The sequence below is a fragment of the Pseudomonas sp. Lb2C2 genome (assembly GCF_052112205.1).
GTDB classification, from domain to species: domain Bacteria; phylum Pseudomonadota; class Gammaproteobacteria; order Pseudomonadales; family Pseudomonadaceae; genus Aquipseudomonas; species Aquipseudomonas kilonensis.
This window is the reverse complement of sequence record NZ_JAUTYW010000003.1, coordinates 1-112,974: the sequence shown is the minus strand read 5'-3', so window position 1 is coordinate 112,974 and position 112,974 is coordinate 1. Positions and strand designations below refer to the sequence as shown.

General features: G+C 59.2%; 108 protein-coding genes (1 of these 108 only partly in view). 47 read left to right on the top strand and 61 right to left on the bottom strand.

Translation table 11 applies throughout. The annotated features are described in order from the left end of the window. Positions 1-461 carry the 5' portion of an oxygen-dependent coproporphyrinogen oxidase gene (gene hemF, locus Q7F16_RS08855; protein ID WP_003196290.1) on the bottom strand. It extends 454 nt beyond the left edge of the window, so the window shows 461 of its 915 coding nt (coding positions 1-461); its start codon is at positions 459-461; the stop codon falls past the left edge of the window. A gap of 163 nt (positions 462-624) precedes the next feature. On the opposite strand from hemF, the gene Q7F16_RS08850 reads away from it, so the two are divergent. Then, the gene (locus Q7F16_RS08850) at positions 625-1,602 is read left to right on the top strand and encodes an NADPH:quinone reductase (RefSeq protein ID WP_046064665.1); all 978 of its coding nucleotides are present in this window, start codon (positions 625-627) and stop codon (positions 1,600-1,602) included. Between the two features lie 134 nt (positions 1,603-1,736). Here the strand turns inward: Q7F16_RS08850 and Q7F16_RS08845 are convergent, their stop codons facing one another. The 3 genes from Q7F16_RS08845 to Q7F16_RS08835 form a co-directional block, all read right to left on the bottom strand. After that, a complete protein-coding gene (locus Q7F16_RS08845; RefSeq protein WP_018603585.1) occupies positions 1,737-2,294 on the bottom strand; it encodes an L-threonylcarbamoyladenylate synthase in 558 nt (185 codons plus the stop codon). Positions 2,295-2,355: 61 nt separating this feature from the next. Beyond that, on the bottom strand, positions 2,356-3,450 hold the full coding sequence (gene dprA / locus Q7F16_RS08840; protein WP_409555666.1) for a DNA-processing protein DprA: 1,095 nt from the start codon (positions 3,448-3,450) through the stop codon (positions 2,356-2,358). Between the two features lie 81 nt (positions 3,451-3,531). Continuing rightward, a complete protein-coding gene (locus tag Q7F16_RS08835) occupies positions 3,532-4,557 on the bottom strand; it encodes a LysM peptidoglycan-binding domain-containing protein (RefSeq protein ID WP_095974455.1) in 1,026 nt (341 codons plus the stop codon). Between the two features lie 169 nt (positions 4,558-4,726). Here Q7F16_RS08835 and def point away from each other — a divergent pair, with 169 nt between their 5' ends. The 5 genes from def to Q7F16_RS08810 all read left to right on the top strand — a co-directional run bounded on the left by def (position 4,727) and on the right by Q7F16_RS08810 (position 9,456). Next, positions 4,727-5,233, top strand: a complete 507-nt coding sequence (def, locus tag Q7F16_RS08830; RefSeq protein ID WP_003196300.1) for a peptide deformylase — start codon at positions 4,727-4,729, stop codon at positions 5,231-5,233. Between the two features lie 71 nt (positions 5,234-5,304). Beyond that, positions 5,305-6,264: a methionyl-tRNA formyltransferase gene (fmt, locus tag Q7F16_RS08825; protein ID WP_409555665.1), complete on the top strand. Its 960-nt coding sequence runs from the start codon at positions 5,305-5,307 to the stop codon at positions 6,262-6,264. Then, a complete protein-coding gene (gene rsmB / locus Q7F16_RS08820) occupies positions 6,261-7,571 on the top strand; it encodes a 16S rRNA (cytosine(967)-C(5))-methyltransferase RsmB (RefSeq protein WP_409555664.1) in 1,311 nt (436 codons plus the stop codon). Before fmt ends, rsmB begins: the two co-directional genes overlap by 4 nt. 24 nt (positions 7,572-7,595) lie before the next feature. Beyond that, positions 7,596-8,969, top strand: coding sequence for a Trk system potassium transporter TrkA (trkA, locus tag Q7F16_RS08815; RefSeq protein WP_046064669.1), 1,374 nt, complete (start codon positions 7,596-7,598; stop codon positions 8,967-8,969). 175 nt (positions 8,970-9,144) lie between these two features. Beyond that, positions 9,145-9,456, top strand: coding sequence for a tetratricopeptide repeat protein (locus tag Q7F16_RS08810; protein WP_046064670.1), 312 nt, complete (start codon positions 9,145-9,147; stop codon positions 9,454-9,456). 202 nt (positions 9,457-9,658) lie between these two features. On the opposite strand, the gene Q7F16_RS08805 is transcribed toward Q7F16_RS08810, so the two are convergent. The 8 genes from Q7F16_RS08805 to Q7F16_RS08770 form a co-directional block, all read right to left on the bottom strand. Beyond that, on the bottom strand, positions 9,659-10,831 hold the full coding sequence (locus Q7F16_RS08805; RefSeq protein WP_409555663.1) for a hypothetical protein: 1,173 nt from the start codon (positions 10,829-10,831) through the stop codon (positions 9,659-9,661). A gap of 259 nt (positions 10,832-11,090) precedes the next feature. Beyond that, on the bottom strand, positions 11,091-11,999 hold the full coding sequence (locus Q7F16_RS08800) for a DMT family transporter (protein WP_409555662.1): 909 nt from the start codon (positions 11,997-11,999) through the stop codon (positions 11,091-11,093). 3 nt (positions 12,000-12,002) lie between these two features. Next, positions 12,003-12,977: an aKG-HExxH-type peptide beta-hydroxylase gene (locus Q7F16_RS08795; RefSeq protein ID WP_409555661.1), complete on the bottom strand. Its 975-nt coding sequence runs from the start codon at positions 12,975-12,977 to the stop codon at positions 12,003-12,005. A 481-nt stretch (positions 12,978-13,458) separates the two neighbouring features. Next, complete coding sequence (locus Q7F16_RS08790; protein WP_409555660.1) at positions 13,459-16,419, bottom strand: bpX6 domain-containing protein; 2,961 nt, start codon at positions 16,417-16,419, stop codon at positions 13,459-13,461. Next, positions 16,406-18,241 carry a hypothetical protein gene (locus tag Q7F16_RS08785; protein ID WP_409555659.1) on the bottom strand — a complete coding sequence of 612 codons (1,836 nt, stop codon included), beginning with the start codon at positions 18,239-18,241 and terminating at the stop codon, positions 16,406-16,408. The genes Q7F16_RS08790 and Q7F16_RS08785 overlap by 14 nt, the downstream gene beginning before the upstream one ends. Next, a complete protein-coding gene (locus tag Q7F16_RS08780; RefSeq protein ID WP_409555658.1) occupies positions 18,241-18,687 on the bottom strand; it encodes a bpX5 domain-containing protein in 447 nt (148 codons plus the stop codon). The genes Q7F16_RS08785 and Q7F16_RS08780 overlap by 1 nt, the downstream gene beginning before the upstream one ends. Beyond that, on the bottom strand, positions 18,684-19,805 hold the full coding sequence (locus tag Q7F16_RS08775; protein WP_409555657.1) for an AAA family ATPase: 1,122 nt from the start codon (positions 19,803-19,805) through the stop codon (positions 18,684-18,686). Before Q7F16_RS08775 ends, Q7F16_RS08780 begins: the two co-directional genes overlap by 4 nt. Before the next feature lie 638 nt (positions 19,806-20,443). After that, positions 20,444-21,289: a deaminase gene (locus Q7F16_RS08770; protein ID WP_235868350.1), complete on the bottom strand. Its 846-nt coding sequence runs from the start codon at positions 21,287-21,289 to the stop codon at positions 20,444-20,446. A 302-nt stretch (positions 21,290-21,591) separates the two neighbouring features. Here Q7F16_RS08770 and Q7F16_RS08765 point away from each other — a divergent pair, with 302 nt between their 5' ends. From Q7F16_RS08765 to Q7F16_RS08735, 7 genes are all read left to right on the top strand, one after another. Next, positions 21,592-22,071 (top strand): hypothetical protein, encoded by a 480-nt coding sequence (locus tag Q7F16_RS08765; RefSeq protein WP_409555656.1) that lies wholly within the window; start codon positions 21,592-21,594, stop codon positions 22,069-22,071. A 12-nt stretch (positions 22,072-22,083) separates the two neighbouring features. Beyond that, the gene (locus Q7F16_RS08760; protein ID WP_095962698.1) at positions 22,084-22,326 is read left to right on the top strand and encodes a hypothetical protein; all 243 of its coding nucleotides are present in this window, start codon (positions 22,084-22,086) and stop codon (positions 22,324-22,326) included. 461 nt (positions 22,327-22,787) lie between these two features. Further along, positions 22,788-24,776: a M10 family metallopeptidase C-terminal domain-containing protein gene (locus Q7F16_RS08755; protein WP_409555655.1), complete on the top strand. Its 1,989-nt coding sequence runs from the start codon at positions 22,788-22,790 to the stop codon at positions 24,774-24,776. A 375-nt stretch (positions 24,777-25,151) separates the two neighbouring features. After that, positions 25,152-26,315, top strand: a complete 1,164-nt coding sequence (locus Q7F16_RS08750; protein ID WP_409555654.1) for an ATP-binding protein — start codon at positions 25,152-25,154, stop codon at positions 26,313-26,315. Positions 26,316-26,413: 98 nt separating this feature from the next. After that, positions 26,414-26,542: a hypothetical protein gene (locus Q7F16_RS08745; protein WP_409555653.1), complete on the top strand. Its 129-nt coding sequence runs from the start codon at positions 26,414-26,416 to the stop codon at positions 26,540-26,542. 12 nt (positions 26,543-26,554) lie between these two features. Next, entirely contained in the window at positions 26,555-26,788 is a 234-nt protein-coding gene (locus tag Q7F16_RS08740) for a hypothetical protein (RefSeq protein ID WP_409555652.1), read from the top strand. 157 nt (positions 26,789-26,945) lie between these two features. Beyond that, positions 26,946-27,890, top strand: a complete 945-nt coding sequence (locus tag Q7F16_RS08735) for a toll/interleukin-1 receptor domain-containing protein (RefSeq protein ID WP_409555651.1) — start codon at positions 26,946-26,948, stop codon at positions 27,888-27,890. 348 nt (positions 27,891-28,238) lie between these two features. Here the strand turns inward: Q7F16_RS08735 and Q7F16_RS08730 are convergent, their stop codons facing one another. Next, complete coding sequence (locus Q7F16_RS08730) at positions 28,239-29,189, bottom strand: hypothetical protein (protein WP_409555650.1); 951 nt, start codon at positions 29,187-29,189, stop codon at positions 28,239-28,241. Between the two features lie 121 nt (positions 29,190-29,310). On the opposite strand from Q7F16_RS08730, the gene Q7F16_RS08725 reads away from it, so the two are divergent. Then, entirely contained in the window at positions 29,311-30,705 is a 1,395-nt protein-coding gene (locus Q7F16_RS08725; RefSeq protein WP_409555649.1) for a hypothetical protein, read from the top strand. A 280-nt stretch (positions 30,706-30,985) separates the two neighbouring features. On the opposite strand, the gene Q7F16_RS08720 is transcribed toward Q7F16_RS08725, so the two are convergent. Further along, entirely contained in the window at positions 30,986-31,345 is a 360-nt protein-coding gene (locus tag Q7F16_RS08720; RefSeq protein WP_409555648.1) for a DUF6124 family protein, read from the bottom strand. Positions 31,346-31,913: 568 nt separating this feature from the next. On the opposite strand from Q7F16_RS08720, the gene Q7F16_RS08715 reads away from it, so the two are divergent. After that, entirely contained in the window at positions 31,914-32,564 is a 651-nt protein-coding gene (locus Q7F16_RS08715; RefSeq protein ID WP_409555647.1) for a DUF2459 domain-containing protein, read from the top strand. Between the two features lie 466 nt (positions 32,565-33,030). Here the strand turns inward: Q7F16_RS08715 and Q7F16_RS08710 are convergent, their stop codons facing one another. The 4 genes from Q7F16_RS08710 to Q7F16_RS08695 all read right to left on the bottom strand — a co-directional run bounded on the left by Q7F16_RS08710 (position 33,031) and on the right by Q7F16_RS08695 (position 36,902). Then, the gene (locus Q7F16_RS08710) at positions 33,031-34,509 is read right to left on the bottom strand and encodes an SEC-C domain-containing protein (RefSeq protein WP_409555646.1); all 1,479 of its coding nucleotides are present in this window, start codon (positions 34,507-34,509) and stop codon (positions 33,031-33,033) included. Positions 34,510-35,063: 554 nt separating this feature from the next. Continuing rightward, positions 35,064-35,528 carry a hypothetical protein gene (locus tag Q7F16_RS08705; protein ID WP_409555645.1) on the bottom strand — a complete coding sequence of 155 codons (465 nt, stop codon included), beginning with the start codon at positions 35,526-35,528 and terminating at the stop codon, positions 35,064-35,066. A gap of 8 nt (positions 35,529-35,536) precedes the next feature. Beyond that, the gene (locus Q7F16_RS08700; protein WP_409555644.1) at positions 35,537-35,809 is read right to left on the bottom strand and encodes an ECs_2282 family putative zinc-binding protein; all 273 of its coding nucleotides are present in this window, start codon (positions 35,807-35,809) and stop codon (positions 35,537-35,539) included. 304 nt (positions 35,810-36,113) lie between these two features. Then, the gene (locus tag Q7F16_RS08695; RefSeq protein ID WP_409555643.1) at positions 36,114-36,902 is read right to left on the bottom strand and encodes a DUF6615 family protein; all 789 of its coding nucleotides are present in this window, start codon (positions 36,900-36,902) and stop codon (positions 36,114-36,116) included. Between the two features lie 374 nt (positions 36,903-37,276). Here Q7F16_RS08695 and Q7F16_RS08690 point away from each other — a divergent pair, with 374 nt between their 5' ends. Then, positions 37,277-37,549 carry a hypothetical protein gene (locus Q7F16_RS08690; protein ID WP_409555642.1) on the top strand — a complete coding sequence of 91 codons (273 nt, stop codon included), beginning with the start codon at positions 37,277-37,279 and terminating at the stop codon, positions 37,547-37,549. Positions 37,550-37,738: 189 nt separating this feature from the next. Next, positions 37,739-38,752 carry a hypothetical protein gene (locus tag Q7F16_RS08685; RefSeq protein ID WP_409555641.1) on the top strand — a complete coding sequence of 338 codons (1,014 nt, stop codon included), beginning with the start codon at positions 37,739-37,741 and terminating at the stop codon, positions 38,750-38,752. A 550-nt stretch (positions 38,753-39,302) separates the two neighbouring features. Here Q7F16_RS08685 and Q7F16_RS08680 read toward each other — a convergent pair. From Q7F16_RS08680 to Q7F16_RS08655, 6 genes are all read right to left on the bottom strand, one after another. Then, the gene (locus tag Q7F16_RS08680; RefSeq protein WP_409555640.1) at positions 39,303-39,665 is read right to left on the bottom strand and encodes a DUF6124 family protein; all 363 of its coding nucleotides are present in this window, start codon (positions 39,663-39,665) and stop codon (positions 39,303-39,305) included. Between the two features lie 1,214 nt (positions 39,666-40,879). Beyond that, positions 40,880-41,515 carry an SCO family protein gene (locus Q7F16_RS08675; RefSeq protein ID WP_046064683.1) on the bottom strand — a complete coding sequence of 212 codons (636 nt, stop codon included), beginning with the start codon at positions 41,513-41,515 and terminating at the stop codon, positions 40,880-40,882. Beyond that, complete coding sequence (gene cyoE / locus Q7F16_RS08670) at positions 41,512-42,411, bottom strand: heme o synthase (RefSeq protein WP_046064684.1); 900 nt, start codon at positions 42,409-42,411, stop codon at positions 41,512-41,514. Before cyoE ends, Q7F16_RS08675 begins: the two co-directional genes overlap by 4 nt. Then, positions 42,399-43,478 (bottom strand): COX15/CtaA family protein, encoded by a 1,080-nt coding sequence (locus tag Q7F16_RS08665; protein ID WP_409555639.1) that lies wholly within the window; start codon positions 43,476-43,478, stop codon positions 42,399-42,401. The genes cyoE and Q7F16_RS08665 overlap by 13 nt, the downstream gene beginning before the upstream one ends. Before the next feature lie 10 nt (positions 43,479-43,488). Further along, a complete protein-coding gene (locus Q7F16_RS08660) occupies positions 43,489-44,082 on the bottom strand; it encodes a hypothetical protein (protein ID WP_409555638.1) in 594 nt (197 codons plus the stop codon). Beyond that, on the bottom strand, positions 44,048-44,785 hold the full coding sequence (locus Q7F16_RS08655) for an SURF1 family protein (RefSeq protein ID WP_409555637.1): 738 nt from the start codon (positions 44,783-44,785) through the stop codon (positions 44,048-44,050). The genes Q7F16_RS08660 and Q7F16_RS08655 overlap by 35 nt, the downstream gene beginning before the upstream one ends. Positions 44,786-44,855: 70 nt before the next feature. Here Q7F16_RS08655 and Q7F16_RS08650 point away from each other — a divergent pair, with 70 nt between their 5' ends. After that, complete coding sequence (locus Q7F16_RS08650) at positions 44,856-45,059, top strand: twin transmembrane helix small protein (protein ID WP_014335867.1); 204 nt, start codon at positions 44,856-44,858, stop codon at positions 45,057-45,059. Between the two features lie 24 nt (positions 45,060-45,083). Here the strand turns inward: Q7F16_RS08650 and Q7F16_RS08645 are convergent, their stop codons facing one another. The 4 genes from Q7F16_RS08645 to coxB all read right to left on the bottom strand — a co-directional run bounded on the left by Q7F16_RS08645 (position 45,084) and on the right by coxB (position 49,461). Then, positions 45,084-45,971 carry a cytochrome c oxidase subunit 3 gene (locus Q7F16_RS08645; RefSeq protein ID WP_014335868.1) on the bottom strand — a complete coding sequence of 296 codons (888 nt, stop codon included), beginning with the start codon at positions 45,969-45,971 and terminating at the stop codon, positions 45,084-45,086. Positions 45,972-45,995: 24 nt separating this feature from the next. Further along, positions 45,996-46,547 (bottom strand): cytochrome c oxidase assembly protein, encoded by a 552-nt coding sequence (locus Q7F16_RS08640; RefSeq protein WP_046064688.1) that lies wholly within the window; start codon positions 46,545-46,547, stop codon positions 45,996-45,998. Positions 46,548-46,664: 117 nt separating this feature from the next. Next, positions 46,665-48,251: a cytochrome c oxidase subunit I gene (ctaD, locus tag Q7F16_RS08635; protein ID WP_014335870.1), complete on the bottom strand. Its 1,587-nt coding sequence runs from the start codon at positions 48,249-48,251 to the stop codon at positions 46,665-46,667. Between the two features lie 82 nt (positions 48,252-48,333). Then, positions 48,334-49,461 (bottom strand): cytochrome c oxidase subunit II, encoded by a 1,128-nt coding sequence (gene coxB / locus Q7F16_RS08630; RefSeq protein ID WP_409555636.1) that lies wholly within the window; start codon positions 49,459-49,461, stop codon positions 48,334-48,336. Between the two features lie 372 nt (positions 49,462-49,833). On the opposite strand from coxB, the gene Q7F16_RS08625 reads away from it, so the two are divergent. Then, positions 49,834-50,484, top strand: coding sequence for a hypothetical protein (locus Q7F16_RS08625; protein WP_046064689.1), 651 nt, complete (start codon positions 49,834-49,836; stop codon positions 50,482-50,484). Between the two features lie 173 nt (positions 50,485-50,657). Here Q7F16_RS08625 and Q7F16_RS08620 read toward each other — a convergent pair whose 3' ends face one another. The 3 genes from Q7F16_RS08620 to Q7F16_RS08610 form a co-directional block, all read right to left on the bottom strand. After that, positions 50,658-52,184 carry a SulP family inorganic anion transporter gene (locus Q7F16_RS08620; protein ID WP_409555635.1) on the bottom strand — a complete coding sequence of 509 codons (1,527 nt, stop codon included), beginning with the start codon at positions 52,182-52,184 and terminating at the stop codon, positions 50,658-50,660. A 91-nt stretch (positions 52,185-52,275) separates the two neighbouring features. Then, positions 52,276-53,007 (bottom strand): carbonic anhydrase, encoded by a 732-nt coding sequence (locus tag Q7F16_RS08615; RefSeq protein ID WP_409555634.1) that lies wholly within the window; start codon positions 53,005-53,007, stop codon positions 52,276-52,278. A gap of 201 nt (positions 53,008-53,208) precedes the next feature. After that, positions 53,209-54,276 (bottom strand): PA0069 family radical SAM protein, encoded by a 1,068-nt coding sequence (locus tag Q7F16_RS08610; RefSeq protein ID WP_409555633.1) that lies wholly within the window; start codon positions 54,274-54,276, stop codon positions 53,209-53,211. A 182-nt stretch (positions 54,277-54,458) separates the two neighbouring features. Between Q7F16_RS08610 and Q7F16_RS08605 the strand changes: the two genes are divergently transcribed. Continuing rightward, positions 54,459-55,139, top strand: coding sequence for a dual specificity protein phosphatase family protein (locus tag Q7F16_RS08605; RefSeq protein ID WP_095962719.1), 681 nt, complete (start codon positions 54,459-54,461; stop codon positions 55,137-55,139). A 3-nt stretch (positions 55,140-55,142) separates the two neighbouring features. Here Q7F16_RS08605 and Q7F16_RS08600 read toward each other — a convergent pair whose 3' ends face one another. From Q7F16_RS08600 to prlC, 3 genes are all read right to left on the bottom strand, one after another. Continuing rightward, complete coding sequence (locus Q7F16_RS08600; RefSeq protein ID WP_409555632.1) at positions 55,143-57,131, bottom strand: M3 family metallopeptidase; 1,989 nt, start codon at positions 57,129-57,131, stop codon at positions 55,143-55,145. A gap of 112 nt (positions 57,132-57,243) precedes the next feature. Beyond that, the gene (locus tag Q7F16_RS08595) at positions 57,244-57,525 is read right to left on the bottom strand and encodes a YheV family putative zinc ribbon protein (protein WP_046064694.1); all 282 of its coding nucleotides are present in this window, start codon (positions 57,523-57,525) and stop codon (positions 57,244-57,246) included. Next, positions 57,522-59,600 carry an oligopeptidase A gene (gene prlC, locus Q7F16_RS08590; protein WP_409555631.1) on the bottom strand — a complete coding sequence of 693 codons (2,079 nt, stop codon included), beginning with the start codon at positions 59,598-59,600 and terminating at the stop codon, positions 57,522-57,524. Before prlC ends, Q7F16_RS08595 begins: the two co-directional genes overlap by 4 nt. A gap of 72 nt (positions 59,601-59,672) precedes the next feature. On the opposite strand from prlC, the gene Q7F16_RS08585 reads away from it, so the two are divergent. Together Q7F16_RS08585 and Q7F16_RS08580 are read left to right on the top strand one after the other, a co-directional pair. Further along, the gene (locus tag Q7F16_RS08585) at positions 59,673-60,218 is read left to right on the top strand and encodes a gamma carbonic anhydrase family protein (protein ID WP_003196351.1); all 546 of its coding nucleotides are present in this window, start codon (positions 59,673-59,675) and stop codon (positions 60,216-60,218) included. 81 nt (positions 60,219-60,299) lie between these two features. Then, a complete protein-coding gene (locus Q7F16_RS08580) occupies positions 60,300-60,950 on the top strand; it encodes an HAD family hydrolase (protein WP_409555630.1) in 651 nt (216 codons plus the stop codon). A 185-nt stretch (positions 60,951-61,135) separates the two neighbouring features. On the opposite strand, the gene Q7F16_RS08575 is transcribed toward Q7F16_RS08580, so the two are convergent. From Q7F16_RS08575 to aspA, 4 genes are all read right to left on the bottom strand, one after another. Next, positions 61,136-62,128: an AraC family transcriptional regulator gene (locus tag Q7F16_RS08575; RefSeq protein ID WP_409555629.1), complete on the bottom strand. Its 993-nt coding sequence runs from the start codon at positions 62,126-62,128 to the stop codon at positions 61,136-61,138. Between the two features lie 215 nt (positions 62,129-62,343). Continuing rightward, on the bottom strand, positions 62,344-63,348 hold the full coding sequence (locus Q7F16_RS08570) for an asparaginase (RefSeq protein ID WP_409555628.1): 1,005 nt from the start codon (positions 63,346-63,348) through the stop codon (positions 62,344-62,346). Between the two features lie 134 nt (positions 63,349-63,482). After that, on the bottom strand, positions 63,483-64,934 hold the full coding sequence (locus Q7F16_RS08565; RefSeq protein ID WP_046064698.1) for an alanine/glycine:cation symporter family protein: 1,452 nt from the start codon (positions 64,932-64,934) through the stop codon (positions 63,483-63,485). 488 nt (positions 64,935-65,422) lie between these two features. Beyond that, positions 65,423-66,847: an aspartate ammonia-lyase gene (aspA, locus tag Q7F16_RS08560; RefSeq protein WP_003196363.1), complete on the bottom strand. Its 1,425-nt coding sequence runs from the start codon at positions 66,845-66,847 to the stop codon at positions 65,423-65,425. Positions 66,848-67,027: 180 nt separating this feature from the next. On the opposite strand from aspA, the gene Q7F16_RS08555 reads away from it, so the two are divergent. From Q7F16_RS08555 to Q7F16_RS08535, 5 genes are all read left to right on the top strand, one after another. Next, a complete protein-coding gene (locus Q7F16_RS08555; protein ID WP_046064699.1) occupies positions 67,028-67,945 on the top strand; it encodes a LysR substrate-binding domain-containing protein in 918 nt (305 codons plus the stop codon). A 373-nt stretch (positions 67,946-68,318) separates the two neighbouring features. Next, complete coding sequence (gene purE, locus Q7F16_RS08550) at positions 68,319-68,810, top strand: 5-(carboxyamino)imidazole ribonucleotide mutase (RefSeq protein WP_018604706.1); 492 nt, start codon at positions 68,319-68,321, stop codon at positions 68,808-68,810. 12 nt (positions 68,811-68,822) lie between these two features. After that, positions 68,823-69,908 carry a 5-(carboxyamino)imidazole ribonucleotide synthase gene (locus tag Q7F16_RS08545; RefSeq protein WP_409555627.1) on the top strand — a complete coding sequence of 362 codons (1,086 nt, stop codon included), beginning with the start codon at positions 68,823-68,825 and terminating at the stop codon, positions 69,906-69,908. Positions 69,909-70,010: 102 nt separating this feature from the next. Continuing rightward, positions 70,011-70,256, top strand: a complete 246-nt coding sequence (locus Q7F16_RS08540) for a GlsB/YeaQ/YmgE family stress response membrane protein (protein WP_003196372.1) — start codon at positions 70,011-70,013, stop codon at positions 70,254-70,256. Between the two features lie 89 nt (positions 70,257-70,345). Then, complete coding sequence (locus Q7F16_RS08535; protein ID WP_044059253.1) at positions 70,346-70,882, top strand: DUF3299 domain-containing protein; 537 nt, start codon at positions 70,346-70,348, stop codon at positions 70,880-70,882. 136 nt (positions 70,883-71,018) lie between these two features. Here the strand turns inward: Q7F16_RS08535 and Q7F16_RS08530 are convergent, their stop codons facing one another. Both Q7F16_RS08530 and Q7F16_RS08525 read right to left on the bottom strand, forming a co-directional pair. Then, positions 71,019-71,918 carry a D-hexose-6-phosphate mutarotase gene (locus Q7F16_RS08530; protein ID WP_046064701.1) on the bottom strand — a complete coding sequence of 300 codons (900 nt, stop codon included), beginning with the start codon at positions 71,916-71,918 and terminating at the stop codon, positions 71,019-71,021. A gap of 57 nt (positions 71,919-71,975) precedes the next feature. Continuing rightward, on the bottom strand, positions 71,976-72,380 hold the full coding sequence (locus Q7F16_RS08525; protein ID WP_003177184.1) for an acyl-CoA thioesterase: 405 nt from the start codon (positions 72,378-72,380) through the stop codon (positions 71,976-71,978). Between the two features lie 377 nt (positions 72,381-72,757). Between Q7F16_RS08525 and Q7F16_RS08520 the strand changes: the two genes are divergently transcribed. The 8 genes from Q7F16_RS08520 to Q7F16_RS08485 all read left to right on the top strand — a co-directional run bounded on the left by Q7F16_RS08520 (position 72,758) and on the right by Q7F16_RS08485 (position 83,510). Beyond that, complete coding sequence (locus tag Q7F16_RS08520; RefSeq protein ID WP_014335887.1) at positions 72,758-74,056, top strand: MFS transporter; 1,299 nt, start codon at positions 72,758-72,760, stop codon at positions 74,054-74,056. Positions 74,057-74,295: 239 nt separating this feature from the next. After that, positions 74,296-75,297 (top strand): phosphate ABC transporter substrate-binding protein PstS, encoded by a 1,002-nt coding sequence (locus Q7F16_RS08515; protein WP_057449233.1) that lies wholly within the window; start codon positions 74,296-74,298, stop codon positions 75,295-75,297. A 405-nt stretch (positions 75,298-75,702) separates the two neighbouring features. Beyond that, positions 75,703-77,736, top strand: coding sequence for an ABC transporter permease subunit (locus tag Q7F16_RS08510; protein ID WP_172898870.1), 2,034 nt, complete (start codon positions 75,703-75,705; stop codon positions 77,734-77,736). Between the two features lie 15 nt (positions 77,737-77,751). Then, entirely contained in the window at positions 77,752-79,422 is a 1,671-nt protein-coding gene (gene pstA, locus Q7F16_RS08505; protein ID WP_095974480.1) for a phosphate ABC transporter permease PstA, read from the top strand. Positions 79,423-79,579: 157 nt separating this feature from the next. Then, a complete protein-coding gene (pstB, locus tag Q7F16_RS08500) occupies positions 79,580-80,413 on the top strand; it encodes a phosphate ABC transporter ATP-binding protein PstB (RefSeq protein ID WP_014335891.1) in 834 nt (277 codons plus the stop codon). A gap of 97 nt (positions 80,414-80,510) precedes the next feature. Then, positions 80,511-81,272 carry a phosphate signaling complex protein PhoU gene (gene phoU / locus Q7F16_RS08495; RefSeq protein ID WP_409555626.1) on the top strand — a complete coding sequence of 254 codons (762 nt, stop codon included), beginning with the start codon at positions 80,511-80,513 and terminating at the stop codon, positions 81,270-81,272. 167 nt (positions 81,273-81,439) lie between these two features. Next, complete coding sequence (locus Q7F16_RS08490; protein ID WP_095962710.1) at positions 81,440-82,390, top strand: response regulator; 951 nt, start codon at positions 81,440-81,442, stop codon at positions 82,388-82,390. Positions 82,391-82,613: 223 nt separating this feature from the next. Beyond that, positions 82,614-83,510: a peptidoglycan DD-metalloendopeptidase family protein gene (locus Q7F16_RS08485; protein WP_409555625.1), complete on the top strand. Its 897-nt coding sequence runs from the start codon at positions 82,614-82,616 to the stop codon at positions 83,508-83,510. Positions 83,511-83,675: 165 nt separating this feature from the next. Here the strand turns inward: Q7F16_RS08485 and Q7F16_RS08480 are convergent, their stop codons facing one another. The 3 genes from Q7F16_RS08480 to phoB form a co-directional block, all read right to left on the bottom strand. Further along, the gene (locus Q7F16_RS08480) at positions 83,676-85,016 is read right to left on the bottom strand and encodes a hemolysin family protein (protein WP_409555624.1); all 1,341 of its coding nucleotides are present in this window, start codon (positions 85,014-85,016) and stop codon (positions 83,676-83,678) included. Between the two features lie 113 nt (positions 85,017-85,129). Next, positions 85,130-86,416: a phosphate regulon sensor histidine kinase PhoR gene (gene phoR / locus Q7F16_RS08475; RefSeq protein ID WP_189664562.1), complete on the bottom strand. Its 1,287-nt coding sequence runs from the start codon at positions 86,414-86,416 to the stop codon at positions 85,130-85,132. A gap of 81 nt (positions 86,417-86,497) precedes the next feature. Continuing rightward, entirely contained in the window at positions 86,498-87,187 is a 690-nt protein-coding gene (phoB, locus tag Q7F16_RS08470) for a phosphate regulon transcriptional regulator PhoB (RefSeq protein ID WP_003177195.1), read from the bottom strand. A gap of 152 nt (positions 87,188-87,339) precedes the next feature. Here phoB and Q7F16_RS08465 point away from each other — a divergent pair, with 152 nt between their 5' ends. Beyond that, entirely contained in the window at positions 87,340-87,723 is a 384-nt protein-coding gene (locus tag Q7F16_RS08465; protein WP_095974481.1) for a COG4315 family predicted lipoprotein, read from the top strand. A 159-nt stretch (positions 87,724-87,882) separates the two neighbouring features. Here the strand turns inward: Q7F16_RS08465 and ubiA are convergent, their stop codons facing one another. Beyond that, the gene (gene ubiA / locus Q7F16_RS08460) at positions 87,883-88,773 is read right to left on the bottom strand and encodes a 4-hydroxybenzoate octaprenyltransferase (protein WP_014335898.1); all 891 of its coding nucleotides are present in this window, start codon (positions 88,771-88,773) and stop codon (positions 87,883-87,885) included. Beyond that, positions 88,773-89,336, bottom strand: coding sequence for a chorismate--pyruvate lyase family protein (locus tag Q7F16_RS08455; RefSeq protein ID WP_046064726.1), 564 nt, complete (start codon positions 89,334-89,336; stop codon positions 88,773-88,775). The genes ubiA and Q7F16_RS08455 overlap by 1 nt, the downstream gene beginning before the upstream one ends. A gap of 196 nt (positions 89,337-89,532) precedes the next feature. Here Q7F16_RS08455 and Q7F16_RS08450 point away from each other — a divergent pair, with 196 nt between their 5' ends. The 3 genes from Q7F16_RS08450 (at position 89,533) to Q7F16_RS08440 (ending at position 91,354) form a co-directional block, all read left to right on the top strand. Beyond that, positions 89,533-89,700: a rubredoxin gene (locus tag Q7F16_RS08450; RefSeq protein WP_003177199.1), complete on the top strand. Its 168-nt coding sequence runs from the start codon at positions 89,533-89,535 to the stop codon at positions 89,698-89,700. Between the two features lie 38 nt (positions 89,701-89,738). Next, positions 89,739-90,887 carry an NAD(P)/FAD-dependent oxidoreductase gene (locus Q7F16_RS08445; protein ID WP_409555623.1) on the top strand — a complete coding sequence of 383 codons (1,149 nt, stop codon included), beginning with the start codon at positions 89,739-89,741 and terminating at the stop codon, positions 90,885-90,887. A 191-nt stretch (positions 90,888-91,078) separates the two neighbouring features. Then, on the top strand, positions 91,079-91,354 hold the full coding sequence (locus Q7F16_RS08440) for an HU family DNA-binding protein (protein WP_003177201.1): 276 nt from the start codon (positions 91,079-91,081) through the stop codon (positions 91,352-91,354). Positions 91,355-91,535: 181 nt separating this feature from the next. Here the strand turns inward: Q7F16_RS08440 and Q7F16_RS08435 are convergent, their stop codons facing one another. Beyond that, positions 91,536-92,627 carry an aminopeptidase gene (locus Q7F16_RS08435; RefSeq protein ID WP_409555622.1) on the bottom strand — a complete coding sequence of 364 codons (1,092 nt, stop codon included), beginning with the start codon at positions 92,625-92,627 and terminating at the stop codon, positions 91,536-91,538. A 58-nt stretch (positions 92,628-92,685) separates the two neighbouring features. Here Q7F16_RS08435 and Q7F16_RS08430 point away from each other — a divergent pair, with 58 nt between their 5' ends. Beyond that, complete coding sequence (locus Q7F16_RS08430; RefSeq protein WP_046064711.1) at positions 92,686-93,099, top strand: PA0061/PA0062 family lipoprotein; 414 nt, start codon at positions 92,686-92,688, stop codon at positions 93,097-93,099. A gap of 39 nt (positions 93,100-93,138) precedes the next feature. Further along, positions 93,139-93,564: a PA0061/PA0062 family lipoprotein gene (locus tag Q7F16_RS08425; protein ID WP_014335904.1), complete on the top strand. Its 426-nt coding sequence runs from the start codon at positions 93,139-93,141 to the stop codon at positions 93,562-93,564. Between the two features lie 6 nt (positions 93,565-93,570). On the opposite strand, the gene Q7F16_RS08420 is transcribed toward Q7F16_RS08425, so the two are convergent. Together Q7F16_RS08420 and Q7F16_RS08415 are read right to left on the bottom strand one after the other, a co-directional pair. Next, the gene (locus Q7F16_RS08420; RefSeq protein WP_046064712.1) at positions 93,571-93,804 is read right to left on the bottom strand and encodes a DUF1161 domain-containing protein; all 234 of its coding nucleotides are present in this window, start codon (positions 93,802-93,804) and stop codon (positions 93,571-93,573) included. A 149-nt stretch (positions 93,805-93,953) separates the two neighbouring features. Next, on the bottom strand, positions 93,954-94,385 hold the full coding sequence (locus Q7F16_RS08415; RefSeq protein ID WP_003196419.1) for an OsmC family protein: 432 nt from the start codon (positions 94,383-94,385) through the stop codon (positions 93,954-93,956). Between the two features lie 237 nt (positions 94,386-94,622). Between Q7F16_RS08415 and Q7F16_RS08410 the strand changes: the two genes are divergently transcribed. After that, positions 94,623-95,624 carry an LLM class flavin-dependent oxidoreductase gene (locus tag Q7F16_RS08410; RefSeq protein WP_409555621.1) on the top strand — a complete coding sequence of 334 codons (1,002 nt, stop codon included), beginning with the start codon at positions 94,623-94,625 and terminating at the stop codon, positions 95,622-95,624. A gap of 54 nt (positions 95,625-95,678) precedes the next feature. On the opposite strand, the gene Q7F16_RS08405 is transcribed toward Q7F16_RS08410, so the two are convergent. Continuing rightward, positions 95,679-95,900, bottom strand: a complete 222-nt coding sequence (locus tag Q7F16_RS08405) for a DUF1161 domain-containing protein (protein WP_014335908.1) — start codon at positions 95,898-95,900, stop codon at positions 95,679-95,681. A 115-nt stretch (positions 95,901-96,015) separates the two neighbouring features. Then, a complete protein-coding gene (locus Q7F16_RS08400) occupies positions 96,016-96,231 on the bottom strand; it encodes a dodecin (protein ID WP_014335909.1) in 216 nt (71 codons plus the stop codon). A gap of 155 nt (positions 96,232-96,386) precedes the next feature. On the opposite strand from Q7F16_RS08400, the gene Q7F16_RS08395 reads away from it, so the two are divergent. Continuing rightward, positions 96,387-96,713, top strand: a complete 327-nt coding sequence (locus tag Q7F16_RS08395; RefSeq protein ID WP_003196426.1) for a DUF883 family protein — start codon at positions 96,387-96,389, stop codon at positions 96,711-96,713. On the opposite strand, the gene Q7F16_RS08390 is transcribed toward Q7F16_RS08395, so the two are convergent. Continuing rightward, a complete protein-coding gene (locus Q7F16_RS08390) occupies positions 96,686-97,603 on the bottom strand; it encodes a LysR family transcriptional regulator (RefSeq protein ID WP_409555620.1) in 918 nt (305 codons plus the stop codon). The genes Q7F16_RS08395 and Q7F16_RS08390 overlap by 28 nt on opposite strands. A 112-nt stretch (positions 97,604-97,715) precedes the next feature. On the opposite strand from Q7F16_RS08390, the gene trpB reads away from it, so the two are divergent. Further along, a complete protein-coding gene (gene trpB, locus Q7F16_RS08385; RefSeq protein WP_014335911.1) occupies positions 97,716-98,948 on the top strand; it encodes a tryptophan synthase subunit beta in 1,233 nt (410 codons plus the stop codon). Then, positions 98,948-99,760: a tryptophan synthase subunit alpha gene (trpA, locus tag Q7F16_RS08380; RefSeq protein ID WP_046064714.1), complete on the top strand. Its 813-nt coding sequence runs from the start codon at positions 98,948-98,950 to the stop codon at positions 99,758-99,760. The genes trpB and trpA overlap by 1 nt, the downstream gene beginning before the upstream one ends. Before the next feature lie 259 nt (positions 99,761-100,019). On the opposite strand, the gene Q7F16_RS08375 is transcribed toward trpA, so the two are convergent. The 10 genes from Q7F16_RS08375 to Q7F16_RS08330 form a co-directional block, all read right to left on the bottom strand. Further along, positions 100,020-101,981 (bottom strand): DUF7844 domain-containing protein, encoded by a 1,962-nt coding sequence (locus Q7F16_RS08375; RefSeq protein WP_046064715.1) that lies wholly within the window; start codon positions 101,979-101,981, stop codon positions 100,020-100,022. Further along, positions 101,978-102,298, bottom strand: a complete 321-nt coding sequence (locus Q7F16_RS08370) for a DUF2388 domain-containing protein (protein ID WP_003187020.1) — start codon at positions 102,296-102,298, stop codon at positions 101,978-101,980. The genes Q7F16_RS08375 and Q7F16_RS08370 overlap by 4 nt, the downstream gene beginning before the upstream one ends. A gap of 27 nt (positions 102,299-102,325) precedes the next feature. Continuing rightward, complete coding sequence (locus tag Q7F16_RS08365) at positions 102,326-102,634, bottom strand: DUF2388 domain-containing protein (RefSeq protein WP_409555619.1); 309 nt, start codon at positions 102,632-102,634, stop codon at positions 102,326-102,328. Positions 102,635-102,740: 106 nt separating this feature from the next. After that, positions 102,741-103,058: a DUF2388 domain-containing protein gene (locus Q7F16_RS08360; RefSeq protein ID WP_046064716.1), complete on the bottom strand. Its 318-nt coding sequence runs from the start codon at positions 103,056-103,058 to the stop codon at positions 102,741-102,743. A 343-nt stretch (positions 103,059-103,401) separates the two neighbouring features. Beyond that, positions 103,402-103,617: a DUF1127 domain-containing protein gene (locus Q7F16_RS08355; RefSeq protein WP_003187014.1), complete on the bottom strand. Its 216-nt coding sequence runs from the start codon at positions 103,615-103,617 to the stop codon at positions 103,402-103,404. A gap of 319 nt (positions 103,618-103,936) precedes the next feature. Further along, a complete protein-coding gene (locus Q7F16_RS08350) occupies positions 103,937-105,430 on the bottom strand; it encodes an acetyl-CoA hydrolase/transferase family protein (protein ID WP_014335915.1) in 1,494 nt (497 codons plus the stop codon). Between the two features lie 199 nt (positions 105,431-105,629). After that, positions 105,630-107,066, bottom strand: a complete 1,437-nt coding sequence (locus tag Q7F16_RS08345) for an NAD(P)(+) transhydrogenase (Re/Si-specific) subunit beta (protein ID WP_014335916.1) — start codon at positions 107,064-107,066, stop codon at positions 105,630-105,632. Further along, positions 107,066-107,389 carry an NAD(P) transhydrogenase subunit alpha gene (locus Q7F16_RS08340; protein ID WP_003187010.1) on the bottom strand — a complete coding sequence of 108 codons (324 nt, stop codon included), beginning with the start codon at positions 107,387-107,389 and terminating at the stop codon, positions 107,066-107,068. Before Q7F16_RS08340 ends, Q7F16_RS08345 begins: the two co-directional genes overlap by 1 nt. A 15-nt stretch (positions 107,390-107,404) precedes the next feature. Further along, a complete protein-coding gene (locus tag Q7F16_RS08335) occupies positions 107,405-108,526 on the bottom strand; it encodes a Re/Si-specific NAD(P)(+) transhydrogenase subunit alpha (protein ID WP_079301422.1) in 1,122 nt (373 codons plus the stop codon). 434 nt (positions 108,527-108,960) lie between these two features. Next, on the bottom strand, positions 108,961-109,857 hold the full coding sequence (locus tag Q7F16_RS08330; RefSeq protein ID WP_046064718.1) for a LysR family transcriptional regulator: 897 nt from the start codon (positions 109,855-109,857) through the stop codon (positions 108,961-108,963). A gap of 156 nt (positions 109,858-110,013) precedes the next feature. On the opposite strand from Q7F16_RS08330, the gene Q7F16_RS08325 reads away from it, so the two are divergent. Further along, positions 110,014-111,195: an acyl-CoA dehydrogenase gene (locus Q7F16_RS08325; protein ID WP_014335919.1), complete on the top strand. Its 1,182-nt coding sequence runs from the start codon at positions 110,014-110,016 to the stop codon at positions 111,193-111,195. Positions 111,196-111,208: 13 nt separating this feature from the next. Beyond that, complete coding sequence (locus Q7F16_RS08320) at positions 111,209-112,429, top strand: CaiB/BaiF CoA transferase family protein (RefSeq protein WP_046064719.1); 1,221 nt, start codon at positions 111,209-111,211, stop codon at positions 112,427-112,429. Positions 112,430-112,974 lie beyond the last annotated feature (545 nt).

Genomic DNA, 112,974 nt, shown 5'->3' with positions numbered 1-112,974 from the left:
GCGCAGGCCTGCTCGGCGACACGGTGCCAATGGACGCAGTCTTCCTCGACGCCGTAGTAAGGCGTCAGGTCGAAGCCGCCGCCAAACCACCAGACCGGCTCTTCGCCTTCCTTTTCGGCGATGAAAAAGCGCACGTTGGCGTGGGAAGTCGGCACGTGGGGGTTGTGCGGGTGAATCACCAGCGACACGCCCAAGGCTTCGAAGCCGCGCCCGGCCAGTTCTGGCCGATGGGCACTGGCTGAGGGTGGGAGACCGCTGCCGAAGACGTGGGAAAAGTTGACGCCGCCCTTTTCGATCACTGTGCCGTTCTCGATCACCCGCGTGCGACCGCCACCACCGGCCGGCCGGGTCCAGGCATCTTCGACGAAGCGAGTGCCGCCGTCTTCGGTTTCCAGGGCGGTGCAGATACGGTCTTGCAGGTCGAGCAGGTAGGCTTTCACGGCCTCGGTGCGAGTGGACATGACATCACCTTGATCAGGGCTACGCTACGCGGCGTATGGCGGGCCGGTGGCAAATGGGCGCACAGGATACCACCGCACTTGCCCACACCACAGTTGACGACGGTCAAGCTTAGGAGTCCGATAGCAGGCTTGGTAAAAGTCCTGCGACAAGGAGAAAGTGAAGATGGCCAAACGTATCCAGTTCAGTTCCCACGGCGGTCCCGAAGTGCTCGAGTACGTCGATTACTCGCCTGCCGAGCCCGGCCCGCAGCAGGTGCGCGTCAGCAACAAGGCGATCGGCCTGAACTTCATCGACACCTACTACCGCAGCGGCCTTTATCCGCCACCGGCGTTGCCATCAGGCCTGGGTGCCGAAGGCGCAGGCGTGGTCGAGGCGATCGGCTCGGACGTCACGCGGTTCAAGGTCGGCGACCGGGTGGCGTATGGCAGTGGCCCGCTGGGGGCCTACAGCGATGTGCATGTGTTGCCCGAGGCCAACCTGGTGCATCTGCCCGAATCCATCAGTTTCGAACAGGCGGCCGGCGTGATGCTCAAGGGCCTGACCGTGCAGTATCTGCTGCGTCAGACCTATGAACTCAAGGGCGGCGAAACCATCCTGTTCCACGCCGCTGCTGGTGGCGTGGGTTCCCTGGCCTGCCAGTGGGCCAAGGCCTTGGGCGTGAAGCTGATCGGCACCGTCAGCTCGCCGGAAAAGGCCGCCATCGCCAAGTCCCACGGCGCGTGGGAAACCATCGACTACAGCAAGGAAAACGTCGCACAGCGGGTGCTGGAACTGACTGACGGCAAGAAGGTGCCCGTGGTGTACGACGGGGTTGGCAAGGACACTTGGTTGACGTCGCTGGACAGCGTCGCTCCCCGTGGCCTGGTGGTGAGCTTCGGCAACGCCTCGGGTGCGGTGGAAGGGGTGAACCTGGGAATTCTTGCGGCCAAGGGCTCGCTCTACGTCACCCGCCCGACCCTGGCGACTTACGCCAACAACGCCGAAAACCTGCAGCGCATGGCCGATGAACTGTTCGGGATGATCGCCAGCGGCAAGCTCAAGGTGGACATCAACCAGCGTTATCCACTGGCGGAAGCGGCCAAGGCTCATACCGAGTTATCGGCGCGGCGCACGACGGGGTCGACCGTTCTCCTGCCGTGACTAAAAGGTCGCTGAAGAACCTGTGGGAGCGAGCTTGCTCGCGATAGCGGTGTATCAGTCAGCATCAAAGCCAACTGACCCGACGCCATCGCGAGCAAGCTCGCTCCCACAGTGGGTTATGCACTGGCAAAAAGTCAGTCCGGGCGCACAACCTTGCCAGTAGCCAGGTCGCGAATCACGCTGGGGTTCCTGCGCCCGCCCAGGTTGCCGCCCAGCACCAGGTCGATCTGCCCGCGGAAATACTGCTCGACGCGAATCCGCGTGCGCGCCGCCGGGCGTCCTTGGGGGTTGGCCGAGGTGGACACCAGCGGCCCGACCAGCGAGCACAAGTCGCGCACGGTGGGATGGTCGCTGACCCGCAGCGCGACGGTGTCGTGTACCCCGGTGATCCATTCCGGCAGCAGGTTCTGGTGCGGCACCAGCCAGGTGTTGGGCCCCGGCCAGGTGCTGGCCATGCGGTCCATCCAGGTTTCGGGGAAGTCTTCGAACAGGAAGTCGAACTGGTGGATGTTGTCAGCCACCAGGATCAGGCCTTTGTCGGGCAGCCGCGACTTGATCGCCAGCAGGCGTTCCACCGCCTCCTCATTCCACGGGTCACAACCCAGGCCCCAGACCGCTTCGGTTGGATAGGCAATCACCGCCCCGGCGCGAATTTCTCGCGCGGCTTGTTGCACACGCCAACTGTTGACCATGAAAGATTCTCCCGCAACGCAAATAAGGCTGTGGGCAGTTTACCGATCTTCCCCATAAAACCTAGCGCGCAAACCAGCGTCCGTTGTCGCAGGTGGCGCGTCCTTCCATCTCCAGTTCGGTCAACGCCGCCAGCACTTTGGGCAAGCCCCAGCCACTGGCGTCGGCCAACGCCTCGCTGCTCAGCGGCGCGGCATGCAGCAGGCGCAGCAGCGGATGGGTCACGGGCACGGGCTCCGAGGCCGGCGACAACCGCTGCCAGCCGCGCAGCGCTTCGAGGATGTGCTCGACGGTTTCCACCAACGCCGCACCGTCGCGGATCAACTGATGGCAGCCCCGGGCCCCGGGGTGATGGATCGATCCAGGAATGGCATACACCTCGCGGCCCTGTTCCGCCGCCAGTCGCGCGGTGATCAGCGAACCGCTGGCGACACTGGCCTCCACCACCAGCACGCCCAGGGACAAACCGCTGATGATCCGGTTGCGCCGCGGAAAGTTGCTGGCATGGGGCGGTGCGTCCAACGGGAACTCCGACAGCACCGCGCTGCCCTGGGCAATCATCACGTCCGCCAGCCGACGATTGCGCTGTGGATAAAAATTTTCCAGACCGGTGCCCAACACGCCGACGGTGCGCCCGCCAACATCCAACGCCGCCTGATGGGCCGCCGCATCGATGCCCAGGGCCAGGCCGCTGGTGATGACAAAACCGGCCCCGGCCAGGCTGCGGGAAAACGCCGCCGCAGTGTCCATGCCCGGCCGCGATGCCCGCCGACTGCCGACCATCGCCAGCTGGGGTTTTTCCAGGATCGAGGTGTCGCCAGCGACGAACAGCAGCGGCGGCGCGTCGCTGATCTGCGCCAGCAGCGCGGGGTAGTCGGGTTGGTCCCACATCAGTAAATGCTGGCCCGCACGCTCCAGCCAGGCCAATGCATGGGCGGCGCCGTCACGCACATCCGGGTTGCGCCGCGCCTCGGCACAGGCCAGCGGCAAGCCCAGCGCGCGCCAGGCGCTGGCCGGTGCACTGATGGCCTTGGAGGCCGAGCCGAAGGCCTCCATCAGGGTCATGAAACGTTTGGGTCCCAGCTCCGGCAAGCGGTGAAGGCGTAGCCGGGCCTCCAGTTCCGCAGGGGACACCGGCGTAGATTCAGGTAATGACATGCGATCAATCCTTGATCGTTATGAGCCCCGTTCAAACGGGAACAAGCTGTGGATAACTCTGTTGGTAACTTGTGAAACCCGTTATGGATTACGGACCTTGTCGAGCACCGCCAACGAGCGCGATGCGTATAGCACCAGGCCATAGCTGAGCTTGTCGTAGGTGCGGAAAACCATCAGCAGGCCGGCGCGCTCATCGGGGATCTTCACCCGCTCGCCCGTGATGCGGTCGCGTACGGTTTCACCGGTCTTCATCACCGCCAGCACATTGCCTTCGGCCAGCCCATCGCGGCGGCCCTTGTTCAGGGTGACCACGTCCAGCGCGCCGATCTGGGTCACGCCCCGGGGCACGTCCAGGATCAACCCGTGGATGTCTGATTTTGGCGCGCTTGGCATGAAGGTCGAGTTGATCGAGCGTTCTTCGCCACTGAACAGGCGATCACCCAGGCGCACTTCCTGGGTGGTGCGTTGCAGGGCCAGGGTGGTGACATCGCCTTCGGTGGCGACCACCTCGCCGCCGCCGATGTCGTCGGCGTTGATGCCCAAAAACTCCTTGGTCTCCGGGTCGGTGTAGACCTTGCCCTGGCGGAAGATGCCGTACGCCGACTGGCTCGCATCGAACGAGCCACGGGCAAAGACCCGATCCCCCATGCCGCTGAGCACCCGTTCGGCATTGCCGGCGACGACGTAGGGGGCCTTGTTGAAATCTTCGGGCGTGTCGACGATGCGGTTACTCAGCAGGAAGCTGTTGATGGCTTGCAGCGGAATGCTCGGGATGGCGTCGGCCACTGGCGAACTGCGAATGCGCGGCGACAGCTTGATGGTGCCGCGCGAGGTGCCGCGGTTGAGGGTCAGGCGCGGCTGGCCGTTGACGTAGACCAGCGACAGGGTGTCGCCCGGATAGATCAGGTTGGGGTTTTCGATCTGCGGGTTGGCCTGCCACAGCTCCGGCCATTTCCACGGCTCGCGCAGGTATTTGCCGGAAATGTCCCACAGTGTGTCTCCCGTCACCACCGTGTATTGCTGGGGAAAACCTTCCCGAAGTTGCACTTGCCCGTGCGCGATACCGGCCGAGGCCAGGAGCAGCAGGGCGAGTAGTGATTTCCTCATGCGGTGAATCCCTTTATTATGTGCGTTCGCGTAAAACGCCAGAGCCCCCGTGGCTCGCTGCTTAAGGAGCTATTCTCCACAAGCGCATCGTTTTACAACGGTAGCCTGCATCCCAAGACACGCCAGGCCAGCCACCCGACTTTACTTCACACGTGCATTTATCAAGCTTATGGCCATTTTGAACATTCTCGAATTTCCGGACCCGCGCCTGCGCACTATCGCCAAACCAGTGGCCGTAGTGGACGACGAAGTGCGTCAGTTGGTCGATGACATGTTTGAAACAATGTATGAAGCGCCAGGCATCGGCCTCGCCGCGACCCAGGTCAATGTGCACAAGCGTATCGTCGTCATGGACCTCTCCGAAGACCGCAGCGAACCGCGGGTGTTCATCAACCCCGAGTTCGAAACCCTGACCGACGAGATGGACCAGTACCAGGAAGGCTGCCTCTCGGTACCGGGCTTCTACGAAAACGTCGACCGCCCACAGAAGGTCAAGATCAAGGCCCTGGACCGTGACGGCCAGCCTTATGAGTTGATCGCCGAAGGCTTGCTGGCGGTGTGCATCCAGCACGAGTGTGACCACCTCAACGGCAAGTTGTTCGTGGATTACCTGTCTACCCTCAAGCGTGACCGCATCAAGAAAAAACTGGAAAAACTTCATCGCCAGAATGCTTGATGCCCCCCTTCAAAGGCTTGCCGCGGCAAGCCTTTTTCTTTTTGCGACTGCTTTGTAATTGAGAGCTACCCATGACTGAGCCCCTGCGCATCGTCTTTGCCGGCACTCCCGAATTTGCCGCCGAACACCTCAAGGCCCTGCTGGCCAGCCCCTACGAAATCGTCGCGGTCTACACCCAGCCTGACCGGCCGGCCGGTCGCGGGCAAAAACTGATGCCCAGCCCGGTCAAGCAGTTGGCCCTGGAGCACGGCATCGAAGTGTTGCAGCCGCCGACCCTGCGCGATGCGCAAGCCCAGGCTGAACTGGCGGCGCTGAAGCCGGACTTGATGGTGGTGGTCGCCTACGGCCTGATCCTGCCGCAAGTGGTGCTGGATATCCCGCGCCTGGGTTGCATCAACAGCCACGCCTCGCTGCTGCCGCGCTGGCGCGGTGCCGCGCCGATCCAGCGCGCCGTGGAAGCGGGCGATGCCGAGAGCGGCGTGACCGTGATGCGCATGGAAGCCGGCCTGGACACCGGGCCGATGCTGCTCAAGGTCAGCACCCCCATCAGCGCCGACGACACCGGTGGCAGCCTGCACGACCGCCTCGCGCTCATCGGCCCACCAGCCGTGGTCCAGGCGATCGCCGGCCTGGCCGCTGGCACCTTGCAAGGCGAAGTACAGGATGACAGCCTCGCCACCTACGCGCACAAACTGAACAAGGACGAAGCCCGCATTGACTGGAGCCGCCCAGCCGTCGAGCTGGAGCGCCTGGTGCGGGCCTTCAATCCTTGGCCGATCTGCCACAGCACCTTGAACGGCGAAGCCCTGAAAGTACTGGCGGCCAGTTACGCCGAAGGGAAGGGCGCACCGGGTGAAATCCTCAGCGCCAGCAAGGATGGCCTGGTCGTGGCCTGCGGTGAACAGGCGTTGTGCCTGACGCGCCTGCAACTGCCCGGTGGCAAGGCGCTGAACTTCAGCGATCTGTTCAACAGTCGCCGTGAGAAATTTGCCGTTGGCACTGTGCTCGGCCAAGCGACGGACGCCTCATGAACCCGCGTCTGGCCGCCGCCAAGGCACTTGCCGCCGTCCTCAGCGGAAAAGCCTCCCTCAACAGCTCCCTGCCGACTCAACTGGACAAGGTGGAAGACCGTGATCGCGGTTTCACCCAAGACCTGGCGTTCGGCACCGCCCGTTGGCAGCCGCGGCTGTCGGCCCTCGCGGCGAAGTTGTTGCAGAAGCCGTTCAAGGCCGCCGATGCCGACGTCGAGGCGCTGCTGCTGGTGGGGCTCTATCAACTGCTCTACACCCGCGTCCCGGCCCACGCCGCCATCGGCGAAACCGTGGGCTGCGCCGACAAGCTGAAGAAGCCCTGGGCCAAGGCCCTGATCAATGCCGTGTTGCGCCGCGCCCAGCGGGAAAGCGAAACCTTGTTGGCCGAACTGGAGCACGACCCGGTGGTCCGCACGGCGCACCCGCGCTGGTTGCAGAAATCCCTGAAGGCGTTCTGGCCCGAACAATGGGAAGCCATCTGCGCGGCCAACAATGCCCACCCGCCGATGATCCTGCGGGTCAACCGCCGCCACCATACCCGCGACGCCTACCTGGCGTTGCTGGGCGAGGCGGGCATCCCGGCCATCCCGTGCCAGTACAGCCGCGACGGCATCGTCCTGGAAACCCCCGGCGATGTGCGTGCCTTGCCGGGCTTTGCCGAGGGCTGGATCAGCGTCCAGGACGAAGCCGCCCAACTGGCCGCCGACCTGCTGGACCTGGCTCCCGGCCAACGGGTGCTGGACGCCTGCTGCGCGCCGGGAGGCAAGACCTGTCACATCCTTGAGGTCGAGCCGAAGCTGGCTGGCGTGGTGGCGGTGGACCTGGAAGCCAAGCGCCTGGTGCGCGTGAAGGAAAACCTCGAACGCCTGGGCCTGGAGGCCGAGCTGATCGCCGCCGATGGCCGCGACACTGCAACCTGGTGGGACGGCAAGCCGTTCCAGCGCATTCTCCTTGACGCGCCATGCTCGGCCACCGGCGTGATCCGCCGCCATCCGGACATCAAGCTCACCCGCCAGCCGGACGACATTGCGGCGCTGGCCGTGTTGCAGGGCGAACTGCTCGATGCCCTGTGGCCGACCCTGGAAGTGGGCGGCATGCTGCTCTACGCCACCTGCTCGACCTTGCCGACCGAGAACACCGACGTGATCGACGCCTTCCTCGCCCGCACCCCAGGCGCCCGGGAGCTGGACATTGCCAGCCAGGCCGGCCTCAAGCAGCCCCATGGCCGGCAGTTGCTGGCCCAAGAGGGCGGACATGATGGGTTCTATTACGCCAAGCTGATCAAGATCGCCGCCGCACGCGGTTAAGACCGATTCGATAGGAGTGACTGGATGAAAATCATCATCCTCGGCGCAGGACAAGTCGGCGGTTCGCTGGCGGAACACCTGGCCAGCGAGGCCAACGACATCACCGTGGTCGACACCGACGGCGAACGCCTGCGTGACCTGGGTGACCGTCTCGACATCCGCACCGTACAAGGCCGCGGATCGTTGCCCACGGTGCTGCGCCAGGCCGGCGCCGACGACGCCGACATGCTCGTGGCCGTGACCAACAGCGACGAAACCAACATGGTCGCCTGCCAGGTCGCCCACACGTTGTTCCACACCCCGACCAAGATCGCCCGGGTGCGCGAAGCGTCCTACCTGACCCGCGCCGACCTGTTCGACAACGAAGCGATCCCGGTGGACGTGCTGATCAGCCCCGAGCAGGTGGTGACCAACTACATCAAGCGCCTGATCGAGCACCCCGGGGCCTTGCAGGTGATCGACTTTGCCGAAGGCAAGGCACAACTGGTGGCGGTCAAGGCCTACTACGGCGGGCCGCTGGTGGGCCAGCAACTGCGCCAGTTGCGCGAGCACATGCCGAATGTGGATACCCGCGTTGCGGCGATTTTCCGCCGTGACCGGCCGATCCTGCCCCAGGGCGACACGGTGATCGAAGCCGACGACGAGGTGTTTTTCATCGCCGCCAAGGCGAATATTCGCGCAGTCATGAGCGAAATGCGCCGCCTGGACGAGAACTACAAGCGCATCGTCATCGCTGGCGGCGGGCAGATCGGCGAACGCCTGGCCGAAGCCATCGAAAGCCGCTACCAGGTCAAGATCATCGAGATGAACCCGGCGCGCTGCCGCTACCTCTCCGACACCCTCGACAGCACCGTGGTGCTGCAGGGCAGTGCTTCGGACCGCGACCTGCTGCTGGAAGAGAACATCGCCGACGCCGACATCTTCCTGGCCCTGACCAACGACGACGAAGCCAACATCATGTCGTCGCTATTGGCCAAGCGCCTGGGGGCGAAGAAGGTCATGACCATCATCAACAACCCGGCCTACGTCGACCTGATCCAAGGTGGCGACATCGACATCGCCATCAGCCCGCAACTGGCAACCATCGGCACCTTGCTGGCCCACGTGCGCCGCGGCGACATCGTCAGCGTCCACTCCCTGCGCCGCGGCGCGGCCGAAGCCATCGAGGCGATTGCCCACGGCGATGCCAAGTCCAGCAAAGTGATCGGCAAGGCCATCCGCGACATCGGCCTGCCACCCGGCACCACCATCGGCGCGATCATCCGCGACGAAGAAGTACTGATCGCCCACGACGACACCACCATCCAGACCGGCGACCATGTGATCCTGTTCCTGGTGGATAAGAAGCACATTCGCGATGTGGAGAAGCTGTTCCATGTGGGATTGAGCTTCTTCTGATCCAGGCTTTGCGGTGGCAGTCATGGCCTCATCGCGAGCAAGCTCGCTCCCACACAGGGTCTCCATTGCTCACAAATATCGTGAGCAACCCCCAACCCCTGTGGGAGCGAGCTTGCTCGCGATAGCTATCCAACAGCCACTGATCAACCCCTGACACACCGATAAGGACGCCCCCATGCTCGACTCCCTGGAAAAAATGCTCGCCAAGGGTGTGGACAACGCCCTGCTGCGCTTCGGCCTGGGCAAGGGTTACCTGGACCTCGGCGAATTCACCCGCGCCGCCGAACACTTCCAACGCTGCGTCGAATTCGACCCCAAGTACTCGGCAGCCTGGAAACTCCTAGGCAAGGCCCACCAAGGCCAAGGCGACCTACCGGCAGCCCGCCAAGCCTGGGAGCAAGGCCTGGAAGCCGCCCGCGCCCATGGCGACAAACAGGCCGAAAAAGAAATGACCGTGTTCCTCAAAAAACTGGACCGCCACCCCTGAACGCCACGCCCCTGTGGCGAGGGAGCTTGCTCCCGCTTGAGTGCGAAGCACTCACCCCCCAATCCACCGCCGATCCGCTAAAAGCTCAGCCGACGCAAAATCTGTGGGAGCAAAGCTTGCTCGCGATAGCGATGGACCAGCCAAACCCGTTGTCGACAAACCTGCCCCAATCGGGGGCTATGTCACCCCCGGATAAGGACTATCAGGCACCCGCTGTTACCGGGCTCGTGTGCCCCTGGGCAAAGCGAGTCGCCGATGTCTGCAGCAATAGGACAATGGACAAGGTAATCATCAGAAACGGTATCAGCCACGCGCTCTCGATCAATGCCAGCTGCAGGCTGAGGATTAACAGCAGGACCGGTGTTGCGAGGGCATTCGCCCGGCTAACACACGCACCAACGGCAGCCTCGCTGTAGCGGTAGGCAATGGCTGCTCGGATATGCACCCGCGCACCGCCAAAGGCCATGCCAAGGATCAGCAGGCTCAGCGCCTTGAGCACCAGGGTATCTGGCACCATAAACCATACCGCTGCGGAAATGACGGCCAGCCCGATCAGCCCCGAGAGAAATACCGATAGATTGCGACCGGTATTACTCAGAATGATCAGCACTCCCACCAACGCCATCCCCATGCCAAACACTGCATCCAGCACACCAAGCTCAAATAGCGCCCAGCCATGGCTCGACACATACACGGGAAGCATGAAGTTGAAGGCACCGAGAATCGGCCAGATCAGTACCATCGGCACAAACAGGGTGAGTGGAAGCTTGGCTGGCGCAACTGTCTCGCTAGCCTCTTGTGCCACCACCGAGAGACCATGGCGGATGTAACAAATCGCCGATACCAGCAGGAATCCTGCGCCCAGAAAAATGAAGAACCCCATACCCGGCAGTATCGGCATCAAGCCGGCTGCCAACAACGGCCCAATCATCAGGGCCGCTTGACCGGTTGCAGTGGTTGCACCACTGATTCGTCTGACAGAGGCTTCATCCATACCGCGCTGAACCTGGGTGAACCACATATCCAAGCTGGCTTCGAGTAGCATGAACACCAACCAGACAAAAAGGTTGGCGGCTAGCAGAGCGATGGTGATGTCTCGGCTTGCCCCTACCACCAGGCTGAGACCGGCCAGACAAAACGTAAACCAGCTGCTCATTTTTCGCCCGTTCATTCGCGCCGACAGCCGCTTGATAATCACCGGCGTGATGAAGGCCGGAATGAAGGAGCAAAAAATCGCCAAGGCCAAAGGTAAATAACCACCTTCGTTCTGGTTGAGGATGGTCCACGTCAGGGAGACCACCAATGCCCCGGAGCATAGGCGGTAAGCCGTTGAGCAGACTAAAAAAATGACCAATTCTTTTGAAAAATTCTTCATGAAGATTTCCCTATCGTGAGCGTTTCGGCATGACGGAAGCGAACGGCATCCTTGAGCGTTGTGAACGACCGCTTGGACCATGATCAATACTGGCCATAGCGTTTTTGTGCACGCTAAAACCCCGTTTTTAAGACGCTTTGAAAGTTAAACTAACGAGCAAAAAATGCATTCCAGAATGACAAGTGAAACGCACTTTTTTTGGGCGGTTTGGCCGAAGGGGCATTGAAGTGGTGCATGCGTTCCTGCGGCAAATTTTATTTCATCTTTGTATGGCGGTCTTGTTAAACAACATCTCAATGTTATGTCGTAGATTGAACAAGATCACGCCGCAGAAAACCAAGCCTATCGATAGAATGACTGTTCCGTTTATCGGGTAGCTGAAAAACAGGTAGGAAATGATGATGGCGAAAAACGGAACCAGCAAGCCAATGGGGGCCACGGTGGAGCCGGAATATTTTCTGATGTTGTAGTTCCATATCCAGTACCCCAGCAGAGTCGTCACGTAAGACTGTGAGATCAGCGACACTATGACTTTGTAGTTTATCGCATCCTTCAGACTATAGAATGACTCGGCACCTTCAAAGTACAAGGCAAGAACAAATAGAACTGGAAGGCTAAATAAGAAGCTCCAAACCATAAAGGGTAGCAGGTCTTTAGGCTTGTATTTTTGAATAATGAAAGTACACAGGCTAAAGCAAAAAGCTGCGAGCAAGCAGATAGCAATACCCAACGGACCTGAACCCTGATTGTTATTAATTAGCATAAAGAAAAGACCAGAGAGTGATATCGCGAGGGCGATAAGGCTGATGTTGGAAGCTCTTTCCTTAAAGGCAATCAAGCCAATGATAAATGTAATGAATGCGCTGAGCTGAATGATGAGGGATACAGTGCCGGGAGAAGTACCTGTATAGATGGCAATGTTGGCGCACCCCCATATTCCGCCACCAAACAATATTCCATAGGCGGCGAGCACATAAGCTGGAATCTTAGGTCTTGGCATGAAAAATACAAACGGGAAGACGCAAAGCGAAAACCTGATGAAGGTCATCACGAAGGGTTTGATTTGTTCAAGCCCTACTTTAATCAAGGCGAAGTTTCCCCCCCAGATCAGCGCCACTAGCAATAAGAATGCGTAATCATGTGAGGCGATTTTTTTAAAACTGTTCATTGCTCAGAATCCACTTTTCAGCATGTCATCATAGACATTACGAAAAGGTGATATTTTGGTCATTTCCTGCAAGCATTCATCGAAAATCTGTTGTCCCATGGGCGTCAACACACCGTCCCGCTTGATCTGCGCTGCGGTCGCGAAAAATCTCTTCTCAGCCACCCGCCCTTTCTCAAGCGCCTCCTCTGCGAGTTTTCCAGGCGCTATTTTCCCCAAGCCAGCCATCGCCAGTGCAATTCTAGCCAGTACGAAAAGTGCGTGAAATATACCGAGCATGGGACGTGCGTCAGGCCTGAATGGCGCTGTGTATAATTCACTCTCTGGATTCAAAACAAACTTATCATCTGTGCTTTTTAAAAACAGTCTTAAATGGGCGGCCTCATGGACTACCTGTTGTGCGTAATAGATGGGGCTATGGACTTCATCGGCCCATATCAAAACCAGCCCTAATAAATTGTAACTGCTGGCCGATCTGACATGGTATTCATCACCAGGCCCCGTCAATACTATTTCATCTATTAAGATCTCAGCTTCATTGTAGAGGTCTAACGATTGGGCCTTGAGAAGTTCTATGCCTTCGATTAATTTGGCTTTCTCAACCTCAGCAACATCAGCGCTGATGAAACCAATACTGATTTTGCCAGACGCCTCTTCTCGTACTTCATCGGCAACCAAGTCGATTTCTTCTTTTCGGTTGTTTTCAGAGAAGCCAGAAACCCTGAATCCTTCTGATCCTTGTCTTTCGTTTTGCTTGGCTTCTTGAAAAAACTGTAAGCCTGAATCTGCATCGTTGGCTTGCAAGCTTTTGATGCACTTATTGTAGAATGCGAAAGACTTCCAAGACAGCTTGGTCACAGAGTCGGATTTTTGATAGTCATCATTAAACACGCTTGCCAAGTAGCTCATCGACTCTTTGTATTGATTGAGCAATGCGTAGGAATCTTGGCGATACTCTTCATTTGTGATTAAGATGCTCACTTGATTTCTCCTTGAAAGCGGACTCTCCATAAAAAGAAGGACCGCCATAGCGATATGGCAGTCCTTCTAATAAATCACCGTCGAAATTTATTCGCCGATAGATTTGTTTACGCTCGACAGCGCAACCATTGCAGTCAGGCTCAGTGCGGATTGAGATACGATCAGTTTGGACATATCGAGTTTCATAAAAAGCTCCATTTTTTTGAAAGATTATGCCGTTCGCATTTCATTGCAAGGCAGAGCGAAACTAACATAATCATTTTGATAAATGACACTATTATTTTTTTGCGTCATATATTCATTTGCTATATTGGATCCAATTTGCAGGAATATAGATTGTCGCTTGGCCGTCGAAAGGTGTAAGCAGAATTCCTTACGTTGAGGATCGCTTTGCGTCGGGCTGAACTCATGCAAAACAGCTTTTTTGTGGCGAGGGAACTTGCTCCCGCTTGAGTGCGAAAGCACTCATAAAACCCGTGCGTCACTGCACCGACAGAGTTCGAGTCATAGAGCTGGTTGTGTCGATATGCAACAGCCGGCCCTGATGGTCGAAAATTACCCATTCTTTGCCCACGCAACGCAGTTGCGCATCATGCAGCGGCCAATGCAGGACGGCGCATAGCCGGTCACTGTAGCGGTGGATGAAGTGCCAGCGTGCGTCATCGTCGCCGGTTGCGTAGCACACCACCAGCCACTGCTCGAACGAGTAGATGTGCAACGGATCGGTAAACGCTTGAATCAGACCGGGCAAGGGATAGCGCTTGCTCGTGCCGCTCTCGTATGCCATCAGCATGGGGTCGCTGTCGGCTGGGTGCTCGATCCAGAACTCAGTGGTCCGGCCTGCCGCGTTATACACCTGCCAACTGTGTTCCTGACGCCGCGCGGGCATGGATTCGCGGCTGAGCAATCGGCGGTCGGGCAGGCGGTAATGCCAGAGCTGAAAATTGTGTGGAGTGTCCAGCAATAAGGATTCGTTGCGCTCGTCGTCCCGAAGGAAGCCAATCTGCCCGGGCAGATCGCCGATGTGCCAGAGTGTCTCGAACCGGCGATCCACATCCACGACGCGCAATTGCGAGCCTCGGCCGACGGTCCAGGCCGTGCCGTCGAAATGCTTGGCGAAGGCGTCCAGCATCAGCACGCCCAGATCGCTGGCGCTGCGATTGACCAGATCCAGTTTGCAGATGCGCCAGACGTCGCCGCGACGCGCCAGCGCCAGCGCGACCTGTCGGCTGTGGCCCAGCACGAGGGTCTGAGCGGGCACCGGAAAGTGAAAGGCCGTCTTGCCGCTTGCCTCGACCACCGATGCGCCAGCTTCGCCCAGTGCCAGGAGGTAGCGTCCGTCAGCCAAGGGCACGGCATCGCAGAGTATCCGGTTGCCTCTTTCTGGCGCCGTAAACGACAAGGGGGTGCTTGCCCGCTCAAGGCCCTGATTGAGAAGTCTGTTCTTGGGCAGGGCGCTGCCAGGCAGGTCCGCTTGTAGCAGCTTGTCCTTGCTCATTTTTACCAGCGCTTGAAGCTGGTTCTGGGTGAGATGAGCGTGTGGCCCGGCCTGATCACAGATCATCGCCCGCACGGTCGCGGCAGCCAGCCAGGCCAGCGCGGGACTGTGGGCCTTGTGCGTCAGCAGCGCCTGGGCCAGTGTGGCGCGCTCCATGACCCGCTCGGGGTCGTCGCGCAGTTTTTCGACCCAGGTTTCGTATGTCGAGAGGGTGTCGGGAAGCAGGATAGCCCGTTTCACCAGCGCGCCGATCGCCAGGCTACCTCCTGCGGCCTCGGCGGCCAGCAGCCATTGCGTGGCGCGTTCGTGCTCTGCGGGCAGACTCCAGATCACGTCCACCGCCTGCAACCACAACCCTTTTTCGGTCAGGGCCAGCGCCCATTCCAGACGCAGGCGCGCGGCGGCTTCTGGCCATTTCTTTTCGAGCAGGATGACGGCATCGGCGAACGCGTTGTCGCGCCGCGCGACTTGCAACGCTCGCTGCCAATCCCCGGCCAGGCACAGCATACGGACGATGGTCGAGGTGGGCATGTCCCAGGCCAGCGCAAGGTCAGCCGCCTGTTGATAGCGCTGGTGCTTTTCCAGATAGTCGAGCGCTTCCTGTCGTGCCCTCAACAGTTCGGCCAGGACAAACACGGCTTCCTCGATACGTCCCTCGCGATCCAGTCGCTCAAAAGACTGCCGGTAGACTTGCTTGAGGTGGGTTTCAAGATCTGCCTCAAACAGCATGCTGGTGCGAGGCCCTGAATGCTGGGTGAGCGCCAGATCCTGGCGCCTGCTGGGTGTGCCGAAGGCTTGACCTGCGTTGCCCTGGCCGCCGCCCAGCGGAATGGCGTGGCGCAGTGCTTCTTCCAGATCGCCGTTTTCGAACATTTCCAGCATGCGTTGCATGTAAGCGGCCTGTCGCTTTCCGTAAAGCGCTGACAAGCGTGAATTCTGAGTCAGGCGCGTCAGCCAGCGCCGCCACCTGGCCGGGCCACGTGGCTGGCCCGACGCCCGTTGCGGCACGGGCGGCTTTGAGGGGCGGGCGACATTGGCGGTAGTGGACGCAGGCGTGTTGCTTGCTGCTGAGTGTGTACCATTGCGCCGCATCCAGGCACGCACGGCCATCAGTATCAGGGTGAAGAGCGCCGCGCCGATGACCGTCCAAACCAAGACACTGCCCAGATCGAATGTGGAGGGATCCACAGGGCGCGGCGACTTGGTTCTTTCGGCAGCAGGGGTAGCGGTCGGCAACTGCGGACCGTTAAGGGATAGAAATTGGTAAAGGCCAATACCCACGGCCAGCGCAATTAAACCTAGCAGGCCGTTTTTCAACTCGCCGGTACTATGCCGGTTGTTCGCCGTGCCTGGCGTGTGACGCGCCGCAGTTACGCCAGGCACGGCGGCCTGACGCTGGCGCTCCAGCAGAGCTTGCATCACCGCCTCCCGCTCGGGGCTGACCGGCGCAAGCGAGTCACCCAGGATTTCCCGTATGTCGGTCTGTACTGCCAGAGGGTCGGCTTGTGGTTCCGGCAATACGTCTTGGCAGTCGTAAGTGTCGAGTAGCGCGTACTGGCTGACGTCGATCCATTGACCGGGGGCCAGCGCAGTGGCGTCGCGCAGGTGCAGGGCATTGACCTGCGTGCCGCGTACCAGCCAGACATCGGCGTGGGCCAGGCGCTGCATTTCTTCAGGACTCAACCGGGCTGAGCAAAGCGTTCGGCCTTGGCGAATCAGTGGCCAACCCGCGAGCCCTTCACAAAGCATGGCGCGTGCCTTGGGAAAGCGCAGCAGGTCGCCGTCGGCAAAGCGTTCGGCCCTGGCGTCGGTTTGCCAGTGGGTGAGTATCAGCCGCGCCCGTTCCTGTTCGCTGAAGCGCTCGACGGGGAACCACAGCGCCTCGATCGGTTGATAACCGCTCAGTGCCGGACGGCGAATAATGACTGCATTAGGTCCGGACATGGGTGTCGTCCTCCGACTGCGTTTGTGCCTGATTGCACATGACCTGCAGCACCATGCGCTCGTCCCGGACCGCATACACCACCAGTTCCCGAGCCTTGGTCAGGGCGGCGACCAGCCCGCTCATCGGGCAAAAGTTGATCCTGGCAATGGTCTCGTTGGTGGTGAATAGCACACGTTGCTCACCCCCGCAGTACAGGGCGACGGTCTGCTGGTTGGGGCCGAGCAGGACCATGGACAGCGCCTCGTCCTCCCCAATCAACAACCCCAGGCCTTTCCAGCCGGGTGCCAGATCGATCTGTCTGGTCTGAAGGTCCGGAGCCACCATCTGCCACTGCTGCTGCCCGTCGACCAGGCGCATCCACGCGCAACCGTGGAAGGCGCGCTCCCAGCATGGACTTGCCGGGAACAGAACCTGATCGACGTCGACGTCCTTCGCCGTGCCGATCACATGGCCTGTGGACTGGCTGACCCAGGGGTTGAGCCGGTGGACATACAATCGACCGGCATCGTGGCGCAGATAGGCCAGCATGTTGCGATCGACCTGCGCCATGCCCACCACCTTATCGGCTATCGAGTGGGTGACACCGGGCTGGTGCGGGGTGGGCAGCTTGCCATTGTCGACCACCCAGAAGGCCAGATGACCTTTATTGTCGAGCAGGAAAACCCTGCCGTAGGTGCCGTTGTGCAACCACACCATGGGCAGCAGGGTGGCAGTGCCCGGGGGCATCTGCAGTTGCTCACGCCCGGGCCGGGCAACGGGATTGAGGCCAGGCATGTTCCAAAAGATCAGTTGCTTGTCGAGGCTCAGGATCGCACCGGGCATGCGGCCCGGGAACGTGATCGCCAGCGGCGTGCTGCGGTTATTCCAGAGCGTGCGGCGAACATCGAGCGGCTTTTTCTGCCGGGGAGCTGGAAGCTTGATCACCACAAGCCCAGGCTCGTCGAGCAGTTTCAGGGCGACATGGAAGCCGCTGCTGGCAATGATCGGGGCCAGCGTCAGCGCAACCCTTGGAATGAGGGACTTGACCGCGGTGCGAGCCATCTGTCGCGCGATGTCGAACTCGCCCTTGATCAATTGCAAGGCAGGGCGCTGGTCGGGGTTGGGCAGGGCAACTTGTCGGGTGGCCCGGTCTTGCAGCGCGACCATCAGGCTGCGGCCATCGAGGCTGCGCTGTATCTGGACCCGATGAGTGCAGGAGCGGGCGTCGGTGGCGGGCAGCCGTTGGCCGACGATCCAGCGTTCGCCGCTGTCGTAATCCTGCTCCGACAGCCAGGCGCGCCAGGTGTGCCAGTGCTCATCGCCGACGGTCTGGTACGTGCGGGCGTCGAGCAGTTGCTTCAAATGCGCTGCGCTCTTGAACTCTTGCAACTGTGGCGCGTTTTGCAGGATACCCCAGCGCAGCTCGGCCCCGGCTTCGCTGGCACGGCGGGCGAGCAGGATCAGCAGCGCCAGGTGCACCAGTCGCGGCCCGCCCAGTTGCAGTGGGCCGGCGTCGAACAGCACAACGATCATGCGGTTGGCCTGATGAGTGCGATATTGCGGTGCCAGGAACAGATGTTCGCCCACTGCCGCCCTGCGCAGAAATTCGTCGGGTAGCTCATCGGCCAGCAACCACTCGCTGGCCAACAGTCGTTCATACGGACCACGGCGTTGCAGATCGCCAAGGCCGTCGGGTTCGGGTACGCCGCCCTGCTGCATGCCGCGCAAGGGGCCTAGCAGCGGATTGAGGCGTGCGAACAGATCCGCCAGCAATGGCAGCTGTTCGGGGGGAAACCATTGCAGCCAATCTCGCCAGGGTTGCAGGGATTGCGGTAATTGCATCAGCGACCTGCCCACTCATCCTGAATGCGTTGTAGATGCCGGGTCGTGACGGGCAGGCATCGGTCGAGCGGCACCACTACCCTGGGGGCATGCCACAGCAGCAGTGGCGCGCGCGTGAATCTGCCGAGCAGCGCTTGCCCCATCAGATCCAGCGGTGCGTCGGGTTCCCAACTGGTGGGCAGCCAGAGGCCGGGTGCGGCGGGCTCGGTGCAGGCGTAATCGACGCCCTCGACCCACGGCAGGTTATCGGCATTGCCCGTGACGATCAGCACGTCACGGTTGGCAGTGGCTTGCAGGTGCGCAGTCTGGTCTTCGGGCATGCGCAGCAGCCGTGCGTGCAGGCGCGCCGCGACTTCGCCCCAGGCCACGGCAGCCTGTGGTTGACCGGGTTCGCGCCGCACTCGCCAGTTCCAGTCGATGACAGTGGCGGCGACCATGTTCGTCATGCCTGGGTTGTCAGCAGATGGGCCACTTGTCCGCGGGCCTCATGCAGACGCTGGGGAATGGTCTGGCTGTTGAAGTTGGCATCGATTTCGCGCAACAGTGCTTCCAGCAACGGGCTGGCAGGCGGTTCGCTGCGCCCCAGGTAATCCTCTGCCGTTTCAAGCAGACGATGCAGGCGAGCCATCGGTTGCAGCGTCGCTTCCTCGACGGCACTGAACAGATGGCTGTTGCTGCACTGGGCAAAAAGATCCTGCAACACCTCACGGCCGTGTTGCTGGATTTCCCGGGTCGGCAGCACGTAAAGCAGCGGCCAGAGGTCGGCTTCGCTGGCTTCCAGATGCCCACGCAGCAAAGCCGCCGCTGCGATCAGGCGCTGGGATTTGACGATACGTCGGTCGGAGAGCTGTATACCGGCCTCCCGCAACCGGCGGATGGCCTGGGCCAGCGCTGGCCGCACCTGTGACAAATCGACGTCCTTGAGCGCGTGGCCCAGCGTGTCGAGCTGGGTCAGCCCCAGCAGTTGCGGAACCGGGCGCTGCTCCGACTGCCAGCCGCCAGCCAGCATCGCTTCGAGCTGGTTGTCGGGTACTGCCTCCACGAACAGGTGCAGCAAAAAGCGGTCGCCGAAGGCCGCCAGCGATTCATCGTCGGGCAGGCCGTTCGCCGCTGCGACACAGACGCGCAAGGGACACTGGACCTGTGTGTGACCACGGCGAAAACGTCGTTCGTTGAGCACGCCAAGCAGGGTGTTGAGGATGGCCGTCGAGCCCAGGAACACTTCATCCAGGAACACAATGTCAGCTTCAGGCAGCATGCCGCTGATATCGGTTTCAACCGTGCCTTCACGCAGCTTCTTCAGATCGACCGTGCCAAATAATTCCGAAGGCTCGGTAAAGCGGCCCAGCAGGTACTCGAAGTAGCGACCGCCCATGGACTGCGCGACCCGACGCACCACGGCGCTTTTCGCCGTGCCGGGCGGGCCCACCACCAGAATGTGCTCCTGGGCGACAGCCGCCAGTACGATCAGCTCGGCCAACTGCTCGCGACCGACCAAGCCCTCGGTGGCTGCGCGAACGGCGTGACGGATCTGACTGGCGGCGAGATCGAGCGAAGCGGACATGGGGCATCTTCCTTGAGTCTGGAGGGGCACATCTTGCCTGAAGGATAGGGCGAACTGGCAAGTTCATCGGCATGCGATGTGCAAGCTTGAGCCTGTATGCGTCAGCCCTTACTGGGTATTTGGTGGAGTGTTTATGAGGTGGCGGCGGATTGAGGAGGTTGGCGGAAGGAAAAACGGGCAGATTCGCCCCGTGGCGAGGGAGATTGCTTCCGCTTGAGTGCTAGAAAATGCCGGCATCAGTACATAACTTTCACCTCCCGCTGCACGAAGGTCGTCTTTGTCTCGCAGATACTCCTCAATGCTGAAGCAACTAGCTACCGTCTCAAGCGCACCGGATCTGACCTCTACCAAGTGGGCATTGACGCCTACATAGCAATACTCGGTCTTACCATGCACCACACAGTCCTCGGTGTTGCAGCGAATTATCCAGTAGTCGCCATTCGGAGAAAGCTCGCAAGACTGGATAACAAATCGTTCCGGACCGCCGTCTCTGACCGACTCTTTATGGAGGTCGAGGACGATTGCACTGGCCTGTTGTGCGGATAACATCTGTCGGTTCTCAAATCAAAATTTCATGAATCAAGATACAAGGTCTGAGCGAAAGGCATTGATCAGAATAATTCGTTCCCTTATTCCCGTTAATGAGGGCTATAAACGAATGGGAAATCTGCCTCGTAGATACCTCGTGCCGCTCGCACCGCGAACGGCTGAGTGATGGGCCGCACATCGCTTAACTCCCATGCGAGCCAGCCCTCCGAAAAACGGCTTGCGCATGCGGCTTGCACATCTGCGACTTCGAATGGGCGAACTGTTTTTACACGCACGATTGCAACAGCAATACCTTCGTCTTCATCACCATCGGTGTGAAGAAATCGCCCATTTTCAACAACCAAAAGATCTTCGTAAGGATTCAGGTGGGGATGCCAGCGGCGGACTTCTAGCGTTTTCTCTCTGGAAGCGATCTTGCTTCCATTAGGCCGAACAATTGATAAGGCTTTCATGGTCTTTTGCTGGTGTTCCGGCTGCCTGCGGTGCAAATAAGGCCCCATATCCCGGCGAGCCTGGCCTCCGAGCAAGCCCACGGTGACCTCTATCCCCGCTTGTCGAAGAATGGCGATACCTGCTCCGGCATTGCGTGGGTCTGGATCCAGCATCGAGACATGCACGCGTGTAACCCCCGCGCTGATCAACGCCAGGGCGCATGAAGGCGTCCGACCGGCAAATGAGCAGGGTTCCAGGGTGACGTAGGCCGTCATGTCGTCGAGGCCTTGCTCCAGTTGCGAAAGCGCCATCGCTTCCGCGTGATGTTGTCCCGGCGATTGCGTGTAGCCGTTGGCGATAATGGAGCCGTGACGCACGATGACACACCCTACAGGTGGATTCGGCAGGCAATCAGGTATTGCGCGTCTGCCTTGATCAATAGCTTGGCTCATGAAAAAGCGATCTGTATCGGAAAAAGCATTGTTCTTGCCGGGAAGCGACATACCTGGATCCTTGGTAGCGACAAAACCCAGTCAGGATACAGCGCTGAGCCCTATGATGCAGGGACCTGAGGCACCATAGGTTTCTAGGAATCCAGCAGCTCTTCTCATCGCTGCACCAGTCAATCACTGACTCAACTGATAAGGACGCCGCTATGCTCGACTCCCTGGAAAAAATGCTCGCCAAGGGTGCCTGCTTAACTGACCGGCATTCACCGCTCCCCGATCCAGCAAGATGAAATGATTTGAACCCAATACGTTCGTTGTAGAGAATCGCCACCTTTTATCTCGAAAGGAAACGAGCGATGAAGTTCGAAGGGACTTTCCAATACATGGGCAATCACGGGATCGTCTTCAACGTCTCGCAGATCACCCTCACCGACAGCGAACGCGGACGCTTGCGCGAGCTGCATTTTGGCGAAGCGAAAAGCGCCCACTATGAGGTCAACAGCAAGGTCGTCGAGGTGTACGACAAGATGCTGGCCAAAAATCTGCCGTGCGTGATGATGATCGGCATCTCCAAGCCGCTCACCCGGCAACAGGGCGACGCCCTCAACGCCCAGCGCACCACGATCGCCACCCTTACAGCCGCGGCCTTCGCTTCCGCCGCCAAGGCTGTGGCCCCCCCTTACGTGGCGGCATCTGTAGGGTTGGGTGTACGCGCGTATACCAATCAAATTCTACCCACCTACCATGCTGGCGACGTACTGGTCAGCATCGAGGCGCAGGTCAACGGCGGTATCGGCCCGCAACGCACTCTCTCGACATTGATCATCAAGGCCTGACTGGAGACGTACATGTCCGACATTACTCAATTGGTCATTGCCTTGGTGGTGTCCTTTCTGCTTGATCGATTCCTCAAGCCGTATCTGCTGCGCAAGTGGCTAGGCGTGGCGTTGGTGGTGGCGGGTGCGGTTGGCTGCTTTGTGGCAGGTCAGAACCGCTTGTTGGGGTTTGATCTGGGGTTGCTGTCGGTTTTTGCCGTGGTGATAGGGATGGGATTGTTCATGAAGCGGCGGCGGTTTGAGGAGGTTGGCTGAGTGGAAAGGGGAGAATCTCACATCAGAAAAGATCCGGGCCGCCTATGGATGCTAGCGATGAATAGCTAAAGCTAGCTAGCTCAGCTAGCGTTAGCTATCTTTCTGTAGGTTTTGGTATTTTTGCGCAGAAACCGGGGATAGACCACGATTTGGACTCATCTGTAATCGGACTGTCTCATAGTCGTGGGCTGTCCCCGTTTCCCCCCTGCATTATTTCAGGTAAACCGCATCGTCTGGTTTTGCGACTGCTGCGCAGTCGAGCGGGAGCAAGCTCCCTCGCCACGGGTGGTGTCTGGGCTGGCGTCATCGCGAGCAAGCTTTGCTCCCACAGGTTTGCTGCTTAACTGACGGGCATTAGGCGCAGGAGACCAGGGTTTTGAACCTCCCTCCGTCTCGTAAAATGGCAACCTGACTGACCCCTGTCTATAGTCTTTGGCGCCAAATCTATCGGAGGCTTGGACATGAGCCAGAGCATTTCGCCCGCCGCTTCAACTGCGCAAAAAACAGGCATGGTCGCCACGACCTTATGGGGCTCGGACAAAATCGCAGGTATCGCGGTCGATCCGGACGGTGCTATCTGGCTTGGCGCTTATAGTCGCCTGGGGCTGGGAGGCGAAGAGGATTCAAGCTTCACCGGCAGCCTGGTCCGGTTCAATGCCAACGGTAGCCTGGACCGCAACTTCAGTGGCGACGGTAGATCCCTGCTCCCTGTGTCGCTCGATATCGAGGACGGCGGTAATGCCGCCGTGCAGCCGGAAGGGGGCTACCTGGTGGCGCGCTACGTGAACGTAGACAACGTCTGGGTGTCGGGCATCAGTCGTAACTTGGCCGACGGCAGCCTCGATACGAGTTTCGGGAACGGCGGCACCGTGACAGTGCCTTTCTATTGGAATGAAGATCTAGGCCAGCAAGCGTCGTTCTCCGTGCAACGCGACGGCAGCTTTTTCGCAAGCGCAGGGTATCCGTCCGGGGAGATCTATATCGCCCGCTTCGACGCAACGGGGACCTTGGTCTCGTCTTTTGGAGAGGCTGGGGTCCTGCACCTACCCGCGTCCGTCGGTATTCACCCCAGTGGCACGTTCGACGTTTCGCTGCAGGGAGACGGGAAGGTATTGGTCACCGGGCAAGATACCCTGACCCGCCTCAACCCCGACGGTACTCTGGATAGCAGCTTTGCGAACGGGGGCAGCCTGGCCCTGGATGTTCACGCAGACGCCCTCGTCATCCAGGATGACGGCAAAATCCTGCTGGCGGGCGCCTCGGGCGGCGTGGCGACCGTCGTCCGACTCAATGCCGACGGCTCGCTCGACACCGCTTTCGGCGATCAGGGGCGGGTCAGTTGGGGCTCGGAAAGCGCTCCTTTCGCAGTCGCCGATATGATCGTACTGGCCGACGGCAAGCTATTGATTGGTGGAAGCCAAGGTACAAGCGCGGACGGCTATCTGGCCGCCTTGGTCCAGTTGACCCCCGACGGTCGCCTGGACCACAGCTTTGGCAATCCCGACGACGGCTATTACCACCTTGACGGTGGCGGCGATGCTGACTTCTTGCTCGGTACCGCCTCGTTCGACGATGCGATCCTTGGCGGGGCCGGTAACGATCTGCTCGACGGCCAGCAAGGTCGAGACCTGCTGACGGGCGGTGCCGGGGCCGATACGTTCCGTTACCAGTCAGTCACAGACAGCTACCGAACCGCCACCGCGGCCCATAGCGACCGAATCACCGACTTCGACCCCAGCACCGATACGCTCGACCTCGCCTCCCTGGGCTTCCTCGGGCTGGGCAATGGACATGACGGAACGCTGGCGATACGCGTCAATGAAAGCGGGACGCGGACCTACCTCAAAAGCTTCGAGGCCAACGCCGATGGGGAACGCTTCGAAGTGGTCTTCGACGGTAACTTGGGCCAAGCGCTGAATGAAACCAACCTCCTGTTCCAGCAAGCCAGGTTGACGGGCACCGAAGCGGCCGATCGTTTACAAGGCAACGCTCGCGGCGAAATCATCGAAGGGTTCGCGGGCGATGATCGCCTTTATGGAGCGTTAGGCAATGATGTATTGGTTGGCGGAGAGGGCCGGGACCTATTGGCGGGTGGCGGTAACAACGATGTGTTCCGTTTCGACGGACTGAGCGACAGCTACCGTACCGCCACCGAAAACCACACTGATCGCCTAGTTGACTATACGGTGGGTGAAGACACGATCGACTTGTCCGCCTTGGGCTTTACCCGGCTGGGAAATGGTTACAACGGCACGTTGGACGTGATTTTCAATGAAGCCAAGGACCTGACTTATTTGAAGAGTTATGAAGCTGACGCCTCTGGGGCTCGATTCGAGTTGAGCTTGGTGGGGGACCATTCCGGTTACGGTAATTTGAACATCGTCTTCGCCGAGCCTTTGGAAGAGGAGGCTATTCAATTGATTGGAGTGGTTAACGACGTCTGGGTGTAAAACGCAGACCTCAGTGGAAAGGGAGTGGAGTTTGATCGTTCCCACGCTCCGCGTGGGAATGCAGCTAGGGACGCTCTGCGTCCCCCAAGAGCCGAACGCAGAGCGTCCGTGGAGGCATTCCCGCGCAGGGCGTGGGAACGATCTCAAGAAAGCCGAATGCCGCTTGGTCTGCAAACGCCCCCACCGCTAGGTTCACACGGCCCAACCGATCTCTTAGCCATACGAGCCAACCCTCCTTTCCAGTGGAAAGGGGCGGATCAAACATCAGGAAAAATTCCGAATCATATTGAATGATAGCCATGTATAGCAAAAACTAATGAATTCAGCTAGCTTTAGCTATCTATCAGTAGATTTTGATATTTTTTTGAGGTCGACATGGATCCCTACCGTAATCCGTTTGCGCCCGGAGCGGGCAGCAGGCCCCCTGAATTGGCGGGGCGCGACTCAATTCTTGAGGCGGCAAGAATTGCCTGTGGCCGAGCCGTCAATGGGCGAAGTGCTCGTTCCATCATGCTCCTTGGCTTAAGAGGCACGGGTAAGACGGTCCTGTTGAATGAGATAGGAAGAATTGCGAAGGAGGAAGGTCTTCTCGTCTCCAAAGTAGAGGCGCCAGAGCGTGAAAACCTTGCACGTCTTCTTTATCCTGAAATGCGAAAGGTCATGCGCGCGCTTTCCGGCGTTGAGTCCGCCAAGCAAATTGCTAATCGCGGGCTAAAAGGACTTCGCAGCTTTGCATCAATCTTCAAGATTGATATTGGCGGTATTGAGATTGGTGTTGAGCCTGAGCCTGGACTCGCGGACAGCGGAAATCTTCAATACGATCTTCCAGATCTTTTTACTGTAATAGGTGAAGCGGCACAGGCCGCCGGCAAAGGCTGGATTCTTCTCATTGATGAAGTCCAATACCTCACCGAAGCAGATCTATCGGCACTGATTGTCTCTATCCATCGCATGTCGCAAGAAGGGCTTCCGGTGCTGCTGGTCGGTGCAGGTCTTCCGCAAGTTGCCCGGCTGGCGGGTGAGGCGAAGTCATACGCCGAGCGGCTTTTCCTTTATCCGGAAGTGGGGGCGCTTGATCAACCGTCTGCGACTCAAGCCGTTCAAAAGCCGATCCTGGAGGAGGAAGCCTCTATCGACACTGCGGCGCTGGACAGCATCGTTGATCGGACGCAGGGCTATCCGTTCTTTCTTCAAGAGTGGGCATCCACGGCATGGAACAACGCCGAGGGGCCTGAAATTACTGTTGACGATGTCGAGCATTCTTATTCGGAGACATTGGCCTCTCTCGATGCGGGCTTCTTCAGGGTCCGTATCGATCGACTTACACCCTCGGAGGTTCAGTTTGTAAAAGCCATGTCCACCCTCGGCGATGGCCCCTATGCCATCGCTGATGTTGCCAAGGTCATGGGGCGTCCTCAATCATCGCTTGGTCCGACTCGGGCCAACATCATTTCCAAGGGAATGATCTACAGCACAGATCATGGATATCTGAATTTTACAGTTCCTCTTTTCGCGGAATTCATGCGTCGCCAGGAATGAAGGCCTGCAATGTGTGGCGAGGGGTATATCTCCTCGCCACACAGCTTGACGGTGTTGCGGTTAACGTGGGTCGACGTTATCCAGCAGTAGGAGCCGGTGTGCGCACGTATGCCAATGAAATCCTGCCCACCTACCATGCGGGTGACGTACTGGTCAGCATCGAGGCGCAGGTCAACGGCGGCATCGGCCCGCAACGCACCCTCTCGACATTGATCATCAAGGCCTGACCGGAGACGTACATGTCCGAAATTACTCAATTGGTCATTGCCTTGGTGGTGTCCTTTCTGCTCGATCGATTCCTCAAACCCTATCTGCTACGCAAGTGGCTAGGCGTGGTGTTGGTGGCGGCGGGTGCGGTTGGCTGCGTTTTGGCCGGTGAGACCCGCGTGTTGGGGTTTGATCTGGGGTTGCTGTCGGCTTTTGCCGTGGCGATAGGGATGGGGTTGTTCATGAAGCGGCGGCGGTTTGAGTAGGTTGGGCTGAAGGGAAGAAGGCAGACTAAATATCAGAAAAAATCCGTCCCTTTATTCAACCGATGAAAGACTCTCTAAACAGCTGACCCACCCGATTGATGGGGTGGCGAATCCTTCGCAGCTGTGCCCATAATCTGGCATCCACAGGAGCGCGAGAATGGACATGTCCCCCAAAGTATTCGTAAGTCATGCGAGTGAAGACAAGGAACGCTTTGTATTGGATTTTGCAAAGCAGCTAAGAGCTAATGGGATTGATGCGTGGCTTGATAAATGGGAAATGCTACCTGGCGACAGTCTCATAACGAAAATTTTTGAGGAAGGGATTAAGGATGCCCAGGCAGTAATAGTGGTTCTGTCGAAAAATAGCGTTGAAAAGCCTTGGGTCAAACATGAGCTTGATGCTGCGTGTGTGAAGCGAATCAATACTGGAAGTAAGCTAATTCCTGTAGTTATCGACGACTGCACAGTTCCGGAAGTTCTGAAAGCGACTCTTTGGGAGAGCATTCACGATACAACTTCATATCAGCCCAGTCTTGAACGTATTGTCGCTTCGATTTTTGGTGCTTCGGAGAAGCCGGCTCTGGGTAAACCACCAGCATATGTAGGTAGCTTTGGCGCGGGTGTCGCCGGCCATAATAATTTAGATAGCCTGATATGCACGCTCGCATGCGAGTTTGCACTGGAAACAGGCTCAAGATACGTCAGCATTTCAGCCTTTTGCAAAGATGGTGAATTGATCATCCCAGAGCATCAACTAAGAGAGTCAGTTGAGATACTAGGTGAACACGGGACATTCGACCTTCAGCATAGTTTGGGAGGAGAATTCCCATCCATCTCAGTAACTGATTCTGGATTTGAGCTGTATGCACGCGACCATGTGGCAAACTATCAAATCGTATTTCACTCAGTTGTCTCAGCCATTGTCAACAATGGCTTTACGAGTCTTTCGGAAATAAAAAAAGAACTTGATTTTAAACCGTTCTTGATTGAGCACGTTCTAAGAATTCTTGCAAGCGGACGAAAAATCTCTGTTTCTTGGTTCATCGGTGGGGACTGCTCAATTAGTAGCGTTTCCCCTTCTTTACGTCGCTCACTGTCCTAGTTATCTATACTTGCAGTTTCTCGCTAAAGTTGGCAAGAGTCGGGACAGATCACGCCTTATCGAGTAAAGATATTAACGTAAAAAATGGAGCGATTTATTTTTCGAAAATAAATCTGCCCCTCTTTTCCTTTTTGCTCTAATTATCAATTATCTCAAAATCCATAGTTCTTCCAATCGTAATATGCCATAAGCTGGCGGAGGTGATACGTATTATTGCAGCTTATAAAATGATCATAATTTGCGCGAAGGTACTCGCCATGCGAAACTGGGACAGACTACGAGTTTTCGTTCACCTTTAATCGGACTGTCTCCTAATTGTGGTCTGCCCCCGTTTACGCTTATTACTATTCATTTTAGATCGCCAAAATAAAGTGATACGTTTAGCCTGCTAAGCACATCGATTAGCTGGTGACTTAATGCATACTCAGCTGACTGCGTAACCCCGTCAACCCCACCAAAATTTAATCCCACAGCCTTTCCTGTAGCAGCATTTATCCAAAGCGCTCCAGAGTCCCCACCCGAACTCACTTCCTTGTACTCCGAACCATTATTCAAACTAACAACAAATCCCTTATACCTCCTACCTCCTGCGCCGTAGTGGCTAAGATTCATATCAAATTCACCGTTAATCTCCGAGCTTATATATCCCTCTGTAAAACCTGTCCCCGCTCCAACTTTATATACCTGCATGTTTCTCTTTGGCCTTTCGACACCTACTACAGGGGAGCTAAGCCCCCATGGCATGGTGTCAAACTGGCTATCATCAGAAAGTAATGCCAAAGCAGCATCATATCCATCCCCAAGACTGGTATATCTTTCAAGAAAAGCACTCACTCTAGGAACCAGATAAGTCTGATGCTGGAATCCCGGCTGAAGAATTTCCTCATGCTTTGCCGCATTAAGACCTCCACACATGACATGCCAGCAACTGACAAAACCAATACGCCCCGTTACGTTATCGACTACGCATGGCCCCACACTTCCAGTCGTACCTCTAACTGCATTACCAATACTTAGACCAGGCTGTAGATAATCTGAATAGTGATTCGGAACACTGTGAAGTACAAATTTTGCCTTGATGACATCACAGCGTATTCCATCAATCGACCTTGGCAAAATATACCTTGGATCAAGTGCCTCTATGGCTAACTTCTCTTCGACGTAAAAGCGGATTGCCAGTCGCCTAATCGACCGGCCTCCTTTCTTAGCCATTCCAAAGTCAACTCCGGTCACGAACGGAAGCCTCTCCGCGACCCTAAATGCTTTCTCCAGCGCTTTAATCTGCTGAGCTCTTGACATGGTCACCTCCCTTGATTTGACAATCAGAATAGTTGAGCTTTACTGAGTTGGCGAATTGCCATTACTAAAAGACGCAACCTCCTCTCTAGTGCTGTATGTCTTCATAAAAAGGAGATCCATAATGAAGAAAACAGTTGGCTATACCCTCATTGCACTTTCGCTAATATGCACATCTGTGCATGCGAAAGAGGTGCCTGAGGTCAAAACCGAATGGTCTTCTCGGTGTGCAATAGGCACAAAACCTGAGTTACAGTCTCTTGTAGGAGGAGCAGTCTTAGCAATTGTGGCTCCAATTGTAATAGGTATGGCCGTGGATGCAGCTGGAGCAGCTGTTGAGGCATCAGCCAACACAAGCACTGTTGCCAGAATTAGCCCGCCAATTTATGCGAGTCTTTATGATGTAGATAAAACATCATTAACTGAGCTTAGAGTTGGTTGCTTAACAATTATCAAAGGTATTTTTGAAGTAAAAGATACGAACAACAACGGCAAGCTGGAAACAGTTCTAAGAGAACCTCATATGTTTATGGAGGTAGCCATCGCTAAAGTGGCGGGTCAGCCACTCTATCAACTAAAGCCAGTCTACCTGAAAGTAAACAAATTTGAAGACTCTAGCTTCTGGACAAAAGAGAGACGACTTGATGTAGCCATTACTCTGCAGGGTGTTTCGACCGAAAAACCATTCGCCTCTGCTATTTTTTCATTCCCTAATCTTCGCGAAGGAGCGACTCTCCTACAAGGAAATCCAACGCTCCTGAATAATATTGGCGAGCCATTCCCTTTACCCGAGTTGGCGGACGCAGAAAACACGAAGAAGACCTTCGCTAAAGATGCACGAAAGCTAGCACTTGCCATGAGCTATATCGACGATCAAGGCAAGACATCTGACTACCCACTAGAGGACGATAAAACTACAGCATTCGCGAGCAGCGCGAACAAAACTCTTCTGATCAATTACTGCAAAAATCTAAAAGAAGGAGAGCTCGACAGTATTTGCACTAACTGGAGATATCAAACTAATGAGCGCAAAGCTCTGCTGAGTGCGCTTAGTACGGCAGAAAACAGTGCAGTCCTTCAGAGTTATCGTGTAACTTGGGCAAAAAAAATCTGCCCCGGATATCGTAAAGGGGAGGACGTGAAAAGATGTGTAGATGGTGCCGGCATTAAACCTAGCGGGTACTTCTCAACCAAAACCACTGTAACGATGGTTAGAGATGCTAATAAATTTGGTATGGCTGTAGCCTCAGCATTGACTAAATCCTCGCCCAAGATGGCTGAGCTTTCCAGCCAGTACTTGCCTGCAGCACGAGAAACAGCTGGTGACAAAGCTGATGAAGGAATTGCAATCGCTCTCCAAAATGAGCGAGCGGCCCTATCTGCGCTGGATGAGGCGCAAACAGAAGAAAAACCTCAATCAGAAATAAATACAGCCAAGCTCAATCTGTTGATAGCGATGTCAAAAACAAATGACGCGTACAGGGCAGCAGGACGTGGCCCTATACATACATCCTTGTAACTATTATGTACGCGGCACGTCGGCTTGCCACATACATACACAGCCTCCGAACACTGACTAGGCCTTGTTCCCCTAGAGAGTTCAGTGCTTTATCGTGAGGCCTGTTCAGCCGGGGCATACCAGGCCGCTTGCGGCCGTTTGCAGCCTATCGCTAGGGAGGACAATGGTGGGATATGCGGAAAAGACCTTGAAATATTTAGAGATTATCCGTCTGTTTCTACGGATAGAAAAACCAAAACCCGACGTCATGCGTCGGGTTTTTTCATTGGGGAAAATACTACTACCGCGGCTCCACATTATCCAACACCCGATTCGCCAGCAACGAACTGAGCTCAATCAACTGCTGAATCCCCTGCGCCACATGACGCCTAGATCCCTCCAGATCAAATGCCAAATCACTCACCATGGCATCAGCCGAAGCCAACGTCTCACTGAGGTTGGCAAGCAAACATTCGTTATCGAGGCCTTTCACGACGGTGTATAGCTGCCCCGGTTTGGGGTCGTCTTGGGATTTATCCGATTTCGGTAGCAAGTAGTGATCGAGCACCCGTTTGGTGGTTTCGTCTTGCTGTTTGGCTTTGGATTTTGCGGAGGTAGAACTGGAATCTGCTTCTGGCGGATTCGGGGTTGTTTTGAACATTGACGTAATCTCTCAATTAGGCCGCAACCCTCTCGCTACTAAACGAAAGGGGGGCGGCTGTGCGCAAGTTAGTAGACCGGTGATTACGTCAAACCCGGCGCACCCGAGGGTGCCATGCGCACAGCCACCATCGAGAACAGGCAATGCCTGACTGATGAGACTCATGCACCGAGACGTAAACCGGGCTACTAAACCCGACCACTGATGGGCAGTGGCAGGAAGACAATAAAACCCTGGGACAAGGCGCACAAGCGGGCGGATTCTGGCGTAGTTGTAGGCAATGGCGCAAGGATGCGTAGCTCGATAGAGGGGGGTAGGTGGGGGCTGTAGGAGGGAGTCTTTTTGGCGCTGCGGGCGGCTTGTTCCGCTCTGGAGCCGGGGCTTGATCGCGATAGCGGTCCAACTCACAACCGGTCAATCAGGACACACTTCCTGAACGCCTCGACGACCGACCGTGCGGCCCACGAATGCCTGCCTGGGGGCGCGAGCCAGCATCTATGCTTGTATACAGCGCCAACCCCCGCTGGGTTTTCCCATGTTTCGTTAGCGAGCCTCCAAGCCCTTGTGTATGCGCATTGTAATGCTAGCCCTGGTCCTCACGCTGTTCGGCTGCGCTACCGCGTCGGACCCGCCGAGGGGCGAGGGTGGCGATTGGCGGTCCTTCTATGTGGTGAATCATGGCCTGCATACCGGGTTGGTAATTGCGCGCACCGATCTGCTTCAGGTGCTTCCCGCACTGGCCGAAGAATTCAGCGACGGCGACTTCGTTGAGTTCGGTTGGGGGAACGAGGACTTTTACCGAGCCCCACAGGCCACCTTGAGCCTGGCCCTGGGAGCCTTGTTCGGGTCGACGGCAACCGTGCTGCATGCGGTCAAGATTGACGGTGACCCCAGGCAGCGTTTCGCCGCAAGCGAGGTCATCGAGGTTCGGGTGACGGAGGACAGCTACCGACGACTGCTCGCGTTCGTGGCCGGGACCTTCACCCACTCAGCGACAGGCACCTTGGTGGTGCTCGGGCCTGGCCTGTATGGAGAGAGCCGGTTCTACCAGGCCGAGGGTAGTTATTCGCTGTTCTATACCTGCAATACCTGGGTCGCAGAGGCGCTGGCCGCGAGTAACTGCCCAATGTCGCCTGCAGCGGTGATTACGGCGGGGAACGTCATGTCGCAGTTGCGCCGGGCGACAGCGGTTGGTGCATCCTGCCTGGCTACCCGCTAATCCGTGCCTGACGGTGGGTGTGTATTTCAGTGATGCTGACATCCGGTTCCAGGGAATGTGACCCACTCAAAATCCTGTTTGTGAAATTGCACCCGCGTGACCATCCGTATTCGTTCCTATTGACCAGCCAATTGCATGGGTGCTGACCACAGTTTGCATTAGGCATTGACCAATGCCCGCCGAAGAAGCGACCGGTAGAGAACGGCCAGAAGCGGACGTTTGTTTAGCGATACATCAAACAACCGCTAGAAGTCCCTTTAAATTAAATTTTTTTGAACTGCCTGCCATATACGCTTTGTAGCAAAAAATACTTCTCCCTTAAGCTTAGACCGATTGATACTATAATCGGAAAATCCCCGCGGACGCTGTAGGACGAACTCGCAGACTAATGCGAGTTTGACGTAGAGACTCCCGTCAACACCTCGTTCGGGTTCCTGCTCGGCTTTCGGAATGTGGTGTCCACAAGTTAGCGGAGGCAGCATTTTTTGTATTTTAAGCCTGACTGGCACGGGCAAGGCTCGTTTCGGTTGTAAGTCCGGGAGTCATCAATGATAGTCGCACTCCGCCGTTTGGGAGTGCGCATATCAAAGAGGATATTGTGCTCACGCATAACCTTTACAGCGTCCCTTCGACCTTCCGCTGTGAGAGCGACGGTTCCATCAATAACTAGAAGGGATTCGGAGGAGCCCACACTGCCTTTGCAGTTGGCCCCAAGGACAACAATTTCTCGCGCAGTTGGATGTTGATACATCGCTACAAGCCCGTAAAGTTGCATACAAGCGTTTCTTTCCTTAAGGTAACTCGCGTAATCTTCTCCAAGATTTAAAGGATACATCAAAAACACATATAGCCTACCTGGATCGCATGGGGAGTACATTAGACGGGCACTGCGTATGTTGACCGGCGTGTTCTCATACTTTTCCGCCAGCGCCCTTCCAAGTGCTGCTCGAGCAAACAAATTCTCGGAAGCTAGGGACCGCACTGCTTGCTCATGAATAGCAAGAGGGAGATGCGCGCCCTCTCCCACAAGGGCGTCGGTTATGCAATCTGAAAAATCCTTCAAAATAGAATTCCAAGGCTTACTTTGGATTTTCGCAGCCCTGTGAGCCAGACCAGCCGATGAGTTGTTCAGCTTCGCCCACTCTCCTTCGGGGATAACGAACGCCGAATCAGGCTCGAAAGCTGGTAGATCAATCCGACCGAACCCTTTCGTCCCGGCCTCAAGAATGTAATGGCCGAGAAGATCTTCTTCCCCCATAACCATAGTGAGTCCTCGCCCTCTGATGGCATCCTCTTTTGACTCTAAATAGCTTACAAAATCCTTGATAGTTGTCAGCTCAGACAACAATAGTTTTAAGCTGTCAACGTCCACTACATGCACAAATTTCTTATCGACATTGACATCGCCAATTGCGTATGGAAATTTATTTAGCTGCTCTGGTGACAAGGAGTAATAGCCGATCATCGACCCCGAGCTGCCGCTATTAACACAGTGTTTGTTGTAATACTTCTTGGCTGGGGCGACGGTATTATAGGTTATACCAATAAGATGAATTTTGAGGTCGTCGCCGGACAAATCATAAGGAAAGGGATGAGTGCAGCGCTTATCGAGAAAGATACTGTTGGGGCGCTCTCGGATCGACTTTTCCGCCCCATGCAACTGCCTAGCACTCCTAACAATGCTTTTCTCGTACCATCTACGCCAGGCCACTGCGAGCGGTTTGTGTTCGTGAAAAGCGATGTTTTTATCGGAGAAAATAATAAGCGTCCTGTCAAAGTAAACCACTAGGTCGCTTAACTCTTTTCCTATGCCGTTTTTTGTAATTCCTTCATCAGTATAAACGCAAGGAAAACTCCAAAGACTAAGGAATGTGCCATCAATAATCGCTCCGAGCTCTCGCTCGGATTCATTGACACCTTGTTCCTTTATTATAGGTTTAAGCAATCTTATAAATCTCCGCTAGACAGCGTACTAATTTGATCAATGGCAAAATGAAGATAACATAAGCATACCTATCCATGAGAAAATTGAGTCGCCCTACATTGGCCACTGTCATATCAGCTTCCTTTACTGTCTCTTCCGACTGACACTGCTCACGTAAGCCTTCAAGTGACGCAGCGCGGCTCCCTCGGGATTCAGGCCGCGAAGTTCAGACGTTCGCGTCTCTCCACTGGGCAAATAAACTGTTATCGAGTCCCCGAAAACGCTAAAGGTCGCAGTGTAATGAACACCTTTATGTTCAATCGTAATTTCCTCATCCATTTACATCACCTCGTCCTTTACGTATCCGTGATACTTGATAATGCGCGAATGTATTTGCGCCACAGAATGCCATATATTGGCCGGCATTAATATTGAATATACGCCGAGTCGTCTCAGCGCCCTGTATCCGATGATTAGGTGGAAATTCATAGTGGCGAGAGGCTGCTAGTGGCCGAAAGCTTTCGGCAGCAATCGGCCAAAAACGGTCGTTCGCAGGCTTCATAAAATTGCAATTGTCAGATCGTTACCCATATGAGCTTTTCAACTCTCTGTATTCTTCCGTCCGACCACTCAAGTTTCACAAGGTGCTTTGATTTGGTGCTGAGGCCCACGGATGCAATGAGTTCAACAGCCTGATGAACATCAAGAAACTGCAGCGGAAATTTTTCATTGATCTCGCGCTCTGAAACAACTTCATTTCCTCCAGGAAACTCTATTGAGACATTCTGAGCGAGTGCCTTACCTTTATTCCAAATCTTCAGGCGATATTTGTTACTTCCCAGCTTTAGAAAGGACGCGCCGAGCTCAGCTTGCTTTTCGGCCTCAATTACCGTGGTTTCTTTCTCAAGCAATAACTGATTAAGTTTCTCTTGTGTAATAATCAGTTTTTGCTGGCGATTGTTAAATTTAATAGTTTTGAAGGTCGCATAGATTGAAAAAAATAATGCAAATCCTGCGATTATGTCCCCGGAGTCGACCACAAAGCTAATCATTTGAATTTAATATTTTTGTTGCCCTTGAAAGCATCTTTCAAAGTCTTTCTCATCTGGTCGGCAATGTCTTTTGCAACGTTTGACTTTACTTCATTTAAATTCTCCTGAATATTTTCACTATTCTCGCGCAAAAGCTCATCGCGCTGGATTACTCTCTCGCACTGAACGCATTTGACCTCAGGGCTTTCACTCGTATCAGATTCAAAAGATGCCCCTCCACAAGTCGGGCACTGTAATGCAATAGTACGGGAGTGCTTATCAAGATTCATAATCAACCTCAGCTGCTTGAGATAGGGGTTTGGCTAAAATGCGTACAGCCTAGGATAGAGTATAGTCCAAGCTCAAAAACAAGCACTCACTGCATTAGCTGTCCGTCTCATTCACGCCAAAAAGGGGCAGCGGCTAAAACTGTCTCAGGGCTCACATCTGCTTTCGGCCATAAGTTGCCGTTCGAACACATCAGCTTCGATCCCAAACGGCCCTAGAGCTAAGGTGAGTAGCACCGGTAGGAGCACAACGAGTGGAGTCCGCTAACCAGCAATCGGCCTTATTGGCGTCCGCTTGAGCAAGCAGTTAGGAATCATTACGCATGTCATATACGCCAACGACTCGGAACGCTCGAAGCCCCTCGCGCTCGGCGGGTTCCAACGCAACATGTTGCGGATTAGAACCTCTTGCTGAGTCCAATAGTCGCCGAACATATGAGGGCACTTCGACTTCGCGCCTAGGCGTCTGGCTCAAGTCCCTCGGGAAGTAATGGTCAAAGTAGGCATCGGAGCCAGCGAGGGGGCAGCAGAACATGCAATGAAACGGATTTGCGGCACTTAGCAACTGGTCGCGGGAAATGCGTTTCCCATGCTTTCCATTTGCGTAATCTTCCATGACATGGGCGTCTGCCATGAAAACAGCGCCGTCTCCAGCCTGTGATATTAGTCCGTTTCTGCCGCTGCACATCGGAATAGTCGTTGCCTCTGGCAACGTGTAAATGAAGTAAAAGGGTAAGCTGCCTCTGGACTTGGCATAGGAAAGCAATTTGTCCATCTGCGCTTTGCTGCCCTTCGGGTACCTCAAGCGTGTGACATACGAGTCGTTGCGTTTGATGAATTTCTTAGCTTGTACAGCGAGCGAAATCTGAAAGCTCTTGCCCACGAGCCATAACTCAAGATCGAAGTCGGCCCCGGTTGTTGAACTCTCCTCGTCGTGGTTGAAAGGCGTCACTCGCAGGTAGTTGAAACGCTTGTCGAGTTCTCTCCATTTCCAGATCAAATAGTCAGTTATGGATTCCTCTTTAGCATCGCCTACATGTTCAATGAATTTTCGGACTTCGAGTGAGAGAGCGTAATTTGCTTCGCAGATATTCATAGGAGGGTCTCAACAATGTCTAATGATTAATCTCACGGGATCCAAAAACGTCACATCTTGGATGCCCGGGGAAATTGACGGCAGCTGACTATAAGTAAACGACACATACGGAGGTGATTTTTTACGCCACTTGTGCCATATAACGTTCCTTGTCGCGAGATAAGTCCTTCAGTAATTTGTAAGGCACAGTGCAAACGAGTCCTGAGACGGGAAGAGAAAAACTGACTAGGCCTGCAAGGAAATTACGAAATCGTTCGCAACGTGTCCATGGCCTGTTTTGGGGCGGTTGCCACTCCTAGTGGCGAGGCGCCAGCCATTTTCCCGAGGGGCCGCTATTGGCCGACAGGCACCTGTCCCTGAAAAGGTAGAGCTTGATGGATCGACAGACCGTTTGTACGCTTAAACCCTTTTACTGTGGTTGCCTGAAGATGGAAAGCAATTTGTCGTTGCAGATCGAACGCGCCGCCTATGAAGAGTTCATCCGACTGTGGGCCAAAGGGAGCTTCGAGCATCAGCGATTGGGCCAAGCGTTCTATAACCATTTCAACCTGCACAAACTCAGCGATCAAGCTTCATTACGCGGCCTCTACGAGGCCGACGGTGAGAAAGCCTCGGGCCTGATCTTAAAACTGTTCCATCTTCACTAAGCGGCAGCTGTCGACCCAAACCTGCTCTTCACTATCAGCAGTAATCGGCAAAGGCGACCACTGCCAAGTCACTTCCGGATACGGCGATGACATTCTAAGAGAGCCTGCATGTCGCTCGGTGAGTGCAAATTTTGAGGTCTTTAGTGGCTTTATGATACCATTCCCTCATCTTAACGGAGATGAAGAAAAATGATAAAGGAAAAATATCTATATTTATTTTACGTTGTTCTGGTTGTGTGTGCAGCTTTCGGGCTAGATTTAATCTCCTCAAATGTCGCGGTGGAATTTAGTAATAAGGTCATATTGAATGCAGCGGGCGAGAAGGTGACTTCATTGGAAGCTACATTTCCATTGTGGTACCAAATAACTGGTCTCGTAAAAAATTTCTTGTACGGGCTAGGTGCGGCGATATTTATCACCGTATTTATCGCAAATAGATTGCAAAAAACACTACATGACGAGAAGCAAGAGGAGCTTAGCAAGTTAAACGAAGCGATCAGTGTCAATGTTTTTGATAGTCTATTTAAAACGATTATTCCTGAGTCAATTTTTAAGATTATAAAACAAGAAATTATTGAAAATAAGGTTCTTAGGAGAGAGGCGAAATGGATTTATGATTTTACACTGCTCGGCGAAATAATCGTCTGCAGACAAACTACTCGCTACGAACTCCACAATCTGAGTCATGAAGAGGTTTCTAATCCGATACGGTTGGATCTTGATGCGCTTGGAGGAAGCTCATATAAGCTTATATCTGCAGAGTGCCATAGTCAGTTCGGTGATGTGCTTGTGAAATATAACCCGGAAGATTCCGGAAAAAACATAAATATAGATGTTGTACGTGACGGCAATAAGCTCACGGTTTCCTACTCGGTAAAAATCCCTGCCAAAAGCTATGCAGAGTACAATACTGTTTTTGAAAAGCACTATAAGGGCGATATTACTGATGCGCAGGGCACAAAGGTCCCCGTGGTCGGTGCTGATATAATAGTTAACTTTCCAGCTGGGTATCATTTTGATATTAGTCCTTTGATGTCAACGACCCCCCGCTTAATTTCTGAAAGTTCGATTCAGAAAATATTCAGGGTTGAAGGTGGGGTGCTTCCCAATCAAGGATTTGTTTTTTATTTAGTAAAAAAAGATATTGATGTTGTTGTGGATGAGCGCGAGCCGATCGTTTCGCTTGAAATGCCCGAGATTTAATAGTCGCGCAACTTTGGAGACGACTGATCGACTTAAAAAATGATGTATTTGAACGTCATTCACTCCTTTTCTCGGTGAATGAGCTTCATTCAAGGCTTGTATCGTCATGCCACGGTGCTCTTACTAGAGTAAGCGTGTAATCGAAGCGAGTGAGGCCTTTTATACCTCTATAACGAAGACGATACCCACTCAACCTATTCATTCTGAACGACTGCAATTGGCCGATTTTGTTGAAAAATTCGGCTTCGGTTTCCACGGCAGAAAAGTTCGCGCCTGAGATTGAAATCTGTGTTTAAGACAGAAGGTTTCACGACTCGGATTTCACGTAGCAGCACGCAAAATAGGTGTTTTTACCTATCGGTATCCAAGCGTTTTGGACGAACCGACTTTTTCAACAGAATCGGCCGTCTGTAGCCTATCGCTAGGGAGGACAATGGCGGGATATAGGAGAATAAATTTCAGAATATTTACAGCTTATTCGTCCGCTTCTGCAGATAGACGAACCAAAACCCGACGCATAACGTCGGGTTTTTTCATTGGAGAAAGAATACTACTGCCGCGGCTCCACGTTATCCAACACCCGATTCGCCAATAACGAACTCAGCTCAATCAACTGCTGGATACCCTGCGCCACATGACGCCTCGATCCATCCAGATCAAACGCCAGGTCACTCACCATGGCATCTGCCGAGGCCAGGGTTTCGCTGAGGTTGGCGAGCAAGCATTCGTTGTCGAGGCCTTTCACGACGGTGTATAGCTGCCCCGGTTTGGGGTCGTCTTTGGATTTATCCGGTTTCGGTAGCAAGTAGTGATCGAGCACCCGTTTGGTGGTCTCGTCTTGCTGCTTGGCTTTGGATTTTGCGGATTGTGGGGTGGGGTCTGCATCTGGGGGATTTGGAGTTGCTTTGAACATTTGAATATTTCCATTTAGTAGGGCCGCAACCGCCTCGCTACTAAACGAAATGGTGGCAGCTGTGCGCAAGTTAGTAGACCGGTGAAATACACAAAGCCCGGCGCGCCCGAGGGCGCCATGCGCACAGCTACCATCGAGTGCAGGCAAATGCCCGACTGATGAGACCTGTGCAACCGCCGTGTATTTCCTGGGCTACTAAACCCGACCACTGATGGGCAGTGGCAGGAAGACAATAGAACCCCGGGACAAGGCGCACAAGCGGGCGGATTCTGGCGTAGTTGTAGGCAAAGGCGCAAGGATGCGTAGCTTGATAGAGGGGTGTAGGTCGGGGCTGTAGGAGGGAGACTTTTTGGTGATACGGGCGGGTTGTTTGGCTCTGGGACCGTGTCGTTTTCATCGCGAGCAGGCTCGCTCCCACAGGGGGATTGGGGTTGTTGCAGGTACTGTGTTCACCGCCGCCCAGTGTGTGCGGGCTTGCTCGTGAAGAGGGTGGCACATTCAATATTGATGCAAGCTGACCCGACGCTTTCGCGAGCAAGCTCGCTCCCACAGGGGAGTTGGGTTGGATGCAGTATTTGTGAACACCCCGGGTTGGATGTGTGGGCAGTTGCTCGCGGGGATACATTCAGCACTGATGCAAGCTGACCCGCCGCTTTCGCGAGCAAGCCCGCTCCCACAGTGGTGGCGTTGGGCTGGATATTCGGCTCGACACTAACCCCTGTGGCGAGGGAGCTTGCTCCCGCTGGTCTGCGTAGCAGGCCCCTGCATGTTTCCAGGCAAGCTGCATTGTCCGGTTTTGCGGCTGCTGCGCAGCCGAGCGGGAGCAAGCTCCCTCGCCACGGGGGTGTCTGGGCTGGCGTCATCGCGAGCAGGCTCGCTCCCACAGGGGAGTTGGGTTGGATGCAGTATTTGTGAGCACCCCGGGTTGGAGGTGGGGGTGGGCTTGCTCGCGGGGGTACATTCAGTCCTGATGCAGGCTGACCCGACGCTTTCGCGAGCAAGCCCGCTCCCACAGAGGGAGTGGGGGCAGGAGGTCTCTCGCCATGAACGCAGGCACCGCGTTGTGCCATGTTGATCGCATTGGGCTTTTGGGGGGCTGCTGCGCAGCCCAGCGGGGATAAATCCCCTCGCCACAATGAGTTTCCCTACAACAATGAATTCCCCCTCCACAATGAATCGGCACGGCTTAACTGAGCGGCATGCCCTCGGAAGTGCTATTTACGCTTGAGCATCTCCGGCAACTGCGCCACCAACTTCTGGTTATTCAACGGCGCGCGAATAAACCCACGCTGGGTGCCGTCCGGGCCGATGACGGCGAGGTTGCCGCTGTGGTCGACGGTGTAGTTGGGTTTGCTGGTATCCGCCGGGATGAACGGAATGCTCACTGCATTCGCCAGTTTCTGCAGGTCTTCCACCGAGGCGGCGGTCAGGCCTATGAACTGCGGATCGAAGTACCCCAGGTACTGCTTGAGTTGCTTGGGCGTGTCGCGGTTGGGGTCGACGCTGACCAGTACGACCTGCAACTTATCCACAGCCTCGGGCGGCAGTTCGCTTTTGATCTGGCGCAGTTGGGCGAGGGTGGTCGGGCAGATGTCCGGGCAGAAGGTGTAGCCGAAGAACAGCAGGCTCCATTTGCCTTTCAAGCCGTCCATCGCCACCGGTTGGCCGTCCTGGTCGGTCATTTTCACGTCCGGCAGGTTGCGGCTTTGGGGCAGCAGGATGATGCCGGCGTCGATCAGCGCGGTCGGGTCGCCCTGGCCTTTGCCGGACAGCACCTTGTTGATGGTCAGGCCGAGGATCACTGCGATCACGGCCGCGAGGATGAAGACGGTTTTCTGGGTTCGAGTCATAGGCTCAACAGTAAGTAGTGATCTACAAGCAGGGCGATGAACAGCAGGAACAAGTACCAGATAGAGTACTTGAAGGTGTTGATCGCCGCGTGCGGCCGACTGCCACGGTACAACACCACGGCCCATTGCAGGAACCTGCCGCCCAGCACCAGGGCACAAATCAGGTACAGCATCCCGCTCATCTGGATCACGAACGGCATCAGGCTCACCGCCAGCAGCACCAGGGTGTACAGCAGGATATGGATCTTGGTGTAGTGCTCGCCGTGGGTCACCGGCAGCATCGGGATGTCAGCCTTGGCGTATTCCTCCTTGCGGTGAATCGCCAGGGCCCAGAAATGCGGCGGGGTCCAGGCGAAGATGATCAGCACCAGCAGCAGCGGTTCGGCGCTGACATGACCGGTGGCCGCGACCCAGCCCAGCAGCGGTGGTGCCGCGCCAGCCAGGCCGCCGATGACGATGTTCTGCGGCGTCGCCCGTTTCAGGAAACCGGTATAGATCACCGCATACCCCAGCAACGAGGCCAGGGTCAGCCAGGCCGTCAGCGGGTTGGTGAACGCCAGCAGCATGGCCTGGCCGGCCACGGCCAGGGCCACGGCGAAGGTCAGTGCGGCGGTGGGTGAGATTCGCCCTTCGGCCAGTGGTCGTTTGTGGGTGCGGGCCATCACCGCGTCGATGCGCCGGTCCACCACATGGTTGACCGCCGCCGCGCCACCGGCACACAGGGCGATGCCCAGGTTGCCGAACACCAGGACCGTCCACGGCACCCCGGCGCGGGTGGCGAGGAACATGCCGACCAGCGAGGTGATCAGCATCAGCACCACCACTTTGGGCTTGGTCAGCTCCAGGTAATCGCGCCAGATCGCTTGGCTGTGGCGTTCACCGGTCAAGGTTGCCATGGCATCTCTCCTTTTATTGTTATGGGGCTGGCGCCGTGTTTAGGCGGGTTGAACCGCCAGCGCAGCGGGACTTGATGCTTGACCCGGACCAGGCTGGTACGGGCGTGATAGTTGACCAGCACCAGGGTCAGCAGCAGTGCCGCGCCCCCGGCGTTGTGGGCGACGGCCACCGGCAACGGCAGATGGAACAGCACGTTGCTGATGCCCAGGGTGATCTGCGCCGCCAGCGCGGCCAGCACCAGGCCGGCAAGCCGGGTCATGCCGACGATCTTCAATTGCCAGGCCAGGCCCAGCAGCACTACGGTCACCAGCAACGCGCCGATGCGGTGGGTCAGGTGGATGGCGGTGCGGGCGTCGCTGTCCAGTTGCCCGCCCAGGTAGTTCGGGCCGATGTGCTGGGTCAGGTGGAAGCCGTTGGCAAAATCGGCCGGTGGCAACCATTGGCCGTGGCAAGTGGGGAAATCGATGCAGGCCACGGCGGCGTAGTTGGAACTGACCCAACCGCCGAGGGCGATCTGGCCGATCACCAGCAGCAGCCCGGCCGTGGCCCAGTGTTGCAGGCGCTTGGGCACGGTCAGCGCCGGCAACACGCCGGACAAGCGCAAGGTGAGCAGGAACAGCAGGCTCAACGTCGCGAAGCCGCCGAGCAAATGCCCGGTGACCACTTGTGGCCATAGCTTCAGCGTGACGGTCCACATGCCGAACGCCGCTTGCGCGAAGACCACGGCCAGCAGGAACAGCGGCAACTTCACAGGCTGGCCGGGGCGGCGACGGTTCATCCAGGCCCGGGCGGCTAGCACTGTAATCATCAGCCCCAGGGCACCGGCGAAATAACGATGGACCATTTCGTTCCAGCCTTTGTGGGCCTCCACCGGAGTGTCGGGGAAATGCAACTCGGCATGGGCCAGTTGGGCTTCGCTCTTGGGCACGCTGATGAACCCGTAGCAACCGGGCCAGTCCGGGCAGCCGAGGCCGGCGTGGGTCAGCCGGGTGTAGGCGCCCAACAATACGACGATCAGTGCCAGCAACGTGGCAAACAGCGCGAGGCGAAATCCAGGTTTGGCCATGTCGATGCCCTCATCCGATGTTCGACAGTTTCAGCAAGTGGCGCAGGTCGTTGAGCAGGTCCTTGCCCTTGACCCGGGCGTCGTAGCGCAGCACCAGGTTGCTGTGGGGGTCGATGATCCACAGTTGGGCGCCGCCGGAGCCCTGGGCGCCTTTCTGATAGGCCGGCAGGTCCAGTGGGTAGCGTTGCAGTTGTGGGTATTCACGCTGCAGTTGGGCGTCGTACTCGGCATCGAGCGATTGTGCGATCGCCAGGGCATGACTGGCGCGGCCGGCTTCACGGCCGAGGCCGATCTGCACCTGCCGGGCCAGGTACACCAATTGCCGGCAATCCACCGAGCACTCCTGCGGCGCCGTGACGAGGATCTGCCAGCGCTGTTCATCGGCCTGCACGCCAATCTCGGCGCGGGTCTGGCCGGTGCCGATCAGTTCGCCGTGGTAGCTGCGGCTGTCGGGCACCCAGAACTGGAATTTGTACATGCCGGTGGCGAGGATCATCGGCCCGATCACGCCGAGCACGATCAGCAGCAATTGCACGCGGCCCTTGCGCCGGTTGCGCGCCACGGGGGCCTCAGACGTGTTGGTTGGATTCATGGTGCTTCCCATGGTGTCTCCCTGCGTTGTGCCATCCGAGATAAAGGAACAGGCCGAACAGTGCCGCCGCCATGGCGAACCACTGCACGGCATAGCCGAGGTGTTTTTCCGGGCCCATGGCGACCACCGGCCAATCGGTCAGGTAGGCGCCGGGGCCGCTTTGTTGGCGTAACTGATAGGCGAAGCCGTTGCGGCCGAGATCAGCCCAGAGCTTGTCCGGCTCAATGGTGGTGACCAGTCGCGGCCAGGGCGCATCGGCCGGGTCGGCGTGGAGCTGGAACGTCGCGCCCGGGGCGACGTAGACCCAGGCCTGGAGGCTCACCGGTTGCTCCGGCGTGTTGAAGGCCGGCGGAGTGCGCCGGTCCGGCCAGGGTAGCCAGCCGCGATTGACCAGCAGCCACAGCCCGGTGCGGTGGTCGAGGAACGGTTGCAGCAACTCGACGCCGACCTTGCCGTCGTGTTGGCGGTTATCCAGCAGGATGCTGTGCTCGGCGTCGAACTGGCCCTGCAGCGTGACCGGGCGAAAGGCCGGGTCGGCGGTGTGCGTAAGCTCAGTGCTGTCCATCGGCGGTGCCACGCGGCGCTCGGCGTAAGTGTCCATGAGCACGCGCTTCTGTTCGCCCCGGCTCAATTGCCAGAACCCCAGGCACACCATCACCGGCACCAGCACGGCCACCACCAATGACGGCACGAGGCCTGGCCGGAAGCCTTTCATGGCGCCGTCCGAAAGCCGTCGAACGGGATAGCTATACTCACGTGCATCGCGTCCCCCCGGAGTGTCCCTAATGCTCAAAGCAGCCATCGTCCTGATGCTGATTGCCACGATTGCCAGCCTGTTCAGCGGCCTGTTTTTTCTGGTCAAGGACGACAGCAGTTCCAATCGCCTGGTCATCGCCCTGGCGATCCGAGTCAGCCTGGCCGCCGCCACCGTCGGCTTGATTGCCTGGGGTTTCTTCAGCGGCCAGTTGGTGTCGCATGCTCCTTGGTAAAGAGCCGCCCTGATAACGGTTGCGTCAGAGGATGTAGACGAAGACGAACAAGCCGATCCACACCACATCGACGAAGTGCCAGTACCAGCTCGCCGCCTCGAAGCCGAACTGATGCTCGTTGTCGAAATGCCCGCGCATGATGCGCATCAGCATCACGAACAGGATGATCGTGCCCATGGTGACGTGGGCGCCGTGGAACCCGGTGAGCATGAAGAAGGTTGCCCCATAGATCCCCGAGCCCAACGTCAGGCCCAGCTCTTTATAGGCGTGGATGTATTCCTCGGCCTGGAAGCCCAGGAAGGCGCAACCCAGTAGTACGGTGATCGCCAGCCAGATTTTCAGCGCGCCGCGATGGCCTTTTTTCAGGGCATGGTGGGCGATGGTCACGGTGACGCTGGAACTGACCAGCAGGATGGTATTGAGCAGCGGTAAGCCCCAGGGGCTGATGACGTCTTTGGGCGGCGGGAAGAGTTTAGGATCGGGGTTGTTCAGCAACGGCCAGACATATTCGAAGTTCGGCCATAGCATCTCCGACAGGCCCTTGGTGCCTTCCCCCGCCAGGCCTGGCGCCGAAATCACGCGCACATAGAACAGGGCCCCGAAGAAGGCGATGAAGAACATCACTTCGGAAAAGATGAACCAGCTCATGCCCCAGCGGAACGAGCGGTCGAGCTGCGCGCTGTACAACCCGGCGCGGCTTTCCTTGATCACCGCGCCGAACCAGCCGAACAGCATGTAGGCCAGCAGAAGACCGCCAACGAAAAAGATCAGCGGGCCGTGGGAATCCGGGCGCGCCGCCTTCATGTCGTTGAACCAGGTTGCCAGGCCATACACCGTGACGAACATGCCAACCGTGGCGATGATCGGCCATTTGCTCTGGGCCGGAACGTAATAGTGTTCGTGAGTTGCCATTTATTGTTCTCCTTATCGGGCACGCTATCGGTCAGTGTTTAGAGCCACCGGTGGATGACGAGCGGTGATGTCGAACAGCGTGTAGGACAGCGTCAGGTGCTTCACTTCCTTGGGCATGTCCCGGTCGACGATGAAGCGCATGGGCATTTCGATGCGTTCGCCGGGTTGCAGCACTTGCTGGGTAAAACAAAAACATTCGGTCTTGTGGAAATACGCCGCCGCGTTGCTCGGCGAGATACTCGGCACCGCCTGGGCGCTCATCGGCCTGTCGGTGGGGTTGTGGGCGACGAACACCATCTCGTTCACCGCTCCCGGCTTGACCACCAGCTCATCGCCCTTGGGGTAGAAGTCCCAGACCATGTCCACCGAATTGGTCGACAGGAACTGCACGCGCACCTGCCGTGATTCATCGACGACCTGCTCGCCTTCGTATTGCCCGCCGGTCTTGCCGTTGATGCCGAACGCCTTGCACATCACGTCGTAGATCGGCACCAGGGCAAACCCGAAGATGAACATGGCCACCACCACCACCAGCAGGCGGGTGACCAGTTTCTTCATCGAAATCGAATCAGCCATGGTTCCTGCTCCGTGCACCGAGCCCTGTGGGAGCGAGCCTGCTCGCGATGCAGGCGACGCGGTGTGCCTGGTCTACCGCTATCGCGAGCAGGCTCGCTCCCACAGAAGCTTGCGTGTTCATTTCACTTCCGGCGGCGTAGTGAAGGTGTGATACGGCGCCGGCGAAGGCACGCTCCACTCCAGCCCTTCGGCCCCATCCCACGGCTTGGCCGGTGCCGGCTCGCCGCCACGGATGGTCTTGATCACGATGAACAGGAAGAAGATCTGCGTGGTGCCGAACATGAATGCGCCGATGGACGAGACCATGTTGAAGTCGGCGAACTGCAGGTTGTAGTCGGGAATCCGCCGGGGCATGCCCGCCAGGCCGACGAAGTGCATCGGGAAGAACGCCAGGTTCATCCCCACGAACGACAGCCAGAAGTGCAGTTTGCCGAGGGTTTCGTCGTACATGTGGCCGGTCCACTTCGGCAGCCAGTAGTAGGCCGAGGCGAAGATCCCGAAGATCGCGCCGGGCACCAGCACGTAGTGGAAGTGCGCGACCACGAAGTAGGTGTCCTGGTATTGGAAGTCCGCCGGGGCGATGGCCAGCATCAGCCCGGAGAAACCGCCGATGGAAAACAGGATCACGAACGCCACGGCAAACAGCATCGGCGTCTCGAAGGTCAGCGAGCCTTGCCACATGGTGCTGGCCCAGTTGAACACCTTCACCCCGGTGGGCACGGCGATCAGCAGGGTGGCGTACATGAAGAACAGTTCGCCCACCAGCGGAATGCCAACCACGAACATGTGGTGCGCCCAGACGATGAACGACAGGAACGCAATGGCGGCGGTGGCATAGACCATCGAGGTGTAGCCGAACAACGGCTTGCGCGAGAACGCCGGGATGATCGAGCTGACGGCGCCGAAGGCCGGCAGGATCATGATGTACACCTCGGGGTGGCCGAAGAACCAGAACACGTGCTGGAACAGCACCGGGTCACCGCCGCCGGCGGCACTGAAGAAGCTGGTGCCGAAGTGGATGTCCATCAGCATCATCGTCACGCAGCCGGCCAGCACCGGCATCACTGCGATCAGCAGGAACGCGGTGATCAGCCAGGTCCAGACGAACAGTGGCATTTTCATCAGGGTCATGCCGGGGGCGCGCAGGTTGAGGATGGTGGCGATCACGTTGATCGCGCCCATGATCGAGCTGATGCCCATCAGGTGGATGGCAAAGATGAAGAACGTCACGCTTTCCGGCGCATAGGTGGTGGACAACGGCGCATAGAAGGTCCAACCGAAGTTCGGCCCGCCTCCCGGGGTGAACAGCGTCGAGACCAGCAGCAGGAACGCCGCCGGCAACAGCCAGAAGCTGAAGTTGTTCATGCGCGGCAGGGCCATGTCCGGCGCGCCGATCATCAGCGGGATCATCCAGTTGGCAAGGCCGACGAATGCCGGCATGACTGCGCCGAAGACCATCACCAGGCCATGCATGGTGGTCATCTGGTTGAAGAATTCCGGCTGCACGATCTGCAGGCCGGGCTGGAACAGCTCGGCGCGGATCACCATGGCGAACGAGCCGCCCAACAGGAACATGGAGAAGGCGAACCACAGGTACAGCGTGCCGATATCCTTGTGGTTGGTGGTCAGTACCCAGCGCATCAGGCCCTTGGCGGGGCCGTGGGCGTGGTCGGCATGACCGTGGTCATCGATCACAGCACTCATGTCCTGTCTCCTTCGAACGAGTGGGCTGGGCGGCCCGGGGCGGTGAGCCCGGACCGGTTGCGGGAACGATCGTCAGGCCGGCTCATTGGCTTTCCGCCTGTTTGAGTTCCAGCACTTCTTTAGGCGTCACCATGTCGCCCTTGTTGTTGCCCCAGGCGTTGCGTTCATAGGTCACGACCGCGGCGATATCGACTTCCGACAACTGTTTGCCGAACGCGGCCATGGAGGTGCCGGGTTTGCCGTGGAAGACAATGCCCAGGTGATCCTTGATCGGCCCAGTGGCGATTTTCGAGCCCTTGAGTGCCGGGAACATCGGTGGCAAGCCCTGGCCTTCGGCCTGGTGACAGGCCACGCACGTGGTGTGGTAGACCTTGTCGCCACGCTCGATGAGTTCTTCGCGCGTCCATTCCTTGCTGGTCAGCTCCTTGAGCTGCGCGGCTTCGGCTTTGCGTTCGCCCAGCCATTTTTCGTAGTCGGGCTTGCTCTTGACCTCTACCACGATCGGCATGAAGCCGTGGTCCTTGCCGCACAGCTCGGCGCACTGGCCACGGTACAGGCCGGGCTTGTCGACACGGGTCCAGGCTTCGTTGACGAAGCCTGGGATCGCATCGCGCTTGACCGCGAAGGCCGGCACCCACCAGGAGTGGATCACGTCGGCGGAGGTCACCAGGAAGCGCACCTTGGCATCGACCGGCAGCACCAGCGGTTTGTCGACCTCCAGCAGGTAATGCTCGCCCTTGGCGCTCTGGTTATGGATTTGTTCGGCGGCGGTCGCCAGGTTGCTGAAGAACTCGACGTCCTGGCCCAGGTACTTGTAGTGCCACTTCCATTGATAGCCGGTGACCTGGATATCGATGTCCGACTCGCTGGAGTCGTACATCTTGATCAGGGTGGCGGTGGCAGGAATCGCCATCAGCACCAGGATCAGCAAGGGCACGATGGTCCAGAGGATTTCGACGCGGGTGTTTTCGTGGAAATGCGCGGCATTCTGGCCGGTTGAGCGGCGGTGCATGATCATCGACCAGAACATGGCGCCGAAGACGATGATGCCGATGACCACACAGATCCAGAAGATGGTCATGTGCAGGTCGAACACTGCGTTGCTGATCTGTGTCGCTCCCGGCGCCATATTCACAGTCCAGGCCGCTTGCGCCTGGCTGAAAATCGACCACAACAGGAGGCCCATCCATACGTGTGGATGTCGCGTCATTGCGGGTTCCCCTTATCGTTCTTGTTATCCCGTAGGCGTAAAGCCTGCGGCAAGGGATCGGCTATTCAGACTGCTTAATTGACTCGCCGCGCCTTGCTGCACATGCAATCGGGTGTCATCAGCTAACTCCATTCCAACCCGAGTATAGACAGCACCTGCAACCTCGCAACGCGATGGCGTAAATCGTTTGAAACAGCCGGGGCTTGCGCTAGAGCCCACGAATGGAGAAGGATGCGAACCTGAGTGATGGCAAACCGATATAACTGTGCTGTAGCAAGAAAGGGACGGTTATGAAAAATAGGTCTTAGGAGTGTTTTTGCGCCAGCTAAGTTATGTCTTCCCTATTTCTTTGCCTTGTTTCCTGGAGTTTTCATGAACACCGCCGCATTGCGCGAGCAGATCCAAAAAGCCCAACAACACGAAGCCGAGACCGGCCAATTGACCCGCCAGCTGGAGGCCCAGTTACCGCATCTGCATGCCGCGATCCAGTTGCCAGACATCGACGCAAAGGGCGTCATGACCCGTTTTGTCACCGCTTACATCGAACAAGTGCCGGACCTGCTGGACGCCGCCAACGAGGTGGCTCGCGAAGCCGGTATCGAAACGCAGATCAAGCCGGTGCTGAAAATCGCCGAACAGTTTTTTCTCCAGCCACCAAAGTTGATGGAAGGCCACGTTGGCCTGGACAGCCTGTTGGACGAAGCCTACCTGGCCCATCGGTTGGTGGAGGAGGTCAATGATCTGTATATCAAGCACTTCAGCCAGCCGCTGATCCCGCTGGACATGACGGTTGCCAATCTGATCGCTCACCATTTGATCGGCGAACCGTTCGCCAACCAGCTGGATGAAGCCGTGCATCACGCCGTGGACGAAATGCTCGACGAAGACAGCTTTGCGCTGGAGTCGGTGGAGTCTTACCGGGAGAAACTCGGCAGCCCGGACACAGGCGCTGCCTGGAAGCGCTGGCCGTGCCTGTCGCGCCAGCTGGGCGTTGGGCTGGAGCTGGATCAGCCAGCGGCTTGATCCAGAAGCAAAACATGAAACCCCTGTGGGAGCGGGCTTGCTCGCGAAGGCAGAGTGTCAGGCAGCATTTGGCCAACTGATCCACCGCTTTCGCGAGCAAGCTCGCTCCCACATTGGGTCTGTGGTGTTCATGAATCCTGTGCCTTACACCCAGCCCCTTTGGGAGCGAGGTGTCAGGCAGAGGCTGCGCCAACCCCTACGGTGGTACGCAACCGCCCTTCCAACCGGCGCTTGAGCCCGCGGGATTCGATCAGCAGCTTCGAACCCTTGCTGGTATTCGCCCGGCCCCATTCTTCCAGTAGCTCCAGGCACGAGTGATCGATGTAGCTCAGGTTATTGAGCGGCACATGCACGGTCGCGCCTGTCGGTATGCTGCCCAGCACCTGGGTCAGCGCCGGCACCTTGAGGAAGGTGGCTGCCCCGACCAGTCGCAGTTCCATCTCACCTTCCTGGGGCAGGTCGATCAGGCTGATTTTCAGTCGCGAGGCTTTCCAGGCCAGTTTCGCCAGGGTCAGGCCGAAGCCGATCAGCACACCGGTCAGCAGGTCGGTAAAGATGATCGCCAGCGCCGTGGCGGCGTAGGTGAACATCGGCATACGGCCGTAGCGGCCCAGGCTGCGAAATGCCTTGAGGTCCACCAGTTTGAAACCGGTGTACACCAACACTCCCGCCAGGCTCGCCACCGGGATGCTTTGCAGCACGCTGGACAGCAACAGCACGAAAAGCAACAACCACAGGCCGTGGAAAATCGTCGACATCCGCGTGGTGGCCCCGGCCTGGACGTTGGCCGAGCTGCGCACGATCACCCCAGTCATCGGCAGGGCGCCGAGCAGGCCGCAGAGCATGTTACCGATACCTTGCGCCGACAGTTCGCGGTCGAAGTCCGCACGCTCGCCGCTGTGCATGCGGTCCACGGCGGCTGCCGATAGCAGGGTTTCGGCGCTGGCAATGAAGGCGACAGCGAACGCGGCAATCAGCAGCGTCGGGTCGGCCAGGTTCAGCAGGTCCGCCGGGCGCAGCCAATCAATGGCTTCGGCGAGGTTCTCCGGGACTTCCACGCGTTTGACCTGCAAGGCCAGCAGCAGGCTGGCGACGGTCGCCAGGCCTACACCGAGCAAGGCGCCGGGAACGAAGCGCAGGCTGTGGGGGCGAAACTTTTCCCACAGCCACATCACCGCAATCGTCGACAAACCAAGCAGGCCGGCCTGCCAGCCGAAGGACGGCAAGGCCTGGGCCACGGCCGCCGGGAATGCCGCCAGGTTATCCAGCCCTGACGGCTTGGGCGCCGCGTCGAGCATCACATGGACCTGGGACAGCACGATCAGCACGCCGATACCCGCCAGCATCCCGTACACCACCGCAGGTGCGGTGACCCGGAACCAGCAGCCGAGGCGAAAGCGCCCGGCCAACAATTGCAGCAGACCGGCCAGCAGCAGGATCGGCCCGAGCATGGCCACGCCATGCTGGCGCACCAATTCGAAGACCAACACCGCCAACCCGGCGGCCGGGCCACTGACTTGCAGCTTGGAACCGGCCAGGAAACCCACCACCAGGCCACCGATGATGCCGGTGATCAGGCCTTTGGCCGGTGGCAGGCCGGACGCGATGGCAATGCCCATGCACAAGGGCAGCGCCACCAGGAACACAACCACCGAAGCCAATAGCTCCCGTGGCAGAACAGCTTTTAATTGAGCACGCATGGCGACTCTCCCGAAGTTTTCTTCAGGCATGGCGAGGCCCTACCGCGCAAATAGCAGTAAGGCTGAACCACACAAGGATGTTTAGGAGTGGTTAGAAGCGCGCTTTGGGCGTCGCCACCGGTATCGGATGGCTGCCATCGAGCGGCAGGAAACGTCCCTGGTCCGCGTCATAGGCTTTGATCTCGCTGGTCTCGATGTTGTACACCCAGCCATGGATGAACAACTGACCATTGGCCATGCGCGATGCGACCGAGGGATGCGTTCGCAAATGCTGCAACTGCGCGATCACGTTCTCTTCGGTGAGGATCGACATGGTCTGTTTTTCGTCGCCACACGGACAGTTGTCGTGGACCATGGTCTTGGCCACTTCGGCGTGGCGCAGCCAGGCCTTGACCGTGGGCATTTTTTCCAGGGTGTCGGGGTTGAGCACCGCACGCATGGCGCCGCAATCGGAATGGCCGCAGACAATGATGTTCTGCACGCCGAGGGCCAGCACGGCGTATTCGATGGCGGTGGAGACGCCGCCGTTCATTTGCCCATAAGGTGGCACGACGTTGCCGACGTTACGGGTCACGAACAGGTCGCCGGGGGAGCTATGGGTGATCAACTCGGGCACGATGCGCGAATCGGCGCAGGTGATGAACATCGCCCGGGGCGCCTGGGCGGTGGCGAGTTTCTTGAAGAGTTCTTCCTGTTGCGGAAAGATCTCGTGATGGAAATGCAAAAAGCCGTCAACAATATGCTGCAGCGCTGCATCGGCGGTTTCCGCCTGGGGTTGGGCTGAAGCCGACGCAGCCAACGGCTGTTTATCCTTGTCACTCATGATTCATCCTCTTTGACGTTGACGCCAGTGGCTGGTTAAAAAACATCCAGATCGAGGTGTTCGACCCGTCAGTCACTCGCTGAACAAGGTAGCGGCCGAAACTTAACTCAAACTGAAATCCAAGGCTCTAGAACAACGATTCCAGGGGTGGCAAAACGCTGGCGCAGCTCATGCCCGGCGCTGTTTCAAGGTCAACTTTAATCAAATCAAAGACATCTGTCGGCCCGGCGGACAGAAGGCATCGCAATCAAGATTGTATCCGTCGCGACGCTCTAGCCCCAAGCGCTTGAGGGCCTTGGCGAAACGCTGGGCCAGCAGGTCGGCGAACGGGCCTTCGCCGCGCATCCGCGCACCGAAACGGCTGTCATACAGTTCGCCACCGCGACTCTGGCGCACCAGGCTCAGCACATGGGCGGCGCGCTGCGGGTAGTGCGCCTGCAACCACTCCTCGAACAGCGGCGCAACTTCCAGCGGCAGGCGCAGCATGACGTAGGCGGCATTCTGCGCGCCGGCGGCGTGGGCTTCGGCCAGCAGGCTCTCGATCTCGCTGTCATTGATCATCGGGATCATCGGGATCATCGGCGCACACAGCACCCCCACGGCGATGCCTGCCTCGCGCATGACCTTGATCGCCCGCAACCGCGCCTTGGGCGCCGCCGCGCGGGGTTCGAGAATACGCTTGAGCTCATCGTCCAGGGTGGTGAGGCTGATCATCACGTGTACCAGGCGCTGCTGCGCCAGCTCGGTCAGCAGGTCCAGGTCACGCAGGATCAGCGATCCCTTGGTGACGATGGTCACCGGATGCCGGTAGCGCAGCAGCACCTCGAGGATCCGCCGGGTTATCCGTTGCTCGCGTTCGATAGGCTGATAGGGATCGGTGTTGGACCCCAGCGCGATTGGCGCACATTGATAGCCGCGCCGGGACAATTGCTCTTCCAGCACATCGGCGGCATTGGTCTTGGCGATCAGCTTCGTTTCGAAATCCAGCCCCGGCGACATGTCCCAGTAGGCATGGCTGGGCCGCGCATAGCAGTAGATGCAGCCGTGTTCGCAGCCTCGGTACGGGTTGATCGAGCGGTCGAAGGGAATATCGGACGAGGTGTTGCGGGTAATGATGGTCTTGGCCATTTCGATGCGCACTTCGGTGCCCTGGGTCGGCGGGACTTCCTGATACCAGCCGTCATCTTCGGCCACCGAGCGACTCGGGGCGAAGCGGTTGTGCGGGTTGGTCGCGGTGCCGCGGCCGCGAGGCGGAAGGGAGGCTGGCATGGGAGTACTCCGAAAGCTGTATGTGCATACAGTATTCGTTGCATTCGATTAAGACCAGTGCCATTCAGCAGCCCGAATCCCCGATCATCGTTCACAACGCTTTGACGTTCTCCTCACAGGCTTTTAACCGCAGCGAGCCGAAACTGTTGATCTCGCATTCCTTCGTTTTCGGTCGTCCGTGCATGCTCAAGCTCTGTTCCCGTTCACTGCTGTGCCTGGCCTTGCTCATCGGGCTGGCCGAGATCCCCGCCCAAGCGGCCGACTCCACGCAGGTGAGGCCCGCTGAATGGGCGCAGCCGGTGGAAAAGGCCTACAACCTCTACCAGATGTCTCCGACGCTTTACCGCAGCTCCCTGCCGGACGGCGCAGCGCAGCCCTTGCTGAGCAAGCTGAGGATCGGCACGGTCATCAACTTCCTGCCGGAGTCGGACAATCGCTGGCTGTCCACCCCCGGCATCGAGCAAGTGCAGTTGCCCTATCGCACCAATCATGTCGATGACAGCGACATCCTCAGGGCTTTGCGCGCTGTCCAGGCGGCCGAAGCCAAGGGACCGGTGCTGATGCACTGCAAGCACGGCTCGGACCGCACTGGCCTGGTCGCCGCCATGTACCGGGTGGTGGTGCAGGGCTGGAGCAAAGAGGACGCCTTGAACGAAATGACCGAAGGGGGCTTCGGTGACAGTCATCACTTCAAGGACGGCGTGCGCTACATGATGCAGGCCGATGTCGACAAACTCCGCGTGGCGCTGGCGAATGGCGATTGCAGCACCAGCGTCTTTGCCCTTTGCTCCCTGGCAAGCTGGGTCAACTCAACCACGACGACGCGTCACCTCGACACTCAGGTTGTGCTTCCCGAGCGATGATCGCTACGTGCCCAGAAACGCCTCGATCGACTCAGGCAACGGTCGCGAATCGCCCGGCCCGAAAATCGTCTCGCGCAACGCCTGCCCGGTTTCCCGGTTGAACAGCCCGTCGCGCTTGAACCTCTGGAACACGGTTTTTGCCAATTCCTTCGACCAGGCATAGGCATAGATGCCGGCCCCATAGCCGGTCACCATATAGTCCAAGCCATTGGGCCAGCGTTCGGTGGCAGACACCGGCAGATGCCCGACCTGTGCGCTGACTTGATCGAATACTTGTTGGGCGGTGCGTCCGTCGCCGTGGCTGCGGTGCAACTCCATGTCGAACAGCGCATCGCGCAAGAACGCGGCGCTGTCCCAACTGGTCTGGGTATGGAGGTAGACCAGCCATTGATCGGCGAGGGTGTCCGGCAAGGGCGCTCCGGTTTGGTGATGTTTCGAGACACGCATCAGGCAGGGCTTGGCGAAGCACCATTGCTCGAACAACACCCCGGCGAATTCGGCCGTACCCCGGGACAGTTCCGAGATGCCCGAAATTTCGCGGTATTCAGCCCGGGTCAAGACGTGATGCAAGCAATGGCCGAACTCATGAAAGAGGATGCGTAACTGCCGATGATCCAGCAACGCCGGGTTTGCGCCTGAGCCACGCGGCAACCAGCCATGCAAGACCGCGATGGGGAGCCGAGGCCGGCCTTCGGCGGTGATGCGGCGATTGCGCAGGGTGGTGGTATTGGGAAAACCGTCCTGGTTCGCCTCTGCAAACGGGTCGAAATAGAGGTAGCCCACGGTCTCGTCCGCCTCGCGGACTTCAAAAAGGCGCACGTCCGGATGCCAGGTCGCCACGTCCTGGCGTTCAACGATGTTCACGCCGAACAGGTCCCTGGCGATCAGCAACAGCTGTGCAAAAGTCGACTCCAGTTCAAACCAGGCACAGGTGGCCTGCTCCGAAACCCCAGCCGTTTGCCGCCGAAGCTTTTCGGCCAGGTAGTGATAGTCCCAAGGCTGGAGGCCGCTGAAGCCTTGCGTTGCGGCAAATTTTTCCAGTTGCTCGGCGTCTCGGGCAAATACGCTGCGCTGCTGTGCGAGCCGTTCCTGCAAGAACGCCAGGACCTGTTCAGGCGACTCGGCCTGCTCTGGTTCGAGCGCCATTTGAGCGTAATTCGAATAGCCCAGTAACGTGGCGTGCTCCTGGCGATCCCTGAGCAACTGCGCGAGGACTTCGCCGTTGTCGAACACGCCGGCATGGGGCCCCTGATCCGATGCGCGCGTGCTGAAGGCGACGTACATTTGCTGGCGCAAACCGTGATTGTCAGCGTAACGGGTGACGATACGAAACGACTCCTCATTGAGCGTCAGCAACCAGCCCTTGCGTCCAGCCACCCGCGCCTGGTCGGCCATGCGTTGTTTGAAGGACGACGGCAGGCCGCTCAACTGGGCCTCGTCGTCAAACGTTCGGCTCCAGGCTTTATGGGCCTCGTGCAAGTGTTCCAGGAACAAGTCCCGGGCGCCTTGGATACGCAGTTGCAGGTCTTTCAAGTCTGCCTGTGCGGTGTTCGCCAAGCCGTTCTGGCGAAACTGCCGGAGGATCTTTGCCAGGGTTCTTTTTCTCGCCGGCGTGAAATGTCGGGCTATCGGGCTGTTCGCCAAGCGCTGATACAGCTGAAACAGGTCGGGATGGTGTTGGAGCGACCGCTGGAAATCCTGCAGCCGTTCGCTGCAGTCCGACCAAGCCTGGACCCAGGCGCCACCGATCCTGTTCCAGCTCAGTCGCTCCAGCACATAGCCGAAGCTCTTCAAGCGGGCGTGGATCTCGTCCATCGCCAGCACGAGGTCGTCCCAGGTGGGGAACGGTGTCTGGGTCTTGATGATGTCGGCGACTTGAGCCCGGCTCTCGGCAAGAATCCGGTCGAGGGCCGGTGAGAAATGTTCGGCTTGGATCAGCGAAAAAGGCGGCAGGTCATGGGCCTGCAACAGCGGATTGGCATCGTCGGGCATGGAAGCCTTCCTCTCAGTCTGGACGTGATGAACAGTCTGCAAAGGAAGGTGTGGGTGCGGGCGGTATATATGTATCGCTTCCGGGCCGTGGGGCCCGGAAGGTAATACCGGATCATTCAGTCGGTTTTTTCTTCAACTTGGGGTTGGGGAAAAACTGCACCGCCTGGACCTTGGCGTCCGGCACCTTGAGCGCCGAAGTATTGACCCGGGTGCCCAATTCCTTGGGCACCGACAGGCCTTGCTCGTTGAGTGTGTCGCAATAACCGCAGGCCACACATTCACGGTGCGGCACGCCGTCTTCGTTCCACATCATCAATTTGTCCGGCTCGCTGCAGGCCGGGCAGACCGCCCCGGCGATAAAGCGTCGCTTGGTAATCACAGGTCCCTCGCTCATGCTGCCGCGTCCTCGGTCAGGCCGCTGTGGCGCAAGAGTGCGTCAATCGACGGCTCACGGCCACGGAAGTCGACGAACAGCACCATCGGCTCCTGCGAGCCGCCACGGGCCAGGATCGCCTCACGGAAGGCACGCCCGGTGTCGGCGTTGAGCACGCCGTCTTCTTCGAATTTGGAGAACGCGTCGGCCGACAACACTTCTGCCCATTTGTAGCTGTAGTAGCCCGCCGCATAACCGCCGGCGAAGATGTGGGCGAAGCTGTTGGGGAAGCGGTTGTAGGCCGGTGGACGCATGACCGACACTTCGTCGCGCACGCCTTCGAGCACTTGCAGCACGCTGCGGCCATCGCCGTGGGTGGCGTGCAGCTCGAAGTCGAACAGCGAGAACTCCAGTTGGCGGACCATCATCAGGCCGGACTGGAAGTTTTTCGCCGCGAGCATTTTCTCCAGCAGGTCCTGGGGCAGTGGCTCGCCGGTTTCGTAGTGGCCGGAAATCAGCGCCAGGCCTTCAGGCTCCCAGCACCAGTTTTCCATGAACTGGCTCGGCAGCTCCACGGCATCCCAGGCCACGCCGTTGATGCCGGACACGCCGGCGTGTTCGACGCGGGTCAGCAGGTGGTGCAGGCCATGGCCGAATTCGTGGAACAGGGTGGTGACTTCATCGTGGGTCAGCAGCGCCGGTTTGCCACTGTCGGCCGGGGTGAAGTTGCACACCAGGTTGGCGACCGGGCTCTGCAGGACGCCTTCGAAGGTGCGACGACGGTCGCGGGCGCCGTCCATCCAGGCACCGCCACGCTTGTTGGCGCGAGCGTAGAGGTCGAAGAAGAAGCGGCCGACATGCTGGCCGTTCTCCTTGATTTCGAACAGGCGCACGTCCGGGTGCCAGCTGTCGAAGCCTTTCAGTTCGGCGATCTCGATGCCATAGAGGCGCTGCACGATGGCGAACAGGCCGCCCAGTACCTTGTCGATCGGGAAGTACGCACGCAGGGCTTCCTGGGCCACGCTGTAACGCTGCTGGCGCAGTTTTTCACCATAGAAACCGCTGTCCCAGCTTTGCAGGTCGGGGCAGCCCTGTTCGGCGGCGAAGGCTTTGAGCTGTTCCAGGTCCAGGGCGGCGAATGGTTTGCTGCGCTTGGCCAGGTCCCGCAGGAAACTGAGGACCTGATCGCTGGATTCGGCCATCTTGGTCGCCAGGCTCAACTCGGCGAAGTTGGCGAAACCAAGCAATTGGGCCAGTTCCTGACGCAGGTCGAGGATCTGTTCCATCACCGGGCCGTTATCGTTCTGGCCGGCATTCGGGCCTTGGTCCGAGGCGCGGGTGCAGTAGGCGGCGTAGACTTCTTCACGCAGGGCGCGGTCTTCGGCGTAGGTCATCACCGCGTAATAGCTGGGGAATTCCAGGTTGATCAGCCAGCCGTCCAGCTCCTTGGCCTGGGCGGCCGCGGCCATTTGCGCCTTGGCCGAGTCGGTCAGGCCGGCAAGGGCGGCTTCGTCTGTGACGTGCTTGGTCCAGGCCTGGGTCGCGTCCAGCAGTTGATTGGAGAAGCGGCTGCCCAGTTCGGACAGTTTGCTCTGCACTTCGGCGTAGCGCTTCTGCTGCTCCGGCGGCAGGTCGATACCCGACAGGCGGAAGTCACGCAGGGAATGTTCCAGGATGGTTTTCTGCGCCACGTCGAAACCGGCGGCTTCAGGGCTGCTCGCCAGGGCTTCGAACGCCTGGAACAGCTCGCGGTTCTGGCCCAGCTCGGTGGAGTAGGCACTCAGTGCCGGCAGGCAGGCCTCGTAGGCTTCGCGCAGTTCAGGGCTGTTGCGCACGGCATTCAGATGACTGACCGGGCTCCAGGCGGCGCCCAGGCGATCATTGAGCTCGTCCATCGCCAACACCAGGCCGGCCCAGGTAGGCTGCTGGACTGGGCTCTTGAGGAGCTCGGCGATGGCGGCACGGTTGTCAGCCAGGATCTGCTCGATGGCCGGTTGCACGTGCTCGGCACGGATCGCCGAGAATGGCGGCAGGTCATAGGGCTGCAAAAGAGGGTTGTTCACGCTCACGGTCGACACCTTGGCTGGAAGAAACATGGGCCCATCTTAATTACAATCGACGTTCACCGCAGCTAGCAGCGCCTATCACCGGATAAGAGAGAGCCTATCGTGACCCTTCGCACGTACCAGAACCACAGCCCGCGGCTAGCCCGTGGCGCTTTTGTCGACAGCACCGCGGTGGTGATCGGCGACGTCGAAATCGGCGAAGACAGCTCCGTCTGGCCGTTGACGGTCATTCGCGGCGACATGCACCGCATCCGTATCGGTGCGCGTACCAGCGTCCAGGATGGTTGCGTGCTGCACATCACCCACGCCGGTCCGTTCAATCCCGAGGGTTTCCCGTTGCTGATCGGCGACGACGTGACCATCGCCCACAAGGTCATGCTCCATGGTTGCTCGGTGGGCAGCCGGGTCCTGATCGGCATGGGCAGCATCGTCATGGACGGCGCGGTGGTCGAAGATGATGTGATCATCGGTGCCGGCAGCCTGGTACCGCCGGGCAAACGTCTGGAAAGCGGCTTTTTATATGTGGGCAGCCCGGTGAAACAGGCCCGGCCGCTGACGGACAAGGAGCGCGCCTTCTTCACCTACAGCGCGGCGAACTACGTGAAGCTCAAGGACCTGCACCTGGCCGAAGGCTACGACCAGCCCTGATGAGGTTCATCGTGGCGAGGGAGCTTGCTCCCGCTTGAGCGCGAAGCGCTCACAATTCAGTGATATTCCCCAGGAACTGCAATGCATTACCAGACTGTACTCTTCGACCTCGACGGCACCCTCACCGACCCCCGCGAGGGCATCACCCGTTCGATCCAGTTCGCCTTGAGCAAACTGGGCATCGACGAACCCGACCTGACCCGCCTCGAGCATTTCATTGGCCCACCGCTGTTGCAGGCGTTCATGCAGTTTTATGACTTCGACGAAGCGAAGGCCTGGGAAGCGGTGAATTTCTATCGCGAACGCTTCAAGGTCACCGGCCTATACGAAAATCGCGTCTTCGACGGCGTGATGCCACTGCTGGAAACCTTGGGCGGCCAGGGGCGCCAGTTGTACATCGCCACCTCCAAACCCTGGGTGTTCGCCCGGGAAATCGCCCGCCACTTCGACTTCGCCCGGCACTTCAAAGTGATCTACGGCAGCGAACTGGACGGCACCCGCACCAACAAAGTCGAGCTGATCGCCCACCTGCTGGCCGAAGAAGGCCTCGACCCGGCTAGCACCCTGATGATCGGCGACCGCAAACACGACCTGATCGGCGCCCGCAGCAACGGCTTGGATGCGGCGGCGGTGGGGTATGGATTTGGTAGCCACGAAGAACTCAGCGCCGAGGGCCCGGCGTATCACTTCGAGACGGTGGATGCGTTGCATCAGGCGTTTTTGCGGCGCTGACTGGATCGCCATCGCGAGCAAGCTCGCTCCCACATTGTCCAAGGCGCCCACAAAACGGGTGCCCACCGCCAAGCCCCTATGGGAGCGAGCTTGCTCGCGATGGCGGCAGCACATACACCCCGGCCTCAAGTATTAGCCATGTCCCTGTTCCAGCAGGGGTGGGTGTTATATATGAAAGAGACGGTTCAGGCCCTGAACTGGCTTGGCGCCACACCGCTCCAGCGCACGAAGGCATGGCGGAAGCTGGCGGTTTCGCTGAAGCCCAGTCGTTCGGCGATTCGGTAGATCGGCAATTGGTCCTCGCAGAGCATCTGCTTGGCCCGTTCGAAGCGCAGTTCGTCCAGCAGTTCCTGATAGCTGCAGCCCAGGTCCTTGAGGTGCCGGCGCAAGGTGCGCGCCGAGCAGTTCATCTGTTCGGCCAGGCCTTCCAGCCCGGGGGCGGCGTCCAGTTGGGCGTCGAGCAACTGGCGGACCCGTCCCAGCCAGGCCTGGCGTCCGGTGAACTCGGTGTTCTGCCGGCGGCAACGTTCGGCCATGGCGTGATGGGTGATGGGGTCGGCCAGGGGCAAGGGTTGGTCGAGCCAGTGGCGCTCGAAGGCGAACGCGTTATCGACGCTGTCGAAGCGCACCGGGCAATCGAAGAGCGCTGCGTAGCGCGCCTGGTAATCGGGCGCCGGATGGTCGAAGCGTGCCGCACGCAAGGGCAGTGCATGACCAAGGAGGTCGTTACAGATGACCCTCAGTGAAACCATGCAGAACTCGGCATTGAACACCGCCAGGGCCGGGTTCTCCCGATAATCGCTGGCGCTGAACCAGATGTACTGGCCGTCATCGTCCAGGTTCAGTTCGAAGAGTGTTCCCAATAGCGCCGGATAGCGCAGCGCCAGGCGCAAGGCGTCACCTAAGGTGGCACTGGTGAGCAGCGCATAGCCGAGCATGCCGTAGGACGAAACGTGCATGCGCCGGCCCAGTTCCAGGCCGATGTCGCGCTTGAGGGCCACGGCGTTGGCGCAGACCTGCATCTCCTGGTTAGTGGTGATGCGTGTATCGGCCCGGCTCAGGTCCGCCGCGCTGATGCCGCTGCCGGCCAGCAATGCCTCACTGGACAGCCCTTCATTCTTGAAGGTGCTCAGTACCAGGGAGACGGCGTTGAGGGTGGTGAGGTGGGAATGCAGCATGTCCGTTTCCAGCCTGGGGAAGGCTGGAGATGGAGCAAGTTATATGCCGGGCGAAAATCGGAAGGTTCAACACAACCTCTAGTGTGGGAGTAAACCTGTGGGAGCAAAGCTTGCTCGCGAAGAACGATGACGCGACCTTACAGTTGATCTGTGTCGCCTGCATCGCGAGCAAGCTTTGCTCCCACAAGTGTCCCCTCCCACAGGTTTGCAGTGTGTCAGCTCAGCTCGCCACACAGGTCCAGCTCTACCAGCCGCCGAACCTCGTCCACCGGCAGCCCGGCGCCAATCAAGGCCTGCAACTTGCCGAACGCGGCCTCGCGGGTCATGCCGCCGCCGGACAGCACGCCGACGCCGCGCAAGCGGCTGCCAGCCTCATACACGTCCAGCTCGACGCCACCTTCATGGCATTGGGTCACCGCCACGACCACCACGCTGCTGTCCCGCGCCCGCTCGAGGCTGGCGAGGAAGGCCGGGTTGTCGCTCGGCCCGGTGCCGCTGCCGTAGCATTCCAGCACCAGGCCCTGGATGCCGCTGCCCAGCAGGCCATCGAGGACCTGCGCGCTGATGCCGGGAAACAGCGGCAACACCGCGATGTTCGCCAATTGCTTGGGCTGGTTGTAATTCAACTGCGCCGGCAGGGAGGACGCCTGGCTGCCGCCACCCTGGCGTTCCAGGCGCTTGAACGGGTGGCGACCGAAGCTGCGCACTTTCGCGCAACGGGTTGGCGCCAGCAGCTCACCGTGGAAGTACAGGTGCACGCCCGGCGTCAGACCCTGGCCAAGGGCGACCAGCGCGCCGCTGAGGTTTTCCCAGGCGTCGCTGTCGGTCACGCCGGCGGGCAGCATCGAGCCGGTGAAGCAGACCCGCGCATGCAGGCCCAGCAGTTGGAAGCTCATCGCCGCGGCGCTGTAGGCCAGGGTGTCGGTGCCGTGCAGGATCAGGATGCTGTCGCAGCCCTGCACGTCCACGGCATCGACCACTGCTTCGCGCAGTTGCTGCCAGTAGGCGGGGGTCATGTTGGCGCTATCGATCAGCGGCGACATTTCCCGGAAGCGCCATTGCGGCACGACGAGTTCGGGTTGGCTGTGCAGGTAATCGCGCATCCGCGCTTCGAAACCGGATGCCGGGGCCAGGCCGTGGGCGCTGGCCTGCATGCCGATGGTGCCGCCGGTGTAGAGCACCATGACGTGCTGGGCGGCAGGGTAGGTCGAGCCATTCATGGGGTTGTTCTCCGAGGACGAAAACGGCAGCTTGGGTCAGCTGCCACAACATAAGGTCGAGCATGACGCCGACCTTACGCTGTGTCACGCCGGGCGCAGGGGATGCGCCCGGTTTTTTACCATCAGCCTGCCGATCAGCGTTGCGCTGCGGTCACGCCCGCCGGGGCGTTTTCAGGCTTGGCAGCCGGTACCGACGGGGTGGCTGGCCATGCATTGCGGTCCAGGTCCAGGTCCGGGAACTTGCTGGAGTCGAAAACTGGCACCTTGATGCCGGCCGCACGCTGGTCATCGTAGTCACGCAGGATGCGCATGCCGACCTTGAACAGCAGGAACAGCGCGATCAGGTTCACGAACGCCAGCAGGGTCATGGTGATGTCGGCGAAAGCGAACACGGTGCCGAGGTTTTCGATGGCGCCCCAGAAAATCAGGACCAGGACCAGCGCGCGGTAGCCGATCAGGACCTTGCGATTGTCACCGATCATGAAGCGCAGGTTGTTCTCGCCCAGATAGTAGTTGTAGAGGATCGAGGTGAACACGAACAAGGACAGGGCCACGGAGATGAATATCCGGCCCCAGTCACCCACGACGGCCGCCAGGGAGTTCTGGGTCAGGGCAATGCCGTCGCCTTCGAAACCCGGGGTGTAGAAGCCCGACAACAGGATCAGCAGCGCGGTGCAGGTGCAGATCACAAAGGTGTCCAGGAACACGCTGAACGCCTGGACGACGCCCTGGGCTACCGGGTGCTCGACCGACGCGACGGCGGCGACGTTAGGCGCACTGCCCAGGCCGGCTTCGTTGGCGAACACGCCACGCTTGACGCCCATGATGATGGCGCTGCCGATCAGGCCGCCAAACGCTTGATCCAGGCCGAACGCACTTCTGACGATCGTCGCCAGCATGTCCGGTACGTGTTCGAACTGCAGCACGATGACGTAGAGGGTCACGCCGATGTACGCCAGGGTCTTGACCGGTACCAGCAGGTCGGCAACCTTGGCGATACGCTTGATCCCGCCGATGAACACCAGGCCCAGCAGCACCGCCAGGCCCAGGCCGGTGTAGGTGGTGTCGAAGCCGAAGGCGTTGTTCAGGGAATGGGTGACCGCGTGGGCTTGCAGGCCGTTGAAGGCGAAGCCGAAGGTGACCAGCAGCAGGAACGCCATGATCATGCCCAACCAGCGTTTCTGCAGGCCGTGCTGGATGTAATAGGACGGGCCGCCACGGAACTGGCCTTCGGAGTCGCAGCGCTTGTAGAGCTGGCCGAGGGAGCATTCGAAGAAGCTGCTGGACATGCCGACCAGCGCGGTCACCCACATCCAGAACACCGCACCAGGACCACCCAGGGTCACGGCGATGCCGACACCGGCGATGTTGCCCGCGCCGACACGGCCGGCCAGGCTGAGCATCAGGGCCTGGAACGAGCTGAGCTGTTCAGTGCTGCTTTTCAGGCTTTCACGGAATACCGTGAACATGTGAAAGAAATGACGGAACTGGACGAAACGCGAGCGGATCGTGAAGTAGCTCCCGAGCCCGACAATGAGCACGATCAGCACTTTCCCTGAGAGGAAGTCGTTGATGACTTCAAGCATGAGTATTCCTCGCTGTTTTTTGTTTAAGCAAATGCTGGCCATTTGGAAATATCGCGTTACATCGGTCGGCGCGCGGCCCAACAGGTGAGGCGATGTTTCGTCCCGGTCCATTTTCGCGGGTTTGTTATTAGTTCGGTTTTCGCATGTTTAAGGATCTCGCTGCAGACGACCGCTCATGCGAAGAGGGGCGGCACTATACCTATCAGCGCGGTGCCCGTCTGCACAGTTGTGGTGCGTCCGACGAAACGAATCCTTTGAAACACCTGGCCTTTCGGTCAGGTTATTGTGGGGGCGAGCCTGCTCGCGTTGGCTGGCGACGCGGTTTACAACGGGCAGCGCGTCGTCGTTTATCACGAGCAGGTTCCTTCCCACAGGTTCAGTCATCCTTGGCTGCTATCAATTAAAAAAAGGGCTTGGGGAAGATCCCCAAGCCCTCAAAAGGTGAGAGGTGTCTAGTCCCTCGACCTGGTGAGCGGTGGTCGTGTCGATCACGCTTTGAGCGGGACCAGACGCGGAGCAATCATGTTTTCCGGGCGCAGGATGTCGTCGAGCATGGCGTCGTCGAGCAAGCCTTCTTCGCGCACCAGTTCCAGCACGCCGCGGCCACTTTCCAGGGCTACACGGGCGATGCGGGTGGCGTTTTCATAGCCGATGTACGGGTTCAGGGCGGTGACCAGGCCGATCGAGTGCTCGACCAGTTCACGGCAGCGCGCTTCGTTGGCGGTGATGCCGACGATGCAGTGCTCGCGCAGCATGTCCATGGCCCGTTGCAGCAGGCGGATCGAGTCGAAGATCTTGAAGGCGATCAGCGGTTCCATCACGTTCAGCTGCAGTTGGCCGCCTTCGGCCGCGATGGTCAGGGCCAGGTCGTTGCCGATGATCTGGAACGCCACCTGGTTGACCGCTTCCGGGATTACCGGGTTGACCTTACCGGGCATGATCGAGCTGCCTGGCTGGCGGGCCGGCAGGTTGATTTCGTTGATGCCGGTGCGTGGGCCGCTGGACAGCAGGCGCAGGTCGTTGCAGATCTTCGACAGCTTGACCGCGGTGCGCTTGAGCATGCCGGAGAACAGCACGAAGGCGCCCATGTCGGAGGTGGCTTCGATCAGGTCGGCGGCCGGAACCAGCGGCTGGCCGCTGATGGTTGCCAGGCGCTGTACGGCCAGAGCCTGGTAGCGCGGGTCGGCGTTGATGCCGGTGCCGATGGCGGTGCCGCCCAGGTTCACTTCAGTGAGCAGTTCAGGCGCCAGGGTTTTCAGGCGCGCCAGGTCTTCGCTCAGGGTGGTGGCGAAGGCGCGGAATTCCTGGCCGAGGGTCATCGGCACGGCGTCTTGCAGCTGGGTGCGACCCATTTTCAGGACGTGGCTGAATTCTTCACCTTTGGCCGCGAACGCCTGGATCAGGCTGTCGAGGCTGGCCAGCAACGCATCGTGGCCCAGCAGCAGACCCAGGCGGATCGCGGTTGGGTAGGCGTCGTTGGTGGACTGCGCCATGTTCACGTCGTTGTTGGGGTGCAGGTACTGGTACTCGCCTTTCTGGTGGCCCATGGCCTCCAGCGCGATGTTGGCGATGACTTCGTTGGCATTCATGTTGGTCGACGTGCCGGCGCCGCCCTGGATCATGTCCACCACGAATTCTTCGTGGAAATCGCCGCGGATCAATCGTGCACAGGCTTCACTGATGGCGGCGTGCTTGGCTTCGCTGAGCTGGCCCAGTTCGCGGTTGGCGTCAGCGGCGGCCTGTTTGACCATTGCCAGACCGACCACCAGTTTAGGGTAATGCGAGATCGGGACGCCCGAGAGACGGAAGTTGTTTACCGCTCGCAGGGTCTGGATGCCGTAATACGCTTGCGCCGGTACTTCGAGTACGCCAAGCAGGTCTTTTTCTGTGCGGAATGATGCAGCGGAGGACATGATAGAAATCATCTCGATAAGGACCCGGTCTGAGCCGGAACGCTGCGAATCCTAGGCTCTGGAAAAAAATAGGGCCAATGCTGTTAAGCACTGGCCTATGCATATTCGGCATAATGTCGGTGTGACGTCGGCGGTGCGACGGACGTGTGACCTGTTTTGGTGCGTGTAAGGGAGGACGTGATGAATCTTGAAAGCAAATGGCTTGAGGACTTCAGTGCCCTGGCCGCTACCCGCAGTTTCTCCCAGGCAGCCGAGCGGCGTTTCGTGACGCAACCGGCATTCAGCCGGCGAATCCGCAGCCTCGAGGCGGCGCTGGGGCTGACCCTGGTCAACCGTTCGCGCACGCCCGTCGAGCTGACGGCGGCGGGGCAGTTGTTCCTGGTGACGGCGCGCACGGTAGTCGAGCAACTGGGTGAAGTGTTGCGTCATTTGCATCACCTGGAAGGCGGGCAGGGCGAAGTCATCCAAGTGGCCGCTGCCCACTCCCTGGCGCTGGGCTTTTTCCCGCGCTGGATTGCGCAATTGCGCAACGAAGGGATGAACATCGCCACGCGGCTGGTGGCGACCAACGTCGGCGACGCCGTCCACGCCTTGCGTGAAGGGGGCTGCGATCTGATGCTGGCCTTCTACGACCCGGATTCGGCCATGCAGATGGACCCGGAGATCTTCCCGTCGCTGCACCTGGGCCAGACCGAGATGCTCCCGGTGTGCGCCGCCGATGCCGATGGCAAGCCGCTGTTCGACCTTGAAGGCGAGGCCAGCGTGCCGCTGCTGGCCTACAGCGCCGGGGCGTTCCTCGGGCGTTCGGTCAACCAGTTGCTGCGCCAGCGGGCGCTGCGGTTCACCACGATCTACGAGACGGCCATGGCCGACAGCCTGAAAAGCATGGCCCTGGAAGGCCTGGGCATCGCCTGGGTGCCGCACCTGAGCGTACGCGCCGAACTGGCCCGGGGTGAGCTGGTGATCTGCGGCGGGACGCAATGGCACGTGCCGTTGGAGATTCGCCTGTACCGCTGCGCCTTGGTGCGCAAGGCCAATGTGCGGTTGTTGTGGCGCAAGCTTGAAGGTGGCGTGGCGCAGGGTGCTATTGGATCTTGAATCCAACGCAGTCCCCTTTGTGGGATGTCACTGATATCAGGGGCATCACCGAGCCCTTGTGGGAGCGAGCTTGCTCGCGATGACGGACTGATATTCACAGTTGCATTGACTGACCTATCGCTATCGCGAGCAAGCTCGCTCCCACAAGGGATTTGTGTCGTTGTTCTGCTGACCTGCGAGTCAATAAAACCGCCACTTCACCGCAAATGACAGATGGTCGGCGAAAGTGCGTTTAACGCACCATTTTCGGTATACTGCCCGGCCTTCGGTCGGCTTGCCCGGCCATAATTCGTACAACAAGCCACGCCGGTTTCCTGCGTGGCTTGTTGTTTTTTGACGCGCCTGAGGGCGCCCAGAGAGAAGAGGCACGACGATGAGTGCACTGGTTGGCGTGATCATGGGCTCCAAGTCCGATTGGTCCACCCTTAGCCACACCGCCGATATGCTGGAAAAGCTCGGCATCCCTTACGAGGTGAAAGTGGTCTCCGCCCACCGTACCCCGGACCTGCTGTTCCAGTACGCCGAAGAGGCCGAGGCGCGTGGCATCGAGGTGATCATCGCCGGTGCCGGTGGCGCCGCCCATTTGCCAGGCATGTGTGCGGCCAAGACCCACCTGCCGGTGCTGGGCGTGCCGGTCCAGTCTGCGATGCTCTCGGGTGTCGATTCGCTGCTGTCGATCGTGCAGATGCCGGCCGGTATCCCGGTCGCGACCCTGGCCATCGGCAAGGCCGGCGCGATCAACGCGGCCCTGCTGTCGGCGAGCATCCTGGGCGCCAAGCACCCACAATTTCATACCGTGCTGAAAAAATTCCGCGCTGAGCAGACAGACAGCGTCCTGGACAATCCAGACCCACGCATTGCCTGAGGTTGTTGACGAATGAAGATCGGTGTAATCGGTGGCGGCCAGTTGGGTCGCATGTTGGCCCTGGCAGGTACGCCGCTGGGGATGAACTTCGCTTTCCTGGACCCGGCGCCGGACGCCTGTGCCGCCGCGTTGGGTGAACACCTGCGGGCCGACTACGGCGACCAGGATCACCTGCGCCAATTGGCCGATGAAGTTGACCTGGTGACCTTCGAGTTCGAAAGCGTCCCGGCCGAAACCGTGGCCTTCCTGTCCCAGTTCGTCCCGGTCTACCCGAGCGCCGAAGCCTTGCGGATCGCCCGTGACCGCTGGTTCGAAAAGAACATGTTCAAGGACCTGGGCATCCCCACGCCAGCCTTCGCCGACATTCAGTCCCAGGCCGACCTGGACGCTGCCGTCGCTGCCATCGGCCTGCCCGCCGTGCTCAAGACCCGCACCCTGGGTTACGACGGCAAGGGCCAGAAAGTCTTGCGCAAGCCTGAAGACGTGGTCGGCACGTTCGCCGAGCTCGGCAGCGTGGCCTGCTTGCTGGAAGGCTTCGTGCCGTTCACCGGGGAAGTCTCGCTGATCGCCGTGCGTGCCCGTGACGGTGAAATCCGTTTCTACCCGCTGGTGCACAACACTCACAAGGACGGCATCCTCAAGCTGTCCGTGGCCAGCACCGATCATCCGTTGCAGGCCCTGGCCGAGGACTATTCCAGCCGGGTGCTCAAGCAGCTCGACTATGTCGGCGTGATGGCGTTCGAGTTCTTTGAAGTGGACGGTGGCCTCAAGGCCAACGAAATCGCCCCTCGGGTACACAATTCCGGGCACTGGACCATCGAAGGCGCCGAGTGCAGCCAGTTCGAAAACCACCTGCGGGCGGTGGCTGGGCTCCCATTGGGGTCGACCGCCAAGGTCGGCGAGAGCGCGATGCTCAACTTCATCGGCAAGGTGCCGGACAGCGAGAAAGTCCTGTCGATCGCTGACTGCCATTTGCATCACTATGGCAAGGCGTTCAAGGCAGGGCGCAAGGTCGGTCACGCCAACCTGCGTTGCGTGGACCGGGCGACGCTGGCGCAGCAGATCATCAAGGTCGAGACGCTGATCGCCGAGCAATAATCCGCAACACCGGTGGAACCATTCGTCGGCTAACCTCTCTCATGGCTAAGTGCCAAAGCCTGTCCAGGCTTTGGCATCGCTATCCAACCAGAGGGCAATGCCATGGGAATCATCGGAACCATTTTTATCGGCTTGATCGTTGGCCTGCTGGCACGCTTCCTGAAACCGGGCGATGACAGCATGGGCTGGATCATGACCATCCTGCTCGGTATCGGCGGTTCGTTGGCGGCCACGTACGGCGGCCAGGCCCTGGGCATCTACCAGGCCGGCCAAGGTGCTGGTTTCATCGGTGCCCTGGTGGGCGCAGTGGTATTGCTGGTGATCTACGGCCTGATCAAAAGAAACTGATTCAAATGCGATAAAGCCCTCTCTGCCTGGCGCGCAGAGGGGGCTAGAATGCTCGGCGGTTCACTTTCCACTCATTGCCGAGCCCTTTCATGCGCCGTCTAGTGTTGACCCTTCTTCTGCTGGGCAGTGGCCTGGCCCATGCTGCCGAGCTGCCGGAAACCGACTGGCTCGAACTGATGCCCAAGTCGGACCAGAAAGCCCTCGAGGCCATGCCCGAGATCGACCACAACTCCCCGGAAGCCAATGGCACCTTCACCGAAAAAGGTGGCCTGAAGCAAAGCAAAGGCTTGCCGGCGGTGATGTATTCGACCAAGACCGTGGCGGCGATGAATGACAAACACATCCGCATCGGCGGTTACCCGGTACCGCTGGAAACCGACGCCAAGGGCCGCAGCACGCTGTTTTTCCTGGTGCCCTACCCCGGCGCCTGCATCCACGTCCCGCCACCGCCGCCTAATCAGTTGGTGCTGGTGCGCTATCCCAAGGGGCTGAAGCTGGACGACATCTATACACCGCTGTGGGTGACCGGCACGTTGAAGATCGAAAAGGTCGACAATGATCTGGCGAGTGCGGCGTATGCACTGGAGGCGCAGAAGGTGCGGGTGGTGCAGGAGGCGGATTTGTAATAGGCCTGTTGGCCTGACACAAATCCCAATGTGGGAGCGAGCTGGCTCGCGATGGCGGTGTGTCAGTCGACGCTGATGTTGACTGTCATGGCGCTATCGCGAGCCAGCTCGCTCCCACAGGGGTTTGTGGTGTGGCTTAGAGCGGCTTGCTGCCGATGCTCACGCCCAGGGTATGGCTGGCCTGTGGCAACAACGTCACCACATCGTCCATCACATTGGCTGTCTCGATGCACAGCATGCGCTGCCAGCCGTCGTCGGCCATGTCGCTGAAGGCCTTGGCGCGTTCGGTCCAGGGGTTCCAGATCACCGCCGAGCGCGAACCATTGCTGGTCAGCTCGATCCGTCGTTCCCACTGCGGGTCAATGATGTTCAGCTTCGGCGGGGTATCGAGGTAGATGCGGTCGGTCTCGCCGGCAAAGTGCAGATTGCCGGCCTGGGTGACGGTTTTCCAGTCGTCCAGGGTCTCGATATAGCTCAAGCCATCCACCCCTTCGACCTGCACGTTGCGCACGTCGCTCACGGCAAAGTAGCTGTGCAGCGCCTGGCTGAGGCTGACGGTTTCGCTGCCACGGTTATGGCTGGTGAGGCGGATGTGCAGTTGCTCGTCCATCACGATGGTCAGCGTCAGGTCGACCTGATGAGGCCAGCCAGGGAGGCCGTTCTCGGGGTAGGGCAGCACGAATTCCACCTTGAGGCTTTCGCCTTCGGCTTCGATGCCCTTCAACGACCAATCCATCGCCCGCACCAGGCCGTGGGCGGTGGCCGGGTCGTTGCTCACGCGCATGGCCTGTACGCTGTCGGGGTTGCGCGTCAGGTTGCCGAACCACGGCCAGCACACCGGCACGCCGGCGCGGATGCTCTTGCCGGCCTTGAACGTGGCCTGGTCGTTGAGCCAGATCAGCGGCGGCTGGCCGTCCACTTGATAGCTGAGGATATGCGCGCCTTGTTGGGCCACCAGCAACTCGGCCTGACCGTGGCGGATACGCCAGGCGTTCAGTTCATCCAGTTTGACGGCTTCGACGTTGGGCGTAGGCATGTTGCAAATCTCGCTCGGGAACAGGGACTGCAATGGACCGCAAAACGGTCGCCGTGTTTAACGGGCGCGCGGCGGAACCGAGCGGGTGCGACCGCTGCCGTCGATGGCGACGAAGACAAATACCGCCTCGGTCACCTTGCGCCATTCACTGGACAGCGGGTCGTCGCTCCAGACCTCGACCATCATCTGGATCGAGCTGCGGCCGATTTCCAGCGCCTGGGTATAAAAGGAAAGCTGCGCCCCCACCGCCACCGGCACGAGGAACGCCATGCGATCGATCGCCACGGTAGCCACGCGTCCGCCCGCCACTTTGCTGGCCATGGCGGTGCCGGCCAGGTCCATTTGGGACACCAGCCAGCCGCCGAAAATATCGCCGAAACCGTTGGTCTCGCGAGGAAGCGCGGTGATTTGCAGGGCCAGGTCGCCTTGCGGGATTGGATCTTCTTGTTCGAGCTCTATCATGCCGGGGGTGCCTCTGACCCGTAACGCTGTCTTGTACTTCAGGTGAATAGCCGTCTTTGTAAAAAACGATTCAGCCCGAACATACTGCGTTCGTCACGTTTTTCGTAAAGGCGTGCCAAAGGGAAACTCTGCGAAACCGGCTGGTTCTGGTACTACGCCACCAACGACGTTTTCGCACAGCAACCCCTTACAGAGTACTGCAAGGTTGCGAGTATATCGGGCGATAGACGTCGAGACGACCACTCGGTTCTGATTTTGACTATCAAATACGCACCTCTATGTGCTTTTTCGAACAATTTGCTATCGTGCCGGACCTGCCCAGGCCCCCAACCCGTGTTAATAGGGTTGCAGAACCAACTATAAGAGAAGTCCTTGCCATGACCACTGCGCCTTCGAGCACGGCGACGCCCGCACAACCGGCACGTCCACTGACCCGCAACGATTACAAGACCCTGTCGCTTTCTGCTTTGGGCGGTGCGCTGGAGTTCTACGATTTCATCATTTTCGTGTTCTTTGCCACCGTGGTCGGCAAATTGTTCTTCCCTGCCGAAATGCCCGAGTGGCTGCGCTTGATGCAGACCTTCGGCATTTTTGCCGCCGGTTACCTGGCCCGGCCGCTGGGCGGGATCGTCATGGCCCATTTCGGCGACCTGCTGGGGCGCAAGAAGATGTTCACCCTGAGCATTTTCATGATGGCCGTGCCGACCCTGATCATGGGGCTGCTGCCCACTTATGCGCAGATCGGCATGTGGGCGCCTATCCTGCTGTTGCTGATGCGGGTGATCCAGGGCGCGGCCATCGGCGGGGAAGTGCCGGGTGCCTGGGTATTCGTTTCCGAACACGTTCCGGCGCGCCACATCGGCTATGCCTGCGGCACGCTGACCTGCGGCCTGACGGCGGGAATTTTGTTGGGTTCGCTGGTCGCCACGGCGATCAACAGCATTTATACACCGGTGGAAGTGGCCGATTACGCCTGGCGGATCCCGTTCCTGCTGGGTGGCGTGTTCGGGCTGTTTTCGGTGTATCTGCGCCGCTGGTTGCACGAAACTCCAGTGTTCGCCGAGCTGCAACTGCGCAAGGCCCTGGCCGAGGAAGTGCCGCTGCGGGCCGTGCTGCGTGATCATCGCGGCGCCATCGCCATTTCCATGCTGTTGACCTGGCTGCTGTCGGCCGGCGTCATTGTGGTCATCCTGATGACACCGACCGTGCTGCAGACGGTGTACCACTTCAGTCCGACCATCGCGTTGCAGGCCAACAGCCTGGCGATCGTGTTCCTGAGTTTCGGTTGCATCGGTGCGGGTGTGCTGGCCGACCGTTTTGGCGCCGGCCGGGTGTTTGTCTTCGGCAGCGGTTTGCTGTTGATCACCTTCTGGACCTTCTACCACTGCCTGTTCGATCACCCCGAGTGGCTGTTCCCGCTGTATGCCTTGAGTGGCTTGCTGGTGGGCACCATCGGCGCGGTGCCCTATGTGATGGTCAATGCCTTCCCGGCCGTGGTGCGCTTCAGCGGCTTGTCGTTCTCCTACAACCTGGCCTATGCAATTTTCGGCGGATTGACGCCGATGATCGTGACCCTGCTGTTGAAAGAGAGCTCCATGGGGCCGGCGTATTACGTGGCGGCCATTTGCGGGATCGGGATTGTGGTGGGCGGGTATCTCTGGAAGAAGGGGCGCTAGGTCCGAATCTTTCACTGACTGCACTGGCCTCATCGCGAGCAAGCTCGCTCCCACAAGGGTTCTGCGTTCACCGCAAAGCCCCTGTGGGAGCGAGCTTGCTCGCGATTGGGGCTGCATGAATCATCTTGTAAAACTCGATACTGGCCTTTCATCCAATTGTCATATTTCAGCCATAGAGTGTTCACACGGCTTACCGATACTTGGCCGACTTAACACACCCTATCTGCTAGGAGTAAGGCATGAAACTGAAGCGTTTGATGGCGGCAATGACGTTTGTCGCTGCTGGCGTTGCGACTGCCAGCGCGGTTGCCGCTGGTGTTGACCCGGCAATTCCGTCTTACACCAAGACCACTGGTGTATCGGGCAACCTGTCCAGCGTCGGCTCCGATACCCTGGCTAACCTGATGACCTTGTGGGCCGAGAACTACAAGAAAGAATACCCGAACGTAAACATCCAGATTCAGGCTGCCGGTTCTTCCACCGCGCCACCCGCGCTCACCGAAGGCACCTCCAACCTGGGCCCGATGAGCCGCAAGATGAAGGACAACGAGCTGCAGGCTTTCGAAACCAAATACGGTTACAAGCCTACCGCCATCCCGGTTGCCGTGGACGCCCTGGCGGTATTCGTACACAAGGACAACCCGATCAAAGGCCTGACCATGGCTCAGGTTGATGCGATTTTCTCCTCCACTCGTCTGTGCGGCGCCAAGGCCGACGTCAAGACCTGGGGCGACCTGGGCGTGACCGGTGACCTGGCCAACAAGCCAGTCCAGTTGTTCGGTCGTAACTCGGTGTCCGGCACCTACGGCTACTTCAAAGAAGAAGCCCTGTGCAAAGGCGACTACAAGTCCAACGTCAATGAACAGCCTGGCTCGGCCTCGGTTGTACAGTCGATCAGCAGCTCGCTCAACGGCGTTGGCTACTCGGGTATCGGCTACAAGACCGCCAGCGTGAAAACCGTTGCCCTGGCCAAGAAAGAAGGCGGCGAGTTCATCGAAGACAGCGAAGAAAACGCCCTGAACGGCAAGTACCCGCTGTCGCGCTTCCTCTACGTTTACGTCAACAAGGCACCGAACAAGCCTCTGGCCCCGCTGGAAGCCGAGTTCGTGAAGCTGATCCTGTCCAAGCAAGGCCAGGAAGTCGTGGTCAAGGACGGCTACATCCCGTTGCCAGCCAAAGTGGCCGCCAAGGCACTGGCTGACCTGGGTCTGCAAGAAGGCGGCAGCGTCGCCAAGAAGTAATACCTGAGTCCGGGCCTAGGCCCGGACTCCTGTGGGAGTGAAGGTTGCTCCCACAACCCAAATTCCTGTCCGCTGCCGCTTTCTGCCGGCGGCGGATTTGTTGCGTCACTGCATTGTCATCTTTCTGTCATACAGGATCGCTAGGGTGTGCGCATGAATGATCTGGCCAATTCCACAATGACTACGACTTCCCCTCCCAAGCGCATTGACTTCAATACGCCTGAGCTGCAACGCAAGCGCCGCATTCGCGCGCTCAAGGATCGCCTGACCCGCTGGTACGTGCTGGTCGGCGGCCTCGCCGTCCTCGCCGCCATTACGTTGATCTTCTTCTTCCTGGCCTACGTCGTGCTGCCCCTGTTCCAGGGCGCGGACCTGACGGCCAAGGACTCGATCACTCCGGCCTGGATGCAAGACGCCGGCAAACCGCTGATGATCGCCATCGAAGAACAGAACCAAGTGGCCATGCGGGTTTCCGACAAGGGCCAGGCGCTGTTCTACGACCTCGACAGCGGTGCCGAACTGCGCCGCGTCGACCTGCCGATTCCGGCTGGCGCCAGCGTGACTGCCATTGGCGAAGACCAGCCCGGCAGCCCATTGGTGGCGATCGGTCTGTCCAACGGCCAGGCCTTGGTATTCCGTCACACCTATAAGGTCAGCTACCCCGACGGCAAGAAAATCATCTCGCCCGCCGTCGAATATCCTTACGGCGAGACGCCGATCGCGTTGAACGAACAGGGCATGGCCCTGGAACATGTCAGCCTCAACGCCACCGATTCGACCCTGCTGCTGGCCGGTTCCAGCGGTGCCCAACTGCAAGTGCTGTCGCTCACCAGCGAAGAAAACATGATGACCGGTGAGGTCACCAGCGAGCAGACGCGCATCGACCTGCCACAAATGACTGAGCCGGTGAAGAACATTTTCGTCGACCCGCGCCAGCAATGGCTGTATGTGATCAACGGACGTGCCCAGGCCGATGTGTTCAGCCTGCGGGACAAGAGCCTCAATGGCCGCTACAAACTGCTCGAGAACGCCGACGCCCAAGTCACCGCCGCCACCCAGCTGGTGGGCGGGATCTCGCTGATCGTCGGCGACTCCAAGGGCGGCCTGGCCCAGTGGTTCATGGCCCGCGATCCGGACGGCGAGTTGCGCTTCAAACAGATTCGTACCTTCCAGATGGGCAGCACGCCCATCGTCGAGATCAGCGCCGAAGAACGTCGCAAAGGCTTTGTTGCGCTCGACGCCGCCGGCAAGCTGGGCGTGTTCCACAGCACCGCCCACCGTACTCTGCTGGTGGACCAGGTGGTCGACGGCCAGGGCCTGTTCGGCATGTCGCCACGGGCCAACCGCCTGATCGTTGAACAGGGCGGCAAGCTGCAACCGTTGACGCTGGACAATCCGCACCCGGAAGTGTCGTGGAGCGCGTTGTGGAGCAAGGTCTGGTACGAAAACTACGACGAACCCAAGTACGTCTGGCAATCGACCGCCGCCAACACCGACTTCGAACCCAAGATGAGCCTTTCGCCGCTGACCTTCGGCACCCTGAAAGCGGCGTTCTACGCGATGTTGCTGGCTGCGCCGCTGGCCATTGCCGCCGCGATCTACACCGCCTACTTCATGGCCCCGGGCATGCGCCGCAAGGTCAAGCCGGTGATCGAGCTGATGGAAGCGATGCCGACGGTGATCCTCGGGTTCTTCGCCGGCCTGTTCCTGGCGCCGTACGTCGAAGGGCACCTGCCGGGTATTTTCAGCCTGCTGATGTTGCTGCCAATTGGCATCCTGGTCGCCGGTTTCGTCTTCAGCCGGCTGCCGGAATCCATTCGCCTGAGAGTGCCGGATGGCTGGGAAAGCGCCCTGCTGATCCCGGTGATCCTGTTCGTGGGCTGGCTCTCGCTGTACATGAGCCCGTACATGGAAGCGTGGTTCTTCGGCGGCGACATGCGCATGTGGATCTCCCATGACCTGGGCATCACCTACGACCAGCGCAACGCCCTGGTGGTCGGTCTGGCGATGGGCTTCGCGGTGATCCCGAACATCTATTCCATCGCCGAAGACGCCGTGTTCAGCGTGCCGCGCGGCTTGACCCTGGGTTCCCTGGCCCTCGGTGCCACGCCGTGGCAGACCATGACCCGCGTGGTGATCCTCACCGCCAGCCCCGGCATCTTCTCGGCGCTGATGATCGGCATGGGCCGTGCGGTGGGCGAGACCATGATCGTGCTGATGGCCACCGGTAACACGCCGGTCATGGAAATGAACCTGTTCGAAGGCTTGCGCACCCTGGCGGCCAACGTGGCGGTGGAGATGCCTGAGTCGGAAGTCGGCGGCAGCCATTACCGCGTGCTGTTCCTGTCGGCCCTGGTGCTGCTGTTGTTCACCTTCGTCATGAACACCCTCGCCGAGCTGATCCGTCAGCGTCTGCGCAAGAAATATTCGTCGCTTTAAGAAAGGTAGAAGTCTGTGAAACAGAACTCCCTGAAAGGATGGTTCAAGAGCGGCGCCCCCGGCGTCTGGATCAGCGGCGGCGCGGTGTCCATCGCGGTCATCATGACCATTGGCCTGCTGGCGGTGATCGCCGTACGCGGCCTGGGTCACTTCTGGCCGGCGGACCTGATCCACGCCAGCTACAACGTGCCGGGCATGCCTGCGCACCTGGTGGTCGGCGAAGTCGTGCAGAAGGAACAAGTGCCTCGTGAGCGCCTGAAAAGCGCTGGCCTGCCGGTGCCTGACGAAGGCCCCGAGTTCATGACCCGCGAACTGATCAAGGTTGGCAACCGGGACCTGAACGGCACCGACTTCACCTGGATCGTCGGCGACTGGCTGACCAACCAGACCACGCCGCCGGAGCTGATGGCCATCGAGCGTCGTGAGTGGGGCAACTTCTACGGCTACCTGGTCAACGTCAAGGAAGACGGCAAGGTCATCGCCGAAGGCGAGGCCGCCTGGCCGCAACTGCAGGCTCGCGTAGAGCGCGTCAACCAGTTGGCCTCCGAGCTCAAGACCCTGGAAAAAGTCGACATCGGTGCAATCAACGCCGGCCTGGAACGCATCCGTCTGCACGGTCGCAAACTGGAACTGGACGGCAAGCTCGACGCTTCTGCCCAGGCGGACCTGGAAAGCGAGCGCGCCGAGCTCAATGCCCGCTACAAGGACATCGAAGCGCGCCTGGCCGACCTGCATGCGCAGTTCAACCGCGACAGCCTGACCGCCCGCGATGCCAACGGCAAGGAAGTGGAAATCGAAATCGGCAAAGTGGTGCACGCCTACCAGCCAAACGGCATGGGGACGTTCACCAAGATGGGTTTCTACGTCAGCAAGGTCTGGGAATTCCTCAGCGACGACCCGCGTGAAGCCAACACTGAAGGTGGCATCTTCCCGGCGATTTTCGGCACTGTGATGATGACCCTGATCATGGCGATGATCGTGACGCCGTTCGGCGTGCTGGCGGCGGTCTACCTGCGTGAATACGCCCGCCAAGGCCCGATGACCCGCCTGATCCGCATCGCGGTGAACAACCTGGCGGGTGTTCCGGCCATCGTCTACGGTGTGTTTGGCCTGGGCTTCTTCGTCTACGTGCTGGGTGGTTCGGTCGACCGCCTGTTCTTCCCCGAGGCCTTGCCGGCGCCGACCTTCGGCACCCCGGGCCTGCTCTGGGCATCCCTGACCCTGGCACTGCTGGCGGTGCCGGTGGTGATCGTGGCCACCGAGGAAGGCCTGGCGCGGATCCCGCGGACGGTGCGTGAAGGCTCCCTGGCCCTCGGTGCGACCAAGGCCGAGACCCTGTGGAAAATCGTCCTGCCCATGGCGAGCCCGGCGATGATGACCGGCATGATCCTCGCTGTGGCCCGTGCTGCCGGTGAAGTGGCGCCGTTGATGTTGGTGGGCGTGGTGAAACTGGCGCCGTCGCTACCGCTGGATGGCAACTACCCGTACCTGCACCTGGACCAGAAGATCATGCACCTGGGCTTCCATATCTATGACGTGGGCTTCCAGAGCCCGAACGTCGAAGCGGCGCGACCGCTGGTGTACGCCACGGCACTGCTGCTGGTGCTGGTGATCGCCACGCTCAACCTGTCGGCGGTGTGGATCCGTAACCACCTGCGCGAGAAGTACAAGGCACTGGATAGTTGATTTTCATGTGGGAGCGGGCTTGCTCGCGAAGCTTCTGGCGGCCTCAAGGGCCCCTTCGCGAGCAAGCTCGCTCCCACACTGATCGGCGTTCACCGAAATTTTATGGGGCCGCCACAAAGGCGTTCCGAACCGAATTTGTTAGCACAGGGAGCCTCCCATGCAACACGAAGCACATACACACGGCATCAACATGTCGGCCCTGGGCCGCGACAAGCAGAGCCTGGACCTGGCTCAGGAAACCGTCGCCATCGAAGTGCCCGGCCTGAACCTGTTCTACGGCGACAAGCAGGCGCTGTATGACGTCAGCCTGAATATCCCGAAACAGCGCGTCACCGCGTTCATCGGCCCGTCGGGCTGCGGCAAATCAACCTTGCTGCGTACCTTCAACCGCATGAACGACCTGGTGGACGGCTGCCGTGTCGAAGGGGAAATCAACCTCTACGGCAACAACATCTACCGCAAGGGCGAAGACGTGGCCGAGTTGCGTCGTCGCGTGGGCATGGTGTTCCAGAAGCCCAACCCGTTCCCGAAAACCATCTACGAGAACGTGGTCTACGGCTTGCGCATCCAAGGCATCAACAAGAAGCGCATCCTCGACGAAGCCGTGGAATGGGCCCTCAAGGGCGCGGCGCTGTGGGATGAGGTCAAGGACCGTCTGCATGAGTCGGCCCTCGGTCTGTCCGGCGGTCAGCAGCAGCGTCTGGTGATCGCCCGCACCATCGCCGTGGAGCCGGAAGTGCTGCTGCTCGACGAACCTTGCTCGGCCCTGGATCCGATCTCGACGCTGAAAGTCGAAGAACTGATCTACGAGCTCAAGTCCAAGTTCACCATCGTCATCGTGACCCACAACATGCAACAGGCGGCGCGGGTTTCCGACTACACGGCGTTCATGTACATGGGCAAACTGGTGGAATTCGGCGATACCGATACCCTGTTCACCAATCCGGCCAAGAAACAGACCGAGGACTACATCACCGGTCGTTACGGCTAGTCGAGGCTGCTGCATAGCCGCACTGCGCTATCAGGATCAACATTTAACTGCTTGAAGCTTGCAGCTTGAAGCTTGCAACTTTCGCGGAGCGAACAAGATGATTTCGAAGGAAGGCCTTACTCACCACATTTCCGCACAGTTCAACGCTGAGCTTGAGGAAGTGCGCAGTCACTTGCTGGCCATGGGCGGGCTGGTGGAAAAGCAGGTCAACGATGCGGTGACCGCGCTGATCGAGGCCGACTCCGGCCTGGCCCAGCAGGTGCGCGAAATCGATGACCAGATCAACCATATGGAGCGCAACATCGACGAGGAGTGCCTGCGTATCCTGGCCCGTCGACAGCCGGCGGCTTCTGACCTGCGCCTGATCATCAGCATCTCCAAGTCGGTGATCGATCTTGAGCGGATCGGCGACGAAGCCACCAAGATCGCCCGTCGTGCCATTCAGTTGTGCGAAGAAGGCGAGGCGCCGCGCGGTTACGTCGAGGTTCGCCACATTGGCGACCAGGTGCGCAACATGGTCCGCGATGCACTGGACGCCTTTGCCCGCTTCGACGCCGACCTGGCACTGTCGGTGGCCCAGTACGACAAGATCATCGACCGCGAATACAAGACCGCCCTGCGCGAGCTGGCGACCTACATGATGGAAGACCCGCGCTCCATCTCCCGAGTGTTGAGCATCATCTGGGTGCTGCGTTCTCTGGAGCGTATCGGCGATCATGCGCGCAACATCTCGGAACTTGTCATCTATCTGGTGCGCGGCACCGATGTGCGGCATCTGGGGCTCAAGCGCATGAAGGAAGAAGTTGAGGGCACCCCGTCCGAAACTGCTAATGTTCCGGGCGAAACTGACGATAAGTAAGATTGCCAAGAAAAGCGCCCGGCCTTCTGGTCGGGCTTTTTTTTGGGTTTTTTTTAATCGAAAGCAGCACCCCGCGAACGAAAAGTCCCGGCGTGACTGAAGGTTTTTGGCAATGTGCCATCAGTAAAAGCGGTATGCTTGCCGGGATTTTTTAGAGGTGTATCTGGATGAGTAAGGTCAGTGTGTTGGTCGTGGACGATGCTTCGTTCATTCGTGACCTGGTGAAGAAGTGCCTGCGCAACTACTTCCCGGGCGTGCGCATCGAAGACGCGGTGAACGGCAAAAAAGCCCAGGCCCTGCTGGCTCGCGAAGCGTTCGACCTGGTGCTGTGCGATTGGGAAATGCCGGAAATGTCCGGCCTGGAACTGCTGACCTGGTGCCGCCAGCAGGACAACCTCAAGGGCATGCCGTTCGTGATGGTCACCAGCCGCGGCGACAAGGAAAACGTGGTCCAGGCGATCCAGGCCGGCGTCTCCGGTTATGTCAGCAAGCCGTTCACCAACGAGCAGCTACTGACCAAGGTCAAGCAAGCCCTGCATAAGGTCGGCAAGCTCGACACGCTGATGAACAGTGCCCCGACCAAGATGAACTCGGCGTTCGGCAATGACTCCCTAAGCGCCCTGACGGGCGGCAAGGCTGCGGTGGCGGCGGTCGCTTCGGCGCCTGTGGCGAATCCTTTTGCCAAGCCGGCTGCCGCCCCCGCCCCCGCCGCTGCTGCCCCGGCCCGTGGCCTGCTCAACAGTCCACCCGTCAAGGCACCGGTAGCCGCCGCTTCGACGACCAACCGTGGCCAAGGCCAGTTGCGCCTGTCCAGTGGCACCCAGCAATGCGTGATCAAGGCCCTGAGCCTCAAGGAAGCGCTGCTGGTGGTCAAGCGCAGCGAGACCCTGCCACAAGTGCTCGAAAGCGCAGTGCTGGACATGGAGCAGGGCGACAACGCCGAAACCGCTCGTCTCAACGGCTACCTGCACGCCATCGTCGCCCATGAGCAGACGCCTGACAGCGAGTGGCTGCAATTGACGTTCCGCTTCGTCGACAAAGACCCGCAGAAACTCGACTACATCTCCCGCCTGATCGCCCGCGGCACCGCGCAGAAGCACTTCGTACCTGGCGCCTGATTCGGCGGCGCCCTTGAGTCCGCTATCGCGAGCAAGCTCGCTCCCACACTCGATCCAGTGAACACTGAAGATCCCTGTGGGAGCGAGCCTGCTCGCGATGGGGGCGTCAGTCTCGACACAGCACGATCTGCCCACCTATTTTGAAACATCCGTCGACTACGCTGGTCCATCCCAGCTGCTAGGCTGCTGTGCAGGCCTTCATTTTTCGACAGAACCCTTACCCATGCTCGCACCCCTGCTGTTTGCCTGTGGTCTTGTCCTGGCCTCCACCTCGGCCGTGGCCATGACGATCTACAAATCCACCGATGCCAATGGCGTGGTGTCCTATAGCGACCGCCCCAGCAAGGGCGCCCAGGTGTTCGTGTTCCGCGACCGCATGGTCGAGCGCCTGGAGCGGCAGGTATTCCTCGATATCAAGAAACAGAACGGCGCGGATGCGGTGTTCGTGCGCAACGATTTGTATGCGCCGGTGGAGATCGAGTTGAGTTTTGCCGGGCTGCGCAACGTCAGCGGGGCGCCGAGCCGGCCGATTCGTCGGGTACTGCCGGCACGCAGCAACCTGCGCCTGGCGCTGCTCACTGCCACTCGGCCCGGCAGGCCGCTGGTGTATACCCCAAGGTTCGAATACTCCCTGGGCGACCCCGCCGGCGCGGCACAGGCCTATCAGTACCCGTTGCCGTGGCGTGGCGGGCCGTTCCGGCTGAGCCAGGGCGCCAACGGCCAGTACAGCCATTACGGCCCGAAGAACCGCTACGCCATGGATATTGCCATGCCAGTGGGCACGCCGATCATCGCGGCGCGGGGTGGCGTGGTCATCAAGACCGAAAACGAGCAGACCGGCCGTGGGGACGACCCTTCGGGCAACTTCGTGCGGGTGCTGCACGATGACGGGACCATGGGCGTCTACCTGCACTTGCAGAAAGGCTCGGTGAGCGTACGGGAAGGGCAGCGAGTCGGGGTGGGCACGCCGTTGGCGTTGTCGGGCAATACCGGCAACAGCTCAGGCCCGCACCTGCACTTCGTGGTGCAGCGCAATACCGGCCTGGGGCTGGTGTCGATTCCCTACCAGTTCAATCAACCGGTGGGCGACTTGCCCAACTTTGCGGTGGGCAAGCAATAGCTTCTGCAGATGCGAAGGCGCTTTTTGTGGTGGAGGGATTCATCTGTGGGAGCAAGGCTTGCCCGCGACGAGGGCGACGCGGTCTTCCAGAAACTGAGTTGCCTGTATCGCGAGCAAGCTTTGCTCCCACAGTTTTGCCACCGGCTTGCCAGAGCAGGTTGACACTCAATCGAGCATCAACACCTTCGCCAGAATGATCTTCGGCCCTTTCATCTTCTTGATGATGATCCGCAGGCCTTCGACTTCCAGCACTTCTTCCTCTTCCGGTACGCGCTTGAGGGTTTCATAGACCAGCCCGGCCAGGGTTTCGGCTTCGATGTGGTCCAGGTCGATCCCCAGCAGGCGCTCGACCTTGAACAATGGCGTGTCGCCGCGTACCAGCAGCTTGCCCGGCTGGTAGGCCAGGATGCCGCGTTCGGCCTTGCGGTGTTCGTCCTGGATGTCGCCCACCAGCACTTCCAGCACGTCTTCCATGGTCAGGTAGCCGATGATGTTGCCGTCGGCTTCCTCGACCAGGGCGAAGTGCGAGCCGCCCTTGCGGAACTGCTCCAGCAATTGCGACAGCGGCATGTGCCGCGACACGCGCTCCAGCGGCCGGGTCAGTTCGGCCAGGTTGAACGACTCGGGAATGTGATCCAGGGCCGCCAGCTCCAGCAGCAGGTCCTTGATGTGCAGCAGGCCGACGAACTCCTGGCGTTCGCTGTCATACACCGGATAACGGCTGAACTTGTGGCGACGGAACATCGCCAGGATTTCCTTGAGCGGCGCGTTGAACTCCAGCGTCACCAGGTCTTCCCGGGAGTTGGCCCAGTCCACCACTTCCAGCTCGCCCATTTCCACGGCCGAGGCCAGCACGCGCATGCCTTGGTCGCTCGGGTCCTGGCCTCGGCTGGAGTGCAGGATCAGCTTCAGTTCTTCGCGGCTGTAATGGTGTTCGTGATGCGGGCCGGGCTCGCCTTGGCCGGCGATGCGCAAAATGGTGTTGGCGCTGGCGTTGAGCAGGTAGATCGCCGGGTACATGGCCCAGTAGAACAGGTACAGCGGCACGGCGGTCCACAGCGACAGCAGCTCGGGTTTGCGAATGGCCCAGGATTTGGGCGCCAGTTCACCGACCACGATGTGCAGGTACGAAATGATGAAGAACGCGGTGAAGAACGACACGCCCTTGATCACTTCCGGCGACTGTACGCCGACAGCGCCCAGCAGCGGCTCGAGGATGTGGGCGAAGGCCGGCTCACCGACCCAGCCCAGTCCCAGGGACGCCAGGGTGATACCCAACTGGCACGCCGACAGGTAAGCGTCGAGCTGGCTGTGGACGGTGCGCAGGATGTGTCCGCGCCAGCCGTTCTGCTCGGCAATGGCCTCGACCCGGGTCGAACGCAGCTTGACCATGGCGAATTCGGCCGCAACGAAAAAGCCGTTGAGCAAAACCAGGATCAGCGCAAAAAGAATCATGCCGAATTCGGCGAAGAGTGTGACGAGGGACAAGCCAGGGGAAGGGTCCATGATGGGGTTTTGCGGGTTCCGTAAAGTCGTAGGAATTAAAAATGAGCGCCTGAAAAGGCAGGCGCAAGTCAGCCAATGTAGCGGCTGACTCGGCGATTGCCTAGGGGGTGCGTTTAATCAGCGGGGCGGGCGAGGCGTGCGCGAACCACCTGGGCCGGGGCGAAATGGCAGGTAAAGGTGCTGCCATGGCCGGGTACACTGCTGATTTCCATGCGGGCGCGGTGGCGCAGCAGGACGTGTTTGACGATGGCCAGGCCCAGCCCGGTACCCCCGGTATTGGAGTTGCGGCTGGAGTCGACGCGGTAGAAACGTTCGGTCAGGCGCGGCAGGTGCTTGCTGTCGATTCCGATGCCTGAATCGCGCACGCTCAGGTGCGCGCCTTGCTCATCGCCCCACCAGCGCACATGGATCCGGCCTTGCTCCGGCGTGTACTTGACCGCGTTGAACACCAGGTTGGAAAACGCACTGCGCAGTTCCGCCTCGCTGCCTTTGAGCTGCACGGCCGGGTCGGCCTCCAGGGTGATGGTCTGCTGCTTGGGGCCGGACAGTTCCTGCGCATCTTCGACAATGATTTGCAGCAGGTCGTCGATGGGCACTGGCTGGTTGTCCGACGGGTAATCGGTGGCTTCCAGCTTCGCCAGCAGCAACAAGTCGTTGAGCAGGGTCTGCATGCGCCCGCTTTGCTGGTGCATCTGTTGCAAGGCCCGGCTCCAGCGCGGGTTCACCTCCTCGACGTTGTCGAGCAGGGTTTCCAGATAACCACAGATCACCGTCAACGGGGTGCGCAGTTCGTGGGAAACGTTGGCGATGAAGTCCTTGCGCATCTGTTCCAGCTGATGGATGCGCGTGACGTCGCGCACCAGCATCAAGTGCTCATTGTTGCCATAGCGGGTGATGTACAGCTGGATGCGTAGCCGATCATTGGTGGGCGAAGGGATCTCCAGCGGCTCGGCGTAATTGGCCTGCTCGAAATATTCCTTGAAGCGCGGATGACGCACCAGGTTGGTCACCGGCTGGCCGCTGTCCTGTGGCGTCTTGAGGCCCAGCAGGGTCTCGGCGGCGCGGTTCCACCACTCCAGGTTGCCGTCGCTGTCGAGCATGATCACCGCGTCTTTCAGCGCGGCAGTGGACTCCTGGACCCGGTCGATCACCGCCTGCAGGCGCCCGCGAACGCGCTGGTCGCGCCGTTGCAGGTGGTAGATGCTGTCGAACACCTCACCCCACAGGCCATAGCCGTCGGGCGGCGCTTCGTCGGGTTGGTGCAGGCGCAGCCATTCATGCAGGCGCAGCAATTGCTTGAGTGTCCAGGCCAGGTAAAGCCCCAGGCCCGCGGCCAGGCTCCAACCGTAATAACCACTGATCAGGCCGATCAGCAAACAGCCGGTCACCAGCAACAACATGTGGCGAATCAGGGTGCCATGCCAGTTTTGGTTCACGTGACGCGCGTCCTTGTCAGCTTTGTCGGGCGGTAAGGGCTCGGATCAGGCCTTGGTCGAAAAACGATAACCGGTGCCGCGCACGGTTTGTACCAGATTTTCATAGGCATCGCCGAGGGCCTTGCGCAGGCGCCGGATGTGTACGTCCACGGTGCGCTCCTCGACATAGACGTTGCCGCCCCAGACCTGGTCCAGCAGTTGGCCGCGGGTGTAGGCACGTTCCTGGTGAGTCATGAAGAATTGCAACAGGCGGTATTCGGTCGGACCCATTTCGGCGGGTTTGCCGTCGATGGTCACGCGATGGCTGATCGGGTCGAGCAGCAGGCCACCGACTTCGATGGGGGCTTCGCCATCCGTCGGTCCGGCGCGGCGCAGCACGGCCTTCAGGCGCGCCACCAGCTCCCGTGGGGAGAACGGCTTGGTGATGTAGTCGTCGGCGCCGACTTCCAGGCCCTGGATCTTGTTGTCCTCTTCGCCCTTGGCCGTGAGCATGATGATCGGAATATCACCGGTCAGCTCGTCGCGCTTGAGCCGCCGCGCCAGTTCGATACCTGACGTGCCGGGCAGCATCCAGTCCAGCAGGATCAGGTCGGGCTTGCGGTCGACGATGATGGCGTGGGCCTGTTGAGAGTTTTCTGCTTCCATGCAGTCATAGCCGGCCATCTCCAACGCAACGGCGATCATCTCGCGGATGGGCGCCTCGTCGTCGACGATCAGAATGCTCCTGCCAACCATGGGGTAATCCTCTTGTCATTTAACTGTCTTGCGCCGCATTAGATAACGGAATTATTGCAGTCGTGTGACAGTTATTTCGTCGTGCGGCGGTGAAAGGGATCCTGGACTACGCTTTTCAGTCCGAATCCTGACAACTACAAAGGAAGGTTTCCATGAAACAAATGACTGTTTCTTTCAAAGCCCTGCTGATGGCTGCTGCCCTGATGCTGCCTGGATTGGCGATGGCAGCCGATCCTGCGATGGAGAAGGACGGTATGTTCACCGACCATAAGGGCATGACGCTTTACACCTTCGCCAAGGACTCGGCCGGCAAGTCGGCGTGCAATGACAAGTGTGCCGCCAATTGGCCACCGCTGATGGCTGAGGCGGGTGATAAATCCATGGGTGACTGGACCGTGATCAAGCGTGATGATGGCTCAATGCAGTGGGCCTATCAGGGTATGCCGCTGTACACCTTCGTGAGGGACACAAAAGCCGGAGACATGACGGGTGATGGCTTGATGGACGGTGCCTGGAAAGTTGCCAAGCCCGATTGACGAGCCCAGCCAAGATGCTTTTTGTGGCGAGGGAGCTTGCTCCCGCTGGGCTGCGAAGCGGCCCCAAGATTTAGCGGTCGCTGCGCAACCGAGCGGGAGCAAGCTCCCTCGCCACAGAGGTTTTCATGACCCAAGGTGTACTGCAGCAGGGACAGCGGATCAACGCAACGCGTAATCCAGCACAATCCCCACGAAAATCGCCAACCCGGCCCAATGGTTGTGCAGGAATGCCTGGAAACAGCGCATCCGATCCCGGCCACGTGTGTACCAGAACTCCCAGGCGAAGCATGCGGCAGCGGCCACCAGCCCCAGGTGGAACCAGCCGCCGAGTTGGAATTTCGACCCGGCCAGCAGCAGGCAGCCCAAGGCCAGGCCTTGCAGCGTCAGGATGATCACCCGGTCGGCATCGCCAAACAGGATCGCCGTGGACTTCACGCCAATGCGCAGGTCATCGTCCCGGTCGGTCATCGCGTAATAGGTGTCGTAGCCCACCGTCCACAGCAGGTTGGCGATGTACAGCAACCAGGCGGCGGCCGGCAGATGACCGGTTTCGGCGGTGAACGCCATCGGCATGCCCCAGGAGAACGCCGCGCCCAGGACCACTTGAGGGTAGTAGGTATAGCGCTTCATGAACGGGTAACTGAACGCCAGCGCCAGGCCACCGAGGGAGAGCAGGATGGTCGGGGCGTTGGTGCACAGCACCAGCAGGAAACTCACGCTCATCAGCACGGCGAAGAACACCAGTGCCTCTTTCGAACTGATCTTGCCGCTCACCAGCGGGCGCTGCTCGGTGCGCTTGACGTGGCCGTCCACCTTGCGGTCGGCCCAGTCATTGATCACACAGCCGCCAGCGCGGGTCAGCACCACGCCGAGGACGAAGATCACCACGTTGGCGATGGACGGCGAGCCTTCACCGGCAATCCACAACGCCCACAACGTCGGCCACAGCAGCAGGTAGATGCCGATGGGCTTGTCCATGCGGGTCAGTTGCACGAAGTCCCAGGCCCGCGGGTTCAGGCGGTTCAAGGATTTGAGCAGTTGCACGTACATCAGCAATTCTCCGAATAGGCGCGGGCGACGGTCCACAAGCGCGGCAGAAAGATTTCCGCCACCAGCACGCTCAACGCACCGCGATCGAAACGTGAACGGCGCCCCCACAGCCCACTGGCGCGCACTTCTTCCGGCAACCCGGCGTCGGGGTAATGGCAGACTTCGATGGCCCGGCGCTGGAACGCCTGGTCGCAAAACAGCAACTCCCCCAGGGAGCGGCTGCCCAGTTCGTCCATCTGCAAGCCGTCACCCTGCAAGGCGCTGCGCGCCGCCACACTGCGGGCGAACACCCAAGGCTGGTCGCGGCCGCGCAGATACACCTCGCGTACCCAGCCCTCGCTGCCCTCGGCCAGGTCCAGGGCGGCGCATTCGTCGGCGCGCAATGGCTGCCAGCCTTCGAACAACGGCGTTACGCTGAAATGGCCGTCCGACAGGCGCGTGAGACGCCGGGTCAGGGAGCCTTCGTCGAACAGCCAATCGAGGACACCCGCATCGGGGCGGGGCGACAGCAGGGGCTGGGGCAGCCATTGGAGTGTAGGAAATATCGAATTTGTATGCGGCACAGAGGTCTTGAATGGCAGCAAATGAGGGCGCGAGCTTACCATGTCGGTCGATGGTTTTGACTGGCTCGGCCTGCCGCCGCGCCGATCATGCTTGCATCTGTCGCAACCGATCAGTACAAAACGCCCTGAGCCGGAAGGGGCTGCTTCATCGGCCCGAGCATACCGGCAAACGCCTGACACCTGAGGAAGTACCTGAATGAAGAAGTGGCAATGTATCGTCTGCGGTCTGATCTACAACGAAGCTGACGGCTGGCCTGACGATGGTATCGCGCCTGGCACTCGCTGGGAGGACGTACCGGCGGACTGGCTCTGCCCGGACTGCGGCGTCGGCAAAATGGATTTCGAGATGATTGAAATCAACTGATCGTTTCCCCTCTGATCGTTTCCCCGCTGGAGAGCAACATGAGTGCACCTGTCGTTATCGTCGGTACTGGGCTGGCCGGTTACAACCTGGCCCGGGAGTTTCGCAAGCTCGACAGCGAAACCCCGTTGCTGCTGATCACCGCGGACGACGGTCGCTCGTATTCCAAGCCGATGCTCTCCACAGGCTTTGGTAAAAACAAGGATGCCGACGGCCTGAGCATGGCCGAACCGGGGGCCATGGCCGAGCAACTCAAGGCCGAAGTACGCACCCACACCCGTATCAGCGGCATCGATCCGGGCCACAAACGGCTGTGGATCGGCGAAGAGGCGGTGAACTACCGCGACCTGATCCTGGCCTGGGGCGCCGAAACCGTGCGCGTGCCGGTGCAGGGCGACGCGGCGGAGCTGATTTTTCCCATCAACGACCTGGAAGACTACGCACGTTTCAGGGCTGCGGCCGCCGGCAAGCGCCGGGTGTTGTTGCTTGGCGCTGGCCTGATTGGTTGCGAGTTCGCCAACGACCTGAGCCTGGGCGGCTACGAAGTGCAACTGGTGGCACCGTGCGAGCAAGTCATGCCGACGCTGTTGCACCCGGCCGCTGCCGCAGCGGTCCTGGCTGGGCTGGAAAGCCTTGGCGCGCGTTTCCACCTGGGCCCGGTACTCAACCGCTTGCAGAAGGTCGCCGACGGGCTGGAGGCGCACCTGTCCGACGGCCAGGTGCTCGCCTGCGACCTGGTGGTCTCGGCCATCGGCCTGCGCCCACGCATCGACCTGGCAGCTGCGGCGGGCCTGGTGGTCAACCGCGGCGTCGTGGTCGACCGCCACCTGAAAACCTCCCACGCCAACATCTACGCCCTGGGCGACTGCGCCGAGGTCGACGGCTTGAACCTGCTGTATGTCATGCCCCTGATGAGCTGTGCCCGCGCCCTGGCCCAGACCCTGGCCGGCAACCCGACTGCCGTCAGCTACGGCGCCATGCCGATTACCGTCAAGACCCCGGTGTGCCCATTGGTGGTGTCGCCACCACCGCGAGGCAGTGAGGGCGTGTGGAGCGTCGAAGGGCAGGGCGCGGACATCAAGGCGCTATGCCGCGACGCTCAAGGCAACCTGCTGGGCTACGCCCTGACAGGCACGGCGGTGATGGAGAAACTGGCACTGAACAAGGAACTTCCACCCCTGCTGGCGTAAATACTGGTCGTTCTGTCGCAAAAACCCTACTTTTGGTCCCACAAAGGTCGCCCGGACACTGGCGCCGTTATCGGCACCGTGCCATCCTCACTCCCGTCTGCCGCAGAGTAGAGCCTGCGGCGCCTTAGGGGCTGTTCCAAAGAGAACGGCACGGACATAACAACAAAAAAACCGTCAAAGGGGCTTCATTCATGCGTAAACCAGAACTCGCCGCCGCCATCGCGGAAAAAGCAGACCTCACCAAAGAACAAGCCAACCGCGTCCTCAACGCCGTCCTCGAAGAAATCACCGGCGCCCTGCACCGCAAGGACAGCGTCACCCTGGTGGGCTTCGGCACTTTCCTGCAACGCCACCGCGGCGCCCGCACTGGCAAAAACCCACAGACCGGTGAGCCGGTGAAGATCAAGGCCAGCAATACCGTTGCCTTCAAACCAGGCAAGTTCTTGAAAGACAGCGTCAACCCGTAATTGCTGCGGAGTACCTCGGCCAGGGGGAAGAAAGCGGCAATCAAAAGGGCATACCGATGAATCGGTATGCCCTTTTTTGTGTGGGTTGCTAGCTGTTTGAGACAGCGATGGCTTGGTGCCCTCGCCACAGGCTGTGGAGATGCAGCACTGTGGGAGCGAGCTTGCTCGCGAAGACGTCCGCCTAGTCAGCAGAAGGCTTGGGCGCTGCCAACGCCTTCAAAGCCACCTTGCGTTCGTCGATCGGCAATTTGCCGAGCTTTTCCACCGCTGCATAAAACGCAACCCAACTACCGCCCTCCCGCTTGAACAGCGCCGCAAACGCCGGCACCCACTGGTCATACAGCCCGAAAGGCAGCAACCGCGCGTTGTTCAGGGGGGCATAGACCCAGGCGTCGTAGCGTTTGTCACCGGCCCATTGAGTGTCGCGCAACTGCTCATAGTCGGTGCGCAGGCGTTGGAATGCCTGTGCCTTGCGTTGGCGCATCTGGTCGGTCGGCAGGGGGTGGGAGTAGAGCTGTTCCAGGCGCTGGCGGGTGTCGAGGATCAATTGGATGAATTGGTCGCGCTGGCGCACCTGCTTGCCATTATCCGGCGCCAGCCCTCGACTGGCGCGCCATTGCCGGGTGCCTTCCTGCTCGACGAAGGTGGCGAAGGACTCATTGAATTCGGTGTCGTCCTTTACATAAAAGCGCTGGTGCGCCAGTTCATGAAAGATCAGCGTCGCCAGGCGTTCGTCGCCCCAATGCATCATCGAACTCAGGATCGGATCATTGAACCAGCCCAGCGTCGAGTAGGCCTCTACACCACCGATCGACACGTCCATGCCCTGCAAACGCTGCAATGCGGCCTCGCCACGGGCGGCACCCTGGCTGTAATAACCGCGATAAGCCACGCAACCGGCAATCGGGAAACAATGATTTAGCGGCGCCAGGGAAAACTCCGGCGTGGCGAAGACATTCCAGACGACGAATGGCCGGCCAATGTCCGCATACAGGCGATAGCTTTGATTGTCCGGCAAGTGCAGGTGAGCGCTGGCGAACGCCCGTGCCTCGCGCGCCTGGGTCAGGTGCGCCTTCAGTTGGGCATCGCGAGCAGGGTCGGCAATGACCTGGTCGATAGGCTCCCGGGCCTGCAACAACCGCAGTTGCCCACCGACGAGCTGGCTGTAGTAACCGGCGCTTGTGCAACCGTTCAGTAACAAAAGCAGGAGGCCTGGAAACAAAATCTGGAAAACGCGGTCGAGTAACCGATGGCTTGAACGCGGCCTGATCAATTGGAATCACCCTGGGAAGTCTGTCTACAAGACTATCTCGCTTGCCTGGAGCTTCGCTATGCGCGTGTTGATGCTGACGAGCGGCCTGTTGCTGCTGACCGGTTGCGCCGGTTTGCCTGATCCTGATCCATCCCAAGCGTGGATCGACCTGGGAAACCAGCAGGACACCGCGCTGCAAGCGCTAAAAGTCGATGACAGGACGTCCACCGATCGGCGCTATTTCGAAGTGCAACCCGGCAGCCATGAACTGACGGTGCGTTATCAATTTGCCGTCGAACCCGGCAACATCGGCCCGGATGCCGAGCCGCTGTGGCGTGATTGCCGGTTGAACGTGAAATTCAAGGACTTCAACGCCGGCCAACGGTACCAGCTGCAGGCCGGCAGCATTGGTTTCCGGCCATGGGCCAAGCTTTACGATCAGCAACGCAAAGTGGTGGGGCAAGGTACGCCGGCGGGCTGCCAACAAACGTGATTGGCGCTATGCTCAGTGCCTGATTTCAGGAAATTCACCATGCGCTTACCTCTGCTGTTACTGGCCCTGGTCTCCATGAGCGGTTGTGCAACGAGCCCACTGCCCCAGGTCGATCCGAACATGGCGTGGATCGATTTCGCTACCCCCATGCCGGGCGGCAAAATGCTGATGGCTGAAAGCCTGGATGGCCAGCGATTGCGAGACGGCCGGTTCTTTCAGGTTTCGCCGGGCAGCCACGAACTGAAAGTGCGCTTCGACTTCGAAGTGTTTAGCGGTGGCGGGCTGGGCATGCAAGCCGAACCGCAAGAGCGGCTGTGCTACATGCTCGTGCGTTATGACCATTTCGAGGCCGGCCAGCGCTATCGGCTGGAGGCTCGCAACCTGGCGTTCACGCCCAGCGCCCGGCTCTATGATGCCAAGCGTCAAATCGTGGCCGAAGAGCGACAAATCAATTGCGTTCCGTAGAGCGTCCTAGCGGTCGTTCTTCTGGTAGATGATCTTCTTCGTGCCGCCTTCGCAACTGCCCACCACCATGTTCTGGTCATGGACTTCGTCGTTGGTGACGATTTCCAGCGTGTAGGACGACACGTTATTGGCCTGGATCTTAGCTTCGATTTCCGCTTTCAGCTCTTCACAGGATTTGGGGGCTGCAAGGGCTGATGCAGCAAATGCGCAACCGATGACCACCAGGGCTGCTCGTTTCATGTTCGAATTCCTCATGGCAGCGCGCACTGCCTGTGCGCTGAAACTGCAGGCTTCATTCGATCATAATTGCGCCAGGGTAAACAGCTCGACCGTATTCAAGTGATCGCAGCCTTCGGCAGTGTCTGCAAAGGCTGCGACCCTTTCATGCGTCAGTTCACCAGCGTCGCATCCAGGGTGATCTGGGCGTTCAGCACCTTGGAAACCGGGCACCCTTCCTTGGCCTTCTTGCTCAGTTCGTCGAATTGCGCCTGGCTGGCGCCGGGAATTTTCGCCTTGAGCACCAGCTTGACCGCCGTGATCGCGAAACCGCCATCGACCTGGTCCAGGGTCACTTCAGCATTGGTGTCGATGCTGTCGGCCTTGAGCCCGGCATCGCCGAGGATCATCGAAAAGGCCATGGAAAAGCAGCCGGCGTGGGCCGCGCCGATCAATTCCTCTGGGTTGGTGCCCTTGCCGCCTTCGAAGCGCGCCTTGAAGCCATAGGGCGCTTCGCGCAGCACACCGGTTTCCGTGGAAATGGAGCCGATACCGGTTTTCAGGTCACCTTCCCAATGAGCCGATGCTTTCTTGATGATAGCCATGTCTGCCTCCTGAAGATCCGGCGCGAGAGACGCGCCTGGGTGTTTTTTTAACTGTCTGGGTTGTGAGGATAGACCGCCCGGAAAAGTTCACCTTGTCGATTAGCCGACGAATTTAGTAGGAAAATTCTTCGCAGCTATTGAAACTCGGGTATATGCCCACATTGCATGGAACACACCTTTAGAAACGGCAGGCTTTTGCCCTGGAAAAGCCCGGAACGCCGTTGGAGATCCCGGCCCATGAAACAGCTGTCCGAAGTGAAATTCTCAACCCTCGACCTGGTGCCTGTCCGCGCCGATGGCAATGCCGCCCAGTCCTTGCGCAACTCGCTGGACCTGGCGCAGCACGTGGAAAAATACGGCTACACCCGTTTCTGGGTGGCCGAACACCACAACATGGACGGTATCGCCAGCTCCGCGACGGCGGTGCTGCTGGGTTATCTGGCGGGGGGCACTTCGACCATTCGTGTCGGCTCCGGCGGCGTCATGTTGCCCAATCACGCGCCGTTGATCATCGCCGAACAGTTCGGCACGCTGGAAAGCCTCTACCCGGGTCGAATCGACCTGGGGTTGGGCCGCGCACCAGGTTCCGACCAGATCACCGCCCGGGCGCTGCGTCGCGAGCGCTCCGGCAGCGCGGACGATTTCCCCGAAGACGTGGCCGAGCTGATGCGTTATCTGGGCCCGCGCACCCCGGACCAACGCATCATCGCCATGCCCGGCACCGGCACCAATGTGCCGGTGTGGCTGCTGGGTTCGAGCCTGTTCAGTGCGCAATTGGCCGGTGAGCGCGGTTTGCCCTACGCGTTCGCCTCCCATTTCGCACCGCGCTACATGCACGAGGCGATTCGTATCTACCGCAACCATTTCAAGCCGTCGGCAGTGCTCGACAAGCCTTATGTGATGCTCGGCGTGCCGCTGGTGGCGGCGGACACGGATGAACAGGCCGATTACCTGGCGACGTCGGTGTACCAGCGGATCCTGGCATTGATGCGCGGCCAGAGCCTGGTCCAGCGTCCGCCGGTCGAAACCATGAACGGCCTCTGGTTGCCCCATGAAAAAGAAGCGGTTGGTGATTTCCTTGGCCTGGCCATGGTCGGCAGTCCGCAGAAGATTCGCGCCAAGCTGGAGGTGCTGATTGAGCAAACCCAGGCCGATGAGCTGATTTTCACCAGCGACCTGTACGAGCATGCCGATCGTTTGCACTCATACGAGTTGTTGGCGCAGGTCATGAAAGGCTGAATGACGCGCATAAAAAAGCCGACGCATTGCGTCGGCTTTGACGTTCGAAAAGAATCACTTTTTATAGACGATTTCTTTCGTACCGCCCTCACAGGTGCCTACGACTTCTCCGTCAGCCGCTGCGCCCTTATCGACGATTTCCAGCGAATAACCTGACACGCCCTTGGCGTCCAGCTTCGCTGCGATTTCGCTTTTCAGCTCTTCGCAGGGCTTGCCCGCCGCAAACGCACCACCGGCAAGGCTCAGCAAACCCAGGGCTACCATCAACTTTTTCATCGCTCGCACTCCTTGGTCGGATCAAATAGGGCAGGTATTGGAAAAACAGGATGCGCACACCATAGCGCATCGCCATTCCCTATGGCACTCCGCCAGCGTGCAAGTTCACCGCCCCTCAGCTATTGGCAATCCGGAAGCCGACCTTGATGGTCACTTGGAAGTGCGCTGCCCGGCCGTTTGCGATGTGGCCGCGGGTTTCCGTGACTTCGAACCACTCCAGGTGCTTGAGGCTTTTGCTGGCCTCGGCCAGGGCGTTGTTGATGGCGTCTTCAATGCTGGTGGGAGACGAGCCGACCAGCTCGACTTTTTTGTAAGTGTGATGATCACTCATGAGGTTCTCCTTGGTTGTTTTTAACAGCCTAGCAGCGATTTTTCGTCTTACGTGTGTCGCCGTTTGCGCGCTGAAGTTCAGATTTACTGCACTTTCAGAAACGCCCGCAGTCCCAATTCACACACGCCACTCAACCACTGCAGGAGAGAGCCACCATGGCCAGCAATTCGTTACGCAAAGCCTCGTTGCAAAGCATGGAAGCGGAGATCGAGAGTCTGCTCAAGTCGTTGGAAAGCCTGAAGGACGACGCTTCGGACGAGTCGCGTAAGACCCTCAAGTCGCTCAAGGCCAATGCCGAGAACGCCCTGAAACATTCTCGCCATCTGCTCAGCGACGCGTATGAAGAGGTCAAGGTGAAAACCCGTGAAACCGGGATCGCCACACGCGACTACGCGCAGGAACACCCTTGGACCACGGCGGGTGTCGCAGTGGGTGCGCTGGGTCTACTGGCTGCTTACTTGCTGTGCAAGCGCGGCGACTGAGTCGGTTGGCTCAGCTCATGCCTGAGCCACTGGGCCAATTGCCGAGCGCGCCCGTCTGCGGCGCGCTTGGGTAGCCACAACGCCAGGCGCGCCGCCGTTTCATCGAAACCCCACGGCGCGACCAGGCGACCGGCGCGCACGTCCTCAGCCACCAGCGGCTCGGGCGCGATCGCCACGCCGAGCCCCGCTACGGCGGCCTCCAGCAAATAATACAAATGCTCGAATCCTTGCCCGAACTTCAATGCCCGGGGATCAAGGTCGTTTTGCTGTGCCCAGGTCGGCCAGGCCTGTGGGCGGGAGGTGGTGTGCAGCAACGGCTCGTCCAGCAGCGCGCTGGCCGGTGCGCCCTGCAAGCGAGCGAACCCGGCGTAGTGCGGGCTCATCACCGGGCCGATCCGCTCGCTCACCAGTTCATACACCTGCATGTCGGCAGGCCAGGGTGGTTCGGCGAATACCAGCAAGGCGTCCAGTCCCGGTCGCCTGGGGTCCAGGTCGCCCTCGCCAGCGGACAGGTGCAGGCGCAAATCCGGCAGGTCGGCATTGAGCCTGCCCAGGCGGGGAATAAACCAGCGTGCCAGCAAACTTCCCGAGCAGCCCAGGACAAACGGGGCATCGGCCGTACTTTGCGTCAGTTCCGCACAAACACCACGCAGTCGCTCGAACGCATCGGCGCTGACATCCCGCAGACGCATGCCGGCATCTGTGAGTTTCAAGCCGCGTCCATCCTTGGCGAACAGGCTGACACCTAAATGCTCTTCCAGCACCTTCAGCTGTCGACTTACGGCACCATGGGTGACGTGCAGCTGTTCGGCCGCCTGGCTTACGCTGTTCAGGCGGGCGGTGGCCTCGAAGGCGCGCAAGGCGTTGAGGGGGGGAAGGTCGTGGCTCATGTTATCTGTGAGTTTTTCTGACAGGTTGTGGCGATCTTATCGGTTTTCAGTGGCGGATGTCAGGGGTAGAGTGAACCTCATTGTCTTTCAACGCATTTGCTTGGAGCGCCCGATGACCCAGTCCACGACCCCTTTCAACCTGCGCAGCGGTCCCGATGCCAACGGCCTGTTCGGTGCGTTCGGTGGCCGCTATGTGGCCGAAACCCTGATGCCACTGATCCTCGATCTGGCCCGCGAATACGAAGTGGCGAAGGAAGATCCGGCGTTCCTCGAAGAGTTGGCCTACTTCCAGCGCGATTACGTCGGTCGTCCGAGTCCGCTCTACTTCGCCGAGCGCCTGACCGAATACTGTGGCGGTGCCAAGATCTATCTCAAGCGTGAAGAGCTGAACCACACCGGCGCGCACAAGATCAACAACTGCATCGGCCAGATCCTGCTGGCGCGGCGCATGGGCAAAAAACGCATCATCGCCGAGACCGGCGCCGGCATGCACGGTGTGGCCACCGCCACTGTGGCCGCGCGTTTTGGCCTCGATTGCGTGATCTACATGGGCACCACCGACATCGAGCGCCAGCAGGCCAACGTGTTCCGCATGAAGCTGCTGGGCGCTGAAGTGATCCCGGTGGTCGCTGGCACCGGTACCTTGAAAGATGCAATGAACGAGGCCCTGCGTGACTGGGTCACCAACGTTGATAGCACGTTCTACCTGATCGGTACCGTGGCTGGCCCGCATCCGTATCCGGCGATGGTGCGTGACTTCCAGGCTGTGATCGGTAAGGAAACCCGCGAGCAGTTGCAAGCCCAGGAAGGCCGCCTGCCGGACAGCCTGGTGGCGTGCATCGGCGGCGGCTCCAACGCCATGGGCCTGTTCCACCCGTTCCTGGACGACAAGAGTGTCGAGATCATCGGCGTCGAAGCCGCCGGTTATGGCATCGAGACCGGTAAGCATGCGGCGAGCCTGAACGGCGGCGTCCCCGGTGTACTGCACGGCAACCGCACCTTCCTGTTGCAGGACGACGATGGTCAGATCATCGACGCCCATTCGATTTCCGCCGGTCTCGACTACCCCGGCATCGGTCCGGAACATGCCTGGTTGCACGACATTGGTCGCGTCCAGTACACCTCGGTGACCGACGCTGAAGCCTTGGAAGCCTTTCACAAATGCTGCCGACTGGAAGGGATCATTCCTGCACTGGAAAGCGCCCATGCCCTGGCGGAAGTGTTCAAACGCGCACCGAACCTGCCGAAGGATCACCTGATGGTGGTCAACCTGTCCGGCCGTGGCGACAAAGACATGCAAACCGTGATGCACCACATGGAACAGTCCCAGCAGGAGAAACACTGATGAGCCGCCTGCAAACCCGTTTTGCCGAACTCAAGGAACAGAACCGCGCCGCCCTGGTGACTTTCGTCACGGCTGGCGACCCGGACTACGACACCTCGCTGGCAATCCTAAAGGGCCTGCCAGCGGCCGGTGCCGATGTCATCGAGCTGGGCATGCCGTTCACCGACCCGATGGCCGACGGCCCGGCGATCCAGTTGGCGAATATTCGTGCCTTGGGCGCCCAGCAGAACCTGGCGAAAACCCTGCAGATGGTTCGTGAGTTCCGCAAAGACAACAGCGAGACGCCGTTGGTGCTGATGGGCTACTTCAACCCGATCCACCGTTATGGCGTGCAGCGTTTCATTGGCGAGGCGCTGGAATCTGGCGTGGATGGCCTGATCGTTGTGGACATGCCGCCCGAACACAACAGCGAACTGTGCGAACCGGCCCAGGCAGCTGGCCTGGACTTCATCCGCCTGACCACGCCAACCACGGACGATGTACGTTTGCCGACGGTGCTCAACGGCAGTTCGGGCTTTGTATATTACGTGTCGGTGGCGGGAGTGACCGGTGCCGGTGCCGCGACGCTGGAACACGTGGAAGAAGCCGTGGCGCGGCTGCGTCGTCACACCGATTTGCCGATCAGCATTGGTTTCGGTATTCGTACGCCGGAGCAGGCGGCGGCCATCGCTCGATTGGCTGATGGGGTGGTGGTTGGCTCGGCGCTGATCGACCATATCGCCAATGCCGATACGTCGGAACAGGCGATTGATGGCGTGTTGAGCTTGTGTGCCGCCCTGGCTGAGGGTGTGCGCAAGGCGCGTCTGGGCTGATTTTGATTCGACTCGCAGGCACAAAAAAGGGGTTCAGAACTGGGTTCTGAACCCTTTTTTATTGCGCATGAAATGCTTGGCGGTTGATGTCTGAGGCCTGGCTTTTGTGGCGAGGGGATTTATCCCCGCTGGGGCGCGAAGCGGCCCCAATTCGGCTCCATGCAGTATCGACTTCTCGGGACTGCTTCGCAGTCCAGCGGGGATAAATCCCCTCGCCACAGGTTCATCATGTCGCCTGTCTTAACATGTGGCAGGGAGATCAGGGCAATTCCAACCCGCCCCCGGCCTTATGCAGTTTGCGCAAATGCTCGCCGATCACTTTCACATTGGCCTCGCTCGCAGCAATTTCAGCGGCGCGGCTTGGCTCGAGCAATGCCCGGACTTCCTTGTCCAGGTCGCCTGTCAGCGTTTGAAGCTGTTTCTGACGCAAGCTGCTTTCCGATTCCAAGCGTTGCCACTCGCTGGGTTGCGGCAAGCCGTAGCCGCTGCTGCCCAACAACTCAGCGGGACGGCTGAGGAAGCCGCTGTTGGCGAGGATCTGCTGCAACGTCGCGTTAGCCCTTTCCATACCGCCATTCTGCAATTCACGGGCCCCAAGGTAGCGCTGTTTGACTTCATCCTGCGCCAACAACAATTGCCGACGATAACTGGCCTGTTCCAGCAGCAATAGCGCCGCGCTGGTGCGCAGGTCGGCCTGTTCGAACCAGACGCGGCGCTCTGCGGCGTCAAGGGCCAGCCAGTCTTCCACCGTTTGCTGCTTGATCGGCAGATACTTCTTCAACACATCGAACATCGCCTGATACCGCTCACGGAATGAGTCGAAGCGGTAGCCCAGGCGCAAGGCTTCCTTGGGATCATCCAGCACGCTGGTGTCCGCCAGGCCTCGGCCCTTGAGGACTTCCAACAAGCCGTTGGGCAGGATGCTGTCCAGGCCGTTGAGCTGCGCGTTATTGCTGCCGCTGCGCAGCAGCTTCAAGCTTTCCACGGCGCAGTTATTGGACAGGAAGTAATAGTTGCCGTCGTAGCTCCAGTGCATTTCGGCAGCGTGCTCGACCGTCTCCTCGATCTCGGTGCGCGACAGGTTCAGTGGCACCGATGCCAGGCTGCGCAGTTCGGTCTTGGTGTATTCATCGATCACCTGGGCCAGCGGCAATACGAACAGGCGCGACGGGTATTTACCGACCAGCCCGTCCCAACTTGATAGCTGCACATCGCCGACGAAGGCGCGGTATGACAGCACCAGGTGTTGGTCCAGATCCAGTCGGCAGTCCGGGCCACGTGGGCGACCCGGTGCGCAGATCACCAGCCGGAGCATGCTGTGGCCCCAGCGGCTCACCCAGTTCTGGTTGGCTTCGGCCAGCAGGTAATCAATGGCATAGACCCGCTCGGGATCAACCTTGCCCAGTGGTGTCTTGGCGAAGTCGTTGCCGGCGTTGAGGAAGGCGAACGATTTGGCGCAGGTGTCCTTGGCGGGGGGTGCCCAACCGAAGTGTTCCTGATAATAGCGATACAGGGCGGGGCGTCGGCAGGCGTAGCTCGGGTCGAGGAGAAAGTACTCCATGTTGACCGCGACGAACTCCTTGGGGCTGCTCGTTTCATAGAGATCCGGGCTGCGGGCGACCTGGCGGTTGTGCTGTTCCCGCTCACCGCGCCGGCCGACGTATTGTGGCCAGCCGGCGAGGTCCAGCAACCGAGGGTCATCGCTGAGAGTGAAGCGGCGGTCGTTCTGGCCCCGGCATTCATCGGGAAGGCCGATCAACCCGGCGCTGCTGTTGCGTCGAGTGCAACGCTGGATCAGCGTACGCTCGGCATCGGGCCATAGACGCGAGCGGTCATAAATGTGGGTCAGTTCGTGCAAAACGGTGGCGAGCATTTCCCGTCGCACGGTGCCGTGGGGGCGATGGGTCTTTTGCGTCGCGGCGCTGCCGTCGACAAGGCTGTCGAGCAGGTTGCTATTGAGGTCCAGTTGCGACACCAGCGAGGCCTGGCCGTAGGCGTTGGCCGGCATCTGGTCGGTCCAGCCGACATCGATGCGTCGGTCCAGCCGCTCGATGAAGCGCGGCGGCAGCGCCTGCATGGCTTCATCGAGCAGCGCCTGGCTGGCCTGCTGTTGCGCCGGGCTCAGTCCTTCGACGTTGAGGTGCAGTTGCAAGCCGGCCTGGGCCATGCTGCCCGTGAGCAGCAAGACCCCGGCCGCCAGCCAGGCGGCGAATCGCCTCACAATGCGAGGATGGCTTCGGCGAGAACCTGGTCACTGGCGTCGCGGGCTTCCGGCACGCGAGTGCGCAAGGTGTCGAAGGCGGCCTCGAGATGAGCGCCACGAATCTCACCATTGCTGGCGACAAAACTGGCCGCATCGTCATGGGCTTCGCGGACGATTTTTGAGTCACGGATGGAGGTGGTAGTGTCGGACGTGAAATCAATCGTGCGCTGGGAAGCGCGAACGATGATGTTACTGGTGGCTACCAGGGTATGTGCCTGGGCCACATCGGCCAACACCAGCAGGCCTAGGGCGGCAGCAATCAGCGGGCTACGCATGGAACGACTCCGGAGAAATAAGGATAACTATTGGACGAGAATTGCCTGTGCCAGTTCAAGGTCGCTGAGGTGAAGTTTTGGCTGGGTCCGGCGCAGGTAATCCAGGGCCGATTCCAGTTGTGCACCTCGCAGCTGCCCGTCACTGGCAATGAAGGCCGCAGCGTCATCGTGAGCGGCGACGATCAGTTTATGGTCGAAGGGCGCGGAGGTCACCATGCTCGTGGCGTAGCCGCTGACCACCACTTGCTGGGTGGACACATCGAAAGCATGGGCCGGAACAGACCAGCAAAAAACGACGAAGAAAGACGCGATGAACAGATCTGAGTAAAAACGCATGGGACTCGACGGTTGATGGCGAGCCTGAAGGCTAGCGCAAACCTGCGGGCCAGAGCCAGTGCTGAAACATCGGAACACCATTGGGTGCCCGATGTTTCATGTTGCATCAGATCACCAGGATGGCCTGGGCCAGCTGTGCATCGGTGGCGTTGAGCTGTGGTGCCTGCTGGCGGATGTAATCCAGGGCACTTTCCAGTTTCACACCACGGATGGCGCCTTCGCTGGCCACGAAGCTGGCGGCGTCATCACGGGCGGCTTGAACGATCTTGTTGTCCCGCAGTGATGAGGTCGCATCGGAGGTCACGTCGGACGTGGCCTTGAGTGCGCCGACGATGGAGTCAGTGGTAACGATAAAGCTGCTGGCGTTGGAGTGGGCGGCTACGGCCAGCAGGGCAGCTGCGCTGAGCAGGCGAAGACGGATCATGAGGAAACTCCTTGAAGGATGAGGTGATGCCGGTGCGTGTAGCTGGAAGAAGAGACGCATGCTCGACTCGCTTCGCCACGTTGGTATCGATATTAGGACAGAACGCGTTGGCTGACAGCCCTTTGCGACAGTCATCGGCAGCATGATGCCCGCATTGGGCGCTACGGCTCAAGATGAACTGTGCTGGTATGTTTTTAATTATCAGAAAACTGTTATGTCTCTCCGGTCTTCAAAAAAACAGGCCCGGAAACGACAAGACCCGTCGCGGTTTCCCGCGACGGGTCTTGTTTGTTCAATTCGGTGCTGGCGGTGGACCCGGTGGGTCAGGGCCAGCGACGCTGAGTTAGCGCCAGAACGGCTTGCTCAGCTCTTCGTAACGTTGTGCTTCGCTGATACCGGCGTCAGCCAGCAGGCGCGAATCCAGACGAGCCAGTTGGTGGCGGCTGGCGATGCGGCGCTGCCACAACATCAGGTTAGCGATAACGCGAAGAGGCAGGGAAGCCTGGTTTTTTTCAGCTTTGTCTTCGAAAAACAGCTCGGAACTGAGTGTACGTTCCATGGTTGACATCCTTCCGCTTGTGGCGGGATTAGGTAGTGGTTTAACTGGTGCCCATGATCCTCTCGTTTGGCCAGTCTCTCTAGATACAGTTCACCTGTATTGTGAGAGACCAGTTAACTGTTAAAGAGCGGTGTGCTGGTCAATATTGAGGCAACTGTACCTGTCTGCACGATATTGGTGCGTTTTTGGCGAATGACTGATGTTCTGTGGGAAAAGACTGTAAGAAAACACCGGTACAGCAGTACAGTTTTTGTCGCTCAAGGCTTGGATGTCAGCCTCCAATCAAAACTGTATTTGCGATAGCGGTGATCCAGCTGTATCAGACGGCCAACATGCGCCCGGTTTCTTCGAGGTTGACGTGCCAACTCAGTGCATCGCGCAGGATATGCGGGGTATGCCCACCCAGAGCGCACGCTGCTTCGAAATAATCATTCAACGCCTGGCGGTAGGACGGGTGCACGCAGTTGTCGATGACCACCCGTGCCCGCTCCCTTGGCGCCAGGCCACGCAGGTCGGCCAGGCCGATCTCGGTCACCAGGATGTCGACATCGTGTTCGGTATGGTCCACATGGCTGACCATCGGCACGACACTGGAAATGGCGCCGCCCTTGGCAATCGACTTGGTGACGAAAATCGCCAAGTGGGCGTTGCGGGCGAAATCCCCCGAACCGCCAATGCCATTCATCATCCGAGTACCGCATATGTGGGTGGAGTTGACGTTGCCGTAGAGGTCGAACTCCAGCGCGGTGTTGATACCAATGATGCCGAGGCGGCGTACGACTTCGGGATGGTTGGAGATTTCCTGCGGGCGCAGGACCAGTTTGTCCTTATACCTTTCCAGATTTCCGAACACGTCGGCGTTGCGTCGGCTCGACAGCGTGATAGAGCTGCCGGAGGCGAAGCCCAGCTTGCCAGCGTCGATCAAGTCAAATGTCGAGTCCTGCAGGACCTCGGAATACATGGTCAGGTCTTCGAACGGGGAATCGATCAGCCCGCACATCACAGCGTTGGCGATGTTGCCAATCCCGGCCTGCAACGGCCCGAGCTTGTTGGTCATGCGCCCGGCTGCAACTTCCTGCTTGAAGAAGTCGATCAGGTGATCGGCGATGGCCTGGGTGTCGCTGTCCGGAGGCGCGACGGTCGAAGGCGAGTCCCCTTGATTGGTGATGACGATGGCGGCAATTTTTTCCGGCGGGATCGGGATGGCGGGGCTGCCAATGCGGTCGTCGACTTTCACCAGGGGGATTGGGGTGCGGGTCGGGCGATAAGTCGGGATGTAGATGTCGTGCAGGCCTTCCAGGTTCGGGTTATGGGCCATGTTGATCTCGATGATCACTTGCCGGGCGAAGATGGCGAAACTGGCCGAGTTACCTACCGATGTGGTCGGTACGATATGCCCTTGCTCGGTGATGGCCACCGCTTCGATCACGGCAATGTCGGGCAGCTTGAGCTGGCCGTTGCGCAGTTGCTCAACAGTTTCCGAGAGATGCTGGTCGATGAACATCACCTCGCCTGCGTTGATCGCCTTGCGCAACGTGCTGTCGACCTGGAATGGCATACGCCGCGCCAGCACGCCGGCCTCGGTGAGTTCCTTGTCGAGGTCATTACCCAGGCTCGCACCGGTCATCAGGCTGATTTTCAGCGGAGTGACCTTGGCGCGCTCGGCCAGGGCGTGGGGCACTGCTTTCGCTTCTCCGGCGCGGGTGAAGCCGCTCATGCCGACGGTCATGCCGTCCTGAATCAACAAGGCTGCTTCGGCAGCGCTCATCACTTTATTCAATAACGAAGGCAAGCGGATGCGATCACGGTACATAGGTTGTTATCTCGGGCTGGAAAGCAAGATGCGCAGTCTAGTGAATTCGCGCGGTGCCCGACCCGCTACAAAGGTCGCATTTAAGGCCTCTATTACGGGGGTTTCAGGCAAAACATTATTACCGGATCGGTAACGTTCGGCCTTGATACAAATCAAAACGCCCCGACGAGTCGGGGCGTTGATGGCGAAGCCGTTAGCGTTATTCCACTGCTTTGACCATGTCTTCGATGACCTTCTTGGCGTCACCGAACACCATCATGGTCTTGTCGAGATAGAACAGTTCGTTGTCCAGGCCCGCGTAGCCGCTGGCCATCGAGCGCTTGTTGACGATGATGGTCTTGGCCTTGAAGGCCTCGAGGATCGGCATGCCGGCAATTGGCGACTTTGGATCGTTCTTCGCCGCCGGGTTGACCACGTCGTTGGCGCCGAGCACCAGCACCACATCGGCCTGGCCGAACTCGGAGTTGATGTCTTCCATCTCGAACACCTGGTCGTAAGGCACTTCGGCCTCGGCCAGTAGCACGTTCATGTGCCCGGGCATGCGACCGGCCACCGGATGGATCGCGTATTTGACGGTCACGCCGTGGTGGGTCAGCTTCTCGGTCAGCTCTTTCAGCGCGTGCTGCGCCCGTGCTACCGCCAGGCCGTAGCCTGGGACGATGATCACCGTGTCGGCGTTGGTCAGCAGGAAGGTCGCGTCGTCAGCCGAGCCGGATTTCACCGGACGGGCTTCTTTCGAGCCTGCCGGACCTGCTGCGTCCGGGGTGTTGCCGAAACCGCCGAGCAGCACGTTGAAGAACGAACGGTTCATCGCCTTGCACATGATGTACGACAGGATCGCACCGCTCGAACCCACCAACGAACCGGCAATGATCAGCATCGAGTTGTTCAGCGAGAAACCGATGCCTGCTGCGGCCCAACCGGAATAACTGTTGAGCATCGAGACCACCACCGGCATGTCCGCGCCGCCGATCGGGATGATGATCAGCACGCCCAGAACAAAGGCCAGGGCCAGCATCAAGGCGAACGCGCCGAGGTTGCCGGTGAACATGAAGGTCAGGCCCAGGCCCAGTGTTGCCAGGCCCAGGATCAGGTTGAGCTTATGCTGGCCACCAAACTGTACCGGTGCGCCCTGGAACAGGCGGAACTTGTACTTGCCCGAGAGCTTGCCGAAGGCGATCACCGAACCGGAGAAGGTGATTGCACCAATGGCTGCGCCGAGAAACAGCTCCAGGCGGTTACCGGCCGGAATCGAATCACCCAGTTGCTTGACGATGCCCAGCGATTGCGGCTCGACGACCGCCGCGATGGCAATGAACACCGCCGCCAGGCCGATCATGCTGTGCATGAATGCCACCAGCTCCGGCATCTTGGTCATCTCGACGCGCTTGGCCATGATCGAGCCGGCGGTACCGCCGACCAGCAGGCCGACGATGACGTAGCCGATGCCAGCAGTGGCCAGCTCAGCACCCAGCTTATAGATGAGGCCCACAGTGGTGAGCACCGCCAGCGCCATGCCGAGCATGCCGAACAGGTTGCCACGGCGGGAGGTGGTGGGGTGCGACAGGCCTTTGAGGGCCTGGATGAAGCAGATCGACGCGATCAGGTAGAGCGTCGTTACCAGGTTCATGCTCATTACTTGGGCGCCTCTTCTTTTACGGCTTTCGGGGCTTTTTTCTTGAACATCTCAAGCATGCGGCGCGTGACCAGGAAGCCACCGAATACGTTGACCGCGGCCAGGGCCACGGCGAGGGTGCCCATGGTCTTGCCCAGAGGCGTTACGGTCAGCGCAGCGGCGAGCATGGCGCCGACGATCACGATCGCCGAAATGGCGTTGGTCACCGCCATCAATGGCGTGTGCAGCGCAGGTGTTACGTTCCAGACCACGTGGTAACCGACATAAATCGCCAGCACAAAGATGATCAGGTTGTAGATACCGGGGGAGATAAGCTCTTCCATTGTCTGAGTCCCTGCTTAGGCGTTTTTGCGGATGACTTGGCCGTCGCGGCACATCAGGCACGCGGCGACGATGTCGTCTTCCAGGTTCACGTCGAACTGACCTTCCTTGGTGAAGACCAGCTTCAGGAAGTCCAGCAGGTTGCGGGCGTACAGCGCCGAAGCGTCTGCCGCGACTTCACCGGCCAGGTTGGTCGGACCGCAAATGGTCACGCCATTCTCGACAACCACCTGATCGGCCACGGTCAGCGGGCAGTTACCGCCCTGGGCTGCCGCGAGGTCGATGACCACCGAGCCCGGTTTCATCTGCGCGACGGTTTCGGCACTCAGCAGCGTCGGTGCCTTGCGGCCCGGAATCAGTGCGGTGGTGATGACGATGTCCGCCTGCTTCGCGCGCTCGTGCACGGCTTGGGCCTGGCGCTGCATCCAGCTAGCCGGCATTGGCCGGGCGTAACCACCGACGCCGACGGCGCATTCACGCTCTTCGTCGGTTTCGTAAGGCACGTCGACGAACTTGGCGCCGAGGGATTCGATTTGCTCCTTCACCGCCGGGCGCACATCCGAAGCCTCGATTACCGCACCCAGGCGTTTCGCCGTGGCAATCGCCTGCAACCCCGCCACGCCCGCGCCGAGAATCAGCACACGCGCCGCTTTCACAGTGCCAGCGGCGGTCATCAGCATCGGCATGAAGCGCGGATAGTGATGGGCGGCCAGCAGCACGGCTTTATAGCCGGCAATGTTCGCTTGAGACGACAGCACATCCAGGCTTTGGGCGCGGGAGGTACGTGGCGCGGCCTCAAGGGCAAAAGCGGTAATGCCGCGTTCGGCCAGCTTGGCGATGGTTTCGTTGTTGAACGGATTGAGCATGCCCACCAGAACGGTGCCGCTCTTGATCAGCGCCAGTTCGCTGTCGCTGGGGGCAACCACCTTGAGGATCAGCTCGGCCCCGAATGCATCACTGGCACTGCCAATGGTTGCGCCCGCCGCCTCATAGGCACTGTCGATAACGCTGGCCTTGATGCCGGCGCCGCTTTGAACAGTGACTTTATGGCCTTGGCCGATCAGCTTCTTGATGGTTTCCGGGGTAGCAGCAACCCGTGTTTCACCCGTTTGGGTTTCGAGGGGAACACCAATGTGCACGTCAAATCTCCTGCGTGATCTTATTGAGTAAACCCAGGCACTTCGGATGGTGCGGCTGGGGCGGCCGATCAGCACGATCCCGCCAAACCAGGCGGGGCGCGGCATTTTGCAGGCGAAAATTCAGCCCTTCAAGGGATTATGACGGGTGACGGAAAATTAACTACAAGTCACCCTGTGACCGAATGTCGCAATTATCGATCGGCATCCCGTGTAGGCCGTGCTTTCCAAGGGTTAAGGTTCAAATTGACAATTTTTCCCATCGGCCAGATGAATAGGCCCTGATGCGCTGCGCAATATGGCTCAAAGCCATGTATTTGAACGCTTTGGAGACTACTGCACGGGCTTCATAACAGATTGACTGAATGCGACATAAACTTATATCTGTAGCGTCTTCTGTTAGTTGACTACCTAAGTCTGTTTAAAGTTTTTCTTTATTAATCAAGGTTATAGTTGCTTGCTTGCTTCACGAGCCAATCGCGAAAAGCTCGAAGAGAGGCGGATTCGACCTTTCGCTCTGGAATCATCAGGTAGTAGGCCTTGATGCTCGATAGCGCGCTACGGTTGGCCACGACCAGTCGTTTCTCTGCCAGCTCGCGCTGAATCAAGAAGGGCGGAATCAGCGCAACGCCCATGTCGTGCATGGCCGCTTGGGCAAGCATGGAGAATAGTTCATAACGCGGGCCTGTCAGGTCTCGTGCAATGTTCAGGTTCTGGGCGTTGAACCACTGGCGCCACGCATAGGGGCGAGTGGTCTGCTGGAGCAAGGGCAATTCGGCGATGGCCTCTGGTGTCAGGCTCGTCCGGCCTCCCAGTAAGGTAGGGCTGCATACCGGCATCGGATTTTCCCCCATCAGTTTGTGGGATTCGGTACCGGACCAGTCCGCATCACCAAAATAGATGGCGGCATCAAACTCTGTGTCCGCGAAGAGAAAGGGCCGTGTGCGGTTGGTCAGGTTGACGGTGACTTCCGGATGCTGCTGCTGGAAATCCTTGAGGCGTGGTAGCAGCCATTGAGTGCCGAAGGTTGGAACCACGGCCAGTTCGATCACGTTCGCACCGGTGTGTCCCATCACTGAAAGAGCGTCGCGTTCGACGGCATCCAGTTGGGTGGCAACTCGACGGCTGTAGGAAAGGCCGGCTTCGGTCAGTTTGACGCCTCGACGTGAGCGTCGGAAAAGCTCCACGCTGAGGAAGTCTTCCAGGCTGGCGATCTGTCGACAGATAGCGCCTTGCGTAAGAGAAAGCTCGTGCGCCGCCTTGGTGAAGCTCTCATGACGTGCGGCAGCCTCGAAACTGATCAGGGCGGTGGTGCTGGGGATTTTACGGCGCATGTACGCAAGCCTCACTCAATATCGACATAAACGGGGTTTATGGCGTTTACGGAGTGAGAAATTAGCACAAGATAGTGCGCAATCCTCGTTTGCCCTTGTAGGAAAGCGCGCCTAGGATCAATCCACGATTTTCATTTAATTGGCGAGGACTCTTTCATGGCCGGTAAAGCGAGCTTCAACTGGATCGATCCATTGTTGCTGGATCAGCAGCTCACCGAAGAAGAACGCATGATCCGCGACACTGCCGAGCAGTTCGCCCAGCAGAAGCTCGCGCCGCGGGTGCTGGAAGCGTTCCGCCATGAGAAGACCGACCCGGCGATTTTCCGCGAGATGGGTGAAGTTGGCCTGTTGGGGGCAACCATTCCTGAGCAGTACGGCGGCAGTGGGCTGAACTACGTCAGCTATGGCCTGATCGCTCGCGAAGTCGAGCGCGTCGATTCCGGTTATCGCTCAATGATGAGCGTGCAGTCCTCGCTGGTCATGGTACCGATCAATGAATTCGGTACCGAGGCGCAAAAACAGAAGTATCTGCCAAAGCTGGCGTCTGGTGAATGGATCGGTTGCTTTGGTCTGACCGAGCCGAACCATGGTTCCGACCCGGGCGCGATGATTACTCGTGCGCGCAAAGTGGAAGGCGGCTACAGCCTGACGGGTAGCAAAATGTGGATCACCAACAGTCCGATCGCCGACGTCTTTGTCGTCTGGGGTAAGGATGACGCTGGCGATATCCGCGGCTTCGTGCTCGAGAAGGGCTGGAAGGGCCTGAGTGCGCCGGCTATTCATGGCAAGGTCGGCCTGCGCGCCTCCATCACTGGCGAAATCGTGATGGACAATGTATTCGTTCCGGAAGAGAACATTTTTCCCGATGTCCGCGGCCTGAAGGGCCCGTTTACCTGCCTGAACTCGGCGCGTTATGGCATCTCCTGGGGCGCCTTGGGTGCAGCTGAGTTCTGCTGGCACACCGCTCGCCAGTACACGCTGGACCGCCAACAGTTTGGGCGTCCGCTGGCTGCCAATCAGTTGATCCAGAAGAAGCTGGCCGACATGCAGACCGAAATCACGCTGGCCTTGCAGGGATGCCTGCGTCTGGGGCGTATGAAAGATGAAGGCACGGCGGCGGTCGAGATCACCTCGATCATGAAGCGCAACTCCTGCGGCAAGTCCCTGGATATCGCTCGCATGGCGAGGGACATGCTGGGCGGCAATGGTATTTCCGATGAGTTCGGCATCGCTCGTCATCTCGTGAACCTGGAAGTCGTAAACACTTACGAAGGTACCCACGACGTTCATGCGCTGATCCTGGGGCGTGCGCAAACCGGTATCCAGGCGTTCTATTAATAGGAGAACGTTCATGGGCGCGCTTTCGCATCTGCGGGTACTGGATTTATCGAGGGTCCTGGCCGGGCCGTGGGCCGGACAGATCCTGGCGGACCTGGGGGCTGATGTCATCAAGGTCGAGCGTCCCGGCAATGGTGACGACACGCGCGCCTGGGGGCCGCCGTTCCTGAAGGATGCCCGAGGCGAGAACACGACCGAGGCGGCTTATTATCTGTCGGCCAATCGCAACAAGCAGTCGGTGACCATCGATTTCACGCGTCCAGAGGGGCAGCGGCTGGTGCGAGAGCTGGCGGCCAAGTCCGATATCCTGATCGAAAACTTCAAGGTTGGCGGGCTGGCGGCTTATGGTCTGGACTACGAGTCGCTAAAGGCGATCAATCCGCAATTGATCTATTGCTCGATCACTGGGTTTGGCCAAACCGGCCCTTATGCCAAGCGTGCCGGGTATGACTTCATGATTCAGGGGCTGGGGGGCTTGATGAGCCTGACTGGCCGCCCTGAGGGTGATGAGGGGGCGGGGCCGGTGAAGGTGGGGGTCGCGCTGACGGATATCCTCACGGGGCTGTATTCGACGGCTGCTATTTTAGCGGCGCTGGCTCATCGTGATCATGCCGGTGGCGGGCAGCACATCGATATGGCCTTGCTGGATGTTCAAGTGGCTTGCCTGGCCAACCAGGCGATGAATTACCTGACCACGGGTAGCGCACCGAAGCGGCTGGGCAACGCTCACCCGAACATCGTGCCTTATCAGGATTTTCCTACCGCCGATGGCGATTTCATCCTTACGGTGGGTAATGACGGCCAGTTCCGAAAGTTCGCTGAGGTTGCCGGTCAGCCGCAGTGGGCTGACGACCCGCGTTTTGCCACAAACAAGCTGCGGGTGGCGAATCGGGCGGTGTTGATTCCGTTGATTCGCCAGGCGACGGTGTTCAAGACCACCGCCGAGTGGGTGGCTCAATTGGAGCGGGCGGGTGTGCCGTGTGGGCCAATCAACGACCTTGCCCAGGTGTTTGCCGACCCTCAAGTGCAGGCGCGTGGATTGGCGATGGAATTGCCTCACGTACTGGCCGGTAGCGTACCGCAGGTGGCCAGTCCGATTCGACTGTCCGAGACACCGGTGGAATATCGCAATGCGCCCCCTTTATTAGGGGAGCATACGCTGGAGGTGCTGCAGCGAGTGCTGGGCTTGGATGAAGCTGCGGTGAAGGCGTTCAGAGAGGCGGGGGTTCTTTGAGTGTTCTCTTCTATATAGAGGAGCGTTTTAAAGGACGATCTCCAGTGCTGCGCAACTTATTGATAGAAAAGCGAAATTAAGGGTTGACGGCAGATTCTGGAAGTCTATAATTCGCCCCACTTCCGGCGCAGTCGAAACGAAAAACTACTTGAGATTCAATGAGTTAAGTAAGTTTCGAAGATGTTGGGCTTCAGGTCATCGAAGCCCGGAAGGAGCAGATAGAGCGGTGTTGTTTGGCTCTATCGGCGGTTCGATCTTCTCGGTCGAAAGCGGTGAAAAAGAGGTGTTGACAGCAGCGAGTAGCGCTGTAGAATTCGCCTCCCGCTAACGAGAGATCGGAAGCGCAAGTGGTTGAAGTTGTTGATGTTTCCGAAGCGAAACTTTGAAAACTTCTGAAAATAACCGCTTGACAGATACGCGGGGCGCTGTAGAATGCGCGCCTCGGTTGAGACGAAAGACTCAGCCAACCGCTCTTTAACAACTGAATCAAGCAATTCGTGTGGGTGCTTGTGGAGTCAGACTGCTAGTCAACAGATTATCAGCAT

Bases quoted from the DNA above. Each gene is read 5' to 3' on its own strand.
- Q7F16_RS08725 (WP_409555649.1), top strand. From the start codon at position 29,311: ATGAAGAAAACAGTTGGCTATACCCTCATTGCACTTTCGCTAATATGC.
- Q7F16_RS08785 (WP_409555659.1), bottom strand. From the start codon at position 18,241: ATGCAATTACCGCAATCCCTGCAACCCTGGCGAGATTGGCTGCAATGG.
- Q7F16_RS08440 (WP_003177201.1), top strand. From the start codon at position 91,079: ATGCGTAAACCAGAACTCGCCGCCGCCATCGCGGAAAAAGCAGACCTC.
- Q7F16_RS08780 (WP_409555658.1), bottom strand. From the start codon at position 18,687: ATGACGAACATGGTCGCCGCCACTGTCATCGACTGGAACTGGCGAGTG.
- Q7F16_RS08765 (WP_409555656.1), top strand. From the start codon at position 21,592: ATGAAGTTCGAAGGGACTTTCCAATACATGGGCAATCACGGGATCGTC.
- Q7F16_RS08700 (WP_409555644.1), bottom strand. From the start codon at position 35,809: ATGAATCTTGATAAGCACTCCCGTACTATTGCATTACAGTGCCCGACT.
- Q7F16_RS08390 (WP_409555620.1), bottom strand. From the start codon at position 97,603: ATGAGCCACGACCTTCCCCCCCTCAACGCCTTGCGCGCCTTCGAGGCC.
- trpB (WP_014335911.1), top strand. From the start codon at position 97,716: ATGACCCAGTCCACGACCCCTTTCAACCTGCGCAGCGGTCCCGATGCC.
- rsmB (WP_409555664.1), top strand. From the start codon at position 6,261: ATGAACCCGCGTCTGGCCGCCGCCAAGGCACTTGCCGCCGTCCTCAGC.
- aspA (WP_003196363.1), bottom strand. From the start codon at position 66,847: ATGTCCTCCGCTGCATCATTCCGCACAGAAAAAGACCTGCTTGGCGTA.
- Q7F16_RS08695 (WP_409555643.1), bottom strand. From the start codon at position 36,902: ATGAATATCTGCGAAGCAAATTACGCTCTCTCACTCGAAGTCCGAAAA.
- Q7F16_RS08800 (WP_409555662.1), bottom strand. From the start codon at position 11,999: ATGAACAGTTTTAAAAAAATCGCCTCACATGATTACGCATTCTTATTG.
- Q7F16_RS08595 (WP_046064694.1), bottom strand. From the start codon at position 57,525: ATGAGCGAGGGACCTGTGATTACCAAGCGACGCTTTATCGCCGGGGCG.
- Q7F16_RS08565 (WP_046064698.1), bottom strand. From the start codon at position 64,934: ATGCTTGAAGTCATCAACGACTTCCTCTCAGGGAAAGTGCTGATCGTG.
- Q7F16_RS08555 (WP_046064699.1), top strand. From the start codon at position 67,028: ATGAATCTTGAAAGCAAATGGCTTGAGGACTTCAGTGCCCTGGCCGCT.
- Q7F16_RS08465 (WP_095974481.1), top strand. From the start codon at position 87,340: ATGAAACAAATGACTGTTTCTTTCAAAGCCCTGCTGATGGCTGCTGCC.
- Q7F16_RS08355 (WP_003187014.1), bottom strand. From the start codon at position 103,617: ATGGAACGTACACTCAGTTCCGAGCTGTTTTTCGAAGACAAAGCTGAA.
- Q7F16_RS08420 (WP_046064712.1), bottom strand. From the start codon at position 93,804: ATGAAACGAGCAGCCCTGGTGGTCATCGGTTGCGCATTTGCTGCATCA.
- phoU (WP_409555626.1), top strand. From the start codon at position 80,511: ATGATTTCGAAGGAAGGCCTTACTCACCACATTTCCGCACAGTTCAAC.
- Q7F16_RS08410 (WP_409555621.1), top strand. From the start codon at position 94,623: ATGAAACAGCTGTCCGAAGTGAAATTCTCAACCCTCGACCTGGTGCCT.
- fmt (WP_409555665.1), top strand. From the start codon at position 5,305: ATGACTGAGCCCCTGCGCATCGTCTTTGCCGGCACTCCCGAATTTGCC.
- Q7F16_RS08625 (WP_046064689.1), top strand. From the start codon at position 49,834: ATGAACACCGCCGCATTGCGCGAGCAGATCCAAAAAGCCCAACAACAC.
- Q7F16_RS08430 (WP_046064711.1), top strand. From the start codon at position 92,686: ATGCGCGTGTTGATGCTGACGAGCGGCCTGTTGCTGCTGACCGGTTGC.
- Q7F16_RS08400 (WP_014335909.1), bottom strand. From the start codon at position 96,231: ATGAGTGATCATCACACTTACAAAAAAGTCGAGCTGGTCGGCTCGTCT.
- Q7F16_RS08665 (WP_409555639.1), bottom strand. From the start codon at position 43,478: ATGGCCAAACCTGGATTTCGCCTCGCGCTGTTTGCCACGTTGCTGGCA.
- Q7F16_RS08805 (WP_409555663.1), bottom strand. From the start codon at position 10,831: ATGAAGAATTTTTCAAAAGAATTGGTCATTTTTTTAGTCTGCTCAACG.
- Q7F16_RS08685 (WP_409555641.1), top strand. From the start codon at position 37,739: ATGATAAAGGAAAAATATCTATATTTATTTTACGTTGTTCTGGTTGTG.
- Q7F16_RS08740 (WP_409555652.1), top strand. From the start codon at position 26,555: ATGTCCGAAATTACTCAATTGGTCATTGCCTTGGTGGTGTCCTTTCTG.
- Q7F16_RS08570 (WP_409555628.1), bottom strand. From the start codon at position 63,348: ATGAATGGCTCGACCTACCCTGCCGCCCAGCACGTCATGGTGCTCTAC.
- Q7F16_RS08760 (WP_095962698.1), top strand. From the start codon at position 22,084: ATGTCCGACATTACTCAATTGGTCATTGCCTTGGTGGTGTCCTTTCTG.
- Q7F16_RS08515 (WP_057449233.1), top strand. From the start codon at position 74,296: ATGAAACTGAAGCGTTTGATGGCGGCAATGACGTTTGTCGCTGCTGGC.
- Q7F16_RS08615 (WP_409555634.1), bottom strand. From the start codon at position 53,007: ATGAGTGACAAGGATAAACAGCCGTTGGCTGCGTCGGCTTCAGCCCAA.
- purE (WP_018604706.1), top strand. From the start codon at position 68,319: ATGAGTGCACTGGTTGGCGTGATCATGGGCTCCAAGTCCGATTGGTCC.
- Q7F16_RS08415 (WP_003196419.1), bottom strand. From the start codon at position 94,385: ATGGCTATCATCAAGAAAGCATCGGCTCATTGGGAAGGTGACCTGAAA.
- cyoE (WP_046064684.1), bottom strand. From the start codon at position 42,411: ATGGCAACCTTGACCGGTGAACGCCACAGCCAAGCGATCTGGCGCGAT.
- Q7F16_RS08835 (WP_095974455.1), bottom strand. From the start codon at position 4,557: ATGAGGAAATCACTACTCGCCCTGCTGCTCCTGGCCTCGGCCGGTATC.
- pstB (WP_014335891.1), top strand. From the start codon at position 79,580: ATGCAACACGAAGCACATACACACGGCATCAACATGTCGGCCCTGGGC.
- Q7F16_RS08640 (WP_046064688.1), bottom strand. From the start codon at position 46,547: ATGGCTGATTCGATTTCGATGAAGAAACTGGTCACCCGCCTGCTGGTG.
- Q7F16_RS08395 (WP_003196426.1), top strand. From the start codon at position 96,387: ATGGCCAGCAATTCGTTACGCAAAGCCTCGTTGCAAAGCATGGAAGCG.
- Q7F16_RS08445 (WP_409555623.1), top strand. From the start codon at position 89,739: ATGAGTGCACCTGTCGTTATCGTCGGTACTGGGCTGGCCGGTTACAAC.
- Q7F16_RS08365 (WP_409555619.1), bottom strand. From the start codon at position 102,634: ATGCGTTTTTACTCAGATCTGTTCATCGCGTCTTTCTTCGTCGTTTTT.
- Q7F16_RS08850 (WP_046064665.1), top strand. From the start codon at position 625: ATGGCCAAACGTATCCAGTTCAGTTCCCACGGCGGTCCCGAAGTGCTC.
- Q7F16_RS08620 (WP_409555635.1), bottom strand. From the start codon at position 52,184: ATGCGTGCTCAATTAAAAGCTGTTCTGCCACGGGAGCTATTGGCTTCG.
- coxB (WP_409555636.1), bottom strand. From the start codon at position 49,461: ATGACGCGACATCCACACGTATGGATGGGCCTCCTGTTGTGGTCGATT.
- Q7F16_RS08580 (WP_409555630.1), top strand. From the start codon at position 60,300: ATGCATTACCAGACTGTACTCTTCGACCTCGACGGCACCCTCACCGAC.
- Q7F16_RS08360 (WP_046064716.1), bottom strand. From the start codon at position 103,058: ATGATCCGTCTTCGCCTGCTCAGCGCAGCTGCCCTGCTGGCCGTAGCC.
- Q7F16_RS08425 (WP_014335904.1), top strand. From the start codon at position 93,139: ATGCGCTTACCTCTGCTGTTACTGGCCCTGGTCTCCATGAGCGGTTGT.
- Q7F16_RS08845 (WP_018603585.1), bottom strand. From the start codon at position 2,294: ATGGTCAACAGTTGGCGTGTGCAACAAGCCGCGCGAGAAATTCGCGCC.
- trkA (WP_046064669.1), top strand. From the start codon at position 7,596: ATGAAAATCATCATCCTCGGCGCAGGACAAGTCGGCGGTTCGCTGGCG.
- Q7F16_RS08530 (WP_046064701.1), bottom strand. From the start codon at position 71,918: ATGCCTACGCCCAACGTCGAAGCCGTCAAACTGGATGAACTGAACGCC.
- Q7F16_RS08735 (WP_409555651.1), top strand. From the start codon at position 26,946: ATGGACATGTCCCCCAAAGTATTCGTAAGTCATGCGAGTGAAGACAAG.
- Q7F16_RS08350 (WP_014335915.1), bottom strand. From the start codon at position 105,430: ATGTACCGTGATCGCATCCGCTTGCCTTCGTTATTGAATAAAGTGATG.
- Q7F16_RS08770 (WP_235868350.1), bottom strand. From the start codon at position 21,289: ATGTCGCTTCCCGGCAAGAACAATGCTTTTTCCGATACAGATCGCTTT.
- ctaD (WP_014335870.1), bottom strand. From the start codon at position 48,251: ATGAGTGCTGTGATCGATGACCACGGTCATGCCGACCACGCCCACGGC.
- phoR (WP_189664562.1), bottom strand. From the start codon at position 86,416: ATGTTGTTGCTGGTGACCGGCTGTTTGCTGATCGGCCTGATCAGTGGT.
- Q7F16_RS08650 (WP_014335867.1), top strand. From the start codon at position 44,856: ATGCTCAAAGCAGCCATCGTCCTGATGCTGATTGCCACGATTGCCAGC.
- Q7F16_RS08340 (WP_003187010.1), bottom strand. From the start codon at position 107,389: ATGGAAGAGCTTATCTCCCCCGGTATCTACAACCTGATCATCTTTGTG.
- Q7F16_RS08720 (WP_409555648.1), bottom strand. From the start codon at position 31,345: ATGTTCAAAACAACCCCGAATCCGCCAGAAGCAGATTCCAGTTCTACC.
- Q7F16_RS08485 (WP_409555625.1), top strand. From the start codon at position 82,614: ATGCTCGCACCCCTGCTGTTTGCCTGTGGTCTTGTCCTGGCCTCCACC.
- Q7F16_RS08645 (WP_014335868.1), bottom strand. From the start codon at position 45,971: ATGGCAACTCACGAACACTATTACGTTCCGGCCCAGAGCAAATGGCCG.
- Q7F16_RS08545 (WP_409555627.1), top strand. From the start codon at position 68,823: ATGAAGATCGGTGTAATCGGTGGCGGCCAGTTGGGTCGCATGTTGGCC.
- Q7F16_RS08755 (WP_409555655.1), top strand. From the start codon at position 22,788: ATGAGCCAGAGCATTTCGCCCGCCGCTTCAACTGCGCAAAAAACAGGC.
- Q7F16_RS08660 (WP_409555638.1), bottom strand. From the start codon at position 44,082: ATGGGAAGCACCATGAATCCAACCAACACGTCTGAGGCCCCCGTGGCG.
- Q7F16_RS08575 (WP_409555629.1), bottom strand. From the start codon at position 62,128: ATGCTGCATTCCCACCTCACCACCCTCAACGCCGTCTCCCTGGTACTG.
- Q7F16_RS08320 (WP_046064719.1), top strand. From the start codon at position 111,209: ATGGGCGCGCTTTCGCATCTGCGGGTACTGGATTTATCGAGGGTCCTG.
- Q7F16_RS08715 (WP_409555647.1), top strand. From the start codon at position 31,914: ATGCGCATTGTAATGCTAGCCCTGGTCCTCACGCTGTTCGGCTGCGCT.
- Q7F16_RS08450 (WP_003177199.1), top strand. From the start codon at position 89,533: ATGAAGAAGTGGCAATGTATCGTCTGCGGTCTGATCTACAACGAAGCT.
- Q7F16_RS08600 (WP_409555632.1), bottom strand. From the start codon at position 57,131: ATGCCCGACGATGCCAATCCGCTGTTGCAGGCCCATGACCTGCCGCCT.
- Q7F16_RS08655 (WP_409555637.1), bottom strand. From the start codon at position 44,785: ATGAAAGGCTTCCGGCCAGGCCTCGTGCCGTCATTGGTGGTGGCCGTG.
- def (WP_003196300.1), top strand. From the start codon at position 4,727: ATGGCCATTTTGAACATTCTCGAATTTCCGGACCCGCGCCTGCGCACT.
- Q7F16_RS08490 (WP_095962710.1), top strand. From the start codon at position 81,440: ATGAGTAAGGTCAGTGTGTTGGTCGTGGACGATGCTTCGTTCATTCGT.
- Q7F16_RS08605 (WP_095962719.1), top strand. From the start codon at position 54,459: ATGCTCAAGCTCTGTTCCCGTTCACTGCTGTGCCTGGCCTTGCTCATC.
- dprA (WP_409555666.1), bottom strand. From the start codon at position 3,450: ATGTCATTACCTGAATCTACGCCGGTGTCCCCTGCGGAACTGGAGGCC.
- Q7F16_RS08810 (WP_046064670.1), top strand. From the start codon at position 9,145: ATGCTCGACTCCCTGGAAAAAATGCTCGCCAAGGGTGTGGACAACGCC.
- Q7F16_RS08480 (WP_409555624.1), bottom strand. From the start codon at position 85,016: ATGGACCCTTCCCCTGGCTTGTCCCTCGTCACACTCTTCGCCGAATTC.
- Q7F16_RS08345 (WP_014335916.1), bottom strand. From the start codon at position 107,066: ATGAGCATGAACCTGGTAACGACGCTCTACCTGATCGCGTCGATCTGC.
- Q7F16_RS08730 (WP_409555650.1), bottom strand. From the start codon at position 29,189: ATGTCAAGAGCTCAGCAGATTAAAGCGCTGGAGAAAGCATTTAGGGTC.
- Q7F16_RS08775 (WP_409555657.1), bottom strand. From the start codon at position 19,805: ATGTCCGCTTCGCTCGATCTCGCCGCCAGTCAGATCCGTCACGCCGTT.
- Q7F16_RS08405 (WP_014335908.1), bottom strand. From the start codon at position 95,900: ATGAAAAAGTTGATGGTAGCCCTGGGTTTGCTGAGCCTTGCCGGTGGT.
- Q7F16_RS08325 (WP_014335919.1), top strand. From the start codon at position 110,014: ATGGCCGGTAAAGCGAGCTTCAACTGGATCGATCCATTGTTGCTGGAT.
- Q7F16_RS08675 (WP_046064683.1), bottom strand. From the start codon at position 41,515: ATGACTCGAACCCAGAAAACCGTCTTCATCCTCGCGGCCGTGATCGCA.
- Q7F16_RS08750 (WP_409555654.1), top strand. From the start codon at position 25,152: ATGGATCCCTACCGTAATCCGTTTGCGCCCGGAGCGGGCAGCAGGCCC.
- Q7F16_RS08330 (WP_046064718.1), bottom strand. From the start codon at position 109,857: ATGCGCCGTAAAATCCCCAGCACCACCGCCCTGATCAGTTTCGAGGCT.
- Q7F16_RS08790 (WP_409555660.1), bottom strand. From the start codon at position 16,419: ATGTCCGGACCTAATGCAGTCATTATTCGCCGTCCGGCACTGAGCGGT.
- Q7F16_RS08540 (WP_003196372.1), top strand. From the start codon at position 70,011: ATGGGAATCATCGGAACCATTTTTATCGGCTTGATCGTTGGCCTGCTG.
- Q7F16_RS08690 (WP_409555642.1), top strand. From the start codon at position 37,277: ATGGATCGACAGACCGTTTGTACGCTTAAACCCTTTTACTGTGGTTGC.
- Q7F16_RS08510 (WP_172898870.1), top strand. From the start codon at position 75,703: ATGCAAGACGCCGGCAAACCGCTGATGATCGCCATCGAAGAACAGAAC.
- ubiA (WP_014335898.1), bottom strand. From the start codon at position 88,773: ATGTACGTGCAACTGCTCAAATCCTTGAACCGCCTGAACCCGCGGGCC.
- prlC (WP_409555631.1), bottom strand. From the start codon at position 59,600: ATGTTTCTTCCAGCCAAGGTGTCGACCGTGAGCGTGAACAACCCTCTT.
- Q7F16_RS08680 (WP_409555640.1), bottom strand. From the start codon at position 39,665: ATGTTCAAAGCAACTCCAAATCCCCCAGATGCAGACCCCACCCCACAA.
- Q7F16_RS08525 (WP_003177184.1), bottom strand. From the start codon at position 72,380: ATGATAGAGCTCGAACAAGAAGATCCAATCCCGCAAGGCGACCTGGCC.
- trpA (WP_046064714.1), top strand. From the start codon at position 98,948: ATGAGCCGCCTGCAAACCCGTTTTGCCGAACTCAAGGAACAGAACCGC.
- Q7F16_RS08520 (WP_014335887.1), top strand. From the start codon at position 72,758: ATGACCACTGCGCCTTCGAGCACGGCGACGCCCGCACAACCGGCACGT.
- Q7F16_RS08610 (WP_409555633.1), bottom strand. From the start codon at position 54,276: ATGCCAGCCTCCCTTCCGCCTCGCGGCCGCGGCACCGCGACCAACCCG.
- Q7F16_RS08370 (WP_003187020.1), bottom strand. From the start codon at position 102,298: ATGCGTAGCCCGCTGATTGCTGCCGCCCTAGGCCTGCTGGTGTTGGCC.
- Q7F16_RS08535 (WP_044059253.1), top strand. From the start codon at position 70,346: ATGCGCCGTCTAGTGTTGACCCTTCTTCTGCTGGGCAGTGGCCTGGCC.
- phoB (WP_003177195.1), bottom strand. From the start codon at position 87,187: ATGGTTGGCAGGAGCATTCTGATCGTCGACGACGAGGCGCCCATCCGC.